The organism is Micromonospora sp. NPDC049903 (assembly GCF_044460945.1).
Classification (GTDB): Bacteria; Actinomycetota; Actinomycetes; order Mycobacteriales; family Micromonosporaceae; genus Micromonospora.
In genome coordinates this window covers 163,162-278,504 of the sequence record NZ_JBITKL010000001.1, presented here as the reverse complement: position 1 = coordinate 278,504, position 115,343 = coordinate 163,162, and the positions used below count along the sequence as shown (strand labels likewise).

General features: G+C 72.4%; 93 protein-coding genes, 1 tRNA gene and 1 other RNA gene (2 of these 95 only partly in view). 73 read left to right on the top strand and 22 right to left on the bottom strand.

Features of this window, described 5'->3' with window-relative positions:
- From ACIBO1_RS01265 to ACIBO1_RS01250, 4 genes are all read left to right on the top strand, one after another.
- Positions 1-966: the 3' portion of a threonine/serine dehydratase gene (locus ACIBO1_RS01265; protein WP_396740497.1), read on the top strand. The gene continues 102 nt to the left of window position 1, outside the view; 966 of the gene's 1,068 nt are visible here — the last part of the coding sequence; the start codon falls outside the window, past its left edge; it ends in the stop codon at positions 964-966.
- Positions 967-1,063: 97 nt separating this feature from the next.
- Positions 1,064-2,191, top strand: coding sequence for a D-alanine--D-alanine ligase family protein (locus ACIBO1_RS01260; RefSeq protein WP_396740496.1), 1,128 nt, complete (start codon positions 1,064-1,066; stop codon positions 2,189-2,191).
- The gene (locus ACIBO1_RS01255; protein ID WP_396740494.1) at positions 2,188-2,823 is read left to right on the top strand and encodes a M15 family metallopeptidase; all 636 of its coding nucleotides are present in this window, start codon (positions 2,188-2,190) and stop codon (positions 2,821-2,823) included. Before ACIBO1_RS01260 ends, ACIBO1_RS01255 begins: the two co-directional genes overlap by 4 nt.
- Positions 2,824-2,944: 121 nt before the next feature.
- Positions 2,945-3,625, top strand: a complete 681-nt coding sequence (locus ACIBO1_RS01250; protein ID WP_396740493.1) for a hypothetical protein — start codon at positions 2,945-2,947, stop codon at positions 3,623-3,625.
- Between the two features lie 68 nt (positions 3,626-3,693).
- On the opposite strand, the gene gabT is transcribed toward ACIBO1_RS01250, so the two are convergent.
- Complete coding sequence (gene gabT, locus ACIBO1_RS01245) at positions 3,694-5,001, bottom strand: 4-aminobutyrate--2-oxoglutarate transaminase (protein ID WP_396740491.1); 1,308 nt, start codon at positions 4,999-5,001, stop codon at positions 3,694-3,696.
- A gap of 4 nt (positions 5,002-5,005) precedes the next feature.
- The gene (locus ACIBO1_RS01240; protein ID WP_396740490.1) at positions 5,006-6,442 is read right to left on the bottom strand and encodes a gamma-aminobutyraldehyde dehydrogenase; all 1,437 of its coding nucleotides are present in this window, start codon (positions 6,440-6,442) and stop codon (positions 5,006-5,008) included.
- A 141-nt stretch (positions 6,443-6,583) separates the two neighbouring features.
- Here ACIBO1_RS01240 and ACIBO1_RS01235 point away from each other — a divergent pair, with 141 nt between their 5' ends.
- The gene (locus ACIBO1_RS01235) at positions 6,584-8,023 is read left to right on the top strand and encodes an aldehyde dehydrogenase family protein (protein WP_396740488.1); all 1,440 of its coding nucleotides are present in this window, start codon (positions 6,584-6,586) and stop codon (positions 8,021-8,023) included.
- A gap of 7 nt (positions 8,024-8,030) precedes the next feature.
- Here ACIBO1_RS01235 and ACIBO1_RS01230 read toward each other — a convergent pair whose 3' ends face one another.
- Complete coding sequence (locus tag ACIBO1_RS01230) at positions 8,031-9,263, bottom strand: SUKH-3 domain-containing protein (protein ID WP_396740486.1); 1,233 nt, start codon at positions 9,261-9,263, stop codon at positions 8,031-8,033.
- 222 nt (positions 9,264-9,485) lie between these two features.
- On the opposite strand from ACIBO1_RS01230, the gene ACIBO1_RS01225 reads away from it, so the two are divergent.
- From ACIBO1_RS01225 to ahcY, 7 genes are all read left to right on the top strand, one after another.
- Positions 9,486-10,313: a hypothetical protein gene (locus ACIBO1_RS01225; RefSeq protein ID WP_396740484.1), complete on the top strand. Its 828-nt coding sequence runs from the start codon at positions 9,486-9,488 to the stop codon at positions 10,311-10,313.
- Between the two features lie 70 nt (positions 10,314-10,383).
- Entirely contained in the window at positions 10,384-11,763 is a 1,380-nt protein-coding gene (locus ACIBO1_RS01220; protein ID WP_396740483.1) for a phosphomannomutase/phosphoglucomutase, read from the top strand.
- Between the two features lie 62 nt (positions 11,764-11,825).
- A complete protein-coding gene (locus ACIBO1_RS01215; protein WP_396740481.1) occupies positions 11,826-12,008 on the top strand; it encodes a Trm112 family protein in 183 nt (60 codons plus the stop codon).
- On the top strand, positions 12,005-13,201 hold the full coding sequence (locus tag ACIBO1_RS01210) for an SIS domain-containing protein (protein WP_396740480.1): 1,197 nt from the start codon (positions 12,005-12,007) through the stop codon (positions 13,199-13,201). The genes ACIBO1_RS01215 and ACIBO1_RS01210 overlap by 4 nt, the downstream gene beginning before the upstream one ends.
- Before the next feature lie 79 nt (positions 13,202-13,280).
- Positions 13,281-14,234, top strand: coding sequence for a cation diffusion facilitator family transporter (locus tag ACIBO1_RS01205; protein WP_396740478.1), 954 nt, complete (start codon positions 13,281-13,283; stop codon positions 14,232-14,234).
- A gap of 3 nt (positions 14,235-14,237) precedes the next feature.
- The gene (gene manA, locus ACIBO1_RS01200; protein WP_396740476.1) at positions 14,238-15,401 is read left to right on the top strand and encodes a mannose-6-phosphate isomerase, class I; all 1,164 of its coding nucleotides are present in this window, start codon (positions 14,238-14,240) and stop codon (positions 15,399-15,401) included.
- Between the two features lie 292 nt (positions 15,402-15,693).
- Positions 15,694-17,193 carry an adenosylhomocysteinase gene (gene ahcY / locus ACIBO1_RS01195; protein WP_396740474.1) on the top strand — a complete coding sequence of 500 codons (1,500 nt, stop codon included), beginning with the start codon at positions 15,694-15,696 and terminating at the stop codon, positions 17,191-17,193.
- A gap of 102 nt (positions 17,194-17,295) precedes the next feature.
- On the opposite strand, the gene ACIBO1_RS01190 is transcribed toward ahcY, so the two are convergent.
- Positions 17,296-17,454, bottom strand: coding sequence for a hypothetical protein (locus ACIBO1_RS01190; RefSeq protein WP_350698838.1), 159 nt, complete (start codon positions 17,452-17,454; stop codon positions 17,296-17,298).
- Positions 17,454-18,530, bottom strand: coding sequence for an RDD family protein (locus tag ACIBO1_RS01185; RefSeq protein ID WP_396740473.1), 1,077 nt, complete (start codon positions 18,528-18,530; stop codon positions 17,454-17,456). The genes ACIBO1_RS01190 and ACIBO1_RS01185 overlap by 1 nt, the downstream gene beginning before the upstream one ends.
- Before the next feature lie 16 nt (positions 18,531-18,546).
- Between ACIBO1_RS01185 and ACIBO1_RS01180 the strand changes: the two genes are divergently transcribed.
- A complete protein-coding gene (locus ACIBO1_RS01180; RefSeq protein ID WP_396740471.1) occupies positions 18,547-19,560 on the top strand; it encodes a stage II sporulation protein M in 1,014 nt (337 codons plus the stop codon).
- Here ACIBO1_RS01180 and ACIBO1_RS01175 read toward each other — a convergent pair.
- Genes ACIBO1_RS01175 through ACIBO1_RS01155 form a run of 5 tightly spaced genes read right to left on the bottom strand, consistent with a single transcriptional unit; the run spans position 19,527 to position 24,715 of the window.
- Positions 19,527-20,837, bottom strand: a complete 1,311-nt coding sequence (locus tag ACIBO1_RS01175) for a DUF58 domain-containing protein (RefSeq protein WP_396740469.1) — start codon at positions 20,835-20,837, stop codon at positions 19,527-19,529. The two genes, ACIBO1_RS01180 and ACIBO1_RS01175, sit on opposite strands and share 34 nt — an antisense overlap.
- Entirely contained in the window at positions 20,834-21,823 is a 990-nt protein-coding gene (locus ACIBO1_RS01170) for an AAA family ATPase (protein ID WP_396740467.1), read from the bottom strand. Before ACIBO1_RS01170 ends, ACIBO1_RS01175 begins: the two co-directional genes overlap by 4 nt.
- Positions 21,820-23,199 carry a DUF4350 domain-containing protein gene (locus ACIBO1_RS01165; protein WP_396740466.1) on the bottom strand — a complete coding sequence of 460 codons (1,380 nt, stop codon included), beginning with the start codon at positions 23,197-23,199 and terminating at the stop codon, positions 21,820-21,822. Before ACIBO1_RS01165 ends, ACIBO1_RS01170 begins: the two co-directional genes overlap by 4 nt.
- Positions 23,193-23,873, bottom strand: coding sequence for a DUF4129 domain-containing protein (locus ACIBO1_RS01160; protein ID WP_396740464.1), 681 nt, complete (start codon positions 23,871-23,873; stop codon positions 23,193-23,195). The genes ACIBO1_RS01165 and ACIBO1_RS01160 overlap by 7 nt, the downstream gene beginning before the upstream one ends.
- Positions 23,870-24,715, bottom strand: a complete 846-nt coding sequence (locus tag ACIBO1_RS01155; RefSeq protein WP_396740462.1) for a hypothetical protein — start codon at positions 24,713-24,715, stop codon at positions 23,870-23,872. The genes ACIBO1_RS01160 and ACIBO1_RS01155 overlap by 4 nt, the downstream gene beginning before the upstream one ends.
- Before the next feature lie 209 nt (positions 24,716-24,924).
- Between ACIBO1_RS01155 and mtrA the strand changes: the two genes are divergently transcribed.
- From mtrA to hpf, 5 genes are all read left to right on the top strand, one after another.
- On the top strand, positions 24,925-25,614 hold the full coding sequence (gene mtrA, locus ACIBO1_RS01150) for an MtrAB system response regulator MtrA (RefSeq protein WP_111245291.1): 690 nt from the start codon (positions 24,925-24,927) through the stop codon (positions 25,612-25,614).
- Positions 25,615-25,626: 12 nt separating this feature from the next.
- Positions 25,627-27,396 carry an MtrAB system histidine kinase MtrB gene (gene mtrB / locus ACIBO1_RS01145; protein WP_396740460.1) on the top strand — a complete coding sequence of 590 codons (1,770 nt, stop codon included), beginning with the start codon at positions 25,627-25,629 and terminating at the stop codon, positions 27,394-27,396.
- Positions 27,393-29,189, top strand: a complete 1,797-nt coding sequence (locus ACIBO1_RS01140) for an LpqB family beta-propeller domain-containing protein (RefSeq protein WP_396740458.1) — start codon at positions 27,393-27,395, stop codon at positions 29,187-29,189. Before mtrB ends, ACIBO1_RS01140 begins: the two co-directional genes overlap by 4 nt.
- Before the next feature lie 44 nt (positions 29,190-29,233).
- Entirely contained in the window at positions 29,234-29,896 is a 663-nt protein-coding gene (locus ACIBO1_RS01135; protein ID WP_396741452.1) for a ComF family protein, read from the top strand.
- A 251-nt stretch (positions 29,897-30,147) separates the two neighbouring features.
- The gene (hpf, locus tag ACIBO1_RS01130; RefSeq protein ID WP_396740457.1) at positions 30,148-30,777 is read left to right on the top strand and encodes a ribosome hibernation-promoting factor, HPF/YfiA family; all 630 of its coding nucleotides are present in this window, start codon (positions 30,148-30,150) and stop codon (positions 30,775-30,777) included.
- Positions 30,778-30,868: 91 nt separating this feature from the next.
- Here the strand turns inward: hpf and ACIBO1_RS01125 are convergent, their stop codons facing one another.
- Positions 30,869-31,978 carry a GNAT family N-acetyltransferase gene (locus ACIBO1_RS01125; RefSeq protein WP_396740455.1) on the bottom strand — a complete coding sequence of 370 codons (1,110 nt, stop codon included), beginning with the start codon at positions 31,976-31,978 and terminating at the stop codon, positions 30,869-30,871.
- 170 nt (positions 31,979-32,148) lie between these two features.
- Here ACIBO1_RS01125 and secA point away from each other — a divergent pair, with 170 nt between their 5' ends.
- Positions 32,149-35,076, top strand: coding sequence for a preprotein translocase subunit SecA (gene secA / locus ACIBO1_RS01120; RefSeq protein WP_396740453.1), 2,928 nt, complete (start codon positions 32,149-32,151; stop codon positions 35,074-35,076).
- Positions 35,077-35,192: 116 nt separating this feature from the next.
- Here secA and ACIBO1_RS01115 read toward each other — a convergent pair whose 3' ends face one another.
- A complete protein-coding gene (locus ACIBO1_RS01115; protein WP_396740451.1) occupies positions 35,193-35,855 on the bottom strand; it encodes an Rv3235 family protein in 663 nt (220 codons plus the stop codon).
- Between the two features lie 123 nt (positions 35,856-35,978).
- Entirely contained in the window at positions 35,979-36,206 is a 228-nt protein-coding gene (locus ACIBO1_RS01110) for a helix-turn-helix domain-containing protein (RefSeq protein WP_396740449.1), read from the bottom strand.
- Positions 36,207-36,411: 205 nt separating this feature from the next.
- Between ACIBO1_RS01110 and ACIBO1_RS01105 the strand changes: the two genes are divergently transcribed.
- Positions 36,412-36,930 carry a DUF6912 family protein gene (locus ACIBO1_RS01105; protein WP_396740447.1) on the top strand — a complete coding sequence of 173 codons (519 nt, stop codon included), beginning with the start codon at positions 36,412-36,414 and terminating at the stop codon, positions 36,928-36,930.
- A gap of 13 nt (positions 36,931-36,943) precedes the next feature.
- Here the strand turns inward: ACIBO1_RS01105 and ACIBO1_RS01100 are convergent, their stop codons facing one another.
- A complete protein-coding gene (locus ACIBO1_RS01100; RefSeq protein WP_396740446.1) occupies positions 36,944-37,981 on the bottom strand; it encodes a hypothetical protein in 1,038 nt (345 codons plus the stop codon).
- Between the two features lie 331 nt (positions 37,982-38,312).
- Between ACIBO1_RS01100 and pruA the strand changes: the two genes are divergently transcribed.
- The 8 genes from pruA (at position 38,313) to ACIBO1_RS01060 (ending at position 45,916) form a co-directional block, all read left to right on the top strand.
- Positions 38,313-39,941 carry an L-glutamate gamma-semialdehyde dehydrogenase gene (pruA, locus tag ACIBO1_RS01095; protein ID WP_396740444.1) on the top strand — a complete coding sequence of 543 codons (1,629 nt, stop codon included), beginning with the start codon at positions 38,313-38,315 and terminating at the stop codon, positions 39,939-39,941.
- 217 nt (positions 39,942-40,158) lie between these two features.
- The gene (locus ACIBO1_RS01090; protein WP_350698870.1) at positions 40,159-40,674 is read left to right on the top strand and encodes a PadR family transcriptional regulator; all 516 of its coding nucleotides are present in this window, start codon (positions 40,159-40,161) and stop codon (positions 40,672-40,674) included.
- Positions 40,675-40,891: 217 nt separating this feature from the next.
- A complete protein-coding gene (prfB, locus tag ACIBO1_RS01085) occupies positions 40,892-42,013 on the top strand; it encodes a peptide chain release factor 2 (protein WP_350698871.1) in 1,122 nt (373 codons plus the stop codon).
- Positions 42,014-42,131: 118 nt separating this feature from the next.
- A complete protein-coding gene (gene ftsE, locus ACIBO1_RS01080; RefSeq protein ID WP_117229384.1) occupies positions 42,132-42,812 on the top strand; it encodes a cell division ATP-binding protein FtsE in 681 nt (226 codons plus the stop codon).
- A 68-nt stretch (positions 42,813-42,880) separates the two neighbouring features.
- Positions 42,881-43,756 carry a permease-like cell division protein FtsX gene (ftsX, locus tag ACIBO1_RS01075; RefSeq protein ID WP_396740441.1) on the top strand — a complete coding sequence of 292 codons (876 nt, stop codon included), beginning with the start codon at positions 42,881-42,883 and terminating at the stop codon, positions 43,754-43,756.
- 134 nt (positions 43,757-43,890) lie between these two features.
- Complete coding sequence (smpB, locus tag ACIBO1_RS01070; protein ID WP_350698875.1) at positions 43,891-44,370, top strand: SsrA-binding protein SmpB; 480 nt, start codon at positions 43,891-43,893, stop codon at positions 44,368-44,370.
- A 107-nt stretch (positions 44,371-44,477) separates the two neighbouring features.
- Positions 44,478-44,853: a transfer-messenger RNA gene (gene ssrA, locus ACIBO1_RS01065) on the top strand.
- 94 nt (positions 44,854-44,947) lie between these two features.
- Positions 44,948-45,916, top strand: a complete 969-nt coding sequence (locus ACIBO1_RS01060; RefSeq protein ID WP_396740439.1) for a hypothetical protein — start codon at positions 44,948-44,950, stop codon at positions 45,914-45,916.
- 55 nt (positions 45,917-45,971) lie between these two features.
- On the opposite strand, the gene mdlC is transcribed toward ACIBO1_RS01060, so the two are convergent.
- Entirely contained in the window at positions 45,972-47,567 is a 1,596-nt protein-coding gene (gene mdlC / locus ACIBO1_RS01055; protein ID WP_396740437.1) for a benzoylformate decarboxylase, read from the bottom strand.
- 271 nt (positions 47,568-47,838) lie between these two features.
- On the opposite strand from mdlC, the gene ACIBO1_RS01050 reads away from it, so the two are divergent.
- Together ACIBO1_RS01050 and ACIBO1_RS01045 are read left to right on the top strand one after the other, a co-directional pair.
- Positions 47,839-48,429, top strand: coding sequence for a YqgE/AlgH family protein (locus ACIBO1_RS01050; RefSeq protein ID WP_131053527.1), 591 nt, complete (start codon positions 47,839-47,841; stop codon positions 48,427-48,429).
- 100 nt (positions 48,430-48,529) lie between these two features.
- Positions 48,530-48,602: transfer RNA gene (locus ACIBO1_RS01045), tRNA-Ala, on the top strand.
- Positions 48,603-48,725: 123 nt separating this feature from the next.
- Here ACIBO1_RS01045 and ACIBO1_RS01040 read toward each other — a convergent pair.
- The gene (locus tag ACIBO1_RS01040; protein WP_396740436.1) at positions 48,726-49,133 is read right to left on the bottom strand and encodes a VOC family protein; all 408 of its coding nucleotides are present in this window, start codon (positions 49,131-49,133) and stop codon (positions 48,726-48,728) included.
- A gap of 74 nt (positions 49,134-49,207) precedes the next feature.
- Between ACIBO1_RS01040 and ACIBO1_RS01035 the strand changes: the two genes are divergently transcribed.
- From ACIBO1_RS01035 to ACIBO1_RS01025, 3 genes are all read left to right on the top strand, one after another.
- Positions 49,208-49,786, top strand: a complete 579-nt coding sequence (locus tag ACIBO1_RS01035) for a TetR family transcriptional regulator (RefSeq protein WP_396740434.1) — start codon at positions 49,208-49,210, stop codon at positions 49,784-49,786.
- Between the two features lie 151 nt (positions 49,787-49,937).
- Complete coding sequence (locus ACIBO1_RS01030; RefSeq protein WP_396740432.1) at positions 49,938-50,768, top strand: aspartate/glutamate racemase family protein; 831 nt, start codon at positions 49,938-49,940, stop codon at positions 50,766-50,768.
- The gene (locus ACIBO1_RS01025; RefSeq protein ID WP_396740430.1) at positions 50,738-51,880 is read left to right on the top strand and encodes an NAD(P)H-dependent flavin oxidoreductase; all 1,143 of its coding nucleotides are present in this window, start codon (positions 50,738-50,740) and stop codon (positions 51,878-51,880) included. The genes ACIBO1_RS01030 and ACIBO1_RS01025 overlap by 31 nt, the downstream gene beginning before the upstream one ends.
- 53 nt (positions 51,881-51,933) lie before the next feature.
- Here the strand turns inward: ACIBO1_RS01025 and ACIBO1_RS01020 are convergent, their stop codons facing one another.
- On the bottom strand, positions 51,934-53,157 hold the full coding sequence (locus ACIBO1_RS01020; RefSeq protein ID WP_396740429.1) for an MFS transporter: 1,224 nt from the start codon (positions 53,155-53,157) through the stop codon (positions 51,934-51,936).
- A gap of 267 nt (positions 53,158-53,424) precedes the next feature.
- On the opposite strand from ACIBO1_RS01020, the gene ACIBO1_RS01015 reads away from it, so the two are divergent.
- From ACIBO1_RS01015 to ACIBO1_RS00965, 11 genes are all read left to right on the top strand, one after another.
- Positions 53,425-54,306 (top strand): hypothetical protein, encoded by an 882-nt coding sequence (locus ACIBO1_RS01015; RefSeq protein WP_396740427.1) that lies wholly within the window; start codon positions 53,425-53,427, stop codon positions 54,304-54,306.
- Complete coding sequence (locus tag ACIBO1_RS01010; RefSeq protein ID WP_396740426.1) at positions 54,303-55,109, top strand: enoyl-CoA hydratase/isomerase family protein; 807 nt, start codon at positions 54,303-54,305, stop codon at positions 55,107-55,109. The genes ACIBO1_RS01015 and ACIBO1_RS01010 overlap by 4 nt, the downstream gene beginning before the upstream one ends.
- A complete protein-coding gene (locus tag ACIBO1_RS01005) occupies positions 55,090-55,515 on the top strand; it encodes a hypothetical protein (RefSeq protein ID WP_396740424.1) in 426 nt (141 codons plus the stop codon). The genes ACIBO1_RS01010 and ACIBO1_RS01005 overlap by 20 nt, the downstream gene beginning before the upstream one ends.
- Positions 55,512-57,056 carry a class I adenylate-forming enzyme family protein gene (locus ACIBO1_RS01000; RefSeq protein ID WP_396740422.1) on the top strand — a complete coding sequence of 515 codons (1,545 nt, stop codon included), beginning with the start codon at positions 55,512-55,514 and terminating at the stop codon, positions 57,054-57,056. Before ACIBO1_RS01005 ends, ACIBO1_RS01000 begins: the two co-directional genes overlap by 4 nt.
- A 249-nt stretch (positions 57,057-57,305) precedes the next feature.
- Positions 57,306-58,328 carry an ABC transporter substrate-binding protein gene (locus ACIBO1_RS00995; protein WP_396740421.1) on the top strand — a complete coding sequence of 341 codons (1,023 nt, stop codon included), beginning with the start codon at positions 57,306-57,308 and terminating at the stop codon, positions 58,326-58,328.
- A gap of 29 nt (positions 58,329-58,357) precedes the next feature.
- A complete protein-coding gene (locus ACIBO1_RS00990; protein WP_396740419.1) occupies positions 58,358-59,218 on the top strand; it encodes an ABC transporter permease in 861 nt (286 codons plus the stop codon).
- Positions 59,215-60,039, top strand: coding sequence for an ABC transporter ATP-binding protein (locus ACIBO1_RS00985; protein WP_350698899.1), 825 nt, complete (start codon positions 59,215-59,217; stop codon positions 60,037-60,039). The genes ACIBO1_RS00990 and ACIBO1_RS00985 overlap by 4 nt, the downstream gene beginning before the upstream one ends.
- Positions 60,036-60,548, top strand: a complete 513-nt coding sequence (locus ACIBO1_RS00980; protein WP_396740417.1) for a MaoC/PaaZ C-terminal domain-containing protein — start codon at positions 60,036-60,038, stop codon at positions 60,546-60,548. Before ACIBO1_RS00985 ends, ACIBO1_RS00980 begins: the two co-directional genes overlap by 4 nt.
- Positions 60,545-61,336, top strand: coding sequence for an enoyl-CoA hydratase/isomerase family protein (locus ACIBO1_RS00975; protein ID WP_396740415.1), 792 nt, complete (start codon positions 60,545-60,547; stop codon positions 61,334-61,336). The genes ACIBO1_RS00980 and ACIBO1_RS00975 overlap by 4 nt, the downstream gene beginning before the upstream one ends.
- Positions 61,336-62,268: a TIGR03564 family F420-dependent LLM class oxidoreductase gene (locus ACIBO1_RS00970; protein WP_396740414.1), complete on the top strand. Its 933-nt coding sequence runs from the start codon at positions 61,336-61,338 to the stop codon at positions 62,266-62,268. Before ACIBO1_RS00975 ends, ACIBO1_RS00970 begins: the two co-directional genes overlap by 1 nt.
- 118 nt (positions 62,269-62,386) lie before the next feature.
- On the top strand, positions 62,387-63,163 hold the full coding sequence (locus ACIBO1_RS00965; RefSeq protein ID WP_223884629.1) for a FadR/GntR family transcriptional regulator: 777 nt from the start codon (positions 62,387-62,389) through the stop codon (positions 63,161-63,163).
- Positions 63,164-63,261: 98 nt separating this feature from the next.
- Here the strand turns inward: ACIBO1_RS00965 and ACIBO1_RS00960 are convergent, their stop codons facing one another.
- Complete coding sequence (locus ACIBO1_RS00960; RefSeq protein ID WP_396741450.1) at positions 63,262-63,354, bottom strand: hypothetical protein; 93 nt, start codon at positions 63,352-63,354, stop codon at positions 63,262-63,264.
- Here ACIBO1_RS00960 and ACIBO1_RS00955 point away from each other — a divergent pair.
- From ACIBO1_RS00955 to ACIBO1_RS00885, 15 genes are all read left to right on the top strand, one after another.
- Positions 63,336-63,869, top strand: coding sequence for a MaoC family dehydratase (locus tag ACIBO1_RS00955; RefSeq protein ID WP_131053043.1), 534 nt, complete (start codon positions 63,336-63,338; stop codon positions 63,867-63,869). The genes ACIBO1_RS00960 and ACIBO1_RS00955 overlap by 19 nt on opposite strands.
- Complete coding sequence (locus ACIBO1_RS00950) at positions 63,866-64,906, top strand: LLM class flavin-dependent oxidoreductase (protein WP_396740411.1); 1,041 nt, start codon at positions 63,866-63,868, stop codon at positions 64,904-64,906. The genes ACIBO1_RS00955 and ACIBO1_RS00950 overlap by 4 nt, the downstream gene beginning before the upstream one ends.
- On the top strand, positions 64,903-66,183 hold the full coding sequence (locus tag ACIBO1_RS00945; RefSeq protein WP_396740409.1) for a CaiB/BaiF CoA transferase family protein: 1,281 nt from the start codon (positions 64,903-64,905) through the stop codon (positions 66,181-66,183). Before ACIBO1_RS00950 ends, ACIBO1_RS00945 begins: the two co-directional genes overlap by 4 nt.
- Positions 66,180-67,538, top strand: coding sequence for an MmgE/PrpD family protein (locus ACIBO1_RS00940; RefSeq protein ID WP_396740407.1), 1,359 nt, complete (start codon positions 66,180-66,182; stop codon positions 67,536-67,538). Before ACIBO1_RS00945 ends, ACIBO1_RS00940 begins: the two co-directional genes overlap by 4 nt.
- A gap of 14 nt (positions 67,539-67,552) precedes the next feature.
- Positions 67,553-68,827 (top strand): RidA family protein, encoded by a 1,275-nt coding sequence (locus ACIBO1_RS00935; protein ID WP_396740405.1) that lies wholly within the window; start codon positions 67,553-67,555, stop codon positions 68,825-68,827.
- Positions 68,824-69,327: a MaoC family dehydratase N-terminal domain-containing protein gene (locus tag ACIBO1_RS00930; protein ID WP_396740403.1), complete on the top strand. Its 504-nt coding sequence runs from the start codon at positions 68,824-68,826 to the stop codon at positions 69,325-69,327. Before ACIBO1_RS00935 ends, ACIBO1_RS00930 begins: the two co-directional genes overlap by 4 nt.
- On the top strand, positions 69,324-69,779 hold the full coding sequence (locus tag ACIBO1_RS00925; RefSeq protein ID WP_396740401.1) for a MaoC/PaaZ C-terminal domain-containing protein: 456 nt from the start codon (positions 69,324-69,326) through the stop codon (positions 69,777-69,779). Before ACIBO1_RS00930 ends, ACIBO1_RS00925 begins: the two co-directional genes overlap by 4 nt.
- On the top strand, positions 69,776-70,933 hold the full coding sequence (locus ACIBO1_RS00920; protein WP_396740400.1) for an acetyl-CoA acetyltransferase: 1,158 nt from the start codon (positions 69,776-69,778) through the stop codon (positions 70,931-70,933). The genes ACIBO1_RS00925 and ACIBO1_RS00920 overlap by 4 nt, the downstream gene beginning before the upstream one ends.
- Positions 70,933-71,349, top strand: coding sequence for a Zn-ribbon domain-containing OB-fold protein (locus ACIBO1_RS00915; protein ID WP_396740399.1), 417 nt, complete (start codon positions 70,933-70,935; stop codon positions 71,347-71,349). Before ACIBO1_RS00920 ends, ACIBO1_RS00915 begins: the two co-directional genes overlap by 1 nt.
- A 22-nt stretch (positions 71,350-71,371) precedes the next feature.
- Positions 71,372-72,529, top strand: a complete 1,158-nt coding sequence (locus ACIBO1_RS00910; protein WP_396740397.1) for an acyl-CoA dehydrogenase family protein — start codon at positions 71,372-71,374, stop codon at positions 72,527-72,529.
- Positions 72,529-73,389 (top strand): HpcH/HpaI aldolase/citrate lyase family protein, encoded by an 861-nt coding sequence (locus ACIBO1_RS00905; RefSeq protein WP_396740395.1) that lies wholly within the window; start codon positions 72,529-72,531, stop codon positions 73,387-73,389. The genes ACIBO1_RS00910 and ACIBO1_RS00905 overlap by 1 nt, the downstream gene beginning before the upstream one ends.
- Positions 73,386-73,994, top strand: a complete 609-nt coding sequence (locus tag ACIBO1_RS00900; protein ID WP_396740393.1) for a hypothetical protein — start codon at positions 73,386-73,388, stop codon at positions 73,992-73,994. Before ACIBO1_RS00905 ends, ACIBO1_RS00900 begins: the two co-directional genes overlap by 4 nt.
- 3 nt (positions 73,995-73,997) lie before the next feature.
- The gene (locus tag ACIBO1_RS00895) at positions 73,998-74,762 is read left to right on the top strand and encodes a thioesterase family protein (RefSeq protein WP_396740391.1); all 765 of its coding nucleotides are present in this window, start codon (positions 73,998-74,000) and stop codon (positions 74,760-74,762) included.
- 3 nt (positions 74,763-74,765) lie between these two features.
- Positions 74,766-75,935, top strand: coding sequence for an acyl-CoA dehydrogenase family protein (locus ACIBO1_RS00890; RefSeq protein WP_396740389.1), 1,170 nt, complete (start codon positions 74,766-74,768; stop codon positions 75,933-75,935).
- Positions 75,936-76,087: 152 nt separating this feature from the next.
- Positions 76,088-78,106 (top strand): sigma-70 family RNA polymerase sigma factor, encoded by a 2,019-nt coding sequence (locus ACIBO1_RS00885; RefSeq protein WP_396740387.1) that lies wholly within the window; start codon positions 76,088-76,090, stop codon positions 78,104-78,106.
- Between the two features lie 31 nt (positions 78,107-78,137).
- Here the strand turns inward: ACIBO1_RS00885 and ACIBO1_RS00880 are convergent, their stop codons facing one another.
- The 4 genes from ACIBO1_RS00880 to ACIBO1_RS00865 form a co-directional block, all read right to left on the bottom strand.
- Complete coding sequence (locus ACIBO1_RS00880) at positions 78,138-78,536, bottom strand: carboxypeptidase-like regulatory domain-containing protein (protein WP_396740385.1); 399 nt, start codon at positions 78,534-78,536, stop codon at positions 78,138-78,140.
- 132 nt (positions 78,537-78,668) lie between these two features.
- Positions 78,669-79,709, bottom strand: a complete 1,041-nt coding sequence (locus ACIBO1_RS00875; protein ID WP_396740384.1) for a trypsin-like serine peptidase — start codon at positions 79,707-79,709, stop codon at positions 78,669-78,671.
- Between the two features lie 175 nt (positions 79,710-79,884).
- Positions 79,885-81,156, bottom strand: coding sequence for a cation:proton antiporter (locus ACIBO1_RS00870; protein ID WP_396740382.1), 1,272 nt, complete (start codon positions 81,154-81,156; stop codon positions 79,885-79,887).
- 78 nt (positions 81,157-81,234) lie between these two features.
- Positions 81,235-82,530, bottom strand: coding sequence for an MFS transporter (locus tag ACIBO1_RS00865; protein WP_396740380.1), 1,296 nt, complete (start codon positions 82,528-82,530; stop codon positions 81,235-81,237).
- Between the two features lie 420 nt (positions 82,531-82,950).
- On the opposite strand from ACIBO1_RS00865, the gene ACIBO1_RS00860 reads away from it, so the two are divergent.
- The 14 genes from ACIBO1_RS00860 to gntD form a co-directional block, all read left to right on the top strand.
- The gene (locus ACIBO1_RS00860) at positions 82,951-84,912 is read left to right on the top strand and encodes an amino acid adenylation domain-containing protein (RefSeq protein ID WP_396740379.1); all 1,962 of its coding nucleotides are present in this window, start codon (positions 82,951-82,953) and stop codon (positions 84,910-84,912) included.
- The gene (locus ACIBO1_RS00855; protein WP_396740377.1) at positions 84,909-86,690 is read left to right on the top strand and encodes a carbamoyltransferase; all 1,782 of its coding nucleotides are present in this window, start codon (positions 84,909-84,911) and stop codon (positions 86,688-86,690) included. Before ACIBO1_RS00860 ends, ACIBO1_RS00855 begins: the two co-directional genes overlap by 4 nt.
- A complete protein-coding gene (locus ACIBO1_RS00850; RefSeq protein WP_396740376.1) occupies positions 86,687-90,898 on the top strand; it encodes an amino acid adenylation domain-containing protein in 4,212 nt (1,403 codons plus the stop codon). The genes ACIBO1_RS00855 and ACIBO1_RS00850 overlap by 4 nt, the downstream gene beginning before the upstream one ends.
- A complete protein-coding gene (locus ACIBO1_RS00845) occupies positions 90,885-97,505 on the top strand; it encodes an amino acid adenylation domain-containing protein (protein ID WP_396740374.1) in 6,621 nt (2,206 codons plus the stop codon). Before ACIBO1_RS00850 ends, ACIBO1_RS00845 begins: the two co-directional genes overlap by 14 nt.
- 35 nt (positions 97,506-97,540) lie before the next feature.
- Entirely contained in the window at positions 97,541-107,968 is a 10,428-nt protein-coding gene (locus tag ACIBO1_RS00840) for an amino acid adenylation domain-containing protein (RefSeq protein WP_396740372.1), read from the top strand.
- 12 nt (positions 107,969-107,980) lie between these two features.
- Positions 107,981-108,199 carry an MbtH family protein gene (locus ACIBO1_RS00835; protein WP_131051449.1) on the top strand — a complete coding sequence of 73 codons (219 nt, stop codon included), beginning with the start codon at positions 107,981-107,983 and terminating at the stop codon, positions 108,197-108,199.
- Positions 108,196-109,752 carry a tryptophan halogenase family protein gene (locus ACIBO1_RS00830; protein WP_396740370.1) on the top strand — a complete coding sequence of 519 codons (1,557 nt, stop codon included), beginning with the start codon at positions 108,196-108,198 and terminating at the stop codon, positions 109,750-109,752. The genes ACIBO1_RS00835 and ACIBO1_RS00830 overlap by 4 nt, the downstream gene beginning before the upstream one ends.
- Complete coding sequence (locus ACIBO1_RS00825; protein ID WP_396740368.1) at positions 109,752-110,294, top strand: flavin reductase family protein; 543 nt, start codon at positions 109,752-109,754, stop codon at positions 110,292-110,294. Before ACIBO1_RS00830 ends, ACIBO1_RS00825 begins: the two co-directional genes overlap by 1 nt.
- Positions 110,282-112,222, top strand: a complete 1,941-nt coding sequence (locus ACIBO1_RS00820; protein WP_396740366.1) for a RiPP maturation radical SAM C-methyltransferase — start codon at positions 110,282-110,284, stop codon at positions 112,220-112,222. The genes ACIBO1_RS00825 and ACIBO1_RS00820 overlap by 13 nt, the downstream gene beginning before the upstream one ends.
- Before the next feature lie 22 nt (positions 112,223-112,244).
- Complete coding sequence (locus ACIBO1_RS00815; protein WP_396740365.1) at positions 112,245-113,081, top strand: alpha/beta fold hydrolase; 837 nt, start codon at positions 112,245-112,247, stop codon at positions 113,079-113,081.
- Positions 113,082-113,266: 185 nt separating this feature from the next.
- Entirely contained in the window at positions 113,267-113,920 is a 654-nt protein-coding gene (locus ACIBO1_RS00810; RefSeq protein ID WP_396740363.1) for a hypothetical protein, read from the top strand.
- A gap of 10 nt (positions 113,921-113,930) precedes the next feature.
- A complete protein-coding gene (locus tag ACIBO1_RS00805; protein ID WP_396740361.1) occupies positions 113,931-114,971 on the top strand; it encodes a class I SAM-dependent methyltransferase in 1,041 nt (346 codons plus the stop codon).
- A gap of 1 nt (position 114,972) precedes the next feature.
- Positions 114,973-115,200 carry an MbtH family protein gene (locus tag ACIBO1_RS00800; RefSeq protein WP_350698966.1) on the top strand — a complete coding sequence of 76 codons (228 nt, stop codon included), beginning with the start codon at positions 114,973-114,975 and terminating at the stop codon, positions 115,198-115,200.
- Positions 115,197-115,343, top strand: partial view of a guanitoxin biosynthesis L-enduracididine beta-hydroxylase GntD gene (gene gntD / locus ACIBO1_RS00795; protein WP_396740359.1) — the 5' end (the start) only. Its footprint extends 873 nt past the window's final position; only the first 147 of its 1,020 coding nucleotides appear in the window; it begins with the start codon at positions 115,197-115,199; its stop codon lies off the right edge, out of view. The genes ACIBO1_RS00800 and gntD overlap by 4 nt, the downstream gene beginning before the upstream one ends.

Here is a 115,343-nt window from a genome sequence, read left to right as displayed (position 1 = left end):
TCCCCGGTGATCGACCGGCTGGTCGGCGCGCAGGTGCTGCTCAAGGCGGAGAACCTGCAGACCGGCGGCTCGTACAAGATGCGGGGTGGGCTGTACGCGGTGGGGCGCCTCGCCGCCGCCGGTCACGGCGGTGTGGTCGCGCAGAGCACCGGCAACCACGCCGTCGCGGTCGCCCTGGCGGCCCGCCGGCACGAGATGGCCGCCACGGTGGTGCTGCCCGTCGACGCGACGCCGTCGAAGGTGGCACGGGCTCGCGGGGCCGGTGCCCGGGTGGTCCTCGCCGGATCCAGTGTGGAGGAACGGCTGGCGGTCGCGCGCCGGATCAGCGACGAGACCGGTCACCCGATCGTCGACGCGTACGACCACCCGGACGTGATCTCGGGACAGGGCAGCGCCAGCCTCGAACTGATCGAGGACGCCGACCGGGCGGGCACGCCGCTGGACACGTTGATCCTGCCGGTCGGTGGGGGCGGCGGTGTCGCCGGTGCCTGCCTGGCCGCCTCCGACCGGCCCATCGACGTGTACGGCGTGGAGCCGGTCGGCTGCGACTCCCTGGCGCACAGCCTGATCGCCGGTCGACCGACGCCGGTCCCGCCGGCGGCGACGATCGCCGACGGGCTGCGGCCGTCCTGCGTCGGCGAGCTGCCCTTCGACATCCTGCGGACCCGCCTGCGGGGCGTGATCCGGGTGGACGACGACGAGATCGCGGCGGCGTTCCGGCTGCTCCTGATGGAACTGAAGGTGCTGGCCGAGCCCTCCGGTGCGGCCGGTCTGGCCGGTGCCCTGAGCCTGGCCGCCAACGGTGCGACGCGCGTCATCGTCGGCTCCGCCGCACCGGTCGTCGTACCCGGCGACGGCTCTCGACAGCGCACGGTCGGCGTGGTGCTGACCGGCGGAAACGTGGAAGCGGACCTGGTCGCCCGGCTGGCGACCCCGGTCCTGCCAAGAGAAGGAGTGGCGGTATGAGCGAGCGGAGTGGCGGCATGAGTGAGCGGAGCGAGCGAATCATCGAGTCCAGGGTGGTCGTGCCTCATGGCGGCACGCAGCGGAGCGGAGTGGCGGCATGAGTGCAGAGGTTCGGATCGGGATTCTGTTCGGTGGGCCGTCGGCGGAGCACGACGTCTCCTGCGCCTCGGCGCTCGGCGTGGCGCGGGCGTTGTCCGGCGGCGGGTACCGGGTCGTCGCCATCGGGGTGACGCGCAGCGGCCGTTTTCGCCTGATGCCGGACGACGTGTTACGTCAGTTCCTGGAGGGCACCGGCGGGGAACGGGCCATCGACGACCGGTTCGCGGTGACCGGCCCGGCGGTGGAGTTGCGGGCCGGGTGGCGGCGCGGCACCGCCCTGGTCACCGCAGCCGACCCGCCGGGTGCGGTGCAGGCCGAGTTGGACGTGGTCTTCCCGGTGCTGCACGGCCCGTTCGGCGAGGACGGTGTGGTGCAGGGGCTGCTCGAATCGCTCGGTGTGCCGTACGCGGGCTGCGGCATCCTCGCCTCGGCGGTCGGCATGGACAAGGTGGCCATGAAGCGGGCGCTGCGGGCCGAGGGGGTGCCGGTCACGCCGTACGTCTCCTTCGACGCGCCGACCTACCGGGCCGCCGAGGACCCGGAGAAGCTGGTGGTCGAGCTGCGTCGGCCGCTGTTCGTCAAGCCGGCCCGGATGGGTTCCTCGATCGGGATCTCCCGGGTCGGTGAGGGCGACGACCTGGCGGCGGCGGTCGAGGAGGCGCTGCGACACGACAACCTGGTCATCGTGGAGCAGGGGGTCACCGCGCGGGAACTGGAGTGCGGCGTACTCGGTGGGAACCGGCCGGAGGCGTCGGCGGTCGGCGAGGTCACGGTCACCGGCGGCTGGTTCGACTACCAGCAGAAGTACTTCGGCGACAGCGACCCGATGGTGGTCCCGGCGGTGCTGTCGGACGAGGTGGCCGAGCGGATCCGGGAGTTGTCGCTGCGCGCGTTCGCCGCGATCGGCGGCTGGGGGCTGGCCCGGGTCGACTTCCTCTATGACGAGGCGGCCGGCGAACTGTACGTCAACGAGCTGAACACCATGCCCGGCTTCACCGCGCACTCGATGTACCCGAAGGTGTGGGCGGAGAGCGGCGTCGGCTACCGGGAGATCGTGGACCGGCTCGTCGCGTTGGCGATCAGCCGGCACGCGGAGCGGCCCGGCGGCACGGGGGACGTGCCGTGATCCTGCTCTGCGATCCACGGGTCGCGGCGGTGCCGGGCGCGGACGACGGTGAACCCCTCGTCGACCTGCGCGGGATTGCGGAACTGCGGCTGGACGGGCGGGCGGCCGACCCCGAGGGTGCGTACGCGCGACTGCGCAAGGGGGTTGCGGAGCGGTTGCTGGCCGCGCAGGACGCGCTGCCCGACGGGCTGCGCCTGATGGTGATCGAGGGTTACCGACCGTACCGGGCGCAGTTGGAGATCTTCTCCGGCTATCACGACGAGCTGCGGCGGGCGCATCCCGACTGGTCGCCGGAGCGGGTGTACGAGGAGACCACGAAGTTCGTCTCGCCGGTCGAGGTCGCGCCGCACAGCACCGGTGGTGCGGTGGACCTGACGCTCTGCACCGCCGACGGGGTGGAGGTGGACATGGGTACGGCGGTCGACGCCACCCCGGAGGCGAGCGGGAACGCCTGCTTCACCGCCGCGCCGACGATCGGCGAGGCGGCCCGCCGGAATCGCCGCATCCTGGTCGACGCGTTGACCGGCGCCGGGATGGTCAACTACCCGACCGAGTGGTGGCACTGGTCGTACGGGGATCGGTACTGGGCGCTGCTGACCGGAGCCCCGCACACCTGTTACGGACCGGTGTGACCGGCATGCCGCAGGGTTCATCCGAAACTTTGTTTTCGATACGTGTCACGCCGGTGAACTGGATAGCGCTCCCAAGCCGTACCGACACCTGAACGCAGGCGGTGAGTACGGGAGGCGACAGGTGAGGCTGCAACGGAAGCACGTGTTGGCGGCGGGGGTGGCGGTGGTCGCCGCGGCGACCGTGGCGGTGGGCACCGGGCTCGGGTTCGCCGACAGCGGCCCGACCGGGCAGAGTGCCTGCCCCGGCTCCATCACATTCTCGGCGGAGGGCGGCGCGCCGGGCGCGACCAGCGACCGGTTCCCGGTCGGCACCCGCCTGCGGGTGACCAACCTGGACAACGACAAGTCGGCGGAGGTGACCGTGGTCGGACCGTCCGGCAGTTGCGTGCTGCTCAACTCCGCCGCCATGGAGTTGGTCCGCGAGCCGGGCCGAAACGTCATCCGGCGCAACCTCGTGGAGCGCCTGGACGGCCCGGCGGCGCGACCGGACACCGCAGCGCCGGGCGGGCCCGCCGACCGGCCCGGCTCGTTCTCCCCGCCGGCCGCCCGACCCGGCACGGCGTCGGCCTGCCCGGGCCCGATCACCTTCTTCGAGGAGGCGGCCGGACCGGGCGCCACCAGCGACCGGTTCCCGGTCGGCACCCGACTGCGGGTGACCAACCTGGACAACGACAGGGCGACCACGGTGACGGTGACCGGCCCATCGGCGAGCTGCGTGCTGCTCAACTCCGCCGCGATGGAGCAGATCCGCGAGCCGGGTAAGAACCTCGTCCGCAACAACGTGGTCGAGGTGCTGCGCTGAGTTGCGCTGAGCTGAGCTGTTAGGAGGGGTCCCCTGCTATGCACGAGGCGTTAGCAGGGGACCCCTCCTTACACAAAGGCCGCGTCGAGGATGTCGAGCCCTCGGGTGAGGTCGGCCTCGGAGATCACCAGTGGGGGCAGGAAGCGCAGCACGTTGCCGTAGGTGCCGCAGGTGAGCGTGAGCAGGCCGGCGGCGTGGCAGGCGGCCGAGATCGCCGACGCGGCGGCCGGGTCCGGGGTCAGGGTGCCCGGCTGCACCAGCTCCATGGCGAGCATCGCGCCCCGGCCGCGTACCTCGGCGATCCGGGGATCGCGTGCGGCGATGCTCCGCAGTCGGGCCGTCATGGTCGCGCCGATCCGCCAGGCGGCGGCGGCCAGGTCCAGCTCGTGCAGGGTCTCGATGGTGGCCAGCGCGGCGGCGCAGGCGATCGGGTTGCCGCCGTACGTGCCGCCGAGGCCACCGACGTGCACCGCGTCCATCAGCTCCGCCCGCCCGGTCACGGCGGCCAGCGGCAGTCCACCGGCGATGCCCTTGGCCAGGGTGATCAGGTCCGGCTCGACGCCCTCGTGCTGGCAGGCGAACCAGTCGCCGGTGCGGCAGAAGCCGGTCTGGATCTCGTCGGCGACGAAGACCACCCCGGCCGCCGTCGCCCAGGTGCGCAGCGCCGGCAGGAACCCCGGTGCGGGTACGACGAAGCCGCCCTCGCCCTGGATCGGTTCGATCAGCAGCGCGGCCACGTTCTCCGCGCCGACCTGCTTCTCCACCATCTCGATGGCCCGGGCCGCGGCGGTGGCGCCGTCGAGTCCGCCGTCCCGCAGCGGGTACGACATCGGCACCCGGTAGACCTCACCGGCGAACGGCCCGAACCGGTGTTTGTACGGCATGTTCTTCGCGGTCAACGCCATGGTCAGGTTGGTCCGGCCGTGGTACGCGTGGTCGAAGACCACCACCGCGGGTCGACCGGTGGCGTGCCGGGCGATCTTCACCGCGTTCTCCACCGCTTCGGCACCGGAGTTGAACAGCGCCGACCGCTTCTCGAAGGCGCCCGGGGTGAGCGCGTTGAGGCGTTCGCAGACCGCCACGTACGACTCGTACGGGGCGACCATGAAACAGGTGTGGGTGAACCGTTCGACCTGGGCGCGTACCGCCTCGACCACCCGGGGCGCGGAGTTGCCGACGTTGGTGACGGCGATGCCGGCGGCGAAGTCGATCCACTCTCGACCGTCGACGTCGGTGACGGTGCCGCCCGAGGCGCTGTGCACGTAGGAGGAGATCACGCTGCCGACGCCCCGGGCCACGGCGGCGCCCCGCCGTTTGTGCAGGTCGTCCGAGGACGGTGTCGGTGGCACCGTACCCGGCTCGTTTCCGACGCTCACCGGCTCAGCCCTCGATGTTGTGCATGACGTGCTTGAGCCGGGTGTAGTCCTCCAGGCTGTAGACCGAGAGGTCCTTGCCGTGCCCGGAGTGCTTGAAACCGCCGTGCGGCATCTCGGAGACGAACGGGATGTGGGTGTTCACCCAGACGCAGCCGAAGTCGAGCCGCCGGGTCATCCGCATCGCCCGACCGTGGTCCCGGGTCCAGACCGAGGCGGACAGGCCGTAGTCGACCCCGTTGGCCCAGCGCACCGCCTCGTCCTCGTCGGAGAACCGCTGCACCGTGATGACCGGCCCGAACACCTCGTCCTGGATGATCTCGTCCTGCTGGCGCAGGCCGGAGACGACGGTGGGCGCATAGAAGTAGCCCCGCTCGCCCACCTGCGCGCCACCGGTCTGCACCGCGGCGTGGTCCGGCAGGCGGTCGACGAAGCCGCGGACCCGGGCGAGCTGGTTGGCGTTGTTGAGCGGGCCGTAGAGCACGTCCTCGTCGTCCGGCCCGCCAGTGCGGGTGTTGCGGGCCTGCTCGGTCAGGGCGGCGACGAAGTCGTCGTGCACGCCGGGGCCGGTGAGCACGCGGGTCGCGGCGGTGCAGTCCTGGCCGGCGTTGAAGTAGCCGCCGGTCGCGATGGCCTCGGCCGCCGCCGCGACGTCCGCGTCGTCGAAGACCACCACCGGTGCCTTGCCGCCCAGCTCCAGGTGGGTGCGCTTGAGGTCGGGGGCGGCGGCTGCGGCCACCTCCATGCCGGCCCGGGTGGAGCCGGTGATCGACACCAGTTGCGGGGTGGGGTGCGCGACGAGGGCCCGGCCGGTGTCCCGGTCGCCGCAGACCACGTTGAACACGCCCGGCGGCAGGTACTCGGCGGCGATCTCGGCCAGCAGCAGCGTCGACACCGGCGTGGTGTCCGACGGCTTGAGCACCACCGTGTTGCCGGCGGCGAGCGCCGGGGCGATCTTCCAGACCGCCATCATCAGCGGGTAGTTCCAGGGCGTGACCTGGGCGCAGACCCCGATCGGCTCGCGCCGCACGTACGAGGTGTGCCCGGCCATGTACTCGCCGGCCGACCGTCCCTCCAACAGCCGGGCGGCCCCGGCGAAGAAGCGGAACTCGTCCACGGCCGGCGGCAGTTCCTCCTCGGCGGTGAGCTGCCGGGGCTTGCCGGTGTTGCGTACCTCGGCGTCGACCAGGTCGGCGGCCCGCGCCTCGACCGCGTCGGCGAGCTTGAGCAGCGCCTTCTGCCGCTCGGCCGGGGTGCTGTCCCGCCAGCTCTCGAAGGCGGTCGCGGCGGCCTTCATGGCGGCGTCGACGTCGGCGGCACCGGAGACCGGGGCCTGGGCGAACGCCTCCCCGGTACACGGGTCGATCAGGTCGGCGTAGCCGCCGTCGGCCGGCGCGACGTACTCGCCGTTGACGAAGTTGCGCAGCTTCTGCTGGTCACTCATGACTGGATCACTCCGAGGGGTCCGGGGGCCGCGCTGCGGCGGTTATCGCAATCTTCGTGCCATCTTCGCTACTGAATTCGCGGCAGACAAGGTCTAGCGCGACCGTTTCCGTGGGCGACTGCCGGGGTTACGCTGCGATACGTGGAACCCACCCCGTTCTTCGTCGCCGGCCGTCCCGCCTACGGTGCCGGGGAGCTGACCGTGCACCACCCGTACGACGGCCGGGCGGTGGGGCGTACCACCCTCGCCACCGCCGAGCAGGTCGAGGCTGCCGTGTCGGCGGCGGCCGAGGTGGCCGCGACCGCCGCCGAACTGCCCGCGCACGCCCGCGCCACGGCTCTGGACCACGTCTCGCGCCGGCTCGCCGAGCGGGCCGAGGAGGTGGCCGCGCTGATCACCGCCGAGAACGGCAAGCCGGTCAAGTGGGCCCGGGCCGAGGTGAGCCGCGCGGTCTCCACCTTCCGGTGGGCCGCCGAGGAGGCCCGGCGCTTCTCCGGCGAGCTGCAACGGCTCGACACCGACCCGGCCGCCACCGGCCGCATCGCCCTGGTGCGGCGGGTGCCGAAGGGCCCGGTGCTGGGCATCACCCCGTTCAACTTCCCGCTGAACCTGGTGGCGCACAAGGTCGCCCCGGCCGTCGCGGTCGGCGCGCCGGTGGTGGTCAAACCGGCCCCGGCCACCCCGCTGACCGCCCTGCTGCTCGGCGAGATCCTGGCCGAGACCGACCTGCCGGCCGGGATGTTCTCGGTGCTGCCGCTGCCCAACGACCGCGCCGCCGAACTGGTCACCGACCCCCGGCTGCCGGTCGTCTCGTTCACCGGCTCCGGCCCGGTCGGCGCGGCCGTCCGCCGGGCCGCACCGGACAAGCAGGTCACGCTGGAGCTGGGTGGCAACGCGGCGGCGCTGATCTGCGCGGACTGGGCGGAGGACGCCGACCTCACCTTCGCCGCGCAGCGGATCGCCACCTTCTCCAACTACCAGGCCGGGCAGTCCTGCATCGCGGTGCAGCGGGTCTTCGTGCACGAGTGGCTCTACGACGGCTTCCTGCCCCGACTGGTCGCCGCCGTGCGGGAACTGCGGACCGGCGACCCGTCCGACGAGTCCACCGACGTGGGGCCGCTGGTCTCCGAGGAAGCGGCCCGACGGGTGGAGGCGTGGGTGGACGAGGCGGTGACGGGCGGGGCCGCTGTCGAGACCGGCGGCCGGCGATCCGGGGCGACGTACCCGCCGACGGTGCTGAGCGGGGTGCCCCACCAGGCGAGGGTCCGGGCCGAGGAGGTGTTCGGACCGGTGCTCGTGGTGGACCGGGTCACCGACGACGAGGCCGGCTTCGCGGCGATCAACGACTCGGCGTACGGGCTCCAGGCCGGCGTCTTCACCCGGCGTCTGGACGTCGCCTTCGCGGCGGCACGGACGCTGGAGGTGGGCGGCGTGATCGTCGGTGACGTGCCGTCGTACCGGGCCGACCAGATGCCGTACGGCGGGGTGAAGGGGAGCGGGGTGGGACGGGAGGGGCTGCGCAGCGCCATGGACGACTACACCGACCCCCGGGTCACCGTCCTCACCGGCATCCGGCTCTAGACCCGGCTCACCAGGAGCCGTCGTCGCGTACCCGGGCCGGGGCGTGACCGGACAGCAGGGTGACCAGGGCGGCGTCGAGGTCCGCACCGAGGAACCACTCGCCGGCCTGGTCCAGCGCGAAGACGCGGCCCCGCTCGTCCACCGCGAGGACGCTGTGCTGCTCCTCGGTGCCGATCGGGAACAGCCGCGCCCCGATCACCGCCGCGAAGTCGGCGAGCGAGTCGGCGGTGTGCGCCACCTGACGAGGCCGCAGGTCGAACGGGGAGATCCAGACCTGCTGCCCCGGGCCGCGCAGCCTGCTGGAGAGGTTCGCGAACGCGGCGAGGGCGGTGATCGCGGCGGGGAAGCCCGGGTGTTCGTGGGTCCGGCCGCGTACCGCGCGGACGTCCCGGAGGGTCGCGGTCGCCACCGCCTCGTCCCCCTGGTGCGGACGCCAGCCGGCGGCGACGAGGGCGGACGCGACCTGCGGCGGGAACCGACCCGGGGCCGGGTCCGGTGCCGGACCGGGCGACGAGGGCGCGACCTGGTCCCGGGCGGTGTCCGGCAGGACGGCGAAGTCCACCAGCAGGGTCAGACACGAGTCGCAGGGCCGCGCGGCCGGACCGGCGTTCGGGTCCCCGGGCTCGCGGACCCGGAACACCTCGGCACGGGCCGGCGTCAGCAGACCCTTGGCGTCGCCCAGGCTCATCGGGGCGATGCCCTCGGCCGCGCGTCGGTGGTCGTAGTGGTGCAGCACGTCGGAGACGACCACCACCTCCGCGTGTCGTTCGGCACCACGGACCAGGTGCCCGGCCGGCAACCCGTCCAGGTACGCGTCGAGCAGCGGATGGTGGCGCAGCGGCAGGTCGCCCTTTGCGCCCTGGGCGGTGAAGATCCGCCCCTCGACGGTCAGATGCGCGGTGACCGTCGGAGTGGGCAGCCGGTGGACCTCCCGCATGAGCTGACCGGCCGGGTCCACGGTCCGCGGCACCGGTGGTCCGCTCGGACGGCTGCGCCGGTAGAGCCGCTCGACCACGTCGGCCGCCACCCGGGGCCAGGTGCTCACCTCACCGGTGTGCTTGTCGACCACCGTGGTCGGCAGGTCACCGGGGAGCGACCTGGCCGGCGTGGACGGCGTGGAGGTGATGACGTAACCGAGGTCGAACTCGGTGACCGATGGTCGACACTCGTGCCCGAGACGTAACGAGTCGCGACGCGCCCACACCGCAGCGATCTGCTCGGCCTGCTCGCGGTCGATCACACCGGGAACTTACCGGAGGAGCCCGCTGTCGTGGCACTGCGTACGACGGTTTTTACTGAGAGTGGGCGGGGTGTGCGGCGCTCGGTGGCGCCTGACGGGCCTCGGAGGACCGGCGTGGGCGTGATGCGGCACACCTGTGGGGTGCTCGCCGACCAGCCGAGGTCGTGCCCCGGTAGTAGCCTGACCGCGGTCCCTCGTCAGGGGGAAGAACGGTGGGTGATCATGTCGGTACGTCGTCACGCGGCGCGCCTCGCGACGCTCTGCGTGTTCCTGGGCGGCCTGGTGGCGCTCGGTGGCGCGCCGGCTCACGCCGGAGACGGGGCGCACTCCGTCCAGGCCGTCAACCAGTCCTCCGGCGGATCGCCGGTGATGTACTTCGGCATCGGCATGGTCGCCCTCGGCGCACTGCTCATCGTGTTCCTGATCGTCCGGTCCCGGAGGGACCGGCGGCAGCGTCGGGACCGGGTCGAGATCCCGCAGCCGCGCAACCCGGGTGGCACCACCTACCGCTCCGGCGCGAGCCACGGTGCCGCGTCGGTGCCGCCGGGCCCGGGTGCCGTGCCGTCGGGCCCGGTCGTCGCGCCGCCGATGCCGCCGGGTGTGGTCGCCCCACCACCGTCGCCGTCCGGCTGGGGCGTCCCGCCGGTGCCCTCCGGCCCGGTGCCGCCCGCGTCCCCCGGACAGGTGTACGGCAGCGCCCGGCCCGCCGCGCCCCGGGTCTACGGTGCCCCGGCTTCGCCGCGCCCGTCCGGTGGTCTGTACGGCGCCCGGCCGGAGCCCGATGGCCAGCCCCGCACGTCACCACCGGTCGCCACCGGATCCGCCGTGCCACCGGTGTCGGCGCCGCCGATGGTCCCGCCGGTCTCCGCGCCGATGGTCCCGCCGGTGTCGGCTCCGCCCGTGACTCCCCCGGTCTCGGCACCTGCGGCGGTCCCGCCGGTGTCGGCTCCGCCGACGCCGCCGACACCGGGTCCGACCGGGTCCGCAGCGCTGCCGGGACGCCCCGAGGGCGAGGGCGGGGACGAACCGGGACGCGGGCTCTCCGGCTGAGCCGGGACGGGGCCCGGCGCTCCGTTACGCTCAGGTGCGTTGACCGACCTGCGGCCGAGGAGTGGAACCGGTGTCTGATCTGTCCCAGATCGTGAAGGCCTACGACGTCCGTGGGACGGTGCCGGACCAGTGGGACGAGCGGGTGGCCGGTGCCCTGGGCGCCGCCTTCGCGCAGATGCTCGACGGGGCCGGAGCACCGGGGGAGGCCGTCCTGATCGGGCACGACATGCGGGCCACCGGGCCCGCGCTGGCCGAGGCCTTCGCCACCGGCGTACGCGCCGAGGGCCGCCCGGTCATCGAGATCGGGCTCGCCTCGACGGACATGGTCTACTACGCCTCCGGTGCGCTCGGGCTGCCCGGGGCGATGTTCACCGCCAGTCACAACCCGGCGCAGTACAACGGCATCAAGATGTGCCACGCCGGGGCCCGCCCGGTCGGTCAGGACAGTGGGCTGGCCGAGGTCCGGGACCGGGCACAGGCCCTGCTCGACAAGGACGAGCCGCTCGGTGCGCCGACCGCGCCGGTCGAGCGTCGGGAGCTGCTCGCCGCGTACGCCGCCCACCTGCGCACGCTGGTGGACCTCTCCGACATCCGGCCGCTGACCGTGGTGGTCGACGCGGGCAACGGCATGGGCGGGCACACCGTGCCGAGCGTGCTCGGCGACGCCGTGTTGTCGGCGCTGCCGCTGCACATCGTGCCGCTCTACTTCGAGCTGGACGGCACCTTCCCCAACCACGAGGCCAACCCGCTCGACCCGGCCAACCTGGTCGACCTGCAACGCGCGGTGGTGGCGCACGGCGCCGACATCGGGCTGGCGTTCGACGGTGACGCGGACCGCTGCTTCGTGGTCGACGAGCGCGGCGAGCCGGTCTCGCCCTCGGCGATCACCGCGCTGGTCGCGGCCCGGGAACTGGCCCGGCACCCCGGCTCCACGGTGATCCACAATCTGATCACCTCGCGGGCCGTGCCGGAGATCATCCGGGAGCACGGCGGCGAACCGGTGGTGGCCCGGGTGGGGCACTCGTTCATCAAGGCCGAGATGGCCCGTACCAACGCCGTCTTCGGCGGCGAACACTCGGCGCACTACTACTTCCGGGACTTCTGGTTCGCCGACACCGGGATGCTCGCCGCCATGCACACCCTGGCGGCACTCGGCGAGCAGCCGCTGCCGCTGTCCACGCTGGCCGCCGAGTACGAGCGGTACGTCGCCTCGGGGGAGATCAACTCCACCGTACGGGACCAGGCCGCGAAGGTGACCGAGGTGCGGGCCGCGTACCCGGACGCCGAGGTCGACGAGTTGGACGGGCTCACCCTGCGCTTCCCGGACGGGGCCTGGCTCAACCTGCGTGCCTCCAACACTGAGCCGTTGTTGCGGCTCAACGTGGAGGCACCGACCGCCGAGCGGATGACCGCCCTGCGCGACGACGTGCTGGCCGTGGTTCGCCGATAGGATCGCTCGCGCCGGTCGGCACCGTCGATCGGTGAAGCCGCGTACGTGGAAGGAGCCGCGCAGTGGCCCTCGACCCGCAGTTGCTGGAAATCCTCGCCTGCCCGGACACACACCATGCACCGCTCGACTACGACGCACAGGCCGCGACGCTGACCTGCACGGAGTGCGGCCGGATCTTCGAGGTCCGCGACGACGTGCCGGTGCTGCTGCTGGACGAGGCGCGCGGCCCCGCGGAGCAGTCGTGATCGACGGGACGGCCGGCGTCAGCGGCCACCGCCACGCCGACGACCGGCTCCTCGACGACCCGCAGGCGCTGGCCGAGCGGGACCCGGGCGGGATGCTGCGGCACACCGCCTCGGCCGGCGCTCAGGTCCGTGAGTCGGCTGCCCTGGCCGCCGAGGCCAACCTCGGTGTGCTCGGCGACGACGGGCGTCCCCGGGCGGTCGTCATCGCCGGCATCGGCACGGCCGGGCGTACCGGTGACGTGCTGGCCACCGTGGCCGGGCCACGCTGCCCGGTGCCGGTCATCGCACACCGCAGCGCGGGCGTGCCCGGCTGGGTCGGCGCGGCCGACGTGGTGATCGCGATCAGCGCCTCCGGTCGCAGCCCGGAGGCGCTCGGCGCGGCCGAGGCCGCGCACCGCCGTGGGGCACGGCTGGTCGCGGTGGCCCCGCCGGACTCACCGCTGCACTCGGTGGCCGAGCGGGCCCGTGCACCGTTCATCCCGGTGCCCCGGCGGGCTCCGGCCCGGGCCAGCCTCTGGGGGCTCACCGTGCCGGTCCTGATGGCCGCGCGGGCCCTCGGCCTGGTCAAGGTGAACGAGGCCGACCTGGCCGAGACGGCGGCCCGGCTGGACGCCGACGCCGACCGGTGCCGCCCGACCGCCGAGTCCTTCGTCAACCCGGCGAAGTCGCTGGCGCTCGGTCTGGCCGGCTCGATCCCGATCGTCTGGGGCTCGTCGCCGCTGGCGTCGGTCGCCGCCCGCCGTTTCGGTGACACGCTCTCCGCCAACGCCCGGTACCCGGTGGTCACCGGGGCGCTCGGCGAGGCGGGCCGGGGACGCGTCGGTCTGCTCGACGGTGTGTTCGGCGGCCTCGCCGAGGGGGAGCGGGACATCTTCGCCGACCCGGACGTCTCCGAGGGCGGGGACACCCGGCTGCGGCTGGTCCTGCTGCGCGACGGGGGCCTGAACGCCGAGGACGACACCGACGAGCCGCTGGCGGTCGAGGAGCGACGCGCGGAGGCGGTGCAGATCCTCGCCGAGCGACGTGGCGTACGGTGCGACGTGGTCACCGCCGAGGGCGGCTCCGCGCTGGAGCGTCTGGCCTCCCTGGTGGCGGTGCCCGACTTCGCGTCGATCTATCTGGCGCTGGCGCACGGCCTGGACCCGATGGCGGTGCCGGCGATCACGGAGATGAAGGAGCTGTCCAACCAGTGAGCGAGCGCAGCGAGCGAGCCGGCCGGCCCGGTGGCCCGGCTCCTCGCGCCGGTTGCCCACGCCGCGGGAGATCCGCGGCGTGAGCAGCCAGGGTGGCACACGGGCGATCGTCGCCGCGCTGCTGGCCAATCTCGGCATCGCGGTGACGAAGTTCGTCGCGTACCTGCTGACCAGCTCGTCGTCGATGCTGGCCGAGTCGATCCACTCGGTCGCCGACACCGGCAACCAGGCACTGCTGCTGCTCGGCGGCCGGCGGGCCCGCCGGGCGGCCACCCCGCGGCACCCCTTCGGCTACGGCCGGGAGCGCTACGTCTACGCGTTCCTGGTCTCGATCGTGCTGTTCAGCCTCGGTGGTCTCTTCGCGCTCTACGAGGCCTGGCACAAGTGGTCCGACCCGCACGGCATCACCAGTTGGCAGTGGGTGCCGGTGACCGTGCTGCTGGTGGCCATCGTGCTGGAGTCGTTCTCCTTCCGCACCGCGATCGTCGAGTCGAACCTGATCCGGGGGCGGGAGTCCTGGACCAGGTTCATCCGCCGCTCCAAGGCGCCCGAGCTGCCGGTGGTGCTGCTGGAGGACTTCGGCGCGCTGGTCGGTCTGGTCTTCGCCCTGTTCGGGGTGGGCATGACGTTGGCGACCGGGGACGGTCGGTGGGACGCGGCGGGCACCGCGATGATCGGGGTGCTGCTGGTGGCCATCGCGGTGGTGCTGGCGATCGAGACCAAGAGCCTGCTGCTCGGTGAGGGCGCGGAACCGACCGAGGTGGCCGCCATCGAGCAGGCGGTCACCGCCGGCCCGGAGGTGGAGCGGATCATCCACATGAAGACCCTCTACCTCGGCCCCGAGGAGTTGTTGGTGGCCGCGAAGGTCGCGGTGTCGCGCTGCGAGACCGCCGAGGAGGTGGCCCGGAACATCGACGCGGTGGAGGCCCGGATCCGGGCCGCGGTGCCGGTGGCCCGGGTGATCTATCTGGAGCCGGACGTGTATCACGCGAATGCGGGGCCGGCGGAGGCGTCCGGTCGACGGGAGAGCTGACCGGTGGAACTGCTGCACGGACCGATCAAGGACTACGCCTGGGGCTCGCGCTCGGCGATCGCCGAACTCCAGGGACGGCCGGTGCCCAGTGACGGGCCGGAGGCCGAGCTGTGGTTGGGCGCGCACCCGGGCGCGCCGGCCACCGTGTCGCGCGAGGACGGTCCGGCCACGCTGACCGAGGTGCTCACCGCCGACCCGGCCCGGTGGCTGGGCCAGCCGGCGATCGACCGGTTCGGGGTACGGCTGCCGTTCCTGCTCAAGGTGCTGGCGGCCCAGGCGCCGCTCAGTCTTCAGGCGCACCCGGACGCGGAGCAGGCCCGGGCCGGTTACGCCGCCGAGTACGCCCAGGCCGACGGTGCGCGCAACTACGTCGACCCGTTCCACAAGCCGGAGTTGCTGGTGGCGCTGGGGCCGATGGAGGCGTTGTGCGGGTTCCGGGACCCGGCGGTCTCGGCCAAGGCGCTGGCCGGGTTGGGCGTACCGGAGCTGCGGCCGGTGCTGGACGCGTTGGGTGCTGGGCCGGCGGGCCTGGCCGAGGCGGTCCGTACGCTGCTGACCTGGCCGGAGGCCGAACGGGCCGGGCTGGTGACGGCGGCCCGGACGGCGGCGGTGACCGGCCCGGACGCCGACCTGGTGGCGATGCTGGCGCAGACCTATCCGGACGACCCGGGGGTGCTGGTCGCCCTGCTGCTCAACCGGGTACGGCTGGCCGAGGGCGAGGCGATCTGGATGCCGGCCGGCAACCTGCACGCCTACCTGCGTGGCACCGGGGTGGAGGTGATGGCGGCCAGCGACAACGTGCTGCGCGGCGGCCTGACCCGCAAGCACGTCGACGTGGCCGAACTGCTGCGGCTGCTCCGGTTCGAGGTGCTCGACCAGCCCGTGGTGTCGTCCCGACCGGTCACCGACGGGGTGGTGACCTGGCCGGTGCCGGTGCCCGACTTCGCGTTGCACCGGGTGACCGTGCGGGGCGACCGGCCCGAGGTGACGCTCACCGTGCCGGGGCCGCGCGTGCTGCTCTGCACCTCCGGGGAGGTCACCGTCGCCGACGGCGTCGCGCCGGTGACGCTGGGGCGTGGGCGGGCGGCGGTGGGGCCGGCCGACGGCGGTGCGTTGACGGTGCGCGGTGCGGGCGAGATCTACGTCGCCTCGACCGGCTCCCTCTGATTCCGACGGACCAGGATCCGCGTCGTCACCCGAACCGGCAAGTCCGACTTTCCCGAAATCGCTTGACTCACATCTAGCGCAGTGTGACTCTATGAGTGCGCAGCGTTATCGCGACGTAGGTCCGAGAACGCGCGGGGGAACCAAACCGGGGGGATGCACGGGGCGGGCGGGACTGGGCGGCACACGTCCACGACCGGCCGCCCCGTGTGCTGTCCGCAACCAGGCCGTCCCGCACCGGACAGCGCGCGTAAGGTGGGTGGTTGCGCAGCACCATCGTCCGACAGGAGCTTTCATGACCAGCACCCTCCCGGCGTCCGGCAACGGAACGTCGTCCGAGGCCCGCCCGCGTACCCTCGCCGAGGGCGACTACAAGGTGGCGGACCTGTCGCTCGCCGAGTTCGGGCGCAAGGAGATCCGTCTCGCGGAGCACGAGATGCCCGGCCTGATGGCGATCCGTCGTGAGTTCGCCGAGGCGCAGCCGCTCGCGGGCGCACGGATCACCGGCTCGCTGCACATGACGATCCAGACCGCCGTCCTGATCGAGACCCTGGTCGCGCTGGGCGCGCAGGTCCGCTGGGCGTCCTGCAACATCTTCTCCACCCAGGACCACGCCGCCGCCGCGATCGTGGTCGGCCCGGAGGGCACCCCCGACGCCCCGTCCGGTGTCCCGGTCTACGCCTGGAAGGGCGAGACGCTGGAGGAGTACTGGTGGTGCACCGAGAAGGTGCTGACCTGGCCGGATGGGCACGGCCCCAACATGATCCTGGACGACGGCGGTGACGCCACCCTGCTGGTGCACAAGGGCGCGGAGTTCTCCAAGGCCGGCGTCGTGCCGCCGGTCGAGTCCGCCGACTCCGAGGAGTACGCGGTCATCCTCGGTCTGCTGCACCGCACGATCGCCGAGGACGGCGGACGCTGGACCCGGATCGCGGCCGACATCAAGGGCGTGACCGAGGAGACCACCACCGGCGTGCACCGGCTCTACGAGATGCACCGCAACGGCACGCTGCTCTTCCCGGCCATCAACGTCAACGACTCGGTGACCAAGAGCAAGTTCGACAACAAGTACGGCTGCCGCCACTCGCTGATCGACGGCATCAACCGCGCCACCGACGTGCTGATCGGCGGCAAGATGGCGGTCGTGCTCGGCTACGGCGACGTGGGCAAGGGATGCGCCGAGTCGCTGCGCGGCCAGGGCGCCCGGGTCGTGGTGACCGAGGTCGACCCGATCTGCGCGCTCCAGGCGGCGATGGACGGCTACCAGGTCGCCACCCTGGAGGACGTGGTCGAGCAGGCGGACATCTTCATCACCGCCACCGGCTGCTTCGACGTCATCACCAACGAGCACATGGCCCGGATGAAGCACCAGGCCATCGTCGGCAACATCGGCCACTTCGACAACGAGATCGACATGGCCGGTCTGGCCAAGCGCTCGGACGTCACCCGGGAGAACATCAAGCCGCAGGTCGACCTCTGGACGTTCGACGACGGTCACTCGATCATCGTGCTCTCCGAGGGCCGCCTGCTGAACCTCGGCAACGCCACCGGGCACCCGAGCTTCGTGATGTCGAACTCGTTCGCCAACCAGACGATCGCCCAGATCGAGCTGTTCACCAAGACCGACGAGTACCCGATCGGCGTGTACGTGCTGCCCAAGCACCTGGACGAGAAGGTCGCCCGGCTGCACCTGGGCGCGCTCGGCGCCAAGCTGACCACGCTCAGCAAGGAGCAGGCCGCGTACCTCGGCGTCAGCCAGGAGGGGCCGTTCAAGCCGGAGCACTACCGCTACTGACCGACACGTACCGGGCCGGGTCGACCTCAGGTCGACCCGGCCCGGTCGTTCGTCTGCGGGCCGTCCGAGCCGTGCGGCTCCGCTGTCCGTGGGGCGGACGGTTCAGCGGGGCCGGTCCTGGCGGCGGGCGGGCCGGACCCAGGTCCAGACGCACCAGGCCAGCCAGGTCAGCGAGACCACCGCCGCCAGGGTGCGCAGGCGCAGCGCACTGAGCAGCAGCACCAGCCCGAGCACGGCCAACCACGGCAACAGACCTCTCATCACGGCCTCCCGGGTGCGCGTTCGACATCGGGCACCGGGGTCCGGTCGGACTCGGCGACCGTGGACGGTCGTACCGCCGGTCGGCTCTGGGCCGGCACCGGCGCTGGCGGCGGTTCCGGCGCCACGACGCCCGGATGCCCGGGGACGGCGGGCCGTGGCCACGGTACGCCGAGCGGCGCGCGCGCCGGGGCGGCTGGCCGGTCGGCCTCCGGCAGCAGACCGAGCCGGGGCCAGAGCGCGGCGGTGAGCACGCGTTCCTCGGCGAGTCGGTGCCGGGCCCGCCGGTGCCGTTCGCCGAGCACGGCGGCCAGATAGACCGCCGCCGGCAGTCCGCCCGGTGGCGGCGGGGTGATCGCCGTGGCGACCTCCCGCCACAACCGCAGCGCCAGGTCGTCGGAGGCCGCACCGGTGAACAGGTGGGCCCGGGCGAGGTACTGCCGGGTGGCCAGGGCCAGCTTCGGATCGAGCCGGCTCAGATCCAGCGTGTACGCCCAGCCCCGCAACGCCGGCACGGTGGCCGGGACCGGACGCCAGGACGTCGCGGTGCGGGTGTGCACGACCATGGTGCCCGCCACCAGGTCACCGAGACGCCGTCCCCGCGAGTCGCTGAGCATCACCGTCACCCCGGCCACCCAGGACAGCAGCGGCAGCACCAGACCGGGCCACTCGACGGCCACCCCGACCAGTGCCCGCGCCAGTGACTGGCGTACCCCGACCGGGGCGCCGTCGACACTGACCACCCGCAACCCCACCGCCGCCTTACCGGGGGTACGGCCGTGGTTGAGCCGCTCGAACAGCACGGGGTAGCCCACCAGCAGCAGCACCAACCCGATGGTGAGCAGCGCCCGCTCGGTGGCCGCGTCGATCGCACCGTGCGGCAGGGCGGCCAGACCCAACCCGGCCAGCGCGACCAGCAGCAGCCCGAACAACAGCTGGATTCCGACGTCGAGCAGCAGCGCGAGCACCCGGGAGCCGATCCGGGCAGCGCGTACGTCCAGCTCCACCGCCTCACCGCTGACCAACTCGGCGTCGCCCCAGGCCGGGGCGTTCCACGGTCGCGATGCTGCTGTGCTCACCCGCACAGTGAACACTATGATCGCGCGACGGGGGTGGACGGTGGATCTCGACGCGTACGTCGCCGAGCACGGCGGAGAATGGCGCCGGCTGGACCAGCTCTCCGGCCGCCGACGGTTGACCGTCGACGAGGTCGACGAGCTGGTCGCGCTCTACCAGCGGGCCACCACCCAGCTCTCCATGCTGCGCAGTCGCTCGCCCGATCCGGCTCTGGTCGGCCAGCTCTCCCAGGTGGTGCTCCGGGCCCGGGCGCGGCTGACCGACCGGCCCCGTCCCTCGTGGGCGGTCCTCCGACGGTTCGCGCTGGTCGACTTCCCCGGGGCGGTCTGGCGCGCGGCACCCTGGTGGTGCGCGGTGGCGACCGCCTTCACGCTGCTCACCTTCACCCTGATCGGGTTCGTGGCGGACAATCCGGATACGGCGGCGGCGTTCGTCGGCGAGGCGGAGGCCGCCCACCTGGTGGAGTCCGGCTTCGCCGGCTACTACACCGAGTTCTCCGCGCCGACCTTCGCCTTCCACCTGTGGACGCACAACGCCTGGCTGGCCGCCAAGTGCCTGGCCGCGGGCGTGCTGATCGTCCCGGTGGTGTACCTGCTGTGGCAGAACGTGGTGAACATCGGCGTGGTCGGCGGCGTGATGGTCGGGTACGGCCGGGCGGACGTCTTCTTCGGCCTGATCACCCCGCACGGGCTGCTCGAACTGACCGGGGTGTTCGTGGCCGCCGGGGTCGGGCTGCGCCTCGGGTGGGCGTGGATCGCGCCACCGGAGCAGCTCACCCGGGGGCAGGCGGTGGCGCGGGCGGGTCGCGACGGTGTCGTGGTCGCCCTCGGCCTGGTGGTGCTCTTCGCGATCTCGGCCGTGATCGAGGCGTTCGTCACCCCCGCCCCGGTGCCGGTGGCCCTGCGCATCGCCGTCGGCGTCGCCGCCTGGCTCGCCTTCCTGGCATACGTCTTCCTGCTCGGCTCCCGGGCCAGGGGGGACGGTGGCGACGCGTCGGGTCAGAGTTGGCCGGTGAACTTGAGCCGCAGGTAGGCGTCGGTCAGCGCGGAGGCGAGCCGTGGCGCGGGAGCGTCGATGACGGTGACGTCGTGGCCGGCCAGGGCGGCCGTGAGCCGGTCACGTTCGGCGAGCGTCCGCCAGGCGGCGGCGGCCGCGTAGGCGTCCTCGACCCGCCGGGGCTCTCCGGTGGCGAGCGTGGACAGCACCGGGTCCTGGGCCGCCGCCACCACCACCCGGTGGCGGGCGGCCAGCCGGGGCAGCACCGGCAGCAGACCCTCGCCGAGGGCGCCGGGCTCCAGCGCGGTGAGCAGGACGACCAAGCTCCGTGGGCGGTGTCGGCGCAGCAGTTCGCCCGCGATCAGGCGGAAGTCGGTCTCCACCAGGGCGGGTTGCAGCGGTGCCAGCGCGTGCGCCAGCCTGCTCCACTGTGCCGGTCGCTCCGCGCCGCTGACCGACGCCCGGGGCACCGCGTCGGCCGCGAACACGTCGACCCGGTCGCCGGCCCGGGTGGCCAGCGCGGTGAGCAGCAGCGCCGCCTCGATCGAGGTGTCCAGGCGCGGCTCGTCCCCGAGGCGCACCGCCGACGTACGCCCGGTGTCCAGCACGCAGACCACGCGTCGGTCCCGTTCGGGACGCCAGGTCCGCACCAGCACCTCGCCCCGCCGGGCGGTGGCCCGCCAGTCGACGGACCGTACGTCGTCGCCGGGCACGTACTCGCGCAGCGTGTCGAACTCGGTGCCCGCGCCGCGTCCCCGGCCGACCTGGCGACCGTCGATGACCCGCAGCCGGGCCAGCTTCTCGGGCAGGTGCCGTCGCGAGTCGAAGCGGGGCAGCACCCGCAGGGTCCACGCCGGTGTCGCCGGTCGACCGCTCCACTGCCGGAACGCCAGCCCGAGCGGCCCGAACGAGCGAACCGTCAGCGCCACCGCGGGCCGATCGCCCCGGCGGGTCGGGGTCAGTCGGCTGGGCAGCGCCACCACCGTGCCGGGGGCGACCTGCACCACGCGGCTCGGCGGCACGTCGGGTCGGGCCCCGGCCGACGGCACCCAGGCGTCGCGGACCTGGGCCCGCAGCGGCCGACCGGAGAGGTTGCCCAGGTGCAGCACGACGGTGGCGGTCCCGCCGAGCCGGACGGTCCGTTCGCCGTCCCGCGCGACGGTGAGCGACCGCAGCGGCGCGGCGAGCGCGAGGTCCACGACGAGCAGCAGCAGGACCGCGCCGACCATCACCGCCACCCCGACGAAGGGGGCCGGCCACAGCGGCAGGGTCAGCGCGCCCACCGCGAGCAGCGCCGCCGCCCGCCAGGTCATCGTGGGGTCGGCACGGTGGCCAGCACCGTGTCCAGCACGGCGTCGACTGCGACGCCCTCCAGCTCGGCCTCGGGGCGCAGCCGGAGCCGGTGCCGCAGGGTGGGTCGGGCCATCGCCTTCACGTCGTCGGGCACCACGTGGTCGCGACCGCTGAGCCAGGCCCACGCCTTGGCGGCGCCGAGCAGGCCGGTGGCGCCACGGGGCGAGGCGCCCAGTTCCAGCGCGGGTACGGCCCGGGTGGCCCGGCACAGGTCGACGACGTACCCGAGCAGTGGTTCGGCGACGTGCACCCGGCTGACCGCCGCGCGCGCCGTGGCGAGGTCGGCGGCACCGGCCACCGGGCCCACCCCGACGCCGGCCAGGTCGCCCGGGTCGAAGCCCGCGTGGTGGGCGCGCAGCACTCCCAGTTCCTCGTCCCGGTTGGGCAGCGGCACGGTCAGCTTGAGCAGGAAACGGTCCAGTTGGGCTTCCGGCAGCGGGTAGGTGCCCTCGTACTCCACCGGGTTCTGAGTGGCCACCACGATGAACGGGTCGGGCAGGCCACGCCGCTCGCCCTCGACGGTGACCTGCCGTTCCTCCATCACTTCGAGCAGCGCGGACTGGGTCTTCGGCGGGGTCCGGTTGATCTCGTCGGCGAGCAGCAGGTTGGTGAAGACCGGCCCTTCGCGGAAGGTGAACGCCGCGGTCCGCGAGTCGAAGACCATCGAGCCGGTGACGTCGCCGGGCATCAGGTCCGGGGTGAACTGCACCCGCCGGGCCGTCAGGTCCAGCGCGGCGGCCAGCGTACGCACCAGCAGCGTCTTGGCCACCCCCGGTACGCCCTCCAGCAGGACGTGGCCCCGGCAGAGCAGCGCGACGACGAGGCCGGCGACGACGGCGTCCTGCCCGACGACCGCCTTGGCCACCTCGGCGCGCAACCGGTGCAGCGCGGCCCGGGCGGGGTCGGCGGCGAGCGGGTCGACGGTGGTGGTGGCGGGTCGGGTCACCGGGGGTCTCCTTCGGATCGGGGCTGCGGTACGGGGGGTGACGGTCGTGACCCGGCCGGATCGACGCCGCCGGCCCAGGCCGCCCGGTCCAGGCCGGTGGCCAGGTCCAGCAGGTCCTGGTCGGTGGTCGGCGGCGGACCGTGCAGCAGGTGGTCGACGACCTCCCGGGGGGTGCCGGTACGGGCTGCCACGGTGGCGGCGACGCCCTCGTGCCCGGTCTCCGCGGACAGGTGCAGTCGGCGGGCCAACCGGGTCCGGGCGGCGGCCCGCAGCGTCTCGGCGGCGCTCTCGTGGGCCTGCGCCCGCTGATAGAGGCGGGCTCGTCCGCGCACCGTCTCGGCGGCGGGAACGGCCACCGGCAACGGCTCCGGCGTCGGCGGACCGAGCCGTCGGGCCCGCCAGACACCGACGAGCAGGGCGGCCAGCAGCAGTTGCAGCAGCAGCGCCCAGAACCAGGGCGGGAAGGCGGACCAGAGCGGGTTGGTCGAGTCGTCCGGTCCGGAGCGGCCGGGTCCGGACGCGTCCGGACCGGACCGGTCACCGGGGGTGTTCTCCGCACCGTTGCCGGTGCCCACGTCCGGGTCGTTCTCGGGTTCGCCGTACCCGGAGTCGGTCCGGTCCGGTGGCGGGCTGGCCGGGCCCGGCGGCGGCTCGGGCGGCGCCGGTGCGGGGCCGTCCAGGTCGAGCCAGATCACCCGGCCGGTGCCGGCGAGCAGGCCGGTGGCGAACGCGTGGTTGTCCCACTCGTCGAGGCGGCTGTTGCGGAACGGGTCGCTGGCCCCCACCACCAGCCGCTCGCTGGGCCCGGGCAACCGGGCCAGGCCGGCGGCGAAGCAGAACTCGACGGGTTCCACGGCCCCGGTGGGCGCGTACCGCGCCCGGGTGACGGCGGCGGTGCCGACGCCGGACATCTCGGCCAGCGGGCAGGCCCGGCCGTCGTGGTGCGGCGCGACCGCCCGCGCCGCCCACCGCCGCGCGGCGGGCCGGATCGGCAGCCCGGCGGCGTCCAGCACCCGCCGGGGCGGGTCGACCAGGACCAGCCGGGTGCCGGCGGGCAGCAGGCCCAGGTCGTCGACGGTACGCGGGTGCAGCAGCTCGGGCGCCGGAACGAACAGGGTGGCCGGTGTGCCCCGGGTGGCCCGCAGCGCCTGGACGGTCTCGGTCTCCCGCTGCACCAGGACACCGTTGCGGGCCAGGCTGGCCGCGAGCCGGCTGCCGCCGTCGTCCCCGGTGGCCACCGGGGAGAGGAATCCCCGGTCGGTCTGGTCGGGCTGGTCGAACTCGCGACTGACCAGGGTGACGGTGAGCACCAGCGCGGCGAGGACGACCGGGATCACCACCCGGTGCCGGCGGCGGGCGGTCCGGGGCGTCACCACGTGGCCTCCCTCGATGCGGCCCCTGGTCCGTCGGCCGGGCCCGGTCGGCGGCTCGGGCCGGATTCGGCGGTGGCGCCGGGTGGTCCGGTCGTGGCGGCCACGGTCGGCGGTGCCTGGTCGTCGTCGGCGAGCACGTGTCGCAACCGGTCGGCGTGTTCCCGCATCCGGTGGTCGTGCTCGACGGTGGCACCGCGTTGGGCGTACCAGAGCTCGGAGAAGATGCCCGCTGCGGCGGTCAGCGGCGGACCGACGGGCGGGCGGTTGGTGCTGGCCGCGGTGACGACCTCGCTGACGGTCATGCCCGGCCGGATCCAGACCACGCGCCGGTCGGTGAGGTCGTGCAGCATGGCGCGCAGCCGTTCCCGGACGGCCTCGGCGTAGCGGCCGTCGGCGGAGAGCCGGTCGGCCAGGTCGGGGGCGACCGACGGCACGGCCGGGGACGGCAGACCGGCGACGGCGGGCGCGGGCACCGCAGTGACCGTCTCGGTGCGCTCCGCCCGGCTCCGGGTACGCCGACGCAGTCGGGGGATCCGTCGGGGAACCCAGCTCGGGTAGGCGTACCAGCCGACCGCGACCAGGGCCGTGACCAGCCCCAGCAGTAGGGCGGCCAGTGGCAGCGGGACGTGGTCGCCGAGTGCCGCCGTGGTCTCGGTCCACCACCGGCTGACGTTCATCCGCGCACCGCCAGGGCTGCCGGCGCCGCGTCGGCCGGTTGTCGGGACAGGTGGATGTCCAGCCCTTCGGTGCGGATGCGGGTCTCCAGGTGCAGGACCGCGTCCAGGCAGGCCAGCGCGGCGTAGGCGACGGTGTTGACCGCTGCCCAGAGCAGGGCTGCGGCGACGACCAGGGCGCCCTCGCCCTCGATCAGGCCGAGCGTGGACAACCCGATGAAACTGCCCCAGCCCAGACCGACCCGGAGGATCCACCAGACCAGGTAGCCGAGGGTCCGCAGGGCGGCGCCGCGACCCTCGATCCGCACGGCGAGCGAGGCGGAGCGGGTGAGCGCACGCGGTGGTGTGATCCGGTCGAGCACGAGGGCGGGGGCGACCGCGCCGAGCAGAGCCCACCCGACGAACCAGGCCGGGCCGAGCAGCGACAGGAACAGCATCGCGGCACCCACCAGCAGGGCGAGCAGCACGGTCGCGCCCCACCGGCCACCGGTGGGGCGGATCAGCTGCCGGGCGGTGCGGTGGTGACCGAGCAGCGCGCCACCGGCGGCCCGGGCGGCCGGGTTGCCGAGCAGCACGACGATCATCGCCTCGGTCGCCGCCCCGAGCGCGAGCAGCAGCCAGAACCCACCGAGATTGTTGAGGTTCGGCAGCCACCACAGTGGCGGGCCGACACCGAGGGCGGTACGCAGCGGCAGCAGGAGGAGTTGTTCGCCGACGGCGAGTACGGCGGCGAGGGGGAGCAGCGTCGAGGCGTGGTGGCGCAACAGGAGCACGGCGGAGTCGAGGAGTTCACCGACGGTGAGCGGGCGGCCGGGGAGCACGGCGGTGGGGCCTGCTGCGGGCACGCGTACTCCTGGGAGGCGTGGATGGTGGCGCGCGGCGGCGCACCCGGGGATCATGTTGACACGCGCGGTCCGCCCGGGTGCAGGCCCGGCCCGGGGTGGCTTCGCGGAAGCGGTGTAACCGGCCGGTGCTGGGCGCTGCGTGTCCTCCGGCAGTAGCGTGCCGGGTGACGCCGAGCCCACCGAACTGACGGGATGGAAACATTAACCCCATGAGAGCCCGGGTACTGGTGGTCGACGACGACCCTGCGCTTGCCGAGATGCTCGGCATCGTGCTGCGCAGTGAAGGCTTCATGCCGTCCTTCGTGGCGGACGGGGAACGGGCATTGGCCGCGTTCCGTGACAACCGACCCGATATCGTCCTGCTCGACCTCATGTTGCCCGGAATGAGCGGAATCGACGTAGCGCGGGCGATCCGGGCCGAATCGGGCGTACCGATCGTCATGCTCACCGCCAAGAGCGACACGGTCGACGTCGTACTCGGACTGGAGTCCGGGGCGGACGACTACGTGGTGAAGCCGTTCAAGCCCAAGGAACTGGTCGCCCGGATGCGGGCCCGGCTGCGGCGGGGCGAGGACGCGGCGCCGGAGATGCTCACCATCGGCCCGCCCGGCAACCAGATCTCCATCGACGTGCCGGCGCACACCGTGAGCCGCAACGGCGAGGAGGTGAAGCTGACGCCGCTGGAGTTCGACCTGCTGGTCGCGCTCGCCCGCAAGCCGCGGCAGGTCTTCACCCGCGAGGTCCTGCTGGAACAGGTCTGGGGATACCGGCACGCGGCGGACACCCGGTTGGTCAACGTGCACGTCCAGCGGCTGCGTGCCAAGATCGAGCCGGATCCGGAGCGTCCGGAAATCATCCTCACCGTGCGCGGCGTGGGTTACAAGGCGGGCACCGGATAGCCTGGTCGCACTGTGACCAACTCCCCGCTACCGGATCTTGACACGACGTCCCACCGGCGAGGTGCCGCGTGGGAGTTGTGGCGTGGGCTCAGCGGCCGGGCCGCGCGGCTCCTCGCCGGGCTGCACCAGACCTGGCGGCGCTCGTTGCAGGTCCGGGTGGTGACCATCACCCTGGTGGTCTCCAGCCTGCTGGTGGGCGGGTTCGCGTTCCTCATCGCCGACAAGATCACCAACATCCTGCTGGACAACGCCAAGACCGACGTCCAGCTCCGGCTGATGAACGGCGCCGAGTACGCGGCCAAGCAGTTCAGCCTCTACGGCCAGCCCCAGGAGGCCCAGCTCCAGGAGACCATCGACGGCACGGTCAACTACCTGGCCGGCGGGGACCCGCAGCAGAACAGCGGCGTCGTGGTGGCCCTCACCGCCGACAGCTACCCCGGGGTGATCGAGCCGCGCACCTCGCCGTCGGTGAACGTCCGGCCGCTGATCAGCCCCGAGCTGCGGGCCGCGGTCACCGACGGCAACGTGGCCAACCAGATCGTCACCGGGCGCCTGACCAGCGACGACGACACGAAATACCTGGTCTACGGCACGCCCGTGCCGACCCAGTTCGGCCAGGTGGAGCTCTACTACTTCGTGCCGCTGACGGTGCAGGACGTGACGTCCGGCCAGGCGCGGGCCACCGTGGTCGCCACCGGGGTCGCCCTGGTGCTGCTGCTCGGCGTGCTCGCCGCGCTGGTGACCCGGCTCGTGGTGCTGCCGGTGCGGGTCGCCGCCCGGACCGCCCAGCGGCTCTCCGCCGGCCTGCTCGACCAGCGGATGGCGGTCAACGGCGAGGACGACCTGGCCCTGCTCGCCGCCTCGTTCAACCAGATGGCCACCAACCTGCAACGACAGATCCTGCGGCTGGAGGAGATGTCCCGGCTGCAACGCCGGTTCACCTCGGACGTCTCGCACGAGTTGCGGACCCCGCTGACCACGGTCCGGATGGCCGCCGACCTGATCTTCGCCGAGCGGGACGAGTTCGACCCGGCGGTGGCCCGCAGCGCCGAGCTGCTCCAGGCTGAGCTGGACCGGTTCGAGGAGTTGCTGACCGACCTGCTGGAGATCAGCCGGTTCGACGCCGGCTTCGCGGTGCTCGACTCCGAGCCCACCGACCTGGTGCCGGTGGTGCACCGGGTGGTGGACCGGCTCTCCGGGCTGGCCGAGCGGGTCGGGGTGACGATCGAGCTGGACGTGCCCTCCGCCCCGGTGATCGCCGAGATCGACCCGCGCCGGGTCGAACGGGTGCTGCGCAACCTGGTCGGCAACGCCGTGGAGCACGGTGAGGGCCGACCGGTGCGGATCACGCTCGGGATGGACGAGACCGCCGTGGCGCTCACCGTCCGCGACCACGGCGTCGGGCTCAAGCCCGGCGAGGAGAAGCTGGTGTTCAACCGGTTCTGGCGGGCCGACCCGTCACGGGCCCGGCAGACCGGCGGGACCGGGCTGGGCCTGTCGATCAGCCTGGAGGACGCCCGGCTGCACGGCGGCTGGCTGGAGGCGTGGGGCGCGCCCGGGCAGGGCGCCCAGTTCCGGCTCACCCTGCCGGCGCGGGCCGGCGACCGGCTGACCACCTCGCCGCTGCGCCTGGTGCCGGCCGACGCGACGCTGCCGTTCGGCGGTGCCCCCGCCGGGAGCCTGCTGGCCATCGGCCCGGGACCGGCCGGTGGGCTCACCGTCGCACCGGCGGGCGGCGGGACCCCACCCGTGCCCGAGCAGCGCGCGGAGGTGGGGTCGTGAGGCGTCGGGTGGCCGGTGGCGTCTTCGGCGTCGCCCTGGCGCTGACCCTCACCGCAGGTTGCGGCATCCCGGATCACTCCGAGGTGCAGGTCGAGCAGCGCGGGCCGGCGGCCGAGGCGAGCTGGTCGCTGGGACGGGGCAGCGAGCCGCCGACCCGGACGGCCAGCGGGAGCGACGCCGAGGCGTTCGTCCGCAACTTCCTGGCCGCCGCCGCGGGCGAGCCGGACCGGGCGTACGAGCGGGTCAAGCAGTTCATCGCGGCGGCCGACAAGCCCAGTCTCCAGGAGCGGCAGGGCAGCGAGGTGGCGCTGTCGGTGGTCCGCCTGACCGACGACCCGGTGATCGAGCCGGACGTCGACAGCATGAAGGTCACCATCACCGTGCAGCAGGTCGGCCTGCTGCGGGCCAACGGCATGCTGGTGCCGCCGCTCGCCACCGAGTCGACCTACGAGTTCCGGCTGATCAGCGCCGGTCCGGCGGGTCAGGACGACGCCGGCTTCTATGTCAGCGACCCGCCCAACGTGCTGCTGCTCAGCGACGAGGCGCTGCGCCGCTACTACCAGGCGCAGTCGATCTACTTCTGGAACTCCGACCGCACCCGGCTGGTGCCCGACCAGCGGTACCTCTCCTCCGTCGTGCCCGCCGAACGCCGGGTCAGCGAGGTGGTCCGCTGGTTGACCGCAGGCCCCTCGGAGTGGCTGCGGGCCGGTGCCTCCGGCCTGCCCGACCGGACCGAGATGATCAACAACGCCACCGGCGCGGACGGCCGGTGGGAGGTCAACCTGGACATGCCCGGTGCCGACGACGGGCGTCTGGAGCAGCTCGCCACCCAACTGGCCTGGTCTCTGCCGGAGCTGGAGGGCACCGTCGAGATCAAGATTCTGAACCAGTCCCGCAAGGTGGTCGACCTGGGCGGTCAGCGGTCGTCGAACCCGCTGTACGCGCTCGACGGCACCGCCCGGTACTGCGTCTACGACGGCGCGATCCACGGGCTGGCCGTCACCAGCGAACCGAACCGGCCGGTCCCGGTGGCCGCCGAGTCGAACCGCGACATCGTCTCCGCCGGGCTGCGTCGGGCCGGTCCCGACGTGCTTGCCGCGCTGGTCGTGGCCGGCGGGGACGGCCGGCAGCGGCTGAGTGTCGGGCGGGGCCGGGACGTGGTGGAGAACTTCGCGACCGAGCCGGGCCGGGGTCACGCCGCGATCAGCCGGCCGGTGTGGCTCCGCAGCGACCACGGCCGCCCGTACGGGCTGGTGGTCGCCGACGGCCGGCTCTACCGCTTCGACGACCAGGCGGCGCTGCGGCCGGTGCAACTGGGCCTGCCCGGTCGGGTCAGCGGGGTCGCCGCGGCACTGGACGGGCACCGGGTCGCCCTGATCGTCGACGGTGCCCTGTACGTGGCGGCGATCAGCTGGGAGGGCGGCGTACCCACGGTCGGCCCGGCGCGGCGACTGGTCACCTCGTTGACCCGGCCGACGGCGGTCGACTGGGGCGCGGAGAACCGGCTGCTGGTGGCCGGCTCGGCGGGTCGACCGGCGATCTACGACGTCAGCGTGGACGGCGCCCTGGAGACCCCGCTACGGGAGGACGCCGGCGCCGAGGTGAGCCACCTGGCCGCGTACCCGACGATGCCGCTCTCCCCGTACGCGGGCTCGTTCATGTACGAGGCCAACGGCGTCGCGTACCGCAGCAACCCGTTCGAGCGCATCGTGCGGGACCAGGTGCAGGACGTCACGCCGCCGCCTGCCGGGGTGCGTCCGGGCAACCCCACCGCGCCCTTCTTTCTCTACTAGGCGTCGCCGTGCTGGGCGGGCTCTGGGCGGACCTGACCGACCTGGTGCTGCCCGCCGACTGCGCCGGATGCCGGGAACGCCGGTCGGGACTGCGCCACGGGGTGTGTCCGGAGTGCGTGGCCACGCTCGGGGCGCTGCGCCCCGGGCCGGTGCGGCCGGTGCCCGCCCCACCCGGGCTGCCACCCTGTCACGCCCTGGGCCCGTACGGCGGGCCGTTGCGGGAGACCCTGCTGGCGTACAAGGACCACGGTCGGCACGGCCTGGCCCGACCGCTCGGTGCCCTGCTCGCCGAGGTCGTGGCGGCGGCGGTCGGTCCGGTACGCCCGGTGCTGCTGGTGCCGGTGCCGGACACCCCGGCGGCGGCCCGGGCCCGGTACGGCGACCACCTCGGCCGGTTGACCCGCCACTGTGCCCACCGGCTGCGTGAGGCGGGCTGGCCGGTGCGGGTCCGCCGGGCGTTGCGCGCCACGCCGCGTCCGGACTCGGTCACGCTGGATAGCGCCGGTCGGGCCGCCGCCGCGGCGACGGCGTTCCGGGCGCGCCCCGATCTCGGGCCGCTGCCGGACGGGGCGAGCGTGGTGCTGCTGGACGACATCGTCACCACCGGGGCCACCCTGGCGGCGATCAGCCGGGTGCTGGCCGTGCACGGGTGGTCGCCGTCGGTGGCGACGGTGCTCGCGGCGACCGAGCGAAGGCACCAACCGTAACCGATTGTGTTTCCGTTTCACCCCTTCGTGTATGAGCTGTGGAAATCACCCGGTGGTCTTGGCGACGGGGGGTGACTGCCGGGCGAACAGGAGTTAGCGTTTGGCTGTCGGGGGTAGGAAGGCGATTCCACCCACCCCCGGCGGTGAGAGGAGGCGTAGCCGTATTGACCGGTCGACGCCGAACGGGGCCGTCCCCCACCACGCGCGACCGGGTTGCTCGGATCGAAGACCATCCGATCGAGGGAGGTCACGTGGACATCGTGGTCAAGGGCCGTAACGTCGAAGTGCCGGATCACTACCGGGTACACGTAGCAGACAAGCTCGCGAAGATCGAACGCTACGACCACAAACTTATTCGTGTCGATGTGGAGCTGTTCCACGAGCGCAATCCGCGCCAGGCCGATCACTGCCAGCGGGTGGAGATCACCTGCTACTCCCGGGGCCCGGTGATCCGGGCGGAGGCCTGCACCGACGACTTCTACAGCGCGCTCGACGCGGCCATCGCCAAGCTCGACGCCCGGCTTCGCCGCGCTGCCGACCGGCGCCGCGTACACCGTGGCCGGCACACGCCGATCTCGGTCGCCGCCGCCACCGCCGGCCTGCCGGTGACCAACCTGCCCGCGCTCGCCGCGCCCGCGGAGTCCGGCACCGCCACCGCCGTGGCCGAGCGGCCGGAGCAGGAGTACGACGAGGACCAGCCCTGGCACATCGCCCGGGAGAAGGTCCACCCCGCCGAGCCGATGACCGTCGACGACGCCCTCTTCCAGATGGAACTGGTCGGTCACGACTTCTACCTGTTCCACGACAAGGAGTCCGGCCGGCCGAGCGTGGTATACCGACGGCACGCCTACGACTACGGCATCATCTCGCTGGACATCTGAGCGGCCCACCACCGTCTCCGGGTCGGGGAGCGCCCGATCCGGAGACGGTGCGGCAGGTCCGCAGGCGGCGCGCCCGCTCCCGTCCGAGCGGTCAGTGCCTCGGGTCGGTGCGGAGCAGCCCGTACACCGTGGAGTCGGCTCGGGTGCCCTCCGCGCCGAGCAGCCGCCCGCGCAGCAGGCCCTCCCGCCGGAAGCCGGTCTTCTCCAGGACCCGCTGTGAGGCGAGGTTCTCCGGAAGCGTGCCCGCCCAGATCCGCGCCAGCCCGACGTGGTCGAACCCCCACCGGGTGAGCAGCCGGACGGCCCGGGTGGCGTATCCGCGCCCGTACCACTCGGGCAGCAGGCTGTAGCCGATCATCGCCTGGCTCGCGGGCGGCTCGTGGACCAGCGAGCACCCGCCGAGGAACGCGTCGCCGGCCGCGTCCCGGACGACCAGGGCGGCGGACCGGCCGACCAGCCACTGGCTCTGCGCGCCGGCACACCTGCGGTCGACGTCCTCCCGAGCGGGCATCTCGGGCGGCACCATGCTCGCCACCACCTCCGGCGTGGCCTGTAGGCGGTACATGTCGTCCGCGTCGTCGGGGCCGAGCGGGCGCAGCACGACCACCCCGTCGGTGAGCCGGCCGTCGGGCAGGTTCGGCAACGGACGCGGGGACGGTCCGGGCGGATCGTCGGCGAGGCGTACCCAGACCGTCAGGTCCCGTCGGCCGCCACCGCGTACCGGCCCGCCGCCGCGGCGTACCCCCTCGGGTCGGAAGCCGGCGGCCAGCGCGACCCGCTGGCTGGCCGTGTTCTCGACGTGGGTGAGCAACTCCAGCCGGGCGGTGCCGGTGGCGAAGGCCCGCTGCGCCAGGGCGCGGGTGGCGGCGGTGGCGACGCCCCGGCCGCGCGCCCACGGCGCCACCCAGTAGCCGATCTCGGCCTGGGCGCGCTGCGGCACCGGATGGCTCAGCCCGACCGCGCCGAGCAGCCGGCCGTCGGCCGGGTCCGTGACGGCGTAGGCGGCGCCGCCGGCGGCGAAGGCGGCGGGGGCTCCCTGGGCCACCCACCAACGGCCGTCGGCCTCGGTGTAAGGGCTGGGCAGTCCGTCGAGGTAGCGCTGGACCAGCGGATCGGCGCATCCGGCCACGATGTCGGGGACGTCGTCCGGGCGGAACGGACGCAGCAGCACCCCGTCTTCGGCGATCTCCACGGGCTCCATCCGAGACATCGTGCCGGATCGTTCGCCCACGGCGTAACCCGATGACCGAGGGTCGGGCGGCCCGTCGGTGCGTTATGTCGGTTTCGCGGCGGCCGACCACCGCCACCAGTGACCATCGGCCCGTCCGAACGCCTACGATGGTTCGAGACTGTCTAGGGGAGAGTTGATCCGTGTCGATTCTGGAAAAGGTCCTCCGCGCGGGCGAGGGGCGCATGGTGCGCCGCCTCAAGGCGATCGCCGCCGCCGTCAACTCGATCGAGGACGACTACGTCAACCTCACCGACGAAGAGCTGAGCGGCATGACCGAGCAGTTCAGGGAGCGGCTCGCCGAGGGCGAGACCCTGGACGACCTGCTGCCCGAGGCCTTCGCGGTCTGCCGGGAGGCGGCGGCGCGCGTGCTCGGCCAGCGGCCGTACGACGTGCAGGTGATGGGTGGCGCGGCGCTGCACTTCGGCAACATCGCGGAGATGAAGACCGGTGAGGGCAAGACCCTGACCTCGGTGATGCCGGTCTATCTGAACGCGCTGTCCGGCGAGGGCGTGCACGTGGTCACGGTGAACGACTACCTGGCCCAGCGTGACGCCGCCTGGATGGGCCGGGTGCACGAGTTCCTCGGCCTCAGCGTCGGTGTGGTGCTGCCGAACCGTCCGGCCACCGAGCACCGCGCGGCCTACGAGTGCGACATCACCTACGGCACGAACAACGAATTCGGCTTCGACTACCTGCGCGACAACATGGCGTGGTCGAAGGACGAGCTGGTCCAGCGCGGCCACAACTTCGCCGTGGTCGACGAGGTCGACTCCATCCTGATCGACGAGGCCCGGACCCCGCTGATCATCTCCGGCCCGGCCGAGCACTCCGCCCGCTGGTACGGCGAGTTCGCCGCCGTGGTGGCCCGCCTCCAGGCAGGCAAGGACGGCGAGGGCGACTACGAGGTCGACTTCTCCAAGCGCACCATCGCGGTCACCGAGCGTGGTGTGGCCAAGGTCGAGGATCGGCTCGGCATCGACAACCTCTACGAGTCGGTGAACACCCCGCTGGTCGGCTACCTGAACAACGCCATCAAGGCCAAGGAGCTCTACAAGCGCGACAAGGACTACATCGTCAGCGACGGCGAGGTCCTGATCGTCGACGAGTTCACCGGCCGCATCCTGCACGGCCGTCGCTACAACGAGGGCATGCACCAGGCGATCGAGGCCAAGGAGGGGGTGGAGATCAAGCAGGAGAACCAGACCCTGGCCACCATCACCCTCCAGAACTACTTCCGCCTCTACGACAAGCTCTCCGGCATGACCGGTACGGCGCAGACCGAGGCGGGCGAGTTCAACAAGGTCTACAAGGTCGGCGTGGTGACCATCCCGACCCACCGGCCGATGGTCCGGGAGGACCGCGCCGACGTCATCTACAAGACCGAGAAGGCCAAGTTCAACGCGGTCATCGAGGACATCGCCGAGCGGCACCAGGCCGGGCAGCCGGTGCTGGTCGGCACCGTCTCGGTGGAGAACTCCGAGATCCTGTCCCAGTTGCTGCGCCGCCGGGGCATCCCGCACTCGGTGTTGAACGCGAAGTTCCACGCCCGCGAGGCCGAGATCGTCGCCCAGGCCGGTCGTAAGGGTGCGGTCACGGTCGCCACCAACATGGCCGGTCGAGGCACGGACATCCTGCTCGGCGGCAACCCCGAGTTCCTCGCCGCGAGCGAGCTGCGCCAGCGCGGCCTCGACCCGATGGAGAACGCCGAGGAGTACGACAAGGCGCTCGAAGAGGTCACGCCGAAGTGGAAGCAGGCCTGTGACGCGGAGGCCGATGAGGTCGCCGCGGCCGGTGGGCTCTACGTGCTGGGCACCGAGCGGCACGAGTCCCGCCGGATCGACAACCAGCTGCGTGGTCGTTCCGGCCGGCAGGGCGACCCGGGTGAATCGCGGTTCTATCTCTCCCTCCAGGACGACCTGATGAAGCGGTTCCGCTCCGGCGCGGTCGAGGCGGTGATGGAGCGCTTCAACATCCCGGAGGACGTGCCCATCGAGTCGAAGATGGTCACCCGCCAGATCAAGGGCGCGCAGGCCCAGATCGAGGGCCAGAACGCCGAGATCCGTAAGAACGTCCTCAAATACGACGAGGTCATGAACAAGCAGCGCCAGGTGATCTACGCCGAGCGGCTGCGCGTACTCAACGGCGAGGACCTTTCCGACCAGGTCCGCAACATGATCAACAGCGTGGTCGAGGAGTACGTGCGGGGGGCCACCTCCGAGGGGTACGCCGAGGACTGGGACCTGGACCAGCTCTGGACCAACCTCAAGCAGCTCTACCCGGTCGGCATCACCATCGAGGACATCGAGGAGGAGGCCGGCGGCTCGCGCGCCAGCATCGACGCCGACTTCCTGGTCGCACAGTTCAGGGACGACGCGAACGCCGCGTACGACCGGCGTGAGGAGCAGCTCGGTGCCGAGGGCACCCGGCAGCTCGAGCGGATGGTGCTGCTCCAGGTCATCGACCGCAAGTGGCGTGAGCACCTCTACGAGATGGACTACCTCCAGGAGGGCATCTCGCTGCGCGCCTACGCCCAGCGTGACCCGGTGGTGGAGTACCAGCGCGAGGGCTTCGCCATGTTCACCACCATGATGGAAGGCATCAAGGAGGAGACGGTCGGTTTCCTCTACAACCTGGACGTCCAGGTCAACGAGCCGGAGCCGGAGGCCGAGGAGGTCCAGCTGCTGGACAAGCCGGTGGAGGTCCGGGCCAAGGGCCTGGGTCGGGCACCGCAGCAGCAGGGCCTGCAGTACTCCGCGCCGACCATCGACGGGGAGGCCGGGTCCGGTGCGGTCGCCGTGCAGCGCGACGACCAGCGTGCCCCCGCCCTCGGCATCGGTGGCCCGGAGCCGGCGGCTCCGGCGGCACCGGGTCGGACGGCTCCCTCGGCCCCGCAGCGCTCGGCCACCAACCGGGGCGCCGGTGTGGCCGCCAGCACGGCCCGCCAGTCGGCGCCGACCGGGCAGGCGGGTGCCGGCAACGGGCCGTCCCGTAACGCGCCGTGCCCCTGCGGCTCGGGTCGCAAGTACAAGCGCTGCCACGGTGCCCCCGGGGGCGGCTCGGCGGACTGACGCCGCAGTCGGCGGGCCTACCGGTCCCGCCACGACGGGTTCTCGACGGAGCCGTGGTCCTTGGTGGCCACGGCTCCGTCGCGTCTCCGGAGCGTTAGTGCTCCGACCGAGGGCGCTCAGAGGACGCGGAGGTCGGTGCAGAGCCAGGTGCCGCGCCGGTGTTCCAGGCGGAGCGCCATCGCCCAGGTGCGGCCGGCGGCCGCGGTGAGCACCACGGCGACCTCGATGGCGGCCGGACGCGGCTCGCAGACACGCAGTCGACGCAGCCGGAGCCCGGGACGGGTGGACCTGCGGCGGGCCGGGGCCGGTGCGCCTCGGGCGGCGGCCCTGGCCAACTCGGGCAGCAGGTGGGCGGCGCGGGCCGGATCGAGGTGACGCCGCAACTGCACCGGCGGCCGGAAGCCGTTGAACACCTCCAGGCAGGTCGCCACGAAGCGGTGTGCCACCCGGGTGGCCGCCGGTGTGGCGGTGACCAGGGCGTCGGGCGGCAGTCGTCGGGAGCGGTCGGCCCCCGGCCCGGACGGTGCCGGATGGGTGTGCGGCCCGGGTTCGCCGACCCGTGGCACGGTGCCGAGGACGGGGCGTCGGGTGGGCGGCCGGTCGGGTTCGCGCCGGACGGACCACGGCGCGGCATCGGCGAAGAGGTCGAGAGCGAGCTGGCCGTGCACCGGGACGGGCCAGCCGGTGGCGTCCTCGTCCAGGAACGGCGGGTCGAACGCGGGGGCGGGCCGTAGCCGCACGGGAGGACGGGACGGCCCGGGTCGCCGGAGGTCGGTCATCGCACTGCGCCTCGCCTCGGGGATGTCAGCGGTCTTTGATTGCGTTTACCTTCGTTTACCTTCGACAGACTCCATCTTCGGACATGGATCAGGGTCGGTCAATGGCGCGGCGGAATCGGGTGGCTACTCGGGGTCGCGGTCGGTGAGCGGGTTGCCCCGGATCCACTCGGCGGTCTCCGCGTACTTGCGCTGGATGTACTCCTCCAGCCGGGCGCGCTCGACGCGCCACTGGCCCCGGCCGCCGATCTTGATGGCGGGTAGCTCGCCGCTGCGTACCATGTGGTAGACCTGCGAGTCCGACACGTTCAGCTCGGTGGCCACGTCGGACAGGAGCAGGAACCTCGGCTCCACGGAGACTCCCCGGGTTGGCGTCGTTTGCCTCAGTTTGCCATTGTCTACCTGGTCCAGCCCAGCCGCTGCGCCGTGCGTCGGCGCGGCGACTCGGACACACCCGACCGGCGCGAAACTTCCACCGGAGCGGGTCCGGGGTGTATGACGGTCTGGGCGTACGGCGAGACCGGCGGGGGCCGGTTCACGAGAGCGGGGGAGACCACCGGTGACCGACGAGCTAGTGCGGGTCTACGTGCCGGCGACCGTACCGATGCTGGCCAGGCTCTCCGAGGACGGCCTCGGGGTGGCGCAGGCGCACGCGGTGACGCCGATGCTGCGCGAGTGGTACGCCGAGGGCGACGAGGAGGAGTTGGAGTACGTCGCCTTCACCCGGGCCGCCCAGGACGCCCTGCAACTGATCCGTCACGACCCCGCCGCCCCGCGTCGCCGGGTGGTGGTCTCGGCGGACCTGCCCGCACGGGCGGTCGGGCGCGGTGACGGCGAACTCGGGTCCAGCGTGGTCGAGGTGGGTGGCGTGGTGCCGGCCGCCGCGGTGGCGGCCATCCACGTGGACGGCGCTGACGCCGCCACGGACGTCGCCGCCGCCGCGCAGGTGGTGGCGGAGGCGCTGGCCGGTGACCCGGACGCGCAGTTCACCGTCGACAGCGCCGAGGACCACGAACTCGAGTGGTACGACCCGAGCGAACTGGAAGTGCTGCTGCGCGCGACCGCCGACGAGAGCTGAGCCGGCGCGGCTCTCAGCGGCCGGCGGTGGTCGATCCGTCGGCGGCGGTGGCCTCGGTGTCGCTTCCCGGCTCGTCGTCGTCCGAGGCCGGGCCGAGCGTGCGGCCGAACGCGACCAGCGCGGTCAGCGCGCCGACGAACAGCACCCAGATGCCGTTGTCCACCCGGGAGGTGCCGAGCGAGGTCTGCGCCACCGCGTCCGCCTCGCTGAGCGCGGCGGCCAGGTCGATCAACGAGCGCCCGCCGATGCGGATGATCACCTCGGCGAGCAGCAGCAGGAGCCCGGGGCCGGCCCCGGCGACGAGGTACGCCGGCCAGCGCGGCCCGGTGACCGCCTGGTCGACCCGGGCGGCCCGCCGCCGGGCCCAGGCGAGATAGCCGAAGGCCAGGGCGCCGGCGATCAGCCCGGCGAGCAGCGACTCGGTCCGGGAGACCCAGGCGGCCGCGTCGATCAGCGACTGCTGGCTGTCGCCCGCGCCGAACAGGTTGAACAGCGGGTCCCGGGCCGCGCTGAAGGCGACCACGAACAGCAGCGTGCCGAGCGTGGCGGAGGCGACCGCGCCGACGACCGCGCCGTTGCGCGCACCCGCCAGCGCGCCACCGATGACCGCCGCGGCGGCCGTGGTGCTCGCGATCGTGCGGGTGGTGGTGTTGCCGACGTAGGTCTGGTCGATCACGAGTGCGGCGGCGATCCCGACCAGCAGGCCGGCTCCGACCGCCACCGCGAATCGCAGGGTCACCCGGTCCCGGTGGCGGGTCGCCGGCTCGGCGGCGGCCAGCCCGACCGCGGCACCGGCCACCAGGGCGGCCGAGATCACCCCGGGGAGCGCGAACGCCGACAGGCTGACCGCGGTGACGCCGGCGGTGGCCGAACTGATCGCCTCCCGGGTGGACCAGAGCATGGCGGCCAGCCAGCCCATCGCCAGCAGCGCCAGCACCGGGGAGCCCGGGGCGCGCAGGGGCCGACCGGCGAGGGTGCCGGTGGCCGCCGGGTCGCCGGTCTCGGCCCGATCGGGCTGCGCAGCGGTCGAACCGCCGGGCTGGTCGCTCATCGTCTCCCCTTCACCGCCGGGCCCGACGACCTGGCCCGGGTACGTCACCGGCAACCCAGCGTACGCGTCCCGCCCGGATGCTGGCCCGAACCCCGAGCGCCACCTGCGCAACCTGCTTTCCTTCGGCTGTACGCCCCATCCGGGTACGAATCCATGTCGGGAGAGTGAAGATGCCTCGCGATCGACGGCCATCCGGCGGTCGGGATGTGATCGACGGGCGGTGGGCGTGGGAGGATTGGCCGAGGTCCCGCCACCGTGGGACGGTTTCGTCACCGCACCCCGCCACCGCGGGACGGTTTCGCCACTGCCGTCGAGATCGCCAGGAGCCCTGATGGACGCCGTGTTCTCCGTACCCGAGCCACACAACGAGCCGGTACGCGCCTACGAGCCGGGCAGCACCGAACGGGAACGGCTCCAGCGGCGGCTCACCGAACTGGCCGCCGAGCGGATCGACCTGCCGATGACCATCGCGGGCACGCAGCGGATGGCCGGCGGCGAGGCGATCGACGTGGTGCAGCCGCACCGGCACGCGCACGTGCTCGGGGTGACCGGGCACGCCACCCGGGACGACGCGCGGGCCGCCGTCACGGCGGCCAAGGAGGCTGCGCCCGGCTGGCGCGCCCTGCCCTTCGAGGAGCGCGCGGCGGTCTTCCTCCGCGCCGCCGAGCTGCTCTCCGGTCCGTGGCGCGACACGCTCAACGCGGCCACCATGCTCGGTCAGTCGAAGACCGCCGTGCAGGCCGAGATCGACGCGGCCTGCGAGTTCATCGACTTCCTGCGGTTCAACGTGCACTTCGCCCGCAAGCTGCTGGCCGAGCAGCCGATGTCCTCACCCGGGGTGTGGAACCGGTTCGACCACCGGCCGCTGGAGGGCTTCGTCTACGCGGTCACCCCGTTCAACTTCACCGCGATCGCCGGGAACCTGCCCTCGGCGCCGGCCCTGCTCGGCAACACGGTGGTCTGGAAGCCGGGCCCGACGCAGCAGTTCGCGGCGCACTTCACCATGCGGCTCTTCGAGGCGGCCGGGCTGCCGCCCGGCGTGATCAACATGGTCACCGGTCGGGGCGAGGAGGTCTCCGACGTGGTGCTGGCCGACCCCGACCTGGCCGGCATCCACTTCACCGGCTCCACGAAGGTGTTCCAGCACCTGTGGCGCACGGTCGGGGAGAACATCGCCACCTACCGCGGCTACCCGAGGCTGGTCGGTGAGACCGGCGGCAAGGACTTCGTGGTGGCGCACACCAGCGCCGACGTCGACGCCCTGCACACCGCGCTGATCCGGGGCGCCTTCGAGTACCAGGGCCAGAAGTGCTCGGCCGCCTCCCGGGCGTACGTGCCGCGGTCGATCTGGGAGGGTGGCCTGCGCGACCGGCTGGCCGCCACCGCGGACGGGCTGGCCTACGGCGACGTCACCGACTTCCGCAACTTCGGCGGCGCGGTCATCGACGACAAGGCGTTCACCCGGCACACCGCCGCGCTGGACCTGATCTCCGGCGACGACAGTTGCCGGGTCGTCGCGGGCGGTACCGCCGACGACTCGGTCGGCTGGTTCGTCCGCCCGACGATCTTCGAGTGCGGCGATCCCGCCCACGAGACCTTCACCACCGAGTACTTCGGCCCGATCCTCGGCGTGCACGTCTTCGACGACGCCCGCTTCGACGACGTGGTCACCCAGGCCGAGTCGATCGCCCCGTACGCCCTGACCGGGGCGGTCTTCGCCACCGACCGCCGGGTGGTCGAGGCGGTGGCCGAGCGGATGCGGTACGCGGCCGGCAACTTCTATGTCAACGACAAGCCGACTGGCGCGGTGGTCGGGCAGCAGCCCTTCGGCGGTGCCCGGGCCAGCGGCACCAACGACAAGGCGGGCTCCTGGCACAACCTGGTCCGCTGGACGTCGCCCCGGACGATCAAGGAGACCTTCGTCCCGCCGACCGACCACACCTACCCCCACATGGGCTGAGACATGTAAGGAAGGGTCCCCTCCTAACGCCTCGTGCATAGGAGGGGACCCTTCCTAACGTTCGGCCGGTCGCCGGGGGCGGGGAGGGTCGGAACGGTGCAGGTGGGGGCGGCTATGGGGGACCGTCGTGCGCCGACAGTGCACATAGGAAACCCCAATGGGTGGCGAAACGGTGAAATCCTGGACGCCGGCTCAGCAAAGTGGCAGCGTAAGCGGCATGGCGGAATCCGGAGTCAACCCCACGGCGGCGGCCCTACTCGGGCTGCTCCACGAGGGCCCCATGACAGGTGGCCAGTTGATGGCCGCCGCCGAGCGCCGACTGGCGCCGTACTGGTCGATGACCCGCAGCCAGGTCTACCGGGAGTTGCCGGTGCTGGCCGAGCGGGGTTTCGTCCGGCTGGGCAAACCCGGGCCGCGGATGAGTCAACCGTACGCGATCACGGCCTCCGGCAAGCGGACATTCTCCCGCTGGCTCGCGGAGGACCCCGGGCGGGACACCATCCGCAACCCAATCGCCCTGCGCATCGCCTTCGGGCAGTTGCACTCGTCGAGCCAGCTCAAGAACCTCCAGGCAGCGGCCAACGAGTACCACACCGAGGCCCTGGCCCGGGTTCGTGAGCAGGTCAAGAGCGCCAAGAAGGAAGGCGACAACTTCGACGCCAGCGCGTTGGAGTTCGCCGTGGCGTACCACAAGGCCGCTCTGAGCTGGCTCAAGAGCGCCCCCGTCGGCTGACCGCGCGCACGCGCCGGCCTCCGGTCTCCTCGCCCGAGCGGGAGGTATTTGGCTCGGGACTGCGGAGCTCGCAAGCTCACTCCTCGCCCGAGCGGGAGGTATTTGGCTCGGGACTGCGGGGCTCGCAAGCTCACTCCTCGCCCGAGCGGGAGGTATTTGGCTCGGGACTGCGGGGCTCGCAAGCTCACTCCTCGCCCGAGCAGTAGTCTTGTCTGTCGTGACCGCTGCCGACTACGCCGAACAGCTCAAGGACCTCGACGCCACCCTGCGCAACATCGAGGCGGTGCTCGACCTCGATCGCCTGCGTGCGGACAAGGCCCGCCTGGAGCAGGAGGCGTCCGCCCCGGACCTGTGGGACGACCAGGCCCGGGCGCAGCAGGTGACCTCCCAGCTCTCCTACGTCAACGGGGAGATCGAGAAGCTCGGCAGCCTGCGCGCGCGGATCGACGACGCGAACGTGCTGCTGGAGCTCGCCGAGGCCGAGTCCGACTCCGGGGTGCTCACCGAGGTCGAGACGGAGATCGCCGGGCTGGGCAAGGCCATCCAGGAGATGGAGGTCCGCACCCTGCTCTCCGGCGAGTACGACTCCCGGGAGGCGCTGGTGGCCATCCGCGCCGGCGCCGGTGGTGTGGACGCGGCGGACTTCGCCGAGATGCTGCTGCGGATGTACCTGCGCTGGGCCGAGCGGCACGGCTACCCGACGGAGGTCTACGAGACCTCCTACGCCGAGGAGGCGGGCCTCAAGTCGGCCACCTTCACGGTGAAGGTGCCCTACGCGTACGGCACGCTCAGCGTGGAGTCCGGCACCCACCGGCTGGTGCGGATCAGCCCCTTCGACAACCAGGGCCGGCGGCAGACCAGCTTCGCCGGGGTCGAGGTGCTGCCGGTGGTGGAGCAGACCGACCACATCGACATCCCCGAGAACGAGATGCGGATCGACGTCTACCGGTCGTCCGGACCGGGTGGACAGAGCGTCAACACCACCGACTCCGCGGTGCGGATCACGCACATCCCGACCGGCATCGTGGTGACCTGCCAGAACGAGAAGTCGCAGCTACAGAACAAGGCCTCGGCGTTGCGGGTGCTCCAGGCTCGACTGTTGGAGCGTAAGCGCCAGGAGGAGCAGGCCAAGCTCCAGGGCCTGAAGACCGACGCGGCGGGCTCCTGGGGCGACCAGATGCGCTCGTACGTTCTGCACCCTTATCAGATGGTGAAGGATCTGCGTACCGAGCAGGAGACCGGCAACCCGAGCTCGGTCTTCGACGGTGAGCTGGACTCCTTCATCGAGGCGGGCATCCGCTGGCGTAAGCAGCAGCAACTGGCTGGCGACAGTGCGTGACCGATCGTGGGCGGACTGCAGCATCGATCTCCACCTGACGTGCTGATTAGATGACATGGCCCGCAACGGCGGGGCGTGGGACTTGGCACAACAGTTACACCGCGTAGACTCACCACCCGTGATTCAGCTTGAGCAAGTGACGAAGACGTACCCGAAGGCGTCGCGGCCTTCGCTCGACAACGTGTCCGTGTCGATCGACAAGGGCGAGTTCGTCTTCTTCATCGGCCCATCCGGCTCCGGCAAGTCCACGATCATCAAGATGCTGCTGCACGAGGTTGCCCCCAACAAGGGCCGTGTCGTGGTGAACGGCAAGGACGTCACGTCGATGCGGTCCTGGAAGCGCCCGCACTTCCGCCGCTCGATCGGCTGCGTCTTCCAGGACTTCCGACTGCTGCCGAACCGCACCGCGTACGAGAACGTGGCCTTCGCGCTCGAGGTGATCGGCAAGACCAAGGCGGTGGCCCGCCGGGTCGTGCCGGAGGTTCTGGAACTGGTCGGCCTCGGCGGCAAGGAGCACCGCTACCCGCACGAGCTCTCCGGTGGTGAGCAGCAGCGTGTGGCGGTCGCGCGGGCGTTCGTGAACCGCCCGCTGATCCTGCTGGCGGACGAGCCGACCGGAAACCTGGACCCGGACACCTCCATCGAGATCATGCGCCTGCTGGACCGGATCAACCGCACCGGCACGACCGTCGTGATGGTCACGCACGACTCCAACATCGTGAACCAGATGCGGCGCCGCGTCATCGAGATCGAGAGTGGGCGCATCGTTCGCGACCAGGCCCGCGGCGTCTACGGGTGACGAGCGCAACCCACCGCACCCCGATCTGACGACGAACACCTCACGCCGGAGAGCCGGAGGAAATCCCGATGCGGATGAAATACGTCCTGTCCGAGGTACTGGTCGGACTGTGGCGCAACGTGACCATGACCATCGCGATGATCATCACGATGGGGGTCTCGCTGACCATGCTCGGCGCCAGCGGCCTGATCTACACCAAGGTCGCCGACATGAAGCAGTTGTACTTCGAGAACATCGAGGTCTCGATCTTCCTCGAGGCCGACGTCACCGACGAGCAGCGGACCGCGATCGCCGGCCAGTTGGACGCCGACCCGCTGATCTCGCAGGTCACCTACGTCAACAAGGACGAGGCGTTCCAGCGTTTCCAGGAGATGTTCCGCGACTCGCCGGACCTGCTCAGCGCGGTCAAGGCCGACCAGCTTCCCGAGTCGTACCGGCTGAGGCTGGTGGACCCGGAGCAGTACCGGACCATCGCCGACCAGTACACCGGAACCGCGGGCGTCGACCAGGTCGTCGACCAGAGTCAGGTGCTCGACAAGATCTTCAACCTCTTCACCGCCGGGCAGAACATCGCACTCGTCGCCGCCATCGCGATGGCCGTGGCGGCACTGCTGCTCGTGGCCAACACGATCCAGGTGGCGGCGTACAGCAAGCGGCGTGAGGTCGCGGTCATGAAGCTGGTCGGTGCCTCCAACTGGTTCATCCAGGCACCGTTCGTGCTGGAGGCGGTGGTCGCGGGTCTGATCGGCTCGGTCCTCGGCCTCGGGGCGCTGGTCGCGTTGAAGGTGTTCCTGTTCGACGGCGCGCTCAGTGCTCTCCAGGGACTCTTCGCGCCGGTGAGTTGGGGCGAGATCCTGCTGACCTTCCCGGTGATGGCCGGTGTCGGTGGTCTGATCAGCGCGGTCACCGCCTGGGTCACCCTGCGCTTCTACCTGCGGGTCTAAGGCCAGCCTCGGCAGGGCCCGTCGGCGTCGGAATAAACGGCGCGGGCGGGCCCTTGTCGTTCGGGTAGCATGATCTCCGCTCTGCGGCGGGCCGCGTCGCCGGTCGGGGGCGTTGACGAGAGAGGGGGCCGCCGATGCCACGGGAAAAGGGGCGCAAGGTCGTCGCCTCCAACAAGAAGGCCCGGCACGACTACGCCATCCTCGACACGTACGAGGCGGGCATGGCGTTGACCGGGACCGAGGTGAAGTCGCTGCGGGCCGGGCGGGCGTCGCTGGTCGACGCGTTCGCCCAGGAACGCGACGGCGAGATGTACCTGCACGGCATGCACATCCCCGAGTACGCCCAGGGAACCTGGACCAACCACGAGCCCCGGCGGACCCGCAAGCTGCTGCTCAAGCGGCTGGAGATCGACCGGCTGATCGGCAAGATCCGGGAGAGCGGTCTGACCCTGGTGCCGTTGCAGGTCTACTTCTCCGACGGCTGGGCCAAGGTGGAGATCGGCCTCGCCAAGGGCAAGAAGGCGTACGACAAGCGCCAGGACCTCGCCAAGCGGGACGCGGACCGGGAGATCGCGCGGGCCGTCGGTCGGCGTGGTAAAGGAATGGATAGCTGATTTGTCCGGATCATCCGGTTCCTGGTCGGTCGACCCGGGCTCGGGATGAATCCGGTTGCGGCAGGCGTTAGGCTTGTCGGAGTCGCCGGAGTCCGGCGGCACGTCGAGGGGGTGACTGGTTTCGACTTCGTGTGTTGCGGCAGGGGAAGCGAGCCGAGGAAGCCGACGTCGTCTCGAGAATCGTTCGTCGGAAACCAATAAGCGCCAAGAACAATCGCGCTGACTTCGCTCTCGCCGCCTGAGGCGAGTAGTGAGTCTGTCGGCCTGGGAGCGCCTTCGACCCAGATAGCCGGCATCAGCTAGAAGGCTGGCCAACCGGACCCGGTCGCGGGGTCCGTGCGGCGAGATCAATCAGCGACTGGGCCCGTCACACCGACTCGCTCGCGTGATCGGAGGGGCCGAGTAGAGGCACAGCGAGCTGCGCTCGGAGAAGCCCTGACAAGGCAGCGAAGGACCCGGGTTCGATTCCCGGCACCTCCACCCCCGTACTACGCGCCCCGGTCATCACGACCGGGGCGCGCAGTCGTTCCCGCCCCGGTTGCGGAACCCCGTCGGGCGCTGACCCGTCGAACCCGGTATGCGCCGATCAGTCGCCCTGTTGGGCCTGCCCCTGATGATGATCGTGGCCGGGTGCGCCCCGGTGGGCACCGAGCCGGACGAGTCCGGTGCCGCGTCCGGCCCCTCGGGCGGCCCGGAGGACCGACAGGGGGCGTTCACGCAGCGGGCGGCGGCAGTGGCGCAGGCGTGGCAGCCCGACGATGCCTGGACCACGCGCTACGTACCCCTGCAGGAACCCACCGTGCTCGTCGGCGAACCCGACTTCACCCCGCAGACCAAGACCGCCTTCCAGGCCGGGTGGTACCGCGCCACTGTGGACCTGCCCGACCGCAGGCCGGCCGAGGGGACCGTACGCTTCCCGGACGGGACGGCGCGGGTGCCGCTGGTCAGCGCGGCGCAGGCGTACCGCGACCTGCGCCAGGGCGACCCCGGCGCCTGCCCCGGGCCGACGGAGCCCGCCATCCCACCGGCGCCCGCGCCGGGTGGTGGACCGGACGGCGCGGTCGGCAGCCGGCCGCAGGGTGACTGCGTCGCGCTCACCGTCACCAAGGTCGAACTGGGCACCGCACCGGTGCACACCACCCGGGGAGCGGCGCAGGTGCCGGCCTGGCTGTTCACTGTGCCGGAGATCGGCGCGGTGGTGGCCCGGGTCGCGGTCGCGCCCGAGGCGGTCGCCACCCCGCCCGCGCCGGTGCCGCCGTCCGAGACGCCCGAACCGGGCCTGGTGGGCGCGCAGGACATCGAGGCGGTTGAGGGGACGACGCTGCGCTACCGGCTCGGGGTGGGCAGCTGCGACACCGAGATCACTCCGCTGGTCTGGGAACAGGACCACGTGATCGTGGTCGGCGGCACGGTCGTGCCGCCGACCGAGGGCTGCGACGAGATGCTCAACCTGCACCCGGCCGAGGTGACGCTGAAGGCCCCGGTGGGCGCGCGCCCCGTCCTGGACGTGCTCAGCGGTTCCCCGCTCCGCGTCGCCGCCGGCTGAGATGTAAGGAGGGGTCCCCTGCTATGCACGAGGCGTTAGTAGGGGACCCCTCCTTTCACAAGATCGGGGGGATGTCGGTGCGGATGGGGACGGGCAGCACGGTCGGGCCGTCGGCGCGCAGCGCGGTGCCGAGGGCCGCGCCGAGGCCGTCCGGGGTGTCGACCACGGTGGCGGCGCAGCCGTAGCCCCGCGCGATCGCGGCGATGTCCAACCCGGGCAGGTCCAGTCCGGGTACGCCGGGCGTCTGCTTGAGGTCGGCGAACGCCTTGAGGATGGCGTACTGCTGGTTCACCGGCACCACGACGGCCAGCGGCAGCCGCAGCTGGGCGGCGGTCCACAGCGCCTGCACCGAGTAGTGGAACGAGCCGTCACCGATCACCGCGACCACTGGTCGGTGTCGGCCGGTGTCGCGTTGCGCCAGCGCGATGCCGACCGCCGCCGGCAGCCCGTAGCCGAGCCCGCCGCTGGCCATGGTGAAGTACGACCCGGGTCGGGTGAACCGCAGCCGCCGCCGCAGCGCGGCCAGGTTCGACGGGGACTCCTGCACCAGCACCCCGTCCTCGGGCCAGTGCGCGGCCAGTGCGGCGAAGAGGGCGTCGGCGCTGAGCGGGACGCCGTCCGCCACCGCCGGGGACTCGGCGCGGGCCGGCGGCGCGGGCCGGTCGGCGGGCGGCACCCGGTCGGCCAGCGCGGCGAGGGCGAGCCCGGCGTCGCCGAGCAGGCTGTCACCGACCGGGGCCCGGGCCGCCTCCTCCGGGTCGTCGGTGACGTGCAGCAGGCGTACGCCGTCGGGCAGCGTCTCGCCCGGTATGTGCGGGTAGTAGCGGAACACCGGGGCGCCGACCACCAGCACCGTGTCGTGGCCGCGGAGGCGCTCGGCCAGCGGGGCGATCGCGAAGGGCAGTACACCCTGGAAGTACGGGTGGTCCTCGGGGAAGGCGGTCCGTTCCGGTGCGGGCGCGGTCCAGACCGGGGCGGCCAGCCGCTCGGCCAGGGCGATCGCGTGCTCCCACGCTCCGGCGCGGTCCACCGCCGCGCCGAGCACGATCGCCGGTGACCGGCTGCCGGCCAACGCCGTGGCGAACTCGGCGAGCCGGTGCGGGTCGGGAGCGAACCGGGTGGCCACCGTCCGGGCCTGCGGCGGAGGGTCCGCGGGCTGGGCCCAGTCGTCCAGCGGCAGGGAGAGGAAGACCGGCCCGGCGGGCGGCTGGACGGCGGTGGCGTACGCGCGCATCAGCGCCGCCGGTACGTCCTGCGCGCGGACCGGTTCGTGGGCCCACTTGACGTACGGCTGGGGCAGCTCGGTGGGGTGCCGGGCGGCGAGCCGGGGTTCGAGCAGCAGCATCTCGCGGGTCTGCTGGCCGGCGGTGACGATCAGCGGGGTGCGGTTGTGCCAGGCGGTGACGATGTTGCCCATGGCGTTGCCGGTGCCCGGCGCGGTGTGCAGGTTGACGTGGGCGGGGCCGCCGGTGGCCTGTGCGTACCCGTCGGCCATGCCCACCGCCGACGCCTCCTGAAGGGCCAGCACGTAGTGGAAGTCGGCGGGGAAGTCCTGGAGGAAGGGCTCCTCGGTGGAACCGGGATTGCCGAAGACGGTGGTCATGCCGAGGGCGCGGAGCAGCTCGTAGGTGGTGTCCCGGACCGTTGCCATCGTCTTCGAATCTATCCGGGCGACCAGGTTGTCCAGGGCTTTTCGCATCTGCTCGGCGGCCCGTTCCGCTCGCCGACCCGGCGCTCGGCCCGGTTTCGCCGCAACCGGTCGGCACCGGTGTCGATCACCCGACGATCAGACCTTCGCGACCGCCGTGGACGCAGGCTATGGTGCCAGGCATGGCAAAGACAGCGGGGATGGTGCCGATCGGGACCACCGTCCCGATGTGTGATCGCTTCCGCCGTCCGGTACACGGTTGACGGGTGCGGTGATGCAGGGAGAGGGGCAGGCGATCGGCGGACGGGCGACGGAGTCGATGGCGGGCAAGCTGATGGTGGCGACGCCGGCGCTGAAGGACCCGAACTTCGACCGCACAGTCGTGTTGCTGGTCGCGCACGAACCCGGCGGCGCGCTCGGCGTGGTGCTCAACCGGGCGACCGAGGTGGCGGTGGCCGACGTGCTGCGCGACTGGGGCGACCTGGCCCGCCATCCGGCGGTGTTGTTCGAGGGTGGCCCGGTGCAGCCCGACTCGGCGATCTGCCTCGCCCGGATGCGGCAGCCGGTCCGTCGGCTCAAGGGCTTCCACCAGGTCTCCGGAGCGGTCGGCACCCTCGACCTCTCGGTCGACCCGCAGCGGCTGCGGGAGAGCGTGGAGAGCATCCGGGTCTTCGCCGGATACGCGGGCTGGGGCGCGGGACAGTTGGAGCAGGAGATCGAGGACGGCTCCTGGTTCGTGCTGGACGCGTTGCCCGGCGACGCGTTCGTCGACCGCCCGGACGACCTGTGGCCGATGGTGCTGCGACGGCAAGGCGGCATGATGGCCGCGGTCGCGCACTTCCCGCCGGACGTGGCACTGAACTGAGGGCCGCGATGCCGTCTCGCGGGGGACCCCCGCGAGATGACCATGCCGGCGAGCGTGTGTATAGTTCTCCCAGTGCCCGGGCGACCGGGTGCGACAGCAAGGGGCCGTGGCGCAGCTGGTAGCGCACCACACTGGCAGTGTGGGGGTCAGGGGTTCGAGTCCCCTCGGCTCCACCGAACGCACCATGTGCGAACCGGTGGTTTTCCTCGTGAATGCCCCCGCCCGGTTGGGCGGGGGCATCAGTGTGTCACCCGGAACACGCCGGCACCGGGCTGCGGGGATTGGAGCCGTCCGGGTCACGTCTGGCGGTAGGCGTCCTGGTATTCGCCCCGGGGTGGGATCGGTTGGATCACGTCCAACAGCACCCCGTCGGGTGCGGCGACGATGAAGTGCCGCTGCCCGAAGTCCTCGTCGCGGATCGCCAGCACCGGCGTCAATCCGGCCTCGTCGGTCAACCGGGCATGGACCGCGTCGACGTCGTCGACCTCGAGGTTGACGATCACCCCGCGCGGCAGCTTCCGGTATCCGTCGGGGATGGTGGGGTGATCGTGGGCGAGGATCGCCAGCTCGAACGTGCCCAGGCGCAGGCTGACGTACCAGTCGGACTCGTAGGTCGACTCGAAGCCGAGCGTGCGCCGGTAGAAGCCGGCTGCGGCGGCCACGTCCTGTGACGTCAGGACCGGGTAGAAACTGGTGACGGTCATCGAGCGCTCCTTTACGTACACTGTGCATGTATCGCCGTTCACTATACATACTCTGCGTACGTAAAGGAAGATCCATGCCTCGCGCCACTGCGGCTGCCGCCGCCCGGACCGCCCAGCAGGTCCTCGATTCGGCGATCGACCTCTTCGCCGCCGAGGGGTTCGCCGACGTCACGCTCGATGACGTCGCGCGATCCGCAGGAGTGACGCGGGGCGCGGTCTATCACCACTACCGGAACAAGCCGGGGCTGTTCCGGGCCGCCGTGGCGCAGCTCCAGGCGCACGTGGCCGCCGGCGTGGTGGAGGCGGCCGGCCGGGCCGGTGGCGATCCCGGTGAGCGACTGCGGGCCGGCTCGCATGCGTTCCTCGACGCGATCACCGCCCCGCCCGTCGTCCGCATCCTGCTCGTCGACGGCCCGGCCGTGCTGGGGTGGGAGCACTGGCGCCTGCTCGACGCGGAGCACTCCGCCGCTCACCTGAGTGAGGCTCTCGGTGCGGTGGGCGTGCCGGACGGACTCCTCGACGCGTTGACGGCGCAGTTGTCCGGGGCGATGAACGAAGCCGCGCTCTGGATCGCGCGACACGACGACGCCTCGGCAGCGCGCGAACAGGCGCACTCGGCCCTCGACCGACTCCTGGCCGCCGTGCTCGCCTGAGGGTGCACGACAGTCCGGGTCGCCAGGGGGGTCGAGAAGCAGACCTTTCGGAAGTGTGGCCAGATAGATCTCTCAGCTGTTGGGTTGATGGTCCATGTGCATCGTTGACACTCTCGCTTTATATAAGTCAGACTTTTAGCGGGAGGTCGACATGAGTGAGCCTCGACGGCTGGCGGTCATCAACTCCGACGCGAAACGAGCCCCGGTGCTGCCCGATCCACCCGGTCTCGTCACCGACCTGGTGGACCCGCGACTGCGCCGGTTCGCCCGCACCAAATACGATCATCTGCTCACCGAACTGGGCACAGTGGACGCCGCCGAGGCGGCCATCGCCGCCGGATGCGACGCGGTCTACATCGACACCTTCGCCGACTACGGGATGGCGCAACTGCGCGCCGCCGCACCCGTACCGGTCGTCGGGGCGGGTGAGGCCGTACTGGCCTGGGCGGCGCAGGCCGGTCGCCGTTTCAGCATCGTCACCGTCTGGCCGGTGTCGATGGACTACATCTACGCCGATCGGCTCGCCGCCTGCCCGGGTGGCGAACTCGCCGTCGGGGTGCACTACCTCTCCGACGAGTCGGAGCTGGACCGGGTCGGCACCGACGCCGGGGTCAAGGCGCGGATGGGCCGGGGCGAGGACGACGTCGTCGCCGCCATCACCCGGGCCTGTCTGGACGCCGCGCAGCGCGACGGGACCGACCTGATCCTGTTCGGCTGCACCTGTATGACGCCGGTGTCGGCGGAGGTGGCCCGGCGTGCCGGCATCGAGATCGTCGACCCGTCGGTGATCGGGTTGCGCGCGGGGCACGCGGCGGCACTCGGCCCACGCCCGGAGCCGCCGGTCGCCGCGCAGCGACTCGGGGCGGTGACGCAACTGGTCGACGCCTACCTCGGTGTCGGCGACGGGTCCGCCGGGGCGAGCTGCGGCGTCGACGCCGACGGCTGTGAGGTGTGCGCGGTGACCGCCGGGCCGTCGTCGTGACCCCGCTGTGCCGCCGACTCGGGGTCGACCTGCCGGTGCTGGCGTTCAGCCACTGTCGGGACGTGGTCGCGGCGGTCAGCCGGGCGGGTGGGTTGGGTGTACTCGGGGCCGCCTCGATGACCCCGGAGGACCTCGACCGGGACCTCACCTGGCTGGACCGGGAGTGCGCCGGGCGGCCGTACGGCGTGGATCTGCTCTTTCCGGCGAAGTCGGCCGGCGACGACCCGGCGGAGCTGGCCGGTCGGATCCCGGCAGACCACCGGGCGTTCGTGGACGCGCTACGGACCCGGTGGGGCGTGCCGGTGCGCCGCAGCGAGCCCGGCCACAACCGGCTCGGCGGAATGCCGACCGAGATCGACCACCTGATGACCCACGTCAACGCGCATGCCCTCTGGGAGGTCGCCCGGGCGCATCCGATCCGCCTGGTGGCCAGCGCTCTCGGCCCGCCGCCGGCCGAGGTGCGTGCCGAGACGATCCGACGCGGCATGCTGCTCGCCGGTCTGGTCGGCGATCCGCGGCACGTGCGCCACCAACTGGCCGCCGGGGTGGACGTGCTGGTGGCGCAGGGCTACGAGGCGGCCGGGCACACCGGTGACATCACCACGATGGTGCTGGTGCCGCAGGTGGTGGCCGTCGCCGGTGACGTACCGGTGGTCGCCGCCGGTGGGATCGCCACCGGTCGGCAGGTGGTCGCGGCCCTCGCGTTGGGCGCGCAGGCGGTCTGGACCGGATCGGTCTGGCTGGCCACCGCCGAGAGCGACCTCGACCCGGTGGTCAAGGAGAAGATCGTCGCGGCGGCGGCGACCGACACCGAGAAGACCACCTCGTACACCGGCAAGCCGACCCGGCAGCTCACCACCGTGTGGACCCAGGCGTGGCGGACGCCGGAGGCACCGCCGTCCTTGCCGTCGCCGGTGCAGCAGGTGTTGGCGCGGGACACCGTGGTCAGCGCGTTCGAGCACCAGGTGACCCCGGTGATGGGTTCGGCGGCCGGGCAGGCCGTCGGCCTGGTGACCGGGACCCGCTCGGTCGCCGCCGTCCTGGACGACCTGCGGATGCAGATGGCCGACGCGGTCGAGGCGGTGACGAGGCTGACCGACGACGCGGGCTGACCGACGAGGCCGTCCGGCCGGCAGGTCGGGCGGCCCGGTCGGGAACGCCGTGGTCACCGCGCCGACCGTCGGTCGCGGCGCGCCTGCACGGCCACCGCGACCAGGGTGTACGCCGCCAGTGTCGTGATGCCGCCGGTCGCCACCGTCATCACCGTGGTCAGCGCGACACCGCCCAGCGCGAGCCCACCGAGCAGCGAGGTGCCGCCCAGGGTGGCGAACGCGGCGACCATCCAGGCGGCGAAGACCTCGGCGCGGCGGTGCGTCGGCGCCCAGTCGCCGATCAGCCGGGTCGCGCCGAGCAGCACCAGTCCGCCGCCGGTGCCGACCAGCACCGTGCCGGCGATCGTCACCGCTCCGCTGGCCAGGTGCAGGGCGGCGGTGGTGGTGCCGGCACCGGCGGCGATGACCAGGACGCCGAGGCCGACGGAGCGGGCCGCCGGCACCCGGTTCGCCGCGAGCTGGGCGAGCAGGGTCATGGTGACCAGCAGGGTGAGCAGCCCGCCGGTGCCGCCGGCGGTGCTGATGCCGGCCCCCTCGGTGAGGATGCGCGCGCCGAACGTGCCGAACAGGGCCATGCAGCTGTTGAGCGTCATCAGCGAGCAGGTCGCGATGCTGAACGGCAGCAGGATCGCCCGGGGGACGCGGACCGTGCGGACCAGCCGGACCCGGCCCGCCGTCCGGCGGTCGGCCGGTGCCCGGAGCAGCAGCACCAACGGCACCAGCGCGACCGCGCCGATCACGACGTACGGCAGCACCAGCGGGTACGCGGTGTGGTCGGCGAGGAGTCCGGCGACCAACGGTCCGAAGCCCATGCCGAGGGTGGTGCAGACCGCGTGGGTGAGGCTGCCGGCCCGGGTGCCCCGAGGGTGGAAGTCCAGCAGCGCGGCGGCCGTGGTGGCACTGACCATGCCGGTCGCCATGCCCTGCACGAACCGCCCGGCGACCAGCATCGGCAGGGTCGTGGCGGCAGCGGTCACCAGGCAGGCGAGCAGCACCAGCGCGACACCGAGCAGCATGGTGACGCGTCGGCCGATCAGGTCGGAGAGCCCGCCGAGCAGCGTGACCACGACGATCACGCCGACCGGGTACCCGGCGAAGGCCAGGCTGATCTGCGCCGGGTCGAGGTCCCACCGTTGCGCGTAGACCGCGAACAGCGGGGACGCGGCGAAACTGCCGAGCACCGCCACCAGGACCAGCGCGCCGGAGGCGGCGGCCATCACCACCGAGGGGCGGTACGCCGGGACGTCGGGCGTGCCGGCGGTGGTGCCGTCGCGCACCTCAGTGGCTCCGGGGCAGAGAGGTAGACACTAGGACACCGCCTTCCGTCAAAAGTCTGAGGAATTAACAGCGGCAGTGTCAAGGTCTTGCCAGACCCGGCCCTCGGCCTGCACAGTGTGCACCTGAGCTGCTCAGGTGGACATTGCGAGGCGGAACCGACGGGGCACTTCGCGACGCGCCATCGTCATCTTCTCGGTTAACACCTGACATATGCGTTTTGGAACCTGGAGAGCACCCCACACCCGGCGAGAGGTGGAGGAACACAGGTGACAGTGACGATCGTCGACTCCACGACGCTGCCGTGGGTCAACGGCCAGGACGTGTACGACTCGATGGAACCTGCCTTCCGGGACAACTTCGGAGGCGACCCGGAGCAGGTGCGTGACCTGCTGTCCCGGTACTGGATGCGCTCGTTGTGGCTGGACCGTGAGAGCACCCGACGCATCGACCACGTACGGGCCACGCCCGGATACCGCGACCTCAGCGAGGCTTACCACGACAGCGTCGAGGAGTCGTACTTCCTGGGCGGGGTCGCCGAGCTGAGCGCCGAGGGGCGGCTGGTCGAGGGCGACTACTTCTGGCGTCCGCCCGGCTGGGTGCACAAGGCGTGGAGCGACGAGGGCTTCGAGAACATCCTCTGCATGGAGGGGGAGGTCGCCAGCGAGCACAGTGGTCGGGTCTCCCGGGTGGTCTGCCCGGACGACCGGGCCGGCGCACAGGCGCGCGACGGCGGGGACGGCGGAGTCGGGCCACGGGGCTACCAGCGCCGGGTCGAGTCCCGGTTCGTGCCCTGGACGCCGCTGGACGCGCCGTGGTCGGGGGTGGACGCCATCGTGCTCGGCCTGCCGGCCGCGTCCGGCGGGGCCCGGTCCACCACCGGCGAGGCGGTGCCGCTCGGCAAGTCGCTGAGCCACAACGTCGACACCGGCGCCTGTAGCGCCCTGGTCCGCCTGCCGGCCGGCTACGCCGGGGCACCCACCCCGGTGCCCCGGGAACGTTTCCTGGTCACCACCCGGGGCGACCTCGTGGTGGACGGGGTGACGCTCACCCCCTGCTCGTTGCTGCACGTACCCGCCGGTGTCCCGGCGCCGACGCTGACCGCGACGACCGACGTCGAGCTGTTCGTCAAGGTGGGGGAGCGGACATGACGCGGGTGCGGCACACCACCGACGACCAGGTGATGACGGTCGTACTGGACGGCCCGGACTCGATGAACAGCCTCACCCCGGCGGTGATCGCCGGGCTGGACGACGCGCTCGAACAGGCCGAGCAGGACCACAGCCTGCGGGCGGTGGTGGTCACCGGAGCCGGGGAGCGGGCCTTCAGCGTCGGCATGGACATCGACTTCCTGGAGTCGTGCTTCGCCGATCCACAGCGGACGTTCCTGCCGTTCCTGCGGTCGTACCACGCGGTGCTGCGCCGGATCGAGCAGCTCGGCGTACCGGTGATCGCGCGGGTCAACGGCCTGGCGCGGGCCGGTGGGTTCGAACTGATCCTCGCCTGCGACTTCGTGATCGCCGCCGACGAGGCCCGGGTCGGCGACATCCACCTGGAGTTCGGGATGCCGCCGGGCGCCGGGTCGAGCCAGCGGGCCCCGCGCAAGCTCGGCGACCAGCGGGCCAAGGCACTCATGCTCACCCCGACGTGGTTGCGCGGCCCGGAGTTGGTGCAGTGGGGGGTCGCGCTGGCCAGCGCACCCCTGGCCGAGCTGGACGACGAGGTCGGCAAGCTGCTGGCGATGCTGCGCGGGCGCTCCCGGCCCGGACTGGCGATCACCAAGCGGCTGCTCAACTCGGTGCACACGATGACCCTGGAGGAGGGCCTGCGCTACGAGCGCGAGATGTTCTCCCGGCTGCACGAGGAGGTCGACGAGGTGGCCGAGGGCTATCGCGCGTTCGTGGAGAAGCGCCGACCGGTCTGGGGGGACGTCGATGTCCGCACCCTCGCCTGAGCCGTCCGCGACTCCGCAGGTGGTCGTCGACGCGGACCTGGTCGACACGCTGATCGGCCGGGGCGGGTACACCCACCCGCTGTTCCAGCGGGCCGACGGCGACGCCGACGGCCCGCCGTTGCCGGGTCAGGCGGTCGTGCTGCTGCTCGGCGGGCTGGTCGAACAGTCCGGCCTGCTCGACGACGCGATCGCGCTGCTGGAACTGCGTCGGGCACGGTTCCACCGGATGGTCAAGGCCGGCGCGACGCTACGGGTCCGGATCGAACGCGTCGCCAGCCGGGTGACCTCCCGTGGCACGTACGTCGTGGACTTCCGCTGGACCGGGATCGACGCGGACGACGAGCCGGTCGCCGAGGTCGAGGCCGTGATGCTGATGAACGGGGCAGGAAGGGAGGACACCAGGTGAGGGGTGTGCAGCTCAACATGGCGGCCGGCATCCGGGAGTTCGGCCGGGCCACGCCGCACCGGGTGGCGGTGGTCGACGGTGACCGCCAGATCTCCTTCGGCACGTTGGACGAGCGGTCCAGCCGCCTCGCCTCGGCCACTCTGGACCGTGGGCTGCGCCCCGGTGAGCGGATCGCGGTCCTGGCGAACAACCGATACGAGTACTTCGAGATCTCGGCGGCGATGGCCAAGGCCGGTATCCCCACGGTGCCGCTGAACCCCCGCAACAACGTCGGCGACAACGCGTACGTCCTGGACCACGCCTCGGTCCGGGGGATCATCGTGGCGGACGAGCTGGCCGACCGGGTCGACGGGCTCGTCGACGACCTGCACCTGGTGCTCAGCTTCGACGGCGGGGTGGGTGAGCACTACGACACCTTCGTCGCCGCCGGCCGCGCGGTGGACCCGGCGGTGCCGGTGGACGAGATGGACCCGTTCTGCATCACCTACACCTCGGGGACCACCGGGCGGCCCAAGGGCGTGCTGTTGACCCACCGGGGGCGGGTGCTGACCGCCTTCGGCGTCGGGCTCGACTACGGGCTGGGGCCGAACAAGAGCACGATCGCGGTGGCGCCGATGTACCACGGCGCCGGCTTCGAGTTCGCGTACGCGGCGCCGATGCTCGGTGGCTCCTGCACCGTGCTGCCGAGCTGGGACCCGGAACGACTGCTCGACCTGATGGTGAGCAGCCGGGCGGAGACGGTCTTCCTCGTGCCTACGCACGCCCAGCAACTCCGCCGGTTCTGCGAGGATCCGGCGGCCCGCTACGACCTGTCGGCGCTCAAGACGCTCTACTTCAACGCCGCCGCGCTGCCGGTGGCGCTCAAGGAGTGGGTGATCGCGGCGTTCCCAGGGGTCGCGGTGCACGAGTTGTACGGGTCGACCGAGTGCTCCATCGTGACCAACCTGCGGCCGGAGTTCGCCCTGGCCCGGGCCGGCAGCGTCGGTCATCCGTGGTTCTGGAACGAGGTGCGCCTGGTCGGCGAGGACGGTGCCGAGGTGGGGCCGGGCGAGCCGGGTGAGCTGTACGCGCGCTCGCCGTTGCTGCTCACCGGGTATCTCGACGACGAGGAAGCCACGCGGGCCGGGTATGACGCCGACGGGTTCTTCTCGGTGGGTGATGTGGCGGTCCGCGACGAGGAGGGCTTCATCTCCATCGTGGACCGCAAGAAGGACATGATCATCGCGGGCGGGGTGAACATCTTCCCGCGCGAGATCGAAGAGGTCATCGCCCGGCACGAGCCGGTCGACGACGTCGCGGTGATCGGGGTGCCGGACGAGGTGTACGGCGAGCGCGTCGCCGCGTTCGTGGTCGGCCGTCCGGGCCGGCGGGTGGACGTGACCGTGCTGGACGGGTACGTGCGGGAGCACGTCGCCCGGTACAAGGTCCCCCGGGAATGGCATCTGGTGGACCGGTTGCCGCGCAATCCGAGCGGCAAGATCCTCAAGCGCACCATCCGGGACGAGTACGCCGGTCCGCCGGAGCAGAGCCAGACCCGTTAGACCAAAAGTCTGACGTTCCGCGTACCGGTCCACGAACTCCCGGATGCGCGTCTCCTGCCCAGATGGCTCCTGGGTCGACGAGTGCTGTCCAGAAGAGTCGAAATGATCGATGAAGATGTCAGTACTGTAAAACTCTGACTTTTTATAGACTGCCTGCTTGGAGACCGTTATGGTCGCCGTAATCAGGTGTTGATGCGGCCATCGGGCTTCCGCGCCGGGCCGTACGGACTTCGCCATCAGGAGGCCATCGTGTCCCACCTCAATAGCCCCGGTGCCGCCCTCTCCCGCCGTCGCCTGCTCACCGGTTTCGGGGGTGCCCTCGTCGGCAGTGCCCTGCTGACCGCCTGCGGCAGCGACGACGCCGACTCCAGCGCGAACGGCGGACGGACCACCATCCGACTCGCCGGCATCCCCGCCTCCGCCCTCGCGGCCTTCAAGCTCGCCCTCAAGGAGGGCGCGTTCGAGGAGGCCGGCCTCGACATCAGGTACGAGGAGTACGCGGAGTCGGCCGCCGTCTACACCGCCTACCGCGCCGGTCAGGTCGACGGCGGCCTCGGCGGTATCCCCTCCACCGCCAACCTGGTCGCCACCGGCGTGGACCGCAAGGTGGTCTTCGCGCTCCAGCGCACCACCAACGGGATCCTGGTCCGCGCCGACAGCGGCATCGGGTCCATCGCCGATCTCAAGGGCCGCAAGCTCGGTCTCTTCGGCAGCGCCATCGGCTCGTCCACCAACCAGTTCTTCGCGCTCTGCCGCGAGTACCACGGCTTCAACCCGACCACCGACTGTCAGGTCCAGTACGGCGCGCCGAACCTGATGGCCGAACTGCTCGGGCAGGGCGACGTGGACATGGCCCTGGTGATCGACCCGGCCGGCGCGCCCGAGGTGGCCAGCGGGAAGTACCGCTCCCTCGGCGACCTCGGCGTCCTGCTGGAGGAGGCGACCGGGCTCAAGGCGTTCACCGCCGGCTGGGACTTCGCCAGCGAGTTCATCGAGAAGAACCAGGAGGCGGTGCAGGCGTTCGTCGACGTCAACCTGCGCTACCAGACCCGGTTCAACAACGACCAGTCGCTGTGGGACGCCGCGCTGCGCGAGCTCTACGACATCGACGACCAGGCGGTGCTCGACGTGATCTGGAACAGCCAGCGCGGCCGGTTGGTCGAGCAGTGGGGTGACACCGAGAAGCAGCAGGCGGCCCAGTTGCTCACCTTCCTCAGCGAGAACGGTGAGCCCGAGTTCCTGCCCACGGTGCCCGACGGGCTCTTCGCCTGACCACCGGCCCGGCACGAGGAGAGGCACCGATGACCCTGTCCGAAACCACCAAGCCGGCGGCCGTCACGGCCGGCACGGCGGACCGTGGCGCGCCGCCGGGACACGGCGGCGGGCCCGGCGGCCCCCGCCGTCTCCTGCGCAACGGAATCGTGCTGCGGGTGGCCTCCGTGTTCATCCTGCTCGTCATCTGGTGGCTGGGCTCACTCGTCGTCGGTGAGCGCATCCTGCCCACCCCGGGCACGACCGCCTCGGCGCTGGCCGACAGCATGCAGCAGCAGACCTTCTGGACCGACCTCCAGGTCACCATGGTCCGGATCCTCATCGGGTTCGCCGCGTCGATGGCGCTCGGTGTGCTCGTCGGCCTGGTGATGGGGCTGTCCCGGATCGCCGAGGGCCTGCTGGACATCTGGATCGCCGTCGGCCAGACCATCCCCAGCCTCTGCTGGGTGATCGTCGCGTTCATCATGTTCGGGCTCAACGACACCGCCACCGTCGTGGCGATCACGCTGACCTCGTTCCCGATCATCGCGATCAACATGTGGACCGGGGTGAAGGCGATCGATCCCCGGCTCGGGCAGATGGCCCGTACCCTCAACGCCTCGCGTGGCCTGCGGACCCGGGAGGTGACCCTGCCCCAGGTGCTGCCGGCGGTGATGGCGTCGGCCCGCTTCGGGTTCGGCATCGTCTGGAAGGTCGTGGTGATCGCCGAGCTGCTCGGGCGGACCGACGGCATCGGCTACCGGCTGAACTACTGGTTCCAGCTCTTCCGCATGGAGCAGGTCTTCGCACTCACGCTGTTCTTCTCGATCCTGATGGTGGTGCTCGAACTCGCCGTGTTCAAGCCGATCGAGGCGAAGCTGTTCCGTTGGCGTCCGGAGGGAGCCCGATGAGCACCGACGACCGGATCGTCATCAAGGACCTGGTGAAGGGGTTCCACACCCGGCACGGCTTCACCACGGTCATCGACGGGATGGACCTCACCATCGCCGACGGGGAGTTCGTCGCGCTGGTCGGTCCCTCAGGGTGCGGCAAGTCCACCGTGCTGAACATGCTCAGCGGGCTGGACACGGACTTCACCGGCACCGCCGAGATCCGCAGCCGGGCACCAGGGGTGCACTTCAGCTACGTGTTCCAGGAGCCGAGGCTGCTGCCCTGGAAGACCGTGCGGCAGAACGTCGAGTTCGCCCTGAAGGCCACCGGGGTGGACCGGTCCCAGTGGGCCGACCGGGTGCTGCCGGTGCTGCGCCGGGTGGGGCTGGCCGGGTTCGAGAACCACTACCCGCACCAGATCTCCGGCGGTATGCAGCAGCGCACCGCGCTGGCCCGGGCCTTCGTGCTGGACGCGCCGGTGATGCTGATGGACGAGCCGTTCAGCGGGCTCGACGAGTTCACCGCCCGCAGCCTGCGCCAGCTCCTGCTGGAGCTGCGCAGCCAGGAGGAGAGCAAGGCGTTCGTCTTCGTCACGCACAACGTGTTCGAGGCCGCCGTGCTCTCCGACCGGGTGGTGCTGATGTCCAACCGCCCGTCGACGATCCGCCGGGTGGTCGAGGTGGAGGTGCCGCTGCCACGCAGCTACGACGACCCCCGGCTGTTCGAGGTCAGCCGCGAGCTGACCCACGAGATCATCTCGTCGATGGTCAGCACCGACGACGGCGGCCTGGTGGTCGGCGAGGAGCACACCCGGCTGGCCGGACCACAGGCGGCCCGATGAGCGCCCCGGTGGCCGGCCCGCCGCTGACCCCCCGGCTGCCCACGGCGTTCGCCGCCGGTGCGGTGCTGCTGACCCCGGCCCGGACCCTGACCGACGGCGACTTCGCCGCGATCGTCAATGCCTCGTGGGAGAACGGGCCGCTGCACACCGACGTCGAGTACATGCGCGCCACCGGCTTCGGCCGCCCGATCCTCGGCGGTCCGTGCCTGATCGCGATCGCCGCCGGGCTCACCTCCACCACCATGTACGCGGCTTGGAACGCGGCCGGGGTGGACTGCCACGCCGCGCTCGGCATCGACGAGATCCGCTACCTCGGCCCGGTGTACGCCGGGGACACGCTGCGGGTACGGATCGAGGTGTCCCGCTTCGAACCGACCCGGGGCGGCCGGATGTACGTCGGCGCGGTCCACGACGACGTGCGCAACCAGCGCGACGAGACGGTGCTGCGGATGACCCGCTCGTACCTGCTGAGCCCGCTGCCGGCGACCGAGCCGGGCGAGCCGGGATGAGCGGACTGCCCCGGACCACCACGCTCGGTCTGGCCCGCCACGACCGGGTGCTGCTGGTCACCCTGGACCGGCCGCACCGGCTCAACGCGTACGACCGGACCATGGTCGACGAGTTGCGCCGGACCTGGCAGGCGTTCGGCGCCGACGACGGGCTGCACGCGGCCGTGGTCACCGGGGCCGGCGAGCGCGGCTTCTGCACCGGCTTCGACGTCGACGACACCCTCGACGCCGGGGTCACCAGCCCGTCGCTGGACCACGCCGGTCGGGTCGCGTTGACCGCCCGTGACCTGGGGGTGTTCAAGCCGGTGGTGGCCGCGGTGAACGGGCACTGCTGTGCCGGCGGCTGGCACTTCGTCAACGACGCGGACGTGGTGCTCTGCGCCGCGCACGCCACGTTCTTCGACACCCATCACGACGTCGGCCTGGCGAACCCGGTCGAGGCGGTCGGCGCGTTGAGCCGACTGCCGCTCGGCGAGGTGATGCGGATGGTGCTCACCGGGCGGAGCTACCGGATCGACGCCCGTCGGGCGCTCCAACTCGGGCTGGTCACCGAGGTCACGCGCGCGTCGGAACTGACCGACCGGGCGCTGGCGATCGCCACGGAGATCGCCCGGCACCCGCTCGACGTGTTGACCACCACCGTGGAGACGGTCTGGACGGCGGTGCAGGCGCAGCGGGGCGCCGCCGAGGCGTTCGGGCTGGCGATGCTGGCCCGGTCGGACGCCTCGGCGCAGCACCGGGGAGAGGCGATGCGGGAGTTCCGGCACGGCGGCGGGGGAGGGCACTGATGGAGTACGGCATCTTCAGCCACATCGAGCAGATCGACGAGATCGAGCAGCTCCTGCACGGCGCGGAGGCCGACGGAATCGCCAGTGTCTGGTTGACCCAGGGTTTCGGGCACGACGCGCTGACCGTGATCGGGGCGGTCGGGCGCGGTCTGTCGCGGCTGCGGATCGGGACCGCCGTGGTGCCGGTGTACCCGCGCCACGCGATGGCGCTGGCCCAGCAGGCGCTCACCACCAACATGCTGATCGGCGGGCGGCTGGTGCTCGGCGTCGGCCCGTCGCATCCGCAGGTGGTCGAGCCCTGCTGGGGCATGTCGTACGCCCGGCCGGCCCGCTACATGCGTGAGTACCTGACCGCGCTCAACGGGGCGTTGACGCAGCGGGTCCGGTTCTCCGGCGAGGTGGTCACCGCCCGGGGCGACCTGACCATCGCCGGTGACCCGCCGGTGCCGACGGTGATGGTCTCCGCGCTCGGCCCGAAGATGCTGGAACTCGCCGGTGAACTGGCCTCGGGCACGGTGACCTGGATGGTCGGCCCGCGTACGCTGGCGGAGCTGACCGTGCCGGCGATCACCGCGGCGGCGGTCGGGGCGGGTCGGCCGGCACCCGAGGTGGTGGTGACCGCAGCGGTGTGCGTGACCGACGATCCGCGCCGCGCCCGGGCCGCCATCGATCCGGTGCTCGGCTGGTACGACGACAAGCCGTCGTACCGCGCGATGCTCGACCGGGAGGGTTTCGCGCGGGCCAACCAGATGGCGATCGTCGGCGACGCCGCCGAGGTACGGGCGGAGATCGGACGCTACGAGGCGGCCGGGGCGACGACGTTCGCGGCACAGCTCTACGGCACGCCGCAGGAGCGGGCGGCGACCCGTGCCCTGGTCGGCGAGCTGGCCACGGCGTCGGCGTCGGCGGGCGCCACCGGCGCGGACTTTTGAGGTGTCGGAGTCGGCCATGGGTGACGCTGCGCCGAGCATCGGATGGCCTACCGTGGTTGTTCGCGACGAAGCCGCACGCGAGGGTGCGGGGCCGAGGGGATGCGGAGCCGGAGTGACCATGGCCAAGGACGTGACGGGGGCCCAGACTGCCCGGCCGGAGCAGGTGATTCCGGCTGACCGCAAGGGCCCCGAGGTGCTCGGGGTCACCCGGGTGCGCCCGGCTTACCAGCAGGTCGCCGACCAACTCCGGGAGCGGATCCTGGACGGCTCGTTGACGGCGGGTGACCGGTTGCCCACCGAGATCGAGCTGTCCGAAATCTTCGGGGTCAGCCGGAGCACCATCCGGGAGGCGCTGCGGGTGCTGGCCTCCAAGGACCTGATCCGCACCACCCGGGGCACCACCGGTGGCACGTTCGTGGCGCGGGTCCAGTTCGACCAGGTCAGCGAGTACCTGGAGATGAGTCTCGGGCTGATGTCCGGGGCGCGCGACATCACGCTGGACAATCTGCTGGAGGCGCGGGAGAGCCTGGAGGTGCCGGCCGCGGGGCTGGCCGCGCTGCGCCACGCCGACGAGCACCTGACGTTGATGCGCCAGGCGGTGGAGCGGGAGAAACTGACCCGTGCCCGGGGCCGCAAGTTCCGGGAGCACGTGACGTTCCACGGGGTGCTGGTCGAGGCGACCGGCAACCAACTGCTCGGGGTGATGGTCGAGCCGGTGTTCCGGGTGTTGCAGGCGCGGACCGCGGACCGGGACATGCCGGCGGAGTACTGGAGCCAGATCGACGCCGAGCACACCGAGATCTGCGGGTACGTGCAGGCCCGCGACGAGGCCGGTGCGCGCGAGGCGATGCGCGCTCATCTGGGCACCGTGCGGCGGGCCTACGAGCAACGGTGAAAGAAGTGTCACCCTAAAGTTCTGAGTTTTCATCAAGGCGTCCTGCCGAACGGCGGCAGGGCGCCTTTTGGCTTTCCTGTATCAGCAGTCCAGATCGCTTACGGAGCCTTGACACGAAAAAAGTCAGACAAATAAACTAGCCGCAGTTCAGGGCTGTCGAAAGGATCGACCGATGACGGTGCGCCAAGGATGGACCGGACGTTTCTTCGAGGACTTCCAGGTCGGTGACGTCTACCAGCACCCGCTCGGGCGCACCGTCACCGAGACCGACAACACCTGGTTCACCCTGCTGACGATGAACACCAGTCAGATGCACTTCAACGCGGAGTACGCGGCCCGGTCCGAGTTCGGCAGACCGCTCGTCGTCTCGACCCTGACCCTGGCCATCGCGGTCGGGCAGAGCGTCACCGACCTCACCCAGAACGCCTTCGCCAACCTCGGCTGGGACGACATCAGCCTGCCGCACCCGGTGTTCGCCGGAGACACGCTCTACAGCGAGTCACTGGTGCTGGAGAAGCGTGAGTCGGGCTCCCGGCCGCACGCCGGCATCGTCACGGTCCGCACCCGCACGCTCAACCAGGACGGCAAGCAGGTCTGCGCCTTCAAGCGCACCTTCTACGTCTACAAGCGAGGCGCCGAACAGGTCGAGGGGATCTTCCCGGTCGCCGCCACGCCACTGTCCCTTCCGGACGGGGCGGGCGCATGACACTTCGCCTGACGTACCAGCCGTGGGGCGAGACGCTCGCCGAGGTGGCCGACGCCGGCCGGCGGGCCGAGCGGGCCGGCGCCGAGGTGCTCTGGGTCTCCGAGCTGCACCGCAGCGCCACCGGCACGGCCGCCGCGCTGGCCACCGCCACCGGGACCGCCCGGATCGGTACGTGCATCGCGCTCGCCTTCACCCGCAGCCCGATGATCACCGCGCTGGAGGCGCTGGACCTGGACGAACTCTCCGGTGGACGGTTCGTGCTGGGCCTCGGCTCCGGCGTCAAGCGGCTCAACGAGGACTGGCACAACGTGGTGTTCGGCAAGCCCGTGCCGCACATGCGGGAGACCGTCCGCAACATCCGGCACTTCTGGCGTCACTGCACCAGCGGCGATCCGATGCTGCTCGACGGCGAGTACGAGCCGATGCGCATCCGGGGCTACGAGCGCCCCTTCGCGGTGCCGGCCGAGGCGATCCCGGTCTACCTCGCCGCGATGGGGCCGTTGATGACCCGCCTGGCCGGTGAGATCGGCGACGGGTGGATCAGCCACGAACTCTGCTCGCCCCGCTACCTCGCCGAGCAGATCCTGCCCGACCTGACCGTCGGCATCGACCGCGCCGACGGCCGGACCCGAGCCGACCTCGACGTCGTCGTCTCGGCGTGCTGCTCGATCGCCGACGACCGGCAGGTGGCCCGCCGCCGCGCCGCCGGACTGGTCGGCTTCTACGCCACCGTCCGCACCTACGCCGACTTCTTCGCCTTCCACGACCTCGCCGACGACCAGCAGCAGGTCGTCGACGCGTTCCGGGCCGGAGCCGGTGCCGACTACCTGGCCGACGCCGTCAGTGACCGAATGGTCGACGCGCTCACCCTGACCGGTACCCGCGCCGACGTCGCCGACCGGATCGCCGCGTACGACGGGATCGCCGACTCGGTCAAGCTGAGCCCGCCCACCCACGGGCTGCCGGCCGCCGACACCCGAGCCGCCCAGGACGAGATCATCGCCCTGATCGCCGAGTTGACCGGAGCCGCCACATGAGACCCCTGGCCGACATCCGCATCATCGCGATCGAGCAGTACGGCGCCGGACCGTTCGGCACCGTGCACCTCGCCGACCTCGGTGCCGAGGTCATCAAGATCGAGGATCCGCGCGCCGGTGGCGACGTGGGCCGGTACGTCCCGCCGTACGCGCAGGACGAGGACTCGCTCTTCTTCGAGACGTTCAACCGCAACAAGCGCAGTCTCTCGCTGGACCTGAGCACCGACGCCGGCCGGGAGGTGTTCGAGAAGCTGGTCACCGTCTCCGACGTGGTCTACTCCAACCTGCGCGGCGACGTGCCGGCGAAGATGCGCATCCGCTACGACGACCTCAAGCACCTCAACCCCCGGATCGTCTGCGTCTCGCTGACCGGCTTCGGGATGACCGGGCCCCGCCACGCCGAGCCCGGCTACGACTACATCCTCCAGGGCCTGGCCGGCTGGATGGAGCTGACCGGCGAGCCCGACGGCCCGCCGACCAAGTCCGGGCTGTCGCTCGTCGACTTCTCCGGCGGGTTCGTCGCGGCCATCTCGCTGCTCGCCGGGGTGCACGCGGCCCGTCGCGACGGCGTCGGCATGGACTGCGACGTGAGCCTCTACGACACCGCGATCTCGCTGCTCACCTATCCGGCCACCTGGCACCTCAACGCCGGGTTCGCGCCGGTGCGCACCCACCACTCGGCCCACCCCTCGCTGGTGCCGTTCCAGGTGTTCCAGGCCAAGGACGGCTGGATGGTGGTCGGCTGCGCCAAGGAGAAGTTCTGGGCCCGGCTGGCCCGGGTGGTCGGCCACCCGGAGTGGGCCGCCGACGGGTCGCCGTACGCGAACTTCGGTGCCCGGCGGGAGAACCGCGAGGAGTTGCTCTCCGCGCTGGCGGACATCTTCCGGCAACGGACCGTCGACGAGTGGCTGCCCGAGCTGTACGCCGCCGCGATCCCGTGCGGGCCGATCAACGACGTGGGCGCCGCGTTGACCGAGGAGCACACCGCGGCCCGCGACCTGATCGTCACCACCGACCATCCCCGCTTCGGCACCGTGCAGCAGCTCGCCAGCCCGGTCCGGGTCGGTGACGAACCGCCCGCGTACCGCCGGGCGCCACTGCGCAACGAGGACTTCGCCACGGTCACCGGCGACCTGCTCGGACTCGACCCGCAGGCGGTCGCCGTCCTCGCCGAGGCGGGCGCGTTCGGCCCGGCCGGGGACGGCGGCGTGACCGACGACGGTGGGGCGGCCCGTCCGCGTACCGCCGATCCCGGCACGGAGGCGGCCAGCCGATGATCGCGTCCGACCTGGCCGACTGGGCGACCGGCACCGTCGAGCTGCCGGAGCCGGTGCGGCACGCCGCGCTGCGGCACCTGCTCGACGGCCTGGGCACCGCCCTGGCCGGTCGGCGCGCCGGGGTGGTCGATCCGGTGCTGGTGGTCGCCCGCGACCTCGGCGGCCCGGCGGAGGCCACCCCGCTCGGCGGCCGTGCCCGGATTGGGGCCCCGGCCGCCGCGCTGGCCAGCGGCGCCCTGGTGCACGCGCTGGACTTCGACGACACGCACGCCGCCGGTCTGGTGCACGCCACCGCCGTGGTGCTGCCCGCCGCGTTCGCCGTCGGCGAGCAGGTGGGCGCCACCGGGCGACAGGTGCTCACCGCCGCCGTGGTCGGCTACGAGACGGTGTGCCGGGTGGCCGCCGCCGCCCCGCACGGCTTCCACGCCCGTGGCCTGCACGCCACCATGGTCGCCGGGGTCTTCTCGTCCGCGCTGGTCACCGCGCGGCTGCTCGGGCTCGACGCGGCCCGGGCCACCGACGCCCTCGGCATCGCCGGCAGCCAGGCCGGTGGCCTGCTCGCCTTCCTGCACACCGGCGCGTCGACCAAGCAACTGCACCCCGGCTTCGCCTCGCACGCCGGGGTGCTCGCCGCCCGGCTCGCCGCCGCCGGTGCCTCCGGCCCGGCGAACGTCCTCGACGGCCCGCACGGCGTCTTCGACGCCCTGGCCACCGGTCCGGTCGTCCCCGCGTCCATCGTGGACGGGCTCGGCAGCCGGTGGGAGACCACCCGGATCGGCATCAAGCCCTATCCGGCCTGCCAGCTCTCCCACGCCGCGATCGACGCCGCCCGCCAGGCCCGCCGGCAACCCGGCTTTCCCGCCGACCTGGCCGCCGTCACCCGCGTCGACGTCGACGTGCACCCCGACTCGGCACCCACCGTCTGCGGACCCGGCCGGGACCTGGCCCGCCCGGCCACCCCGTACGCGGCGAAGTTCTCGCTGCCGTGGAGCGTCGCCGCGATGCTGCTCGACGGCGATCTGACCACCGCCAGCTACCAGCCCGAGTCGATCGCCCGCGCCGACGTGGCGGCCCTCGCCGACCGGGTGCGCTGGCGGATCGCCGACACCGGTGGGCACGCCGCCGACGCCCCCGGCACCGTCGTGCTCACCCTCGCCGACGGCACGACCGTACGCGGCACGGTGCCGCGCAGCGGTGGTGGACCCGACGCCCCGTTGAGCGACGACGAACTGACCGCCAAGTTCCTGGGCAACGCCGGTGACGTCGGTACGCCCGTCGTCGACCTGGTGCGCCGCCTCGACGACCTCGACAGCCTCGACCCGATCGTGGCGGCTCTGGCCGCCGCCGGCGACTGACCCGGGAGACCCACGTGCCGCTGTCCGCGATCCGCCCCGCCCACTTCCCCTGGTTCCCGTACGACGGGTTCACCTTCTGCCTCGGCCTGGTCGACGGCGACGCGGCCTGGACGTCGGGCCACACCGCCGCCGCGCTCGACCCCGCGCTGGGCCGGATGACCGTCGGCGGTGACATGGCCAGCCAGGCCCGCACCGCGTACCGGAAGGTGCTGGCCATCCTGGAGGCCGCCGGGCACGGTCCGGCCGACGTCACCCGCGTCACCGAGAACATCACCGTCGCCGGCCTCGACGAGTACGCCGTCGCGGCGGCCGTGCGCGCCGAGGTCTTCGGCGACCACCAGCCGGTGGTCCGCACCGTGGTGGTGGAGCGGCTGGTACGCCGGGCCGCGCTGATCGAGGTGGAACTGCACGCGGTGGCCGGTGGCGGGCAGACGCTCGCCGCCAGCGAACCCCGCGCCGCCGGGACCTGGGTGCCGTCACCGGTGCGCGACGGCCACGACGGCGCGGTCTATCTGCCGACCATGCTGCCGCTGGACGCCGCTGGTGAGGTGGTGTACCCCGGCGACTTCGTCGGCCAGTACGCGTACTGCCTGGACCGGGCGCAGGACCTGCTGACCGCCGTCGGGCTGTCCCTGGACGCCGCCGTCACCACCTACGACTACTCCACCCCGGCGACCCGCGACGTCTATCGCAGGACCCACCGGGTCCGCCGCGAACGTCTGGGCGGCGCCGGTGTCTACCCGGGGGCCGGCGGCATCCTGATGAGTCGGCTGCACCACCCCGACGTGCTGGTGGCCATCGACGTCACCGCGTCGCGGCATCCGCTCGAACTGGTCAACCCGGGCTGGTCGCGCTACGACTCGCTGACCTACGCGCCCGGGGTACGCGCCGGCCGGACGCTGTACATGTCGGGCTTCGCCGCCCTGGACATGCAGACCCAGCAGGCGCTGCACCCCGACGACATCGGCGCGCAGGCCGAGGTGACGTACGGCGCGATCCGGCACCTGCTGGCGCACGCCGGGCTGGGCCCGCAGGACCTGGTGGAGACCACCGAGTACTGCGTGGCGTCGGCGATCGGCGACTACCGGGCCGTCGCCGGGGTACGCGAGCGGCTGCTCGGCCCGCCCTGGCCGGCGTCGACCGGGGCGATCTGCGCCGCGCTACTGCGCCCGGAGTTCCTGCTGGAGGTCTTCCCGACCGCCGTCTACCCCGAACCCGCCGAACCCGCCGCATCCACCGAGCCCGCCGCATCCACCGAGCCCACCCAGCCCGCCGGGGGGAGCCGATGAGCCTGTTGACCGACGAGGTGCGGGCGCTGCTGGGCAGTCGCCGGGTCTACACCGCGCCGGAGCCCCTCGGCGCCGCCGCCTGCCGCTACTTCGCCCAGGCGATCGGCGACGACAACCCGATCTATCGCGACGGCGAGTTCGCCCGCGCGCACGGGCTGCCCGGGGTGACCGCGCCACCGACGCTGATCTGCGAGACGGGCCAGTACACCGGGCTGCCGATGGACCGGGACGGCTACGCCGGTCACTCCTGGCACCTGGACGTGCCGGGCACCCGGCAGGTACGCGGCGGAAACGCGTACACCTTCCACCGGCGGGTCCGGCCGTCCGACGTGATCACCGCGACCTGGGAGATCCACGACCTGACCGAGAAGCGCACCCGCGACGGCAAGGACATGTTGATCGTCGGATCCCGGGCCACCTACACCGACCAGGACGGCGACCTGCTCGCCGTGAACGAGGAGACGATCATCCTGGTCGCGATGGACGGTGGGGCCGGATGAGCCCGCGGGTCGGCGACACCCTGCCGGAGCTGCGCCGCACCATCGACCTGGTCGACATGGTGGCCTACGCCGGTGCCACCTGGGACTGGTACCGCCTGCACTACGACCCGGAGTTCGTGGCCGCCGCCCAGGTGCCCGGCCCGGTGGTCGACGGGCAGGTCTTCGGTGCCCTCTTCGTGGAGCTGATCCAGGACACCTTCGGCCCGGCCTGCTTCGTGCACCAGCTCTCCTTCACCTTCCGCAACCTGATGTTCGCCGGGGAGACGGTGCGGTGCACCGGCACCGTGGTCGGGGTCGCGGACGACCGGATCGAGGTCGAGTTGGCCGCCACCATCCTCGCCAGCGACTACGGCCCCGAGCGCCCGGCGGCCCGACCGGCGCGGGCGACCGTGCTGCTCGGCACCGCCGACGGGCCGGGCGCGCCGGCCGGGCCACCGGACGGTGCGAGGTGACCGGGCGCGACCGCGCCACGGTGGCCGTCGTCGGCGTCGCCGAGTCCGACCTGGGCGTCACCACCGCCAGCACCCTGACGTTGCAGACCCAGGCGGTCACCCGGGCCCTCGCCGACGCCGGGCTGACACTCGCGGACGTCGACGGGCTCGCCACCACCGGCATCTCCCGCTTCTCCACCACCTCGCTGGCCGAGCACCTCGGCGTGCGGCCCCGCTGGGTCGACGCCAGCTTCGTCGGCGGCAGTGCCGCGGAGATGATGGTCGCCCGCGCGGTGCAGGCGATCGACGCCGGCCAGGCCGACGTCGTGGTGGTCAGCTTCGCGTCCAACCAGCGCTCGGCGCGCTCCCGCAGCCTCGCCGGAGTGGTCGAGCAGCACACCCCGGAAGCGCAGTTCGAGACGCCGTACGCGCCGTTGTACCCGATCTCGTACTACGCGATGGCGGCGCAGGCGTACCTGCACCGGTACGGCGGCACCCCGGACCAACTCGCCGAGATCGCCGTCGCCGCGCGCGAGTGGGCCCGACTCAATCCGGCCGCGTACCGCCACGACGCGCCGCCGCTGACCGTCGACGAGGTCCGCGCCGCGTCGATGGTCTCCACCCCGTTGACCGTCGCGGACTGCTGCCTGGTCACCGACGGCGGCGGTGCGATCGTGCTGACCAGTGCCGACCGGGCCCGCGACCTGCGGCACACCCCGGTGGCGGTGCTCGGCTACGGGGAACGCTCGTCCACCGCGTCGATGACCGGCGCCGACGACATCCTGGACACCGGAGCACGGGAGGCCGCCGCCGAGGCGTACGCGCGCGCCGGGATCACCCCGGCCGACGTGGACGTGGTGCAGGTGTACGACTCCTTCACCATCACCGCCGCGCTGAGCGTGGAAGCGCTCGGCTTCTGCGGCGAGGGCGAGGTGCTCGACTTCATCGCCGACGGCCGCATCCGGCCGGGCGGCGCCCTACCGCTGGACACCTCCGGCGGCGGCCTGTCCTACTGCCACCCCGGCCAGTTCGGGGTGCTGCTGCTGGTCGAGGCGGTACGCCAGGTGCGCGGCGAGGCCGGTGCCCGGCAGGTGCCGGGTGCCCGGATCGCGGTGGCGCACGGCACCGGCGCGATCCTGTCCACCCACGCCACCGTCGTACTGGGGGTGCGCTGATGAACCCGCCTCCCGAGGTGCCGCCCGCCGACGACCTCACCGAGGGCTGGTGGCAGGCGACCCGTGACCACCGGCTGGTGGTGCAGGAGTGCACCGGCTGCGGGCACCGCCAGCTTCCGCCCCGCGCGGTCTGCACCCGCTGCGGCGCGACCGCCGGTCTGGGGTTCACCGAGGCCGGTGGTGACGGGCAGGTCGACACGTACACGCATGTGCACCGCCCGCCCCGGCGGGACCTGGCCGCTCCGTACACCGTGGCCCGGGTCCGGCTCGCCGAGGGCCCGCTGCTGCTCACCCGGCTCGTCACCGACGACCCCGACGACCTCGACGGCTGGCGGATCGGTGACCGGGTCCGGGTCGACTGGGTCGACCTGCCCGACGGCCGTGCCCTGCCGATCTTCCGCCGCGTACCCCGCTGACGTTCACCCCCAGGAGGCACCGATGGACTTCACCCTCACCGAGGAGCAACGCGAATTCCAGCAGTTGCTGCGGTCCTTCGTGAACCGGGAGATCATCCCGGTGGCGCGGGAGTGGGAACAGACCGGCCGCTACCCGACGGAGATCGTGCGGGGAATGGCGGACATGGGGCTGTTCGGCGTCACCGTTCCCGAGTCGTACGGCGGCCTCGACCTCGACCCGGTGTCGTTCGCCCTGGTCTTCGAGGAGATCTCGCGCGGCTGGATGGGCATCGCCGGCATCCTCGGCAGCCACTCGCTGGCCTGCCGCATGATCGCCATGCACGGCACCGAGGAGCAGAAGCAGACGTACCTGCCGGGGCTGGCCACCGGCGAGCGCCGTACCGGCATCGGGCTGACCGAACCGGACGCCGGCACCGACCTCCAGGGCATCCGCACCACCGCCCGCCGCGACGGCGACCACTACGTGGTCAACGGCACCAAGATGTGGATCACCAACGCCCGGTACGCCGACCCGCTGCCGGTGCTGGTGAAGACCGACCCGACGGCCGTACCCGCGCACCGGGGCATGAGCGTCCTCCTGGTCGACGCCGACCTGCCCGGCTTCACTGTCACCCGGGACATCCCGAAGCTCGGCTACAAGGGCACCGAGTCCTGCGAGGTGCTGCTCGACGACGTACGGGTGCCCGCCGACCGGCTGCTCGGCGGCGTCGAGGGCACCGGACTCAAGCAGGCGCTCTCCGCCCTGGAGTGGGGCCGGGTCAACATCGCCGCCCGCTCGGTCGGCATCGCCCAACGCGCCCACGAGGAGGCGCTCGGTTACGCCGGTCAGCGCAAGGCGTTCGGCAAGCACATCGCCGACTTCCAGGCCGTCCAGATCAAGCTCGCCACCATCGCCACCCAGGTGCAGGCGGCCCGGCTGATGGCGTACTGGTCGGCCGACGCGGTCCGTCGGGGACGTGCCGACGCGCAGACCGGCATGGCGAAGATCTTCTGCTCGGAGGTGGCACTGGAGGCCGCGATCGAGGCGATGAAGATCCACGGCGGGTACGGCTATTCCACCGAGTTCGAGGTCGAGCGGCTCTACCGCGACGCGATCCTGATGAGCATCGGCGAGGGCACCAACGACATCCTGCGTACCGTCGTCGCCAAGGCCCTGGTGCGGGGCGAGGTGACGATCTGATGGGCGCGCCCTTCCCGCCCCGCTCCTACCTGTACGTGCCCGGCAACGCCGCCGACAAGCTGGCCAAGGCGCCGGAACGGGGCGCCGACGCGCTCATCGTCGACCTGGAGGACGCGGTGCCGCTGGCCGGCAAGGCCGCCGCCCGCGACGCCGTGGTGGCCTGGCTCGCCGGCCGCCCGACCCACCTGCCGATCTGGGTACGGGTCAACTCCGGCCCCCTCGCCGAGGCGGACCTGCGGGCGCTGGCCGGAGCGCCGGCCCTGACCGGAGTGGTGCTGGCCAAGGTGGACACCTCGACCGACGTGGCCGCCGCCGCCGAGCTGCTCGCCGCCGCCGGTGACCACGACACCCTGCTGATGCCGATGGTGGAGACCGCCACCGCGCTGCTCGACGTACCCGCCGTCGCCCGGCAGGCGCGGGTCTGTCAACTCCAGATCGGCGAGGTAGACCTCGCGGGCGAACTCGGTCTCTCTCCCGGTGCCGACGACGTCGAACTGGCCCCGATCCGCAGCCAGGTGGTGGTGGCCAGCGCCGCCGCCGGCCTGCATCCGCCGGTCGGGCCGGTGTCCACGATCACTGCCGATCCGGTGGCGCTGGCGGACTCGACACGTCGGCTGCGCCGACAGGGCTTCGCCGGTCGCGCCTGCATCCACCCCCGCCAGCTACCGGTGGTGCACGAGGTGTTCACCCCGACGGCGGCGGAGGTCCAGGCGGCCCGCGCCGTCATCGCCCTGCTCGACCGGGCCACCGCCGCCGGCAGCGGAGTGGTTCTCGACGAGTCGGGTCGACTCGTCGACGCGGCCGTGCTGCGCTCGGCCCACCGTACGCTGGCCCTGGCCGAGCAGGCGGGTGTCGAGTGAGCGGCACCGGCCCGGACGGGCCCGCCGCCGGTCGTGGCCGGGCGCCCCGGCCCGAGCAGGTCGACCTGACCGCCGCCCGTCACCCGTGGCGGGAGGTGCCGATGCCCGGCGCGAACCTCGGCTTCCACCTCACCCGACTCGCCTCCCGGTCGGGTGCCTTCGTGGTGCACGGCCACTTCCCGGCCGGTTTCGCCCGCAGCGTGGCGGGCGGCTATCTGGTCGACGAGGAGTTCGTGGTGCTCGACGGCGAGCTGCTGCTCGGCGACGCCACCTACCGCCGGGGCGACCTGACCTTCGTACCGGCCGGCGCGGTCCGGACCCGGATGAGCGCCCCGGGTGGCGCCACCGTGCTCGCCTGGTTCGGCGGACCGGCGGAGTTCCACCCCGCCGACCGCCTGCCGGCCCCTGCCCTACCGCTGGCCGAGACCGTCCACCTCGGACCGGACACGCCGTTGCCGGACCTGCCGGGCGCGCGCTGGCGGCGTGGCGCGTCGGTGCCGCCCGACGCCACCGGCGACGTGCTGGCCGCCGACCTGTCCGGCTGGCGGCGGCTCGGCACCGGCGCGGCACCGGGACCGCAGGACTTCGTCCGGCTGGAGAGGTAGCGCATGGGCTCGCCGGTCTTCGCCCAACGATGGCTCGGGATGCAGGGCATCTTCGGCGGGTTCGTGCTCGGCCGGATCGTGGACGCCGCCGACAGCGTCGACGGTTTCGCCCCGCAGGCCGTCACCCTGCACTTCGTGGCGGGGGTACGCCCCGGACCGGTGCAAATGACCACCGAGACGCTGCACCGGGGACGGGCCACCGCCAGCCTGCGGATCACGCTCAGCCAGCAGGACCGCGCCCGGGTGCACGCGATGGCCTCGCTGGTGCCGGTCGGTCAGCGGTTCCGTTGGCGTCGACGGGAGGACCCGGCGGCCTGGGGCGACCCGGAGACGCTGCCCGCGTACGTGCCCCGGCACCGGCCGTTGGCCTACAGCGCCCAGCTCGACGTCCGCACCGGCAGACCAGCGAGCCTGGCCGACGGCACCTCCGCCTGGGTACGGATCGCACCCGAGGCCGAGTTGGGCGAGGCACTCGGACCGCACGCCGTCGCCTCCATCTATCTCGACGCGCTGCCGCCCGGCCTGTTCACCCTCGCCCCGCCGCCGCACTTCGTGCCGTCGGTGGACTTCACCATCCACTTCGCACCCGACGTCGGCGACGTCGCCGGAGGCTGGCACCACGTGGTCAACCGGACGGTCTGGTCGACGGAGGACTTCTGCGTGGACGAGGCGACGCTGCACGACCGGGCCGGAAACCCGATCGCCCAACTGCGCCAGGGCCGGGCGATCCAGTGGCACGACCCCACCCGTACGCCCGGGGACGGGTGACCGGTGGGTGACAACGGCGTCCTCGCCGCCCTCGACCTGGACCGGACGTTCCTCGCCGAGGAGCACCGGTCCCTGCGCGACCTGATCCGGCTGGTGGTGGCCCGGGACGTGGTACCCGCCGCACCCGAGTGGGAGCGGCAGCGGCGGGTACCACCCGGGGCGTTCACCCGCCTCGGTGACCTCGGGCTGCTCGGCCTCTCCTTCCCGACCCGCCTCGGCGGCGGGGAGGCGGGCGTCCGGGGCGCGGTGGTGTTCCACGAGGAACTGGCCCGTTCCACCTTCGGCGGGGTGGCCAGCTCGGTCGGCACCCACACCGACTTCTCCGCGCTGCACCTGGCCCGGGGCGGCAACGCCGCGCAGGTCGACCGGTGGCTGCCGGCGATCCTCGCCGGGCGGACCGTCGCCGCGCTCGCGGTGACCGAACCCGAGGCGAGTTCCGACCTCACCCGGCTCGCTCTGCGGGCCCGCCGCGACGGCGACACGTACGTCCTGGACGGCACCAAGACCTTCATCACCAACGCCAACATCGCCGGCCTCTTCTTCGTGGTGGCCCGCACCGGCGACGCGGGACGGCACGGGTTGTCGTTGTTCGCCGTCGAGCGGGGCGCACCCGGCCTGGCCAACGGGCGCACCTTCGACAAGTCCGGCTGGCACTGCGCCGACACGGGCGAGCTCGTCCTCACCGACTGCCGGGTTCCGGCGGCGCACCGGATCGGCCCGGAAGGGGCGGGGTTCGCGTTGCTGATGCGTGGCCTCGACCACGAGCGGCTCTGTCTGGTGGCACAGGCGGTCGGGTTGGCCGAGGCGGCGTTGGACGCCACCGTCGGCTGGGCGCGGAGCCGGCCCGCGTACGGCGGGGTGCTCTGGGACAAGCAGGCGGTCCGGCACCGGGTCGCGGACCTGGTGGGGCGGCTCGCCGCCGGCAAGACGCTGCTCTACCACGCCGCCGCGCAGCTCGACCGGGGCGCCGACGGCCGGGTGTACGCGGCGCTTCTCAAGGCGCAGTTGCCGGAGCTGGCCAACGAGATCGCCTACGCGGCGGTGCAGTTCCACGGCGGTGCCGGCTTCGTCCGGGAGGGACCGGTGGAGCGGATCAGCCGGGACGCCCGGTTCCTCGCCATCGGTGGTGGCGCCACCGAGGTCATGCGCGACGAGGTCGCCCGCCTCATCTGAATTTGCGACGTCCCGGCCGTGGCCGCGGCGACGATGTTCGCGGAAACTGTTATCTCGTCCCGGCCCTGCCGTCTCCTGTGGGGAGGCATCGGCCGGATGTCTCGTCCGCCCGGAGTGCGACGGCGGTGCGATCACGTGGAGGAGTGGCGGGTATGCGGGTCGGAGACCGGGGTGGCGCGGACGCGAGTCTGGTGATCGCCGCCCGCGCCGGCGAACCACAGGCGCTCGACGCCCTGCTCGCGGCCTCCCTGCCGCTGGTCTACAACGTGGTCGGCCGGGCGTTGCGCGGGCACGCCGACGTCGACGACGTGGTCCAGGAGACGCTGCTGCGCGTCGTGCGGTACCTGACCGAGTTGCGGGACCCGACCGCCTACCGGTCGTGGCTGATCGCCATCGCGGTCCGCCAGGTCCGCGATCGCGAACAGCGGCGCCGTACCGCGCAGGAGCACACCTCGGACCTCGACGTCGCGTACGGCGTGCCGGATCCGGCGGCGGACTTCGCCGGCCTGACGATCCTCCGGCTCGGCCTGACCGACCAGCGGCGGGAGGTCGCCGAGGCGACCCGCTGGCTGGATCCCGACGACCAGACGTTGCTGGCGCTCTGGTGGCTGGAGTCGACCGGCGACCTGGACCGCACCGAGCTGGCCGCCGCCCTCGGCCTCACGCCGGCTCACGCGGCGGTGCGGGTGCAGCGGATGAAGGAGCAGTTGGAGGCGGCCCGGAGCGTGGTCCACGCGCTGCGGACCGCTGGCTGCTCCGGTATGCAGGAGCTGACCCGGGGCTGGGACGGCATGCCCCACCCGCTGTGGCGCAAGCGCCTGGCCCGCCACGTCCGCGAGTGCGGCCGGTGCGGCGGCTCCGATGGCGAGCTGTACCCGGTCGACCGGCTGCTCGCCGGGCTCCCGTTGCTGCCCGTCCCGCCGGGCGTCGCCGAGAACGCGCTGGCCCACCTGCCGCTGTCACCCACCCTCATCCCGAACGTCGCGCCGGTCACCCCACGGGCCGGCGCGGTGGGCCCCCACGCCCCGACCCCGGACCCGACGGTCGAGGCGTTCGGGCGCACCGCCGTCGTGCAGACCGGCGACGGTGCGCCCGGGGGTGTGCATGCGGCCCGCCCACGCGGGCTGGCGGGCCTCCTACCGGCCGGGTCGGCCAAGATCGCCGGGCCGGTCGCCGCCGCCGTCGCGGTGGTCGTCCTCGCGGTCGGTGCCATCGCGGTCGCGCAGCGGACCGGTCCCACGCCGGCACCGGCGGCACCACCGCCACCGGTGGCGGCACCGGCGTTCGAGGCGTCCTCGCCGCCGGCCTCCCCGGATGCGCCCGGCACGCCGTCCGCGACACCCACCACCCCGGCCGCCGGCACGTCGCCGTCGGCGAGCCCGTCGTCCCGTCCGACACCCACGGCGGTACGCCCGGCCGCGCCACCGCCCGCCGCCACCTCGACGAAGAAGGGCGTCGGCGTCTGGACCTTCGACGGGGTCGACGGGGCGCTGGCCGACTCCGGGGCGAGTTGGTACTACACCTGGAACGTCGCGCACCCGGGGGTGACCACCCCGCGCGGCAGCGAATTCGTGCCGATGATCTGGGGCGCGGACAGCGTGACCGCCGCCAACCTGCGGCAGGCCCGGCAGAACGGGAAGTACCTGCTCGGGTTCAACGAGCCGGACCTGAACGGCCAGGCGAACATGAGCGTGGAGCGGGCGCTGGACCTGTGGCCGCAGTTGGAGGCGACCGGCCTGCCGCTGGGCAGCCCGGCGGTGGCCTGGGGCGGGGACCGGCCGGGGGAGTGGCTCGACCGCTTCATGGCCGGTGTCAAGGAACGCGGCCTGCGGGTCGACTTCATCGCCCTGCACTGGTACGGCGGTGACTTCCGCACCGCCAACGCGGTGAGCCAGCTCCGCTCCTACCTGCAGGCGGTGCACGACCGGTACGGGCTGCCGATCTGGCTCACCGAGTTCGCGCTGATCGACTTCTCGAACGGGGTCCGCTTCCCGACCCAGGCGCAGCAGGCGGCGTTCCTCACCGAGGCGACCCGGATGCTGCGCGGGCTGCCCTGGCTGCACCGGTACGCCTGGTTCGGGCTGCCTGCCAGCGACAAGGACCAGACCGGCCTGTTCCGTCCCGGCGGCCAGACCACCGAGGTGGGGCGCGCCTTCCGCGCCGCCCGCTGACCGCACCGGCGTGCCCGAGGCCCAACGGGGTTCAGCGCAGGACGATGTCGAGGGTGGTGACCGCGCCGGCCGTGACGGTGGCGGTCTGCGGTTCACTCATCCGCTCGCCGGTGTCCACGACGATCTCGTACCGGCCGGGCGGGAGCCGCCACTCGTACCGCCCGGTGTCACCGGTGAGGACGCCGATCTCGGGGATCGCCGGTGCCGGGTCGTCGAGCGACTCGACCAGCACGGCGGCGCCCTGCACCGGATCACCGGTGGCGGAGGCGGCGGTGCCGGTCACGATGCCCGTGGTGTCGCTCCGGGGTGAAGGTGGTGACGGCCCGTCGTCCGAAACCGACCGGTCGCCGTGCCACACCAGCAGGCCGGCCCCGATCAGCAGCGGAGCGGCCACCAGCAGTGCGAGCGCCCCGAGGCGCCCCCTGGTCATGCCGGAACCCCGTTTCGCTCGCACATAACTGCTCCCTCGCTCGTGGTGACGGACAGTTACTGGGACGTGCCGGAGTGGCCGGCGGTTCCGTGGGGGGGGGGCAGTTCACCCCCCCCCCACGTCCGATTCCGGTCAGCCGTTTCGCCAGGCGATCAGGTTGTTGGCGACGGACTCGGTGATTCTGGTGCCGTGGTTGTTGGTCGAGTGCGGTGCGGAGCCGTGCACGCCGTACGCGTGGATGGCCATCACGCACTCGCCGGCGCAGAACGAGCTGCCGGCCGGGCGGGTCTGGTAGACCGGGCTGCCGCTCTGGCAGCCGAAGGTGTCGTTCTGGTAGAAGACCTGCCGGTCGTGGGTGACCTGGATGGTCTGCCCGGCGTGCCGCCACTGCTGCCCGAAGGTCTTGTCGCACGGGTAGCCGCTGACCGTGCTGGCGGTGCCGGTCAACGTGGCGCTCTGCCACCAGAAGCCGAACCAGCCGGTGGTGTTGCCGGCGGCGCAGTTGAGCCGGATCGCACCGTAGTCGTTGGTCTCACTGCCGTCCTGGGTCCAGCCGGTGACCGAGAGCAGCTGGGTCGCGGTGCAGGTGCCGTACGGCGTCGAGGCCCCGTTGCGGCCGGGGATGATCTGGAAGTCGCCGCGCGGGTAGAAGCCGTTGCCGCCGCCGCCGTTGGCACCGCCACCCGGGTGCACGCAGTGCCCGGCGGTGGCCACGATGCTGGGCCCGTACAGCCAGCCGGTGCAACCCCAGGTGGAGCCGCCGGTGGTCCGGACGATCTGCACGATCGCCCGGGACGGGAAGACCGTGGTCGGGTCGACGCGGACCCGGTTGTCGGTGCCGATCACGCTGAACACGCCGGCCGAAGCGCCGCCCGCCTTCAGCGCCTGGCCACCGGTGTCGAACCGGAGCCCGCCGGGCCGGACCGCGCCGCTGCCGGCGGCGCCGGTGACGCCGCCGCCCCGGGAGCCGTCGATGCCGCGCTGCACGCTGGTGGAGAGAGCGGTACTGGGTACGGAGCCGGAGTCGGCGACGGCGCCGTGCGCGCCGGACCGGGCGGTGGTGGTCGACGCCGCGGTGGCCGGCGCGGCGGCTACCACCGACGCCAGCACGGCGGCCAGGCCGACGGCGAGCATGATCCGCAGTCGGGCGGTGATGGACGGTGTGCGGGTCACGTGGGCCCTCCTCATCGAACGGTGACGCTGTCGATGGGGAAGCTATATCGGCCCGGATGATCCAGACTCGTCTCTGTCTGTCCGTCGACACCGCTACGTTCAGTTTCGGACAGATGGCACACCGTGTCGGCGTGTCGGGCGACGCGCCGACACGGTGTGTCGTCGAGGTCGGGCGCTACCGGGCGGGGGTGCCCGCCGGCTCCAGGTCCGGCGCGTGCGGCGGCGCGGTGTCCCGGCCGGTGGGCATCGGGTAGAGCAGGTGCAGCAGCGGCCCGGCCATCGCGGTCGTCACCAGCGCCATCACCACCATCGACGAGTAGAGCTGGCCGTCGAGCATGCCGAGTTCCAGACCGACGGCGAGGATGATCAGCTCGGTCAGGCCGCGCGTGTTCATCAGGACGGCGAGTGCGCTCGCCGGTCGCGGGGCCACCCCGCCGAGGCGGGCGGCGGCGAAGGCGCCGACGAACTTGCCGCCCACCGCGACCGCCAGGATGAGCCCCAGCTCGATCGCGTCACTGACGTCCATGGTGGACAGGTCGACCTTCAGTCCGGCGACCACGAAGAAGATCGGCAGCAGCAACATGCTGTTCAGGTGCGTGATGCGCTCGCTGACCTGGGCGGTGACGCCCTGGTCGGGTAGCACGGAGCGGGGCATCACCACGCCGAACAGGAACGCGCCGAAGATGAAGTGCAGCCCGATCCAGTCGGTGAACGCCGCCGACAGCAGCAGCCCGACCAGCGTGATCACCAGCGCCGCCGGGCGGGGTGAGCCACCCTCGGTGGGCTCGGCCAGCAGCCGACGTAGCAGTGGCCGGACGACCAGGAACATCGCCAGCACGTACGGCACGAACAGCAGCACCCAGATGGATCCGGCGCCGGCCCCGGCGACCGCGACCACGACGGCGAGCAGCGTCCAGGCGAGCACGTCGTCGATGGCGGCGCAGGCCAGCGCCACGCTGCCCAGCCAGGTGCGGCTCAGGCCCCGGTCGATCAGGATGCGGGCCAGCACCGGGAACGCGGTCACCGACATGGCCGCACCCATGAACAGCACGAAGCCCAGCTTGCTGTCGGTGGGGTGCCGGGGGAACAGATAGAGGGCGAGCAGCGCGCCGAGACCGAACGGCACGGCGATCGAGCCGGCGGCGACCGTGCCGGCCACCATCCGGCGTCCCCGCAGCAGACCGGCGTTCAGCTCGGCCCCCACGGTGAACATGAACAACACGACGCCGATCGTCGCCAGGACGGTCAGGAACGGTCGGATGTCGGTCGGGAAGAGGGTGTCGGAGATGAGGCCGTTGAACAGCGTCGGGCCGAGCAGGATGCCCACCACGACCTCGCCGATGACGGGAGGTTGCCGCAATCGCCGGGCCACCGCGCCCGCCCCGAAGGCGAGCAGCGAGATCAGTGCCAACGCGAGGAGGAGTGTCGGGACCTGATGCGAAGACATGGGCGTCTGTCTCCTGGTGAGAACGGTGGGTTGCCGGCCGCCGAGGAACGCAGGTCCGGGCCGGGTGGTGCGCGCTGCCTAGCGGTCCGACATCGGGGTCGTGACCGGCTTGGCGGTGGCGGCCAGGACGTCACCGGCCTGTACCTCGCCAGCCTGCACCTCGGTGGGCGGCACGTCGCCGGGCTGCTCGCCGGGGTCGGTGGGCTGCTCGGGCCGGGTGACCAGGTAGACGGCGGAGACGGTGACGGCGGCGGCCACGATGCCCAGCAGCAGCCGGTAGTCGAGCAGGGCGATGAGGGCCGCGCCGACGGCGATCGACAGGGTCTGCGGCACGGTCACCGCGAACTCGAAGGCCGCCGACGCGCGGCCGAGCAGGTGCTCCGGCGTACGGCGTTGCAGGGCGGTGGTGGCGCCGACGACGAGCCACGGGACGCAGAGGCCGAGCAGGGCCATCGCGGCGATCACCAGTGGCGTCATCTGGATCATCAGCAGCATGCTGGAGACGGCGACCATCGACAGACCGATGATCACGGTCATGCTCTCGCTTGTCCGGCGCAGGACCGCGCCGGCGGAGACCCCGCCGATGATGGTCCCGACCGCCTGCGCCGCACCGAGGACGCCGAGGAACGTCGGCTCGCGGTCCAGCCCGGCGGTGACCACGGCCAGTCCGATCGCCTCGAAGAAGCCGAGCACGAGCATGGCCAGTCCACAGGAGATGACGAGCTGGCGCAGCGTCACGGTGCGGCCGATGAAGCGCAGGCCGGCGGTGAGCTCGGTGCGCCAGGGCTCGCCGGACGGCACCGGTTTGGTCTCTTCCACCTTGATCGCCAGCAGGGCTCCGGCGGCCAGGACGAACAGCGCCGCGTCGATGAGGATGACCGCCTCCGGGCCGAGCCAGGCGAACAGGCCCGCGCCGACCACCGGCGCGAAGACCCGGATCAGGCCACGGACCGACTGGATCAGCCCGTTGGCGTCGCCCAGCAGGTCCTTGGGGATGAGGGACGGCAGCAGGGCGAGCTGTGCCGGACCGGTCACGCTGCCCAACGCGCCGTAGGTGAACATCACCACGTAGACGAGCCAGACGTGATGGGCGCCGCCGACCAGGAGCAGCAGCAGGACGACGGCGGCGAGGGCGAGGTTCGCGCCGATGAGCAGCGGGCGGCGGCGTACCCGGTCGGAGAGCAGCCCGGCGGCGGGCAGGAGAAGGCTGCCGGCGGCGAAGGAGAACATCACCAGGGCGGCGGCCGAGGTGCTTCCACTTATCGTCTTGACCCAGATCGTCATGGCCAGGAACAGCGCGAAGTCGCCGAGGTTCGACGCCGTGTCCGCCAATAGGTAAAGCCGCATCCGTCGCGTGGCAAGAATCCGTGACATGTCCTTCTCCTTGATAAAGGGCGCCAACGCGGGTGCGGCCAAAAGGCTGCCTCCAAGGGTCACACAAAAGACCAGCTGAAGGTGCGGATCGGTTTCCACTTGGCACAGTTCTGCCAGCGTGCCGCCGGCTGCCCCGTGGGCGGGCGCGCTCCGGAACTAGGCAAAAACGGCCCGAAGATGACGAGGGCACCGGGGTATCTGACCCATTCCTCGATGACATGTCCGATTGGTTCCGCCCGGCTGTGGCCGTTGACACCCCGATCCGGTCACTCCTAGCGTGCTGCCTCGTAACCCGGCGGGACCCGATCCAATTGCCGGACACGGACAGTAATTCAAGGATCACTCGTCCGGCATGAATGGGGTGGACGGCAGCGCGATGAATTGCTTTTCTCTGCCCCCGCCGGTATTAGGGAGTGCGCGATGACGCGATCGCTGGTGGCTTCGGAAAACGCCGCTGGGGCGAGTGCGTCGGTCAATGTCGAGACGGTCGCGGCCAGTCTGCTGGTGCTCGCGCACGCGGGTGCCGCGCCGACCGTCACCGGTGAGCTGACCGATCCGGCGACCGGCCGGTCGGTGACCGTGTCGGCGCCGTGGCGGGCCCGCCGGTCCGTCCTCGGCGCGCTCGTCGGCAAGCAGGTGGCGCGCCTCGGCGCCGACACCGCGATCCGGGTCGACCACGGCGACGGGCCGCACATCCTGGTCACCGGAGCGGACATCACGCCGTCGGCCGACGCGGCGCTGCTGGCCGGGCGCGTCGCGCGCGTCCTCGGGGCGGCGGACGACGTACCGGTCGGGGCGATCGACCTCTGCGGCGACGAGGACCTGCGGATCGTCGCCGCCGCCCACCACCCGGGCCGCGCCCCCGGCGACAGCGTGCCGGCCCTGGTCCGCGCCCAGGCACTCGCCCGGCCGCAGGCCACCGCGATCGAGGACGCCACCCGCAGCGTCAGCTACGCCGACCTCGTCGCGGCGGCCGACCGGTACGCGCACGTCCTGCGCGCGGCGGGCGTGGCGCCCGGTGACGTGGTCGCGGTCGGGCTGCCCCGTCGGGCCGAGATGGTGGTCACCCTGCTGGCCGTGTGGTCGTTGCGGGCCGCGTTCCTGCCCGTCGACCCGGGGCATCCGCGCGCCCGGCTGGACACTCTGCTCGACACCGCGGACGCGCGGTTCGCGGTGCTGGCCGATCCGCAGGCGGTGGCCCGTCCGGGTTGCCAGGTGGTGGCGCCACCGGACGACGCCCCGCTTCCCGCCGACGTCCCGCTTCCCGCCGGTGACCCGCTTCCCGCCGGTGACCCGTCGACCGGCGACGACCTCGCGTACGCGATGTCGACCTCCGGCTCGACCGGCCGGCCCAAGGTGGTCGGGGTGTCGCACGCGGCGCTGGCGCACTGTGTCGTCACCTTCGCCGACCTGTTGGCACCCGGCACCCCGACGGTGGCCGGCACGACGGCGCTCACCTTCGACATCTCGCTGCTCGAACTCTTCCTGCCGCTGGCCACCGGCGGCCGGCTGCTGCTGGTCGACGACGCGACGCGCCGGGACCCGGCCCGGCTGGGCGGATACCTCGACGCCGCCCGGCCCGACCTGATCCAGGCCACGCCGTCGGGGTGGCGGTTGATCCTGCCGCACCTGTCGGGCGACCTGACCGGGCGGACGCTGCTCTGCGGCGGCGAGGCGGTCACCGCCGACCTGGCCGCCCGCCTGGTGGACACCGGGGCCACCGTGTGGAACGTCTACGGCCCGACCGAGGCCACCATCTGGTGCACCGCCCACCGGCTCGACCGGCCGGTGCCCGACCCGGTGCCGATCGGCGCACCGCTGCCGGGCACCGTCGCCGTCGTCCGGGGCCGGGACGGGCGGCCGGTGCCGGTCGGCCAGATCGGTGAACTGCACGTCGGTGGTCCGCAGCTCGCCGTCGGATACCTCGGCGACACCGAGCGCACCGCCGCGGTGTTCCGGGACGACGAGTACCGCACCGGTGACCTGTGCGCCTGGCGTCCGGACGGGACGCTGTCGTACCACGGGCGCGCCGACAACCAGGTCAAGATCCGGGGACACCGGATCGAGCTCGAAGAGATCGAGACGTACGCCGAGCGCCATCCGGCGGTGACCCAGGCGGCGGCGGTGGTGGTGAGCGCCGCCGAGGACGACCAGCGGCTCGTGCTCTACGTACGCAGCGGCGGCGACGCTCCGGCGGTCACCGACGCGGCGCTGCGCGAGCACCTGGCGGCGTCGCTGCCCACCGCGTTGCTGCCGCAACGGATCGTCGCGCTACCCGAGCTGCCCCTCACGCCCAGCCAGAAGGTCGACCGGCGGGCGTTGCGGGAGGCGGCGACGGCACACATCCACCGTCGGGCCGGCTCCGAGGAGACGCCATCATGAAGGTTCTGGGCATCAGCGGGCTGCACAACAGCGTCGACTTCAAACGCCGCGAGCTGCCGGACCTCGGTGCCCGCGAGTACCGGGTCGTGCAGGGCCTGGACTCGGCGGCGGCACTCGTCGTGGACGGTGTGGTGCGGGCCGCGGCGGCCGAGGAGCGGTACACCGCCGAGAAGGCGACCGGCAGTTTCCCGGCGCACGCGATCCGCGACGCGCTCCGGCGGACCGGGGTCACCCCCGACGAGATCGACGTCGTCGCACACGGATTCGCCCACCGCGCCGCCGACCTGGACCTGTCCGACCCGTACCTGGCCGCCCGGTACGCCGAGGTCTACGACCCCGACGTGCAGTTGACCTGGCTGCGGCAGGAGTTCCCGAGCGTGGACTGGGCCTCGAAGCTGGTGCCGGTCCCGCACCACCTCGCCCACGCCGCGAGCGCCTACTACCCCAGCGGGTACGACGAGGCGCTGGTCCTGGTCGCCGACGGGATGGGGGAGACGGAGAGCCTGACCGTGGCGGCCGGCACCGGCGGCAAGCTGGAGGTGCTGCACCGGATCCCGGCGCTGCACTCGATCGGCACGCTGTACGGCGTCTTCACCATGTACCTCGGCTTCGACATGATGATGGACGAGTACAAGGTGATGGGCCTGGCCGCCTTCGGTGACCGGCGGGCCCACTTCGCCGAGATGTCGAAGCTGGTCAAGCTGCTCGACGGCGGCACGTTCACGGTCGCTGCGCTGGCCGCCGACCGCGACCTGCGCGAGCGGGAGACGCACCGGGGCGTACTGGCCCTGCTCGCCGAGCGCTTCGGCCCGCCCCGGCAGCCGGGTACCCCGGTCGAGCAGCGGCACCGGGACGTCGCCGCCGCCCTCCAGGCGGTGGTGGAACTCTGCCTGGTGCACGTGCTGCGGCACTTCCGGCGCGAGACCGGGCTGCGGGACCTGTGCTACGCCGGTGGCGTCGCCCTGAACTGCTCCGCCAACGGGGTGATCGCCCGCAGCCGACTGTTCGAGCGCATCTTCATCCCGCCGGGCGCGGGCGACGACGGTTCGGCCGTCGGCGCGGCGCTCTACGTGCAGGCCCAGCAGGAGCCGGCGACGCGGATCCCGGCGATGTCCATGCCGTACTGGGGCACCTCGTACACCGACGAGGAGATCGGCGCGGCCGTCGGGAGCCGGACCGACGTGGTGGTCCGGCACGTGCCGGAGCGGGCGCGGCTGCTCGCCGAGACGGCCGAGGCGCTGGAGGCCGGCGAGGTCGTCTCGTGGTTCCAGGGCGGCATGGAGTTCGGCCCCCGGGCGCTGGGCAACCGCAGCATCCTCGCCGATCCTCGGGACGTGCGGATGCGCGACCACATCAACGCGTTGATCAAGCGCCGGGAGGACTTCCGTCCCTTCGCGCCGGTCGTCACCGAAGAGGCGGCGTCCACGTACTTCGAGATCGAGCCGGGCGACGAGCAGCGGTTCCGGCACATGCTGTTCACCACCCGCACCAGGTCGGAACACCGGGACTCGCTGGGCGCGGTCACCCACTTCGACGGCACCGCCCGGGTGCAGGTGGTCACCCGTGAGGGCAACCCGCTGCTCTGGGAGCTGCTGACCGCGTTCGCCGACCGGACCGGCATCCCGGTCCTGCTGAACACCTCGTTCAACCTGCGCGGGCAGCCCATCGTGCGGACCCCGGAGATCGCCGTCGACACGATGCTGCGAGGCGGCCTGTCCCGACTGGTCATCGGGGCGTACACGGTCACGCCGCCGGACGCCGGGCAGGGGCGGCCATGACCGTCGAGGTCAGCCGGGACCCGTCGGTGGCGGCGACCCTCGCCGCCGACGACGAGGTGATGCCCGGCCTGTCGTTCCGTCGCGGCGAGGTCAGCCGGGTGCTCGCCGTCAGCGAGGCGGACCTGACCGCCCTCGCCGTCGACCTCGGCACCACCCCGGCGGCGGTGCTGGCCGCCGCGACGCAGGCCCTGGTGGCCGGCGACCGGGGCCGGACCGCCGCGACGACGGCGGTGGTCGGCGTGATCGTCGCCGACGCCACCGACGGCGTCGCCCTGCGCGCCGTGCACTGCGCGGTCGAACCGGAACTGCCGCTGCGGCGGCTGGCCGAGCGCACCGCATCGGCGCTGCCGGCGGCGGGTCCGGCGAGCGACGGCGAGGTACGGATCGCCGTGGTGCCGCTCGGCGCGCTCGGCGGCGGACTCGACCCCGGCGACGTCGCGGACCTCGAACACGAGATCGTCTGGTGCGACGCCGTCCTGGAGTTCACCGCCCGCGACGGGCGGCTGGTGCTGCGCTGCGACCACGACGAGGACCGGTACGGCCCGGTGAGCGTCGCCGCCCACCTGGACCGGCTCGACGGGATCCTGACCGCCCTGGTGGCGGGCACCGGGCACCTGCCGGGCGCGGGCGAGACGGACGCCGTGGCGGCGGCCGTGGAGAGCCTGCCCACCGGCGAGCCGATCGAGCCGGCCACCCCGACCGAGCGACTGCTCGCCGCCGTCTGGGCCGACGTCCTGCACCTGGACCGGGTCGGCGCCGACGACAACTTCTTCGCCCTCGGCGGGCACTCCCTGCTGGCCGCCAAGGTCGTCGCCCGGACGACGGCCGAGCGCGGGGTGGCCCTCACCGTGGACCAGCTCTTCGCCCACCCGGTCCTCGCCGACTTCGCCGCGCTTGTCGACGCCGGTGAGCCGGCGGTCGCGCTGCCCGCCCTCACCGCGCACAGCGGCGAGCCGGTGGTGTCGTTCGGGCAGGAACGGCTCTGGTACCTGGACCGGCTGCGGGACGGCTCGGCCCTCTACAACGTCCCGGTGCTGCTGCGGCTGACCGGCTCGGTCGACCCCGAGCGGCTGCACGACGCCGTCCGGACGGTGGTGGCCGCCCACCCGGCGCTGCGTACCGCGCTGGTGACCGTGGACGGTCGTCCGGTCGCCCGCACCGCCGACCGGACCGAGATCGACTGGACCGTGGCGGACGCCCGCGCCGGAGGCGAGCGGGAGGGCCGGCGACTGGCCGCCGCCGGTGTCGCCCGACCGTTCGACCTGGCGCAGGCGCCGCTGCTGCGCGGTGGACTGGTCCGGATCGCCGACGACTCGTGGCTGTGCTGGCTCTCCGTGCACCACGCCGCCTGCGACGGCTGGTCGCTGGACATCCTGCTCGCCGAGATCTTCGGTAAGGAAGGGCCCCCTGCTAACGCCTCGCGCATAGCAGGGGACCCCTCCTCACCCGCGCCGACGTACGCCGACTACGCCGCCTGGCAGCGCGCGGTGCTGACCCCGCAGGTGATCGCCGACGAGGTGGCCTGGTGGCGGCAGCGGCTGGCCGGGGCACCGAGCCTGCTGGAGCTTCCCGCCGACCGCCGTCGCCCGCCGGTCGCGAGTCACGTCGGTGCGACTCTGCGGCACCGGCTGCACCCCTCGACGGTGTCGGCGCTGCGGGCCGCCGCGAGGAGCCACTCGGTCACCGTCTTCGACCTGCTGGTGACCGCGTACCTGCTGCTGGTCGGCCGCTGGTCGGGCCGGACCGACGTGGTGGTGGCGACTCCGGCCGCCGGGCGTCCGCTGCCCGAGCTCGACGACCTGGTCGGCTTCTTCGTCAACACCGTCGTGCTGCGGGCCGACCTGAGCGGCGCGCCGACCTTCCTGGACCTGGTCGACCGGGTACGCGCCGTCTCGGCCGCCGCCCAGGCACACCAGCAGATCCCGTTCGCCTCCCTGGTGGACGCGCTCGACCCGGACCGCGACCAGAGCCGGGCACCGCTCGCCCAGGTCGCCTTCGGGATGAACCAGCACGCCCGGGGCCGCTGGGAGTCCGACGGCGTGGTGGCCGAACTCGACTCGGCGGACACCGGCACCGCGAAGTTCGACCTCACCCTGGCGGTGGTCGACACCGGCGGACCGGACCTCGGCGTCGAGGTCGAGTACGCCACCGATCTCTTCGACGCGTCCACCGCCGAGCGGTTCGCCACCCAGTGGACGGTGTTGCTGGAGCGGCTGCTCGCCGACGTCGACGCCCCGGTCACGTCGGTTTCCGCGCTGCCCACCGAGGAGGAGCGCCGACTGCTGGACTGGGCCGGGCAGGCCCGCGACTACCCCGCCGGGTCGACCGTGGACGCGCTGGTGGCCGGGTGGGCCCGGTCGTCCCCGGACGCGGTGGCCGTGGTGGACGGCGAGGCGTCGGTGTCGTACGGGTCGTTGGTGGCCCGGGCCGACGCGCTGGCGGCGCGGTTGACGGACCTGGGGGTGGGGCGGGGCTCCCTGGTGGGGCTCTGTTGTCGGCGGTCGGCCGATCTCGTGGTGGGGATGTTGGGGGTGTTGCGGGCCGGTGGCGCGTACGTGCCGTTGGACCCGGACCATCCGGCGCAGCGGTTGGGTTTCATGCTGGCCGACACGGACGCGCGGGTGGTGGTCGGGCATCGGGACCTGCTCGACCAGCTCCCGCTCGGTGACCGGCACGCCGTCACCCTGCCCGAGGCCGCCGAGGCGGTCGCCCCGACCGCCGGTGGCGAACCGGACCGGTCGGCGCGTGGCGGCGACGACGCCGCGTACGTCATCTACACCTCCGGCTCGACCGGCGACCCGAAGGGCGTGGTGGTGCCGCATCGCGGCATCACCCGCCTGGTGGGTGGAGCCGACTACGTCGAGTTGACCCCACGGACCGTCCTCGCCCAGCTCGCCAACGCCAGCTTCGACGCCATCACCTTCGAGGTGTGGGGTGCGCTGGCCAACGGCGGGCAGGTGGTGATCGTGCCCACCGAGACGGTGCTCTCCCCGTCGGGGCTCGCCGCCCTGCTGCGTACCCGGTCGGTGACCACGGTCTTCATCACCACCGCGTTGTTCAACGCCACCGTCAACACGGTGCCGGACGCCTTCGCCGGCGTGGACCAGCTCTACTTCGGCGGCGAGAGCCTCGATCCGGGGACGGTGGGCCGGGTCGTCGAGGGTGGACGGGGTCCGGCGCGGCTGCACAACATCTACGGCCCGACCGAGGTGACCACCTTCGCCACCTACACCCGGCTGACGTCGCGACCCACCAGCACCGGCGCCATCGGTACGGCGATCGGGAACACCTGGGCGTACGTGGTGGACGACGCGGGTCACCTGGCCGGCGTCGGGGTCCCCGGCGAACTGTGGCTGGGCGGGCCGGGCGTCGCCTGGGGGTACTGGGACCGGCCGGGGCTGACCGCCGACCGGTTCGTGCCGGACGGGTTCTCCGGCCTGCCGGGTGCCCGGTTGTACCGGACCGGGGACGTGGTGTTCCGGCGGCCCGACGGGTCGTTGGAGTTCGTCGGCCGCGCCGACCACCAGGTGAAGGTCCGGGGTTTCCGGGTCGAGCTGGGCGAGATCGAGTCGGCGCTGCTGGCGTACCCGGCGGTGGCGTCGGCGGTGGTGGTCGCGGCGCGGTCCGAGGGCGCGCCGGTGCGCCTGGTCGGCTACGTGGAGCCGGTGGCGGGTGAGCCGGTCAGCGTGGCGGGGTTGCGCGAGTTCCTGGCGCAACGGCTGCCGGAGTACGCGGTGCCGTCGGCGTTCGTGGTGATGGACACGCTGCCGCTGACCCCGAACGGCAAGATCGACCGGGCGGTGCTACCCGATCCGGACACCGACCAACGGGCCGACCAGGCCGCCTTCCGGGCGCCGGCCGATCCGCTCGAACAGATCATCGCCGAGACCTGGGGCGAGGTGCTCGACGTCGCCGAGATCGGCCTCGACGACAACTTCTTCGGCCTCGGCGGGCACTCCCTGCACGCCGTGCAGGTCTGTGGCCGGCTGGAGCGCACGCTGCGTACCCCGGTCTCCGTGCGTCACCTCGTCGAACAACCCACCGTCGCGGACCTGGCCCGGCGCCTGCGCGCCGAGGGACCCGACGCCGGCCGGCTCGACCAGATCGCCGCCGTCGTCATGCAGGTCCGCCGACTCAGCCCCACCGAACGCGCCGCACGACTCGGCACCGCGTCCGCAACGAAGGAGAACACTGGTGACGACCACTGATTCCGCCGGGTCGCTGGGGCCGACCGAGGACGACCTCATCGACCACCTGCTGGCGCAGGCGGGGATCACCGACACCACCGCCCGGGCGGTCATCGCCGCCACCGGTGAGCCGACGGTGCTGTCGCCGGGTCAGGAACGTCTCTGGTTCCTCGACCGCTGGCGGCCCGGACTGCCGCTCTACAACGTGCCGGTCGCCTTCGCGCTGACCGGCGCGGTGGACCCCGACGCGCTGGGTGCCGCCGTGCAGCTCCTGGTCGACCGGCACGAGTCGCTGCGGACCGCCATCGACACCGAGGTGGGCCGGCCCCGGCTGCTCCGGGCCGAGGCGGGCACGCCGGTGTCGTGGCGGGTCGACGACCTGCGCCCCGCCGGGACGGGAGCCGAGGCGGCGGCGCTGGACGCGGCGCGCGCCGCCGTCGCCGAACCGTTCGACCTGTCGCGGGCGCCGCTGCTGCGCGCCGGTGTGATCCGACACGCCGACGACCGGTGGCTGCTCTGGCTGTCGATCCACCACGTCGCCTGTGACGGGCAGTCGCTGGAGATCCTGCTCGCCGAACTCGCCGAGGCGTACCGGGCGCTGGTCGCCGGAACCCGGCCGCCGGCCCGGGACCGGTCCCTCGGCTACGGCGACTTCGCCGCCTGGCAGCGGGACCAGCTCGTCGGGGACCGCCTGCGCGACGGCGTCGAGTGGTGGCGGCAGCAGCTCGACGATCTGCCGCCGGTGCTGGAGCTGCCCGCCGACCGGGTCCGCCGTCCGGTGCAGAGTTACGCCGGACGCACCCGGCACGCCGAGCTGACGTCCGAGGTGGCCGAGGCCGTCCGGTCGCTGGCCCGGCAACGGTCCAGCACCGTCTTCGACGTCCTCTTCGCCAGCTTCGCCCTGCTGCTCGGGCGCTGGTCGCGCCGCACCGACGTGGTGGTGGCCACGCCGGTCGCCGGTCGACCGGTGCCGGAGGTGGACGACCTGGTCGGGTTCTTCGTCAACACTCTCGCCGTGCGGGTGGACACCGCCGGCGCGCCGACCTTCGCCGACCTGGTCGGCCGGGTCCGGGCGGCCTCCGCCGACGCGCAGGACCACCAGGAGGTGCCGTTCGCGGCCCTGGTGGAGGCGCTCGCGCCGGAGCGCGAGCTGGCCTGGTCGCCGCTGGTGCAGGTGCAGTTCGTGCTGCAACGCCAGGATCCCGCCGGGTGGCGGCTCGGCGACGACGTCGCCGCCGCCCCGGTCGGCATCGACACCGGGACCGCCAAGTTCGACCTCACCCTGCTGGTCTACGACGCCGGCAGCGGCGGCATGCGGGTGGAACTTGAGTACGCCACCGACCTCTTCGACGCCTCCACCATGGACCGATTCGCCGCGCAGTGGTTCACGCTGGTGCAGCGGCTGGTCGCCGACGCGGACCGGTCCGTCGCCGAGGTCTGCGGTCTGCCGGATCAGGAGCGCGACACGATCGAGGCCTGGTCGGCCATCACCCGGACCTGCCCCGTCGACGCGCCCATCGGCGACCTGGTCGCCCGGCACGCGCGGCAGCGCCCCGACCACGTCGCCGTGCTCGACGGCGAGACCCGCACGACGTACGCGGAGCTGCTGGCCGCCGCCGACGCGGTGGCCGCCACCCTGCGCCGGGCCGGTGTCGGCCGGGGCGACATGGTGGGTGTCTGCTGCCGCCGCTCGACCGACCTGGTGGTCGGGATGCTCGGCGCGCTGCGGGCGGGCGCGGCCTACGTGCCGCTGGACCCCAACTACCCGGCCGACCGGCTCGACTTCATCGTGCGTGACAGCGGCCTGCGGGTCGTCGTGGCACAGAGCGACGCGATCCCGGCCGACCTCACGCTGCCCGAGGACGTCCGCACGGTGGCGATCGAGGAGGCGGTACGCGCCGACACCACCGACGCCCCGGACCTCGTCCCCCCGGCGGTCGACGACCCCGCGTACCTCATCTACACCTCCGGCTCGACCGGGCTGCCGAAGGCGGTCATGGTCTCGCACCGCAGCGTGCTGCGGCTGTTCGCGGCCACCGAGGAGCAGTTCCACTTCGGCCCGCAGGACGTGTTCAGCCTCTTCCACTCCGCCTCGTTCGACGTCTCGGTCTTCGAGGCGTGGGGCGCGCTGACCCACGGTGCCACGCTGGCGGTGGTGCGCTACTGGGAGAGCCGCGACCCGGAGGCCTTCTACGAGCTGGTGGAACGCGCCGGGGTCACCGTGCTCAGCCAGACGCCGGGGGCATTCCGGCAGTTCGAGGCCGTCGACGAGCGGCGTCGGGCGGAGCTGGCCGTCCGGGTGGTGATCTTCGCGGGTGAGGCGCTGGACCCCGACGCGGTGCGTCGCTGGTGGACCCGGCACCCGGAGACCAGCCCCGAGATGGTCAACATGTACGGCATCACCGAGACCACGGTGCACACCACGTACTGCCTGCTCACCGCCGATCTGCTGGCCGAGCGACACAGCCCGATCGGGCGGCAGGTGGCCGACCTCAGCCTGCACGTGCTGGACGAGTACGGCCGGCCCGCCCCGATCGGCGTACCCGGTGAGCTCTATGTCGGCGGTGACGGCGTGGCACACGGCTACTGGCGTCGGCCGGAGCTGACCGCGCAGCGTTTCGTCGCCGACCCGACGAACCCCGGCGGTCGCCGCTACCGCAGCGGTGACCTGGCGACCTGGCGTCCCGACGGCACGCTGGAGTACCTGGGCCGCCTCGACCACCAGGTCAAGATCCGGGGCTTCCGGATCGAGCCGGCCGAGGTCGAGGCCGCGCTGCTGGCCCACCCCGCCGTCAGCGCCTGCCTGGTGGTCGCGCACGGTGAGCCCGGCACCGAGCGGCGGCTGGTCGCCTACCTGGTCGCCGACGGCGACCTGACCGTCCCCGAGGTGCACGAGTTCCTCGAACCGACGCTGCCCAGCCACATGATCCCGTCGGTGGTGACGGTGCTCGACGCCTTCCCGCTGACCGCCAACGGCAAGATCGACCGGCGTCGGCTGCCGGAGCCGGGCGTCGACCGGCCGGCGCTGGCCCGGCCGTACGTGGCGCCCCGCAACGAGACCGAGCAGGCCCTCGCCGAGATCTGGGCGACCGTCCTGGAACTCGACCAGGTCAGCGTCGAGGACAACTTCTTCCACCTCGGCGGCGACTCGATCCGCAGCGTCCAGGTGATCGGCCTGGCCCGCGCCAAGGGGCTCGACTTCTCGTTGCAGCAGCTCTTCCAGCGCACCACCATCGCCGCACTGGCCGGGGAGGTCACCACCGCGCAGGCCCCCGCCGCCGAGCGGCAGCCCTTCGCGCTGATCTCCGAAGCGGACCGGGAGCGGCTGCCCGAGGACGCGGTGGACGCGTACCCGATGGCGGTGCTCCAGGCCGGGATGATCTTCCACATGGAGGCCGACGAGGGACGTCGGCTCTATCAGAACGTCGACAGCTTCCACGTCCGCGCGCCGTTCGACGAGGCACTGATCCGGCGGGCCATCGGGCAGATCGTCGACCGGCACGACATCCTGCGGACCTCGTTCCACCTCAGCGAGTACAGCGAGATGCTCCAGGTGGTGCACCGCGAGGCGGACCTGCCGATCGAGGTGTACGACGTCCGCGAGCTGGACGAGCAGGAGCAGGACCGCCGTATCGTCGAGGTGATCGAGGGGCTGCGCGACGTCCCGTTTGACCTGGCCCGGCCGCCGCTGTGGCGCTTCGTCTTCCACTGGCGCAGCGCGGAGTCCTTCGAGTGGACCCTGGTCGAGCACCACGCCATCCTCGACGGCTGGAGCCTGCACTCCTCGATCACCGAGATCCTCCAGCGCTACATGGAGCTGATGCGGGATCCGTCGAGCAGCGCCGATCCGAAGCCCGCCTCGACCTACCGCGAGTTCGTCGAGGCCGAGCGGGAGGCGCTCGCCTCGGCGCAGGAGCGGGAGTTCTGGTCGGCGCGGGTCGGGCAGGCCAACCGCCTCCGGCTGCCGCGCTGGCCGCAGGGCGCCGAGGTGGAACCGCTGCCGCAGGCCGAGCCGGCTCCGGACGAGCAGCCGCTGCTGGAGTGGGAGCTGCCGCCCGGGCACTCCGACTTCTATCGCTGGCTGGAGACGAAGATCCCGGACGACCTCTGCGCCGGGTTGGAGCGGGTGGCCGCCGGTGTCGGCGTACCGCTGAAGAGCGTGCTGCTCGCCGCGCACATGCGGGTGCTGGCCCACCTGACCGGCAGCCGTGAGGTCTCCACCGGGATGGCCTTCAACGGCCGCCTGGAGGTGCTCGACGGCACCGAGTCGCGGGGCCTGTTCCTCAACTCGTTGCCGGTCCGGGCGACCGTGGCCGGTGGCACCTGGGCGGACCTGATCCGGGCGATGCTCGACGAGGAGAACGAGCTGCTGCCGCACCGCCGCTTCCCGATGGCGGAGATCCAGCGCCTGGCCGGCGGGGAGTCGTTGTACGAGTCGCACTTCGTCTACAACCACTTCCACGTCATGCGCGGCCTGGCCGACCGGGACGTCCGGATCGTCGACCCGAAGATCAACTCTTTCACCACCATGCGGGTCGAGCCGACCAACTATCCGTTCGTCTGCGGCTTCCTGCGCGACCCGGGCGCCAGCGGCCTGCTGATGGGGCTCGACTACCACACCACCGAGTTCTCGCCGGAGCAGATCCGGCGGGTACGCGGCTACTACCTGGCCGCGCTGCGCTCCATCGTGGCCGACCCGGACCGGTCGCTGTCCGAGGTGGACCTCACCTCGCCCGCCGAGCGCGCCCAGATCGACGGGTGGAACCGGACCGCCCGGGAGCAGTCCCCGGAGCTGACCGTGGACGCGCTGGTCGCCGGGTGGGCGCAGTCGTCGCCGGACGCGGTCGCGGTGGTCGACGGTGAGCTGTCGCTGTCGTACGCGTCGCTGGTGGCTCGCGCCGACGCGCTGGCGGCCCGGTTGGCGGAGTCCGGCGTGGGCCGGGGCTCGTTGGTGGGCCTGTGCTGTCGGCGCTCCGCCGACCTGGTGGTGGGCATGCTCGGCGTGCTGCGGGCCGGTGGCGCGTACGTGCCGCTGGACCCGGACTACCCGGCGCAGCGGTTGGAGTTCATGCTGACCGACACCGACGTGCGGGTGGTGGTCGGTCACCGGGACCTGCTCGACCAACTCCCGCTGACCGGCCGCGAGACCGTCGACATCACCGACGTGACGGCGTCGCCGACCGGCCGGGAGACGACCACCGTCCCCGGGACGGTCGCCGAGGACGCCGCGACCCTCATCTACACCTCCGGCTCCACCGGCCGGCCCAAGGGCGCGATCGTGCCGCACCGTGGCATCGTCCGGCTGGTCCGTGACACCGACCTGATCCGGCCCGAGGAACTGCGCGCCGTCGGCCAGGTCTCCAACGCCTCCTTCGACCCGCTGCTGATCGAGGTCTGGGGGCCGCTGCTCAACGGTGGTCGGGTGGTGGTGGTCCCCACCGACGTGGCGCTCTCGCCGCCGCGCTTCGTCGAACTGCTGCGCCGCGAGCAGGTCACCGCCGTCGCGATCGTCACCGCGTTGTTCAACTCCACGGTCAACGAGATCCCGGACGCGTTCACCACGCTCAAGCAGGTCTACATCGGCGGCGAGCGGATCAACCTCGGTGCGATCGCCGCCGCCGTGCAGGCCGGTGGGGCCCGGATGAACAACATCTACGGCCCGACCGAGGTCACCAGCATCTCGACCTGCAACCCGCTGTCCGAGGTGCCGGCCAGCTCCGGCGCGATCGGTGCGGCGATCACCAACACCACCACGTACGTGGTGGACGAGTGGGGCCGTCCGGTCGGCGTGGGGGTCCCCGGTGAGCTGTGGCTGGGCGGCCCCGGTGTGGCCTGGTGCTACTGGAACCGGCCGGGGCTGACCGCCGACCGGTTCGTGCCGGACGCCTTCTCCGGCGTACCCGGCGCCCGGCTCTATCGGACCGGGGACGTGGTGGCCTGGCGTGCCGACGGGACGCTGGAGTTCGTCGGCCGCGCCGACCACCAGGTCAAGGTCCGGGGTTTCCGGGTCGAGCTGGGCGAGGTCGAGTCGGTGCTGGTGGCCCACCCGACGGTGGCCTCCGGGGTGGTGCTGGCACTGCGGTCCGGCACCGGCCCGGTACGCCTGGTCGGCTACGCGGAGCCGGCGGCCGGTGCGTCCGTGAACGTGGCGGAGTTGCGTGAGTTCATGGCCGAGCGCCTGCCCGAGTACGAGGTGCCGTCGGCGTTCGTGGTGATGGGCACGCTGCCGCTGACCCCGAACGGGAAGATCGACCGGGCGGCGCTGCCGGAGCCCGACCCCGAGCGCCCGGAGACCGCAGGCGCGCACGTGGCACCGCGCGACGCCCTGGAGCGGGAGGTGGCCGCGGTCTGGGCTGACATCCTCGGCGTCGAGCGGGTCGGCATCGGCGACAACTTCTTCGCCCTCGGTGGGCACTCGCTCCAGGCCGTGCAGGTGGCGTTCCGCATCCGCACCACGTTCGGGGTGGACCTGGAACTGCGCCGGATCCTCGAGGCGCCGTACGTCGAGGACCTGGCCAAGGCCATCAACGAGGCGCTCGGCGAACAGGACGACCTCCTCGCCGAGGCGCTGGAGAGCGTCGAGTCGATGTCCGACGAGGACGTCCGGGCGCTCCTGGCGAACTCCTAGCCGGCCACCGACGGCCCAGTTCCGAAGGGACCTCCATGTCTGACACCCTCGCCGAGCGGCTCGCCCAGCTCTCCCCGGAGCGACGCCGGCTGCTGCTGGAGCGGCTGGGCCGCGGCGACGCGCGTCCCACCGGGATTCCCCGCGCCCCGCGCGACGAGGCACTGCCGCTGTCGTTCGCCCAGGAGCGGCTCTACTTCCTGTGGCGGCTGGCACCTGCCTCGGCGGCGTACCACGCGCCGGTGGCGGTGCGTCTGCGGGGAGCGGTGGACGTGGCGGCGCTGGGCACCGCGCTGGCGGCCGTGGTGGCCCGGCACGAGGTGCTGCGGACCCGTTACGTCGACGGTGCGCAGGGCCCGGAGCAGGTGGTCGACGCGGCGGCCCCGGTGCCGCTGCCGGTGGTGGACGTGCCGGCCGGTACCGGTTCGGAGGCGGCGCTGCGCGAGCTGATCGACGCGGAGACGCTGCGGCCGTTCGACCTGGCCGAGGGGCCGGTGCTGCGGGCCACGCTGTTCCGGCGGGCGCCCGAGGAGCACGTGCTGCTGCTGGTGATGCACCACATCGCCTGCGACGGATGGTCCCTGCCGATCATGTGGCGGGAGCTGTCCGCGGTCTACCGGGACGGCGCGGCGGCGGCCCAGCGGCTGCCCGCGCTGCCGGTGCAGGTCGCCGACGTCGCCTGGTGGCAGCGCCGCCGCCAGGCCGACGGCGGGTACGAGGCCGGTCTGCGGCACTGGCAGGAGCAACTGACCGACGTTCCGGTGCTGGACCTGCCGGTCGCCCGGCACCGTCCGGCCACCCCCACCTTCGCCGGTGACCGGGTGCCGGTCCGGCTGCCCGTACCGGTCGCCGACGGGCTGCGGGAACTCGGCCGGTCCACCGGCTGCACCCCGTTCGTCGTGCTGCTCGCCGCCTTCCAGGTGCTGCTCTCCCGGCTCTCCGGCCAGCCGGACATCGCCGTCGGCACGCCGGTCGCCGGCCGGGACTCCGACGCCGTCGCCGGGCTGGTCGGCTTCTTCGCCAACACCGTCGTGCTGCGTGGTGACCTCTCCGGCGACCCCACCTTCACCGAGCTCCTGACCCGGGTCCGGGGCGTCGTGCTCGACGGCCTGGCCCACCAGGACGTGCCGTTCGACCAGGTCGTCGAGCGGATCAACCCGGCCCGGGACGCCAGCGCCACCCCGCTGTTCCAAGTCATGTTCACCACCGACGGCGACGCGGCCGGCGCCAACGACGCCTGGGACCTGGGCGACGTCGACGTACAGCCGTACTCGGGGGCGGCCCAGGGCGCGCAGGTCGACCTCACGCTCGGCCTGCGGGAGAGCCCGGAGGGGCTGACCGGTGAACTCGAGTACAGCGTGGACCTCTTCGACGCCGACGCCGCCGAGCGGATCGTGGAGCACCTGACACAGCTGCTCAACGGCATCGCCGAGGCACCGGACCGCCCGATCAGCGACTACCGCCTCTCCACCAGCCACGAGCGTCGCCTGGTGCGGGACTGGAACAGCACCCGGCTCAGCTACTCGCCGTCGATCTCGGTCGAGCAGCACTTCGAGGCGTACGCGGACACCACCCCGGACGCGCCCGCGCTGGTCTGGGACGGGCGGACGCTCGACTACGCCGGCGTCGAGGACCGCGCCAACCGGATCGCGAACCTGCTGCGCGGGCTCGGTGTGGGCATCGACGACCGGGTGGCGATCTGTGTCGGACGCGGCCACGACACCGTGGTCGCGCCGCTGGCCGTGCTCAAGGCCGACGCCGCGTTCCTGCCGGTGGACCCGGAGCAGCCCGCCGCCCGCATCGCCGTGCTGTTCGACGACGCCGCACCCGAGGTGGTGCTCTGCGACGCCACCACCGCAGCCGACCTGCCCGCCGGTCCGTGGCGGCTGATCCGGCTCGACGACCCGGCCACGCTCGCCGAGGTGTCGGCCGTCCGGCCACCCCGCACCGCGCCGCCGTCCGCCCTCGCGTACGTGATCCACACTTCTGGTTCGACCGGTACGCCCAAGGGCGTGATGGTCACCCGGGGCGGCACGGCGAACCTGCGCGCGGCCTGGACCACCTGGGACCCGGGGCCGCTGCGCCGCTGGATGACGATCGCCAGCTCCGCCTTTGACGTCTTCGTCGGTGACGTGGTCCGGAGCCTGGCCTTCGGTAGCTGCCTGGTGCTCGGTCCCCGCTCGCTGGCCCGGGACCCGCAGGCGTTGGTGGACGCGTTGGCGGCGGAGCGCATCGACGCCTTCGACACGGTGCCCGCCGTGCTGACCGCCATCACCGCGCACCTGACCGAGAGCGGCCGGCGGCTGCCGGAGGTCAAACTGCTGATGGTCGGTGCGGACAGCTTCGCGGTCAGCGACTACGCCGCCGCGCTGGACGTGCTGCCGGACGGTGTCCGGATCGTCAACGCCTGGGGCGCCACCGAGACGTCGATCGACAGCACCATGTTCCCGGCCCGGCCCGGGGTGAGCACCGCCTCCGGCATCGTGCCGGTGGGCGCCCCGGTGGCCAACACCGCCGTGTACGTGCTCGACGAGCGGCTGCGTCCGGTCCCGATCGGGGTGGTCGGTGACCTGTACGTCGGCGGCCACGGGGTGACCCGGGGCTACCTCAACCGGCCCGGCCTCACCGCCGACCGGTTCCTGCCCGACCCGTACGGCAGCGACAGCGGCAGCCGGCTCTATCGCACCGGTGACCGGGGCCGGTGGCTCGCCGACGGGGTCGTGGAGTTCATCGGGCGCAGCGACGACCAGGTGCAGATCCGGGGCCACCGGGTCGAGCCGGGCGAGATCGAGGCGGTGCTGCGCGGGCACCACGCGGTCAGCGAGGCGTGCGTGGTGGCGGTCCGGGACGGGGTCTCCCACCACCGGCTGGTGGCGTACGTGGTGGCCGCGACCGGCACCGCACCCACCGGTGGCGACCTCCGGGCGTACCTGGACGAGCGCCTGCCGGCGCAGTTGCGGGTCTCGGCGTTCGTGCCGATCGACCGGCTGCCCCGCACGCTCAGCGGCAAGGTGGACAAGTCCCGGCTGCCGGCGGTCACACCCGAGGACGGCGCGGTGGACCGGGTCGCCCCACGCGACGACACCGAACGGGCCGTGGCGCAGGTGTGGCAGCAGGTGCTGGACCGCACCGACCCGATCGGCGTGCACGACGACTTCTTCGAGATCGGCGGGCATTCGCTGCTGGCCACCCGGGTCGTCTTCGGCCTGCGCCAGACCCTCGGGATCGAGCTGCCGGTGCAGGCGGTGTTCGACGCCCCCACGGTCGCCTCGATGGCAGCCCGGCTCGCCACCACCGTGCACATCGCCGGCCCGGCCCCGGTACCGGTGCCCCGTCTGTCCGACGGGATGCCGCTGTCGTACGCGCAGGAGCGGCTCTACTTCCTCTGGCAGTACGCGCCGGAGTCCCCGGCGTACAACATGCCGGTCGCGGTACGGCTGCACGGCGCGCTCGACGTGGACGCACTGGCCGGCGCGCTCGGTGACGTGGTCGCCCGGCACGAGATCCTGCGGACCCACTACGTCGCCACCGACGACGGCCCGGTGCAGGTGGTCGACGCGCCGTACCCGGTCGAGCTGCCCGTGGTCACGGTCACCGGCCTCGCCGACGACCTGATCACCCGGGTCCTGCACGACGAGTGGGCCCGCCCGTTCGACCTGGGCAGCGGCCCGGTGCTGCGCGGTTTCCTGCTGCGGGTCGGCGAGCACGACCACGTGCTGCTGGTGGTGCTGCACCACATCGCTTACGACGGCTGGTCCCACCAGGTCGTGTGGCGCGAGGTGACCGAGTGCTACCGGGCCCGGCGGGCCGGCACCGCACCCGACCTCGACCCGGTGACCCTGCACTACGCCGACTTCGCCTGGTGGCAGCGGGAACGGCGGGACAGCGGCCGGTACGAGGAGGCGCTCGACTACTGGCAGGGGCAACTCGCCGACCTGCCGGTGCTGCGTCTGCCGCTGGACCGGCCGCGCCCGGCGACGCCCAGCTTCGCCGCCGACCGGGTCCGGCTGGAGGTGCCGGCGGAGACCGTCCGGCGGCTGCGGGACCTCTCCTCGGCGCGGGGCGTCACGCCGTTCATGGTGCTGCTGACCGCCTTCCAGGTGCTCCTGGCTCGGGTCAGCGGCCAGCGTGACGTCGCCGTGGGCACCCCGGTCACCGGCCGCGACCACCCCGAACTCGCCGACGTGGTCGGCTTCCTGGTCAACAGCGTCGTGGTCCGCACCGAACTCGGCGACAGTCCGCACGGCCCGACCTTCGCCGAACTGCTGGAGCGGGTACGCGGCACGGTGCTCGGCGCGCTGAGCCACGCCGAGGTGCCCTTCGACCAGGTGGTGGAGCGGCTCAACCCGGTCCGGGACCAGAGCATGTCGCCGCTGTTCCAGGTGATGTTCACGCTGGCCGGTGCCGAGGACGAGCCCACCGGGCTGGCCGACGTCGAGGTGCGGACGCAGGATCTCGCGCTCTCGTCGCTCCAGTTCGACCTGGCGCTGATGATGCACCTGGTCGACGACCGGCTCACCGGCGAGGTCTACTTCGCTACCGACCTGTTCGACCACACCACCGTCGAGCTGCTGGCCGACCGGCTGGTCCGGCTGGTCGGCAACCTGGTGGCGGAGCCGACGGCACCGGTCTGCGCGGTGGAGATCCTAGCCGAGCGGGAACGGCAGGAACTGCTCACCACCTGGGCGGGCAGCGCCGGTGCGCCGTCCACCCTGACCCTGCCGCAACTCTTCGAGGCACAGGTCGCGGCCACCCCGTCGGCCCCCGCCGTCGAGGCGGACGGGCGCACGCTGCGCTACACCGAGCTGAACGAGCGGGCCAACCGGCTGGCCCGGGCCCTCGTCGCCCGGGGCGTCGGCCCGGAGCGGACCGTCGCGCTCGCGCTGCCCCGCTCGATCGACCTGATCGTCGCCATCGTCGCGGTCGCCAAGACCGGCGCGGCCTACCTCGCGGTGGACCTCACGTACCCGGCCGAGCGGCTCGCCTTCCTGCTCGACGACAGCGCGCCCACGGTGGTGCTCACCAGCCGGGCCGGGCTGGCCGTGGCACCGGTGGCGGGGGCGTCCGCGACGGTGGTGCTGGAGGAGATCGACCTGGCGGCGGTCTCCCCGGCGAACCTGTCCGACACCGACCGGCTCGGCCCGCTGCGGGTCGCCGACGCGGCGTACGTCATCTACACCTCGGGCTCCACCGGTCGGCCCAAGGGCGTCGAGGTGACCCACGCCGGTCTGGCCGGGCTGCTGGCCAACCAGATCGCCCGGCACGACGCCCGACCCGGCGCGCGGGTGTCGCAACTGGTGTCGCCGAGCTTCGACGTGATGGTGGCGGAGGTGTCGATGGCGCTGCTGGCCGGCGGCTGCCTCGTGGTGTCGCCGACCACCGTCGCGGGCGAGGAACTCCACGCCTACCTGGCCGAGCAGCGGATCAGCCACGCGCACATCCCGCCGTCGGTGCTGGCCACCGTGCCGCAACGGGAGCTGCCGCACCTGCGCGCGATCATCACCGGTGGCGAGGGCTGCCCGCCCGACGTGGCTGCGTACTGGTCGACCGGGCGTCGCATGGTCATCGCGTACGGGCCGACCGAGGCCACCATCGACGTCAGCTCCCGGGTGTACGGGGCGGACAGCCCGCCCGATGCGCAGTCGGTCCGCGCCGACATCGGCCGACCGATCGAGGGCGCCCGGGTCTATGTGCTGGACGAGGGGCTGCGCCTGGTGGCACCGGGGGCGGCCGGTGAGCTGTACGTGGCCGGTCCCGGGCTGGCCCGTGGCTACCGGGGACGGCCCGGCCTGACCGCCTCGCGGTTCCTCGCCGACCCGTACGGGCCGGCCGGATCGCGCATGTACCGCACCGGTGACCTGGTGCGGTGGCGGCCGGACGGCGGGTTGAGCTTCCTCGGTCGCGCCGACGAGCAGGTCAAGGTGCGCGGGTTCCGGGTGGAACTCGGCGAGATCGAGGCGGTGCTGGCGGCGGGCCCCGGGGTGGGGCAGGTCGCCGTGGTGGTCCGCGAGGACCGGCCCGGCGACCAGCGACTGGTGGGCTACGTCTGCGCGGCGGACGGTGCCCGGGTCGACGTGGAGGAGCTGCGGGCCATGGCGGCCGAACGGCTGCCCGGCTTCATGGTGCCGTCGGCGATCGTGAAGCTGTCGGCGTTGCCGCTGACGCCCAACGGCAAGCTGGACCGGGCCGCGTTGCCGGCACCGACCCGCAGCGCCGGTGGCGGCCGCCGGCCGGTCGGTCCCCGTGAGTCGGTGCTGTGCGGGCTCTTCGCCGAGGTGCTCGGCGTCGACCGGGTCGGCGTGGACGACGGCTTCTTCGACCTGGGTGGGCACTCGCTGCTGGCCACCCGCCTGGTCTCCCGGGTGCGGTCGGTGCTGGGGGTGGAGCTGACCATCCGGGCGTTGTTCGAGAACCCGACGGTGGCCACCCTCGCCAAGGCGATCGACCCCACGGTGACCGCCCGGCCGGCGGTCCGTCCGGTGCCGCGCGGCGAGCGGATCCCGCTCTCCTTCGGCCAGCAGCGCCTGTGGTTCCTGGACCGGATGGACGGCACCGACACCGGGGCCCGCAACACCCCGATCGCGTTGCGGCTGTCCGGCCCGCTCGACGCCGACGCGCTCGCCGCCGCCGTCGCCGACCTGGTGGCGCGGCACGAGCCGCTGCGTACCGTCTTCGGCGAGGAGGGCGGGGTGCCGTTCCAGACGGTCCTGCCGCCGACCCGGCCGCCGATGCCGGTGCGGGACGTCACCGAGGCGGACCTGGCCGACGCGCTGGCCTCGGCCACGGCGCAGGGATTCGACCTCGCCGCGCAGATCCCGCTGCGGGCGCAGCTCTTCCGGATCGACCCGGAACTGCACGTGCTGCTGCTGGTCATGCACCACATCGCGGTCGACGGGGCGTCGCTCGCACCACTGAGCCGGGACCTGGCCGACGCCTACTCGCTGCGTCGGCAGGGCAAGGTGCCGCAGTGGTCGCCGCTGCCGGTGCAGTACGCCGACTACGCGGTTTGGCAGCGGGAGATCCTCGGCGACGACGGCGACCGGGACAGCGAGGTCAACCGGCAGCTCGACTACTGGCGGGCCAACCTCGCCGGTTCGCCGGAGGAGTTGTCGCTGCCCACCGACCGGCCCCGCCCGGCGGTGGCCAGTTACGCGGGGGACACCGTCGCCCTGCGACTCGACGCCGACCAGCACGACGGGCTGCTGCGTCTGGCCCGCGACCGGCGGTTGAGCCTGTTCATGGTGGTGCAGGCCGGGCTCGCCGCGCTGCTGTCCCGGATGGGCGCGGGCGCCGACATCCCGATCGGCACCCCGTCGGCGGGCCGGGGCGACCCGGCGCTGGAGGCGATGGTCGGCTACTTCGTCAACACGCTGGTGCTGCGCACCGACGTCGGCGGCGACCCGACCTTCTCCGAGCTGCTCGACCGGGTACGCGACACCGACCTGGCCGCCTACGACCACCAGGACGTGCCCTTCGAGCGGGTCGTGGAGGCGGTCAGCCCGACCCGCTCGCTGGCCCGGTTCCCGCTGTTCCAGGTGCTGCTGGCCTTCCAGAACAACGCCTCGGCCGCGTTCGACTTCGCCGGTTTGCAGGTCAGCCACGAGGCGGTCCGGCACGGGGTGTCCGAGTACGACCTGACGCTGGACGTGTTCGAGGACTACGGCCCGGACGGATCTCCGGCGGGCCTGCGCGGCTACCTGGAGTACTCGACCGACCTGTTCGACGAGCCGTCGGTGGCGGCTCTGGCCGAGCGCCTGGCGCGGCTGCTGTCCGCCGCCGCCGACGACCCGCACCTGCCGGTCAGCGAGCTGGAGGTGATGTCGGCGCAGGAGCGCCGGGCGCTGACCGTGGACTGGATGGGACCGGTCCGGCCCGCACCGCCGGTCCGGCTGATCGACCTGCTCGCCGAGCAGGTGGCGGCCACCGGTGACGAGGTGGCGGTGGTCCACGACGAGGACCGGATGACCTTCGCCGAGCTGGACGGGCGGGCCAACCGGCTGGCGCGGTTGCTGGTCGACCGGGGCGTCGGCCCGGAGCGCGTGGTCGCGCTGGCCGTACCGAGGTCGGCGGAGATGGTCGTGGCGCTGTTCGCGGTGCTCAAGGCCGGTGGCGCGTACCTGCCGCTGGACCTGGAGCATCCGGCGGACCGGCTGGCCTTCATGCTGGCCGACGCCGCACCGGTGGTCGTGCTCGGCACCGCCGCCGGACTCGCGGCGCTGCCTCCGCTGACCACCCCCGTGGTCCAGCTCGACGACGAGGCGGTCCGCACCGAGCTGGCCGCGCTCTCCGACGCCGAGCTGGCCGACCCGGAACGCCTTGCGCCGCTGCGACCGGAGAACCCCGCGTACGTCATCTACACCTCCGGGTCGACGGGCCGGCCGAAGGCGGTCGTCATCGAGCACCGGGGCATGGTCAACCTGTACTGGAGCCACCGCAACACGTTCTTCCGCCCCGAGGTGGCGGCGGCCGGTGGCGGTCGGCTGCGGATCGGCTTCACCGCGCCGCTGACGTTCGACACCTCGTGGGACTCGCTGCTCTGGATGCTCGACGGGCACGAGCTGCACGTCATCAACGACTTCGTGCGCCGCGACGCGGAGGCGTTCGTCGACTACATCGACCGGCAACGCATCGGGTTCGTCGACCTGACGCCCTCGTTCATGCAGCAGCTCGTCGCCGCCGGCATGTTCGCCGACGGCCGGCACCACCCGACCGTGCTGATGGTCGGCGGCGAGGCCGTCACCGAGACGCTGTGGAACGCGATGCGGGCCACCCCGGACACGGCCAGCTACAACTTCTACGGCCAGACCGAGTGCTCGAACGACACCGCGGCGTACCGGGTCGCCGACGGGGACGTGCCGCTGATCGGCAAGCCGATCCTCAACTCCCGGCTGTACGTGCTGGACGAGGCGCTGCGGATGGTGGCGCCGGGCGCGGCCGGTGAGCTGTACGTGGCCGGCGCGGGGCTGGGCCGGGGCTACTGGGGACGGGCCGGACTCACCGCGACCCGCTTCGTCGCCGACCCGTTCGGCCCGTCCGGATCGCGCATGTACCGCACCGGCGACGTGGTGCGCTGGGGACTCGACGGCAACCTGAGCTTCGTCGGCCGCGCCGACGACCAGGTGAAGGTGCGCGGGTTCCGGGTGGAACTCGGCGAGATCGAGGCCGTCCTGGCCGCCGACCCCGCCGTCGGCCAGGTCGCCGTGGTGGTACGCGAGGACCGCCCCGGCGACCAGCGACTGGTCGCCTACGTCTGCCCGGTCGCCGGGGGCCAGGTCGACCTGGCCGCGCTGCGGGCGCAGGCCGGCGAGCAACTGCCCGGCTTCATGGTGCCCTCGGCGCTGGTGCCGATGGACTCGTTGCCGCTGACCCCCAACGGCAAGCTGGACCGCGCGGCGCTGCCCGTCCCGGAGTCGACCGGCGGCGCCGGTGGCCGGGGACCGGTGGGCCCCCGCGAGACGGTGCTCTGCGGCCTGTTCGCCGAGGTGCTGGGCCTGGACACGGTCGGTGTCGACGACGGCTTCTTCGACCTGGGCGGCCACTCGCTGCTGGCGACCCGCCTGGTGTCCCGGATCCGGACCGCGCTGGGGGTGGAGCTGACCATCCGGGCGTTGTTCGAGAACCCGACCGTGGCCAGTCTCGCCGCAGCCGTCGAGTCCGGGGTGACCGCCGACCCGTTCGACGTGCTGATGCCGATGCGGGTGCACGGCGACGGCGAGCCGCTCTTCTGCGTACACCCGGTCGGTGGTCTGAGCTGGTGCTACTCGGGGCTGCTGCGGCAGGCGGGCATCGACCGGCCGATCTACGGGTTGCAGGCGCGCGGCGCAGACGGCGGCGAGGTGCTGGCCGGCAGCGTCGAGGAGATGGCCGCCGACTACCTCGCCGAGATCCGGCGGATCCAGCCGCACGGCCCCTACCACCTGCTCGGCTGGTCGTTCGGCGGCCTGGTCGCCCACGCCATGGCCACCCGCCTGCAGGCCGACGGCGAGCGGGTCGCGGTGCTCACGCTGATCGACAGCTACCCGGCGATGGACGTGGAGGACGTCCGGGTGGAGACCGCGGCGGAGGCCCGCGCGCTCCTCTTCGACGCCCTCGGCCGACCGGGGTCGGCCGGCGACCGGGACGCGGTCTCCGACGACGGGGCCCGGCCGGACCCGGGCGACGAGCTGCTCGACGCCAAGACAGTGGAGGCACTGACCGGGGTGGTGCTGAACAACGCCCGCCTGATGGACGCGTTCACGCCCGAGCGTTTCCACGGCGACGTGCAGTTGTTCGTGGCCACCCAGACCTGGGACGAGCGTCTCGACCCCGCCACGGTCTGGCAGGCGTACGTCGACGGCCGGGTCGACGTGCTGCCGGTCGACGGCGAGCACGACCGGATGACGCAGGCCCCGGCACTGGACACCATCGGCCCGGCGTTGGCCGACCGGTTGCGGCACGCCCGCGACCACGAGATCACCACGACATGAGAGGAACCACCGATGACGCAGCCGGATGACGTCCGTTTCAAGGTCGTGGTCAACCACGAGGAGCAGTACTCGGTGTGGTGGTCGGACCGGCCCAACCCGCCGGGCTGGCAGGACGAGGGCACCGACGGCACCCGTCAGGAGTGCCTCGACCACATCGACCGGGTGTGGAAGGACATGCGGCCGCGCAGCGTGCGGACCGTTCGGGAAGCGATCCAGGGAGCACAGGCATGATGATCCGTAACGTTGTCATCGTCGGTGGCGGGACCGCCGGCTGGATGACCGCCACCTACCTCAAGACCGCCTTCCAGGACCGGATCTCGGTGACCCTCGTGGAGTCGGCGGCGGTCGGCACGATCGGCGTCGGCGAGGCGACGTTCAGCACCATCCGGCACTTCTTCGACTACCTGGGCCTGGACGAGCGGGAGTGGATGCCGCAGTGCAGCGGCTCCTACAAGCTGGCCATCAAGTACGACAACTGGCGCGGCGACGGCAGCCACTTCTTCCACCCGTTCGAGCGGCTGCGCACCTCCGACGGGTTCACCGCCGCCGAGTGGAACCTGGCCCTCGGCGACCCGACCGAGAGCTTCGACCGGGGCTCGTTCATCACGCCGTACCTGTGCGAGGCGGAGCGTTCCCCGCGGATGCTCGACGGGACGCTCTTCACCGCCAGCCTCGACGGTGAGCTGGGCCGCTCCACCCTGGACGAGCAGCGGGCACAGTTCCCGTACGCCTACCACTTCGACGCCGCGCTGATGGCCCGCTACCTGACCAAGCTCGGTGTCGCGCAGGGCGTCCGGCACGTGGTCGACGACGTGGTCGGTGTCGGGCAGGACGAGCGTGGCTGGATCACCCACGTCTCCACCCGCAACCAGGGCGACGTCACCGGTGACCTCTTCGTGGACTGCACCGGCTTCCGGGGCCTGCTGATCAACCAGACGCTGAAGGAGAAGTTCGTCTCCTTCACCGACGTGCTGCCGAACAACCGCGCGGTGGCGCTGCGGGTGCCCCGGGACATGGCCGAGCACGGTATCGCCCCGTACACCAAGGCCACCGCCAAGGACGCCGGCTGGATCTGGACCATCCCGCTGTACGGCCGGATCGGCACCGGATACGTCTACTCCGACCAGTTCTGCGAGCCGGAGGAGGCGGAGCGCACGCTGCGCGAGTTCGCCGCGCCGGGGCAGGACGAGCTGGAGGCCAACCACATCCGGATGCGGATCGGCCGCAACGAGCGGTCCTGGGTGAACAACTGCGTGGCGGTCGGCCTGTCCAGCGGCTTCGTCGAGCCGTTGGAGTCCACCGGCATCTTCTTCATCCAGCACGCCATCGAGCAGTTGGTGAAGCACTTCCCGGACAACACCTGGGACGACACCCTGATCCGCGGCTACAACGACAAGGTCGCGCGGGTGATCGACGGGGTCAAGGAGTTCCTGGTCCTGCACTACGTCGCCTCGCCCCGGCAGGACACCGACTACTGGCGGGAGACCAAGGTCCGCGCCATCCCGGACGGGCTGGCCGAGCGGCTCGAGACCGCGGCGGTGCGGCTGCTCGACGAGAGCACCATCTACCCGTACTACCACGGGTTCGAGGTCTACTCGTGGATCACCATCTGCCTCGGCATGGGTCTGGCGCCGAAGAGCCCCCGGCCGGCCCTGGCGCACATCGACCCCGCCCGCGCGTCGGCCGAGCTGGCCGCGATCCGGGCCGACGCCGAGCGGCTGGTGAAGACCCTGCCCAGCGCGTACGAGTACCTGAGCACCATCCAACCGGCGGCGGAGGGGTGATGACGGTCGTACCGATGCGTCCCGGATCCGAGCCGTCGCTGGCCGACGGCTGCCGCACCTTCATGAGCGGCTTCCCGACCGGGGTGGCGGTGGTGACCAGCGTGGACGGCGAGGGGGCGCCGTGGGGACTGACCTGCTCGTCGCTGATGAGCGTCACGCTGGAGCCGCCGACCCTGCTGGTCAGCCTCAAGGTGGGCAGCCGCACGCTGGCCGCCATCGAGGACCGGGACCGGTTCGCGGTCAACCTGCTGCACGCCCGGGGCCAGCGGGCGGCGGAGGTCTTCGCCACCGGCCAGGCGGACCGCTTCCACCAGGTCGTCTGGCAGCCCCGGGGCGACGACCGGCTGCCGTGGCTGGTGGAGGACGCCTGCGGGTTCGCCGCCTGCACGCTCTCCGACGTCCGGATCGTCGGTGACCACGCGCTGGTGGTGGGGCAGGTCTCCGACGTCCAGTACACCGCCGACACCCCACTGCTGTACGGGTTGCGCCAGTACTCGCGGTGGCAGCCCTCGATCGTGGAAGGGTCCACGTGCGCCAGCTAGTCCTCGTCAACATGCCCTTCGCCGACCGGCGTCGACCGTCGTTCGCGCTCAGCCAGCTCTCCGCGTTGGTCCGCCGGGACTTCCCGGACGAATTCGACGTACGGGTCTGCTACATCAACCACGACTTCGTCCGCTACTTCGGCGCCCAGGAGTACGACGCCATCGCCGGGGACATGGACTTCCACGTCGCCGGGGTGGGGGACTGGATGTTCCGGCAGCTCGCCTTCCCGGAGCTGCCGGACAACGTGGACGAGTACTTCAGCCGCTACTTCACCGGCCCGGCAAAGGCCGACCTGCGGCGTACCGTGCTGCGTCGCCGCGAGGGCCTCAAGGACTTCCTCCGCAGCATGGTGGAGAAGTACCGGCTCGACGAGGCGGACCTGCTCGGCTTCAGCTCGATGTTCACCCAGAACCTCCCCAGCCTCGCGGCGGCCCGGATGGTCAAGGACCGCAACCCGGCGGTGACCACGCTGATCGGTGGCGCCAACTGCGAGGCGCCGATGGGCGCGGCGTTGGCGCAGAACTGCCCGCAGCTCGACTTCGTCTTCTCCGGTCCCGCACTGGTCACGTTCCCCGAGTTCCTGCGCAGCGTGCTCGACGACGACCTGGAGCGGGCGCACCGGATCCGTGGCGTCGTCACCCGGCGCAACCAGATGGAGAGCCGCTACCGCAAGGGGATCGGCCCGAACGCCGACATCGACGACTACTTCGACCCGGACTACACCGAGTTCCGTACGTCGTTCGACCAGATGGTGCAGCTTCCGGCCGCCGCGGCGGAGCCGATGCTGTTCTTCGAGACCTCTCGGGGCTGCTGGTGGGGCGAGCGGGCGCACTGCACGTTCTGCGGCCTCAACGGTCAGACCATGGCCTACCGGGCGATGCGACCGGAGAACGCGCTCAAGCAGTTCGACTGGCTGTTCTCGCACGCGCCGTGGGCCAAGAAGTACTGCTGCACGGACAACATCATGCCGATGGACTACCTCACCGAGGTGTTCCCGAAGCTCGACCCGCCCGAGGGCATCTCGATCTTCTACGAGGTGAAGGTCGGCCTGGACATCGAGGACATGACGGTGCTGGAACGCGCCGGGGTGAACGAGATCCAGCCGGGCATCGAGGCGATGGCGACGCCGACGCTCAAGCTGATGCGCAAGGGCACGTCGTCGTTCCAGAACATCCAGTTCCTCAAGAACTGCCTGCGGCTCGGGATCAGCCCGGTCTGGAACCTGCTGATCGGGTTCCCCGGCGAGGCCGAGGAGACCTACCGGCGCTACGTCGACGACCTGCCGCTGCTGTCCCACCTGCCACCGCCGCAGGGCTGCTTCCCGGTGCGGTTCGACAGATTCAGCCCGTACTTCAACAACGCCGCCGAGTACGGGCTCGACCTGGAGCCGGTGGACCACTACCGGCTGACGTACCCGTTCGACCGCGACGGGCTGCGCGACGTGGCCTACTACTTCGCCGACCAGAACGTCTCCGACTACATGATCTCGTCGGCGACCTGGCTGCGCCCGCTGCGCGAACGGGTCGGGCAGTGGAACACGGCGTGGGCGGCTGGCAGCGGCCCGGCGCTGACCCTGACCCGGACCGACGGCGGCACCACGATCCGGGACACCCGCTCGGGTGCCGAGCTGGTCTACCCGATCGACGACGCCGACACCGAGCTGCTGCTGCACCTCGACAAGCCGGTACGCGTGGACAAGCTCGGCGCCGAACTGCCGCATCTGGCCGACGAACTGGAGAAGCGGCTGGCCGGCTTGCGGGAACGAGGGCTGCTCTTCTTCGAGGGGCACCGGGTGATGAGTGTCTGCGTCTCCGACAGCGACGTCGACCCGATGCCCCGCCCGCGCCGCACCGTGGTCGGCGGGACCCGTTCGCTGCCGCTGACGCCGACCCGACCGGCCCAGAACCTGTCCCTTCCGGTGGCCTGACCCAGGATCGAAGGAGCCAGTCATGCCACTCGTCGTGGCCAACGGCACGAAGATCAGCTACGCCGAGCGTGGCACCGGGGAGCCGGTCGTCCTGGTGATGGGGACCGGCAGCCCGGGCAGCGTGTGGCAACTGCACCAGGTGCCGGCGCTGGTGGCGGCCGGGTACCGGGTGGTCACCTTCGACAACCGTGGGGTCGCGCCGTTGCCGCCGGGCGCGGCCAAGCCGACCGTCGAGGATCTCGTCGGCGACGTCGTCGCTCTGGTCGAGCGTCTCTGCGGCGGCCGGGCCCGGCTGGTCGGCACGTCACTGGGCGCACACGTGGTGCAGGAGGTGATGGTCACCCGGCCGGACCTGGTGCAGCAGGCGGTGCTGATGGCGACGCGGGGCCGGACCGACACCTTCCGGGGCGCGCTCGCCACGGCGGAGGCCGCCATCGCGCTGGGAGAGGCGAAGCTGCCACCGCAGGCGTACGCCGTGTGGCGGCTGATCCAGAGCCTGTCCCCGCACACGCTCAACGACGAGAAGCAGGCCCGCTCCTGGCTGGACCTGATGGAGTTCTTCCCACCCTCCCTCGAGGTGGCCGAGGCCCAGACCGAGCTGGAACGGATGGCGGACCGGCTCGACGCGTACCGGGCCGTCACGCCGCCGCCGTACGGCGCTCTGGTGGTCGGCTTCGCCGACGACCTGGTGACACCGCCGCATCTGGGCCGGGAGGTCGCCGAGGCGATTCCCGGCGCCCGGTTCACCGAGGTCGCCCGGTGCGGGCACTTCGGCTATCTGGAACGGCCGGACGCCGTCAACGCGCTGCTCGTCGAGTTCTTCGGTGACCGTGTTCCTTCCACACGTTCGACGCAATGAAAGTGCGCGGTCCGCGCTGCGATCGGTGGCTCGGGCATGGGCGAAAACGGCGTAAGAGAAGCGAATAGGAGGTAACTGTGGAAGCTTCTGTGGTGGATCCCCTCGCGAGACTCGCGGCGCACGAGGTCAGCTCGGAACAGCTGACCGAGGCACGTGAGCACCTCGCGAAGTACGGTTTCACAAAAGTGTCCTTCGTCGTTCCGGAGGAGTTGAAGGAGACCGTCGCGACCGAGGTGCTGAACCTGGTCGGCGAGGCCGGTGTCCGACGCGACCTACGGTTCGCCGCGACCGGCAACACCCTGCGTCGGATGCGCAACGTACGCCGCGACGAGGTGGCCGAGCGCAGCACGGTCATCCCGGCGGTGTACGAGTCCGAAGCCCTGCTCGCGCTGCTGTCCAAGGTGGCCGGCGAGGCGGTGCTGCCCTGCCCGTACGAGCCGGAGCAGTACGTGATCACCCGGCTTGAGGAGAGCGGCGACACGCACGGCTGGCACTGGGACGACTACGCCTTCGCGCTGGTCTGGATCATCGAGTGTCCGGCGGTCGAGCACGGCGGCTTCGTGCAGTGCGTGCCGGGCACGACGTGGAACAAGGAGAATCCGGAGATCCACCGGGCATTTCTGGCCGGGCCGACTTATTCGGCCTCCTTCGTGCCCGGTGACCTCTATCTGATGCGCACCGACACCACCTTGCACAGGGTCTATCCGATCACCGGGGGAGTACGGACGATCATCAATATGGGTTACGCCGCCACCACCGATCTGGACCGGCACATCTCACACGAGACGATGGACGCGTTGTGGGCTGAGTCGCCTCCGGCGGCGCCACCAATCCGCTAAGGAGGAAACAATGACCGACACGATCGTCGAGACATATTCGGCGGACGCTCCCTCGTACACGGTCGGAGCAGCCGCGAGCCTCTTCTCGTCCTACGTGGTCACCTCGGCGATCTCCGCCAGCCACCAGATCGGCCTGCTCGACCTGCTGCACGCCGAGGGCAGCACGGACGTGGCCACGGCCGCCGGCAACCGTCTCGACCACGGCGTGGTCCGAGGGCTGCTGGACACGCTGGTCTGGGCGAAGGTGGTCGAGGCCGACGGGGACCGGTACCGGACCGGGCCGGGCTTCGCCGACGTCTACGCCGCCCGAGGCTACTTCTATTGGGTGGTCAAGGGGTGCGGCGAGCTGTTCTCCATCGCCCCCGACGTCGCCGCGCCCGAGCAGCGGGTGGGCGACTTCTACCACCGAGACATGCGGGCCGTGGCGATCGGCTCCCGCCTGATCGGCGACAGCGAGGTGGAGCCGCTCTTCGACGAGATCGTCACCGGGCTCGACTTCGCCGCGATCGCCGACCTCGGCTGCGGCTCCGGGCAGCGCCTGATCCGGATCGCCCAGCGCGACCCGTCGGTGAGCGCGGTCGGTGTCGACATCGCCCGGGGCTCCGTGGAGCTGGCCGAGAAGTCGGTGGCCGACGCGGGCCTGGAGGGCCGGGTCCACATCGTCCAGGGCGACGTGCTGACCCTGGAGCCCACCGAGGTCTTCGCCGACGTGGAGGTGGTGACCTGCGTCTTCATGGGCCACGACTTCTGGCCGATGCAGCGGTGCGTCGACGGGCTGGCCAACCTGCGCCGGGCGTTCCCGAACGTCAAGCGACTGCTGCTCTGCGACGTGGTCCGCACCCCCGGACCGGCCAGCCCGGAGACGACCACCATCTTCACCCTCGGCTTCGAGTTGATCCACGCCCTGATGGGCGTCTACATCCCCAGTCGGGAGGAGTGGTTGACGGCGTTCGAGGCGGCCGGGTGGGACCTGGTCCGCGAGCGTCACGTGGCCGCACCTCCGTCCGGGATCCTCTTCGAGCTGGTCCCGTCGGCCCCCAGGAGCGCCTGAGATGTCCAACCCGTTCGACCGGCCTGACGGCACCTACCTGGTGCTGGTCAACGCCGAAGCGCAGTACTCCCTGTGGCCCGAGTCGAACCCGGTGCCCGACGGCTGGACGGTGGCGCACGGCCCGGCCGGGCGTGACGACTGCCTCGCCTTCGTCGAGGTCACCTGGACGGACATGCGGCCGGCGAGCCTGGCCCGGGCGATGGCGGCGGACTCCGGAGCGTCCCGGTGACCACCGACTGGCCCCGATACCAGCTCAGCGACGCCGATCTCACCGCGTTACGGGCGATCGGCGAGACCGTACGATCCACGTCCGACGTGGACCCCCGGCAGCCGGACTTCTACGACCGCCACCGGTCTGCGGTGCGGCACCTG

Excerpts from the sequence above, each read along its gene's own strand:
- ACIBO1_RS01260 (WP_396740496.1), top strand. The coding sequence starts at position 1,064 with ATGAGTGCAGAGGTTCGGATCGGGATTCTGTTCGGTGGGCCGTCGGCG.
- ACIBO1_RS01240 (WP_396740490.1), bottom strand. The coding sequence starts at position 6,442 with ATGAGTGACCAGCAGAAGCTGCGCAACTTCGTCAACGGCGAGTACGTC.
- ACIBO1_RS01225 (WP_396740484.1), top strand. The coding sequence starts at position 9,486 with ATGTCGGTACGTCGTCACGCGGCGCGCCTCGCGACGCTCTGCGTGTTC.
- ahcY (WP_396740474.1), top strand. The coding sequence starts at position 15,694 with ATGACCAGCACCCTCCCGGCGTCCGGCAACGGAACGTCGTCCGAGGCC.
- ACIBO1_RS01190 (WP_350698838.1), bottom strand. The coding sequence starts at position 17,454 with ATGAGAGGTCTGTTGCCGTGGTTGGCCGTGCTCGGGCTGGTGCTGCTG.
- ACIBO1_RS01180 (WP_396740471.1), top strand. The coding sequence starts at position 18,547 with ATGATCGCGCGACGGGGGTGGACGGTGGATCTCGACGCGTACGTCGCC.
- ACIBO1_RS01175 (WP_396740469.1), bottom strand. The coding sequence starts at position 20,837 with ATGACCTGGCGGGCGGCGGCGCTGCTCGCGGTGGGCGCGCTGACCCTG.
- ACIBO1_RS01160 (WP_396740464.1), bottom strand. The coding sequence starts at position 23,873 with ATGAACGTCAGCCGGTGGTGGACCGAGACCACGGCGGCACTCGGCGAC.
- mtrA (WP_111245291.1), top strand. The coding sequence starts at position 24,925 with ATGAGAGCCCGGGTACTGGTGGTCGACGACGACCCTGCGCTTGCCGAG.
- ACIBO1_RS01125 (WP_396740455.1), bottom strand. The coding sequence starts at position 31,978 with ATGGAGCCCGTGGAGATCGCCGAAGACGGGGTGCTGCTGCGTCCGTTC.
- ACIBO1_RS01115 (WP_396740451.1), bottom strand. The coding sequence starts at position 35,855 with ATGACCGACCTCCGGCGACCCGGGCCGTCCCGTCCTCCCGTGCGGCTA.
- ACIBO1_RS01100 (WP_396740446.1), bottom strand. The coding sequence starts at position 37,981 with ATGAGCGACCAGCCCGGCGGTTCGACCGCTGCGCAGCCCGATCGGGCC.
- pruA (WP_396740444.1), top strand. The coding sequence starts at position 38,313 with ATGGACGCCGTGTTCTCCGTACCCGAGCCACACAACGAGCCGGTACGC.
- ACIBO1_RS01090 (WP_350698870.1), top strand. The coding sequence starts at position 40,159 with ATGGCGGAATCCGGAGTCAACCCCACGGCGGCGGCCCTACTCGGGCTG.
- ftsX (WP_396740441.1), top strand. The coding sequence starts at position 42,881 with ATGCGGATGAAATACGTCCTGTCCGAGGTACTGGTCGGACTGTGGCGC.
- smpB (WP_350698875.1), top strand. The coding sequence starts at position 43,891 with ATGCCACGGGAAAAGGGGCGCAAGGTCGTCGCCTCCAACAAGAAGGCC.
- ACIBO1_RS01060 (WP_396740439.1), top strand. The coding sequence starts at position 44,948 with ATGCGCCGATCAGTCGCCCTGTTGGGCCTGCCCCTGATGATGATCGTG.
- mdlC (WP_396740437.1), bottom strand. The coding sequence starts at position 47,567 with ATGGCAACGGTCCGGGACACCACCTACGAGCTGCTCCGCGCCCTCGGC.
- ACIBO1_RS01050 (WP_131053527.1), top strand. The coding sequence starts at position 47,839 with ATGCAGGGAGAGGGGCAGGCGATCGGCGGACGGGCGACGGAGTCGATG.
- ACIBO1_RS01040 (WP_396740436.1), bottom strand. The coding sequence starts at position 49,133 with ATGACCGTCACCAGTTTCTACCCGGTCCTGACGTCACAGGACGTGGCC.
- ACIBO1_RS01035 (WP_396740434.1), top strand. The coding sequence starts at position 49,208 with ATGCCTCGCGCCACTGCGGCTGCCGCCGCCCGGACCGCCCAGCAGGTC.
- ACIBO1_RS01030 (WP_396740432.1), top strand. The coding sequence starts at position 49,938 with ATGAGTGAGCCTCGACGGCTGGCGGTCATCAACTCCGACGCGAAACGA.
- ACIBO1_RS01010 (WP_396740426.1), top strand. The coding sequence starts at position 54,303 with ATGACGCGGGTGCGGCACACCACCGACGACCAGGTGATGACGGTCGTA.
- ACIBO1_RS01005 (WP_396740424.1), top strand. The coding sequence starts at position 55,090 with ATGTCCGCACCCTCGCCTGAGCCGTCCGCGACTCCGCAGGTGGTCGTC.
- ACIBO1_RS00990 (WP_396740419.1), top strand. The coding sequence starts at position 58,358 with ATGACCCTGTCCGAAACCACCAAGCCGGCGGCCGTCACGGCCGGCACG.
- ACIBO1_RS00985 (WP_350698899.1), top strand. The coding sequence starts at position 59,215 with ATGAGCACCGACGACCGGATCGTCATCAAGGACCTGGTGAAGGGGTTC.
- ACIBO1_RS00980 (WP_396740417.1), top strand. The coding sequence starts at position 60,036 with ATGAGCGCCCCGGTGGCCGGCCCGCCGCTGACCCCCCGGCTGCCCACG.
- ACIBO1_RS00975 (WP_396740415.1), top strand. The coding sequence starts at position 60,545 with ATGAGCGGACTGCCCCGGACCACCACGCTCGGTCTGGCCCGCCACGAC.
- ACIBO1_RS00970 (WP_396740414.1), top strand. The coding sequence starts at position 61,336 with ATGGAGTACGGCATCTTCAGCCACATCGAGCAGATCGACGAGATCGAG.
- ACIBO1_RS00965 (WP_223884629.1), top strand. The coding sequence starts at position 62,387 with ATGGCCAAGGACGTGACGGGGGCCCAGACTGCCCGGCCGGAGCAGGTG.
- ACIBO1_RS00955 (WP_131053043.1), top strand. The coding sequence starts at position 63,336 with ATGACGGTGCGCCAAGGATGGACCGGACGTTTCTTCGAGGACTTCCAG.
- ACIBO1_RS00950 (WP_396740411.1), top strand. The coding sequence starts at position 63,866 with ATGACACTTCGCCTGACGTACCAGCCGTGGGGCGAGACGCTCGCCGAG.
- ACIBO1_RS00945 (WP_396740409.1), top strand. The coding sequence starts at position 64,903 with ATGAGACCCCTGGCCGACATCCGCATCATCGCGATCGAGCAGTACGGC.
- ACIBO1_RS00940 (WP_396740407.1), top strand. The coding sequence starts at position 66,180 with ATGATCGCGTCCGACCTGGCCGACTGGGCGACCGGCACCGTCGAGCTG.
- ACIBO1_RS00930 (WP_396740403.1), top strand. The coding sequence starts at position 68,824 with ATGAGCCTGTTGACCGACGAGGTGCGGGCGCTGCTGGGCAGTCGCCGG.
- ACIBO1_RS00925 (WP_396740401.1), top strand. The coding sequence starts at position 69,324 with ATGAGCCCGCGGGTCGGCGACACCCTGCCGGAGCTGCGCCGCACCATC.
- ACIBO1_RS00915 (WP_396740399.1), top strand. The coding sequence starts at position 70,933 with ATGAACCCGCCTCCCGAGGTGCCGCCCGCCGACGACCTCACCGAGGGC.
- ACIBO1_RS00910 (WP_396740397.1), top strand. The coding sequence starts at position 71,372 with ATGGACTTCACCCTCACCGAGGAGCAACGCGAATTCCAGCAGTTGCTG.
- ACIBO1_RS00905 (WP_396740395.1), top strand. The coding sequence starts at position 72,529 with ATGGGCGCGCCCTTCCCGCCCCGCTCCTACCTGTACGTGCCCGGCAAC.
- ACIBO1_RS00895 (WP_396740391.1), top strand. The coding sequence starts at position 73,998 with ATGGGCTCGCCGGTCTTCGCCCAACGATGGCTCGGGATGCAGGGCATC.
- ACIBO1_RS00885 (WP_396740387.1), top strand. The coding sequence starts at position 76,088 with ATGCGGGTCGGAGACCGGGGTGGCGCGGACGCGAGTCTGGTGATCGCC.
- ACIBO1_RS00880 (WP_396740385.1), bottom strand. The coding sequence starts at position 78,536 with ATGACCAGGGGGCGCCTCGGGGCGCTCGCACTGCTGGTGGCCGCTCCG.
- ACIBO1_RS00870 (WP_396740382.1), bottom strand. The coding sequence starts at position 81,156 with ATGTCTTCGCATCAGGTCCCGACACTCCTCCTCGCGTTGGCACTGATC.
- ACIBO1_RS00865 (WP_396740380.1), bottom strand. The coding sequence starts at position 82,530 with ATGTCACGGATTCTTGCCACGCGACGGATGCGGCTTTACCTATTGGCG.
- ACIBO1_RS00860 (WP_396740379.1), top strand. The coding sequence starts at position 82,951 with ATGACGCGATCGCTGGTGGCTTCGGAAAACGCCGCTGGGGCGAGTGCG.
- ACIBO1_RS00855 (WP_396740377.1), top strand. The coding sequence starts at position 84,909 with ATGAAGGTTCTGGGCATCAGCGGGCTGCACAACAGCGTCGACTTCAAA.
- ACIBO1_RS00850 (WP_396740376.1), top strand. The coding sequence starts at position 86,687 with ATGACCGTCGAGGTCAGCCGGGACCCGTCGGTGGCGGCGACCCTCGCC.
- ACIBO1_RS00840 (WP_396740372.1), top strand. The coding sequence starts at position 97,541 with ATGTCTGACACCCTCGCCGAGCGGCTCGCCCAGCTCTCCCCGGAGCGA.
- ACIBO1_RS00835 (WP_131051449.1), top strand. The coding sequence starts at position 107,981 with ATGACGCAGCCGGATGACGTCCGTTTCAAGGTCGTGGTCAACCACGAG.
- ACIBO1_RS00830 (WP_396740370.1), top strand. The coding sequence starts at position 108,196 with ATGATGATCCGTAACGTTGTCATCGTCGGTGGCGGGACCGCCGGCTGG.
- ACIBO1_RS00825 (WP_396740368.1), top strand. The coding sequence starts at position 109,752 with ATGACGGTCGTACCGATGCGTCCCGGATCCGAGCCGTCGCTGGCCGAC.
- ACIBO1_RS00815 (WP_396740365.1), top strand. The coding sequence starts at position 112,245 with ATGCCACTCGTCGTGGCCAACGGCACGAAGATCAGCTACGCCGAGCGT.
- ACIBO1_RS00805 (WP_396740361.1), top strand. The coding sequence starts at position 113,931 with ATGACCGACACGATCGTCGAGACATATTCGGCGGACGCTCCCTCGTAC.
- ACIBO1_RS00800 (WP_350698966.1), top strand. The coding sequence starts at position 114,973 with ATGTCCAACCCGTTCGACCGGCCTGACGGCACCTACCTGGTGCTGGTC.